The sequence below is a fragment of the Funiculus sociatus GB2-C1 genome, assembly GCF_039962115.1.
Classification (GTDB): Bacteria; Cyanobacteriota; Cyanobacteriia; order Cyanobacteriales; family FACHB-T130; genus Funiculus; species Funiculus sociatus.
Genome location: NZ_JAMPKJ010000003.1, coordinates 57,672 through 173,014, shown reverse-complemented (window position 1 = coordinate 173,014; position 115,343 = coordinate 57,672). Strand labels below are relative to the sequence as shown.

Below are 115,343 nucleotides of genomic sequence, written 5' to 3'. Positions count from 1 at the left end.
CCCTAGAATTTTGTTGGCATTGCCTATAAAATATTCACTTAAATCAATAGAAATTACTTGCCCTTCTAATTTCAAAAATTTCCAAATAGTTCCGGTTGTTACAGTTCCATAAAGGGTTATAATTTGATTCCCCTCTCGTTCATTAAACAACTGTGCTGCTATCATTTCAGCTACGCATTGCCCCAATCCAGCCTTAATATTTTCATTTTTCGCTTCCACAATAGTAAAAACTGGAGCGCTAATAAAAAGCTGTTCGGCTGAACGGCTAACTAGAAAATCACAGATCCCATTTAATCCTCTTGCCGTATCTACATTAAAATCTACACCTGAAAATAAACTAACTTGATAATTTAAGCGTCTCCTAACTTCAATCAGGATAGGAGCTATAATCATTTCAGAACGAGCTTTTTCAGTATTAATAGCAGTAGCTAAAGGAAGATTCTCTTTAAGTGTAAAAGCTAAATGTTCGCTACATTCTACCGGAGGAACAGCCGCAAATAAATCTACTGTTTCGTTAATCGTTAAACTAAATAATTTTTTAAGTTCGCTTAGGGTGAAGTCACTATAAGCCATAGTTATAAAAAAAGAGGCAAAAGTAAAGTCTTTTGCCTCTATCTTATACCTTATTACCGTTTACTCAAACCTTTCGATAATTCCACCGCCGAGTACGATATCTCCATCGTACAAAACCGCAGCTTGCCCAGGGGTAATTCCGAACTGAGGTTCATCGAAAACAAGCTTAATGCGCGAATCTTCTAGGGGGATTACGCTGACTGGTTCAGCCTTGGAACGATAGCGGACTTGCACTTCGGCACGGATTGGACTGGTTGGTTCTGGGATAGAAACCCAGTTTAACCGCGCTGCGGTGCATTCAGGCTTGTGAGTGCTAGCGCGATCGCCTACAATAACCCGATTCCGCACCGCATCCAATGCCACCACATACAACGGTTCTGCCGCCGCAATTCCCAGACCCTTACGCTGTCCAATCGTGTAGTGATGGATACCTGTATGCTGTCCCAACACCTTGCCCGACTGGTCAACAATATCGCCTTCTTTCTGGGGAATGAACTTATCCAGAAACGCTTGCATGGAACCGTTGGCTTCCACCAAACACAAATCCATACTTTCCGGCTTATCAGCAGTCGTCAAGTTAAATTCTGCGGCAATTCGTCGGGTTTCTGTCTTCAGCATTTCTCCCAGGGGAAACATTGTTCCAGAGAGCAAATCTTGTGTCAAATCATACAAGAAGTACGACTGATCCTTAGACGAATCTACAGCCCGACGCAGCTGGTAAAGTCCAGTTTCCGCCTCATAACTGATCCGCGCATAATGACCCGTAGCAATGCGGTCAATTCCCAACTCTTCACGGGCATAGCGCAGCATTGGGCCAAATTTCACCGCCTTGTTGCACTGAGAACATGGCAATGGCGTGATACCCGATTCGTATCCCGCAACTAGGTAATCGACAATATTTGTCTGGAAAACATCCCGACTATCAACAATGTGATGAGGAACGCCCAACTGTTCGCAAATTGAAGCCGCATCGACCATCCCTTCAGAGCAGCATTGACCTTTACCCTTCATTAGCCAAAGGGTAAGGCCAACAACTTCGTAGCCCTGATGGTGCAGGGTTGCGGCTGCGACGGAACTATCAACTCCTCCGGAGAGACCAACGACGACTTTGTTCATGGAACGAAAATTTGAATGACTGAATTATCAGTTTTTTCTCTAGAGTAACATTTTGGTTGTTAGTCATTAGTTATTAGCAAAGGATTACTGGCAGAGGTATCCCGCCGGTGCTACAGAATAATGACTAATTGTGGTAAATTTACTACAAATTTTGCCGCCACAATTTCTGAAAGATAATCAGGAGGGCTGATTGGAAATGAGTAGCGATCGCCATAATCTAGAAACCAGTCGCGAGAGAAAAAGTAAAACTTCTTTCCTCCTACGCCTCCTAACTTGCCTCTTTTGGGGCGGATGTTGGTTCGTGGCATCTACCCCAGCTTCGGCAAGACCCCTCCCTAGACCACCGGATGTGATTCCTGGCTTACCTCCATCGCCAAATGTTGAGCCACCGGCTCCTCAAGATCGTTTGCCAACACTGTCACCAAATCCTGCTGGTAGACGTGAATTTGACTTTCAAGCACCGCCCCCAAGGACGCGCAACAGAAATAGAGAGGATAATTTCTTAAGAGAAGGTAGAACTTCTCAGCTATATGGGGTTTACATCAACGGCGATAGTCCCCTACTGTTAGCGCAAGTCCGCAGGATAGAACCGGAAGCTTTTGTGCGGCACGGCGGGGGCATGATCCAAGCGGGAGTATTTTCTGATCAATCTAATGCCCAGCAGCGTGTTCAAGCTTTGGAAGAATGGGGCATTATGGCACAAGTTAATACTTATTCTGGTGATGATGTCGATTCTCGTCCTGTAGAAAGAGGTAACGAAATTGATGGCGTAGCCTATTTCGTGGTTGTTCCGGGAAGTAAGGACTATTTACCCGATATTGCCGCCCAAATGATTCGGTTGGGCTTCCCAGAGAATGCTGTTGCTCAAAGAAACTCACCGCGGGGGCCGCACGTTGCAATTGGCCCTTTTGCAGAACAATCACAAGCAGAGCGTTGGACTAGCTTTCTGCGTTCTAATGGTATGGATGCGCGGGTTTATTTTGGAAGATAGATGGGGATTGGGATATTCATAGGTTACTGGCTGGGAAAATTATCTTACCAATTACCAATTACTTCGTGACTAATAGCTGAAAGGAAACTCACCTTGGTACAGGCGAAAAAACGGCAAGAACAAATTGAGCAAATTGTGGTGACTGCCCAACAAATGCGCGAAATTGAAGGGCGCATATTTGCGGCGGGAATGCCTGTGGCGGCTTTGATGGAAAAGGTGGCAAAGTTAATTGCATCTCGAATTCAAGAACTTTGTCCTTCCACCAACACGCGGCGTGTTGGCGTGTTGGTGGGGCCAGGTCACAATGGGGGCGATGCGTTGGTAGTTGCCCGCGAGTTGCACTTTCAGGGTTATGAGGTTGTTGTTTATCGTCCGATTTCTAAGTTAAAGGAATTGACTTCGCAACACGCCCAATATGCTGATAGTTTGGGCATTCTTTGTTATGAGCAAATTGAGCAGTTGCAAGACTGCGATTTAATAATTGATGGCTTGTTTGGGTTTGGATTGGGAAGAACGTTAGAAGGCCCCATTGCTTCTGCTATTAATCAGTTAAATGGGTGGTCGAAACTTGTAATTAGTATTGATTTGCCTTCGGGTTTGCATACCGATACTGGCGAGGTTTTGGGTACAGCGGTTCGTGCGACTCGCACGTTTTGCTTGGGTTTGTGGAAACTTGCTTTTTTGCAGGATCAAGCGTTGGAATATGTCGGGACTGCTGAATTGATAGATTTTGATGTTCCACTTGCTGATATCTGGGCAGTTTTGCGAACACCGAAATTGAAGCGCGTGACAAAAACTGCTGCGATCGCTTATCTTCCCATACCCCGCGCTCCAGTGACTCACAAGTATAAACAAGGACATCTGCTGCTGATTTGCGGTTCTCACAAGTATGGTGGAGGCGCAATTCTATCCGGTTTGGGAGCGAGAGCTAGTGGTGTTGGGATGCTCTCAATTGCAGTGCCGGAATACTTGAAACCATTACTGTTGGCAGAGTTGCCGGAAGCGCTGATTATTGGTTGTCCGGAGACAGAAACGGGCGCGATCGCATCCTTACCAGATATCGAACTTGCTTCATTTAGCGCGATCGCTTGCGGCCCCGGTGTAACAAAAGATGCCACGTCAGTAGTTGAAAAAGTTTTAGCAAGCGATTGTCCTCTGGTTCTCGATGCCGATGGTTTGAATATCCTGGCTGAATTGGGAACCATCCCGACATTATCCAAGCGTCAAGCTACAACGGTTTTAACGCCTCATGCCGGTGAGTTTAAGCGTCTGTTCCCCGATTTAGGCGATCCCACGAAAGACCGAGTGCAGGTGGTGCGCGAGGCATCTAAACTTAGTGGTGCCACGATCCTCTTGAAGGGGGCGAGGACTGCGATCGCTAATCCTTCTGGTTCAGTATGGGTTGTGCCGGAAAGCACACCAGCATTAGCCCGTGGTGGTAGTGGGGATGTGTTAACTGGGTTAATGGGTGGACTTGTGGCAGCGGCATCCTCAAAGGCATTGCCTCTAGAAGAGGTGGTGCAAAGTGCGGCTTGGTGGCACGCTCAAGCGGGAATTTTAGCTTCCCAGGAGCGAACTGAGTTGGGAGTCGATGCGTATACTTTGACACAGTATTTGATGGCAGTAGTGCGTGAAGGAGTTGAATAAGCGATCGCTTTCTCCTCAATCTTCTCCTAACGTCAGTAAATCTGCTTTTCTATCTACTACTAACCGCCGATTTTCTAGCCACTGCAAACCTAGCAAAACCTCGGTAATTGCTTTCCCAGCTAAGACCGGGATAGTCATCTCTTGATTATCTATAAAAACTGTGGCTTGGTAGCGATTAAATCTTACATCTCCCCGTGCTGTTCTCATTTCCTGTTTATCCAGGTATAACCATTCCAAACTCTCCACATCTTGGATATCCATTGCTAGCCAGTCAGTAAACCCAGTATCTAGCAAAGCATTAACTGTCACGACTGAACCATCAGCAGCTATCAGTTCAATCTCAAAAAACAGCTCGCCCTTCTCGCCAAAATAGCCTTGAATCATATTCTGCCGCAAGTCCCGGTTTCATTCAAGCACATTGCCAGAATCTCTGCTGTTGGGTGTTTCTGACGGGCTTTTTGGAGGGCTACTTCATGATTGGGGTCAATGAAATAGTCTCCGCTATCCGGCTCAATTAGAATAAACCAGTCGTAATGCTCCGCGACTAATTCCCGGTAAACTCGGTTAAAAATCTCTCGACACCGCTTGCCAAATGCTTCATCTTCAGCGTCGTGTCTAGCTATCTCTTCTGGAGAAAGTGGTGCGCGGTCGGGGAAAATTCGGCTACCGCGTGGCACTCGCCTATGGGTTTTCTGGTTCATTACTACAACTAGGTTAGTGGTGTAAACTTGAATATTATATCTTGAGGTAATGTGGCGCGATCGCGTAAAGTTAATGATTTAAAATTGACATATTTATGAAAGCGATCGCATTTTAAAATAACTGAAATAGAGTATTAATAAAAAAGTGATTATCATCGTAATGGGTGTTTCTGGCAGCGGCAAATCAACCGTCGCTGAATTGTTGGCAAAAGAACTGAACTGGGATTTCAGCGATGCTGACTCCTTCCACTCGCCAACTAATATTGAAAAAATGAGCCAAGGAGTTCCCCTCACTGATGCTGACAGAATGCCTTGGCTGCAAGCAATGCAACAAGCCATCGACCAATGGCTACAAAAAGATAAAAACGTAGTTCTAGCGTGTTCTGCCCTGAAAGAATCCTATCGTCAAGCACTGTGGCGAGACCCCGAACAAATGGAGTTAGTTTACCTCAAGGGAAGCTTTGAAGCGATCGCGCAGCGGCTAGGGTTGCGCCAAAACCACTTTATGACCAAAAAGCTCCTGCAAAGCCAGTTTGACACCCTAGAGGAGCCACAAAAAGGCATCACAGTAGATGTTTCTGGGTCGCCAGACGCGATTGTGCAGCAAATTCAGAGGCATCTTGGAGTTTAGATTCCTAATCCAAAATCCGAAATCTAAAATCTCAACCCCACGCCACCCTGCACCGAGACAGCAGTCCCGCCGCCGTTGCGGTAGGCATCAAAAGCAATAATCGCGTTGCCAAAAAGCACTGTATTGCTATTAGGAATAACGTAATCAATCCCAGGCTGTAAAGCAAAACTGGTTTTATCTCCTACAGGTGAAGGTGTTCTATTTCCACTCCCAAAAGCAACACCCGCCCCCAGGTAAGCATCAGTTTGCCAATTAAGCGGGACATCATAAGAAATCGTTGAAACAACAGCAGGACTAGCACCAATCAAAGCTTGTGCTCTTAAAGAAATAGGAGCTTGCAGCAGTTTATAGCGTACAGCAATCACCCCTCCCGCTTGGCGACCTTCTCCGAGATCGTTTTCATTAATCCCCACCGTAGCACCAACACCTACGTAACTTCCGTATGCTGCCTGAGCTGATACTGGCTTACCAAAGCTAACGCCTACTCTACCAGAAGCCGAATCAGCTACGGGAACTAAAAAGTAAAAACTTAAAACTAGCAAATAAAAAAGGCTTTTTTTTACCTTCTTCCTTTTACCTTCTACAGCGGCTCCCAATTCCAAAAGCAAACCCATAAAATGCCCCATTTCCCCACTCCTCAACGCCTATGAAGCATAAAGCTCCATATTTTTGTCGATTTTATTCTAATTTATCTTGAATTTCCAACCGTAAGGTGTTGTTGACAACAAGAAACAAAAAACCCCGTTCAATTTCTCTGAACGGGGTTTTGTCTCTCGATTAGTTTCTTATGCTGAAAAGTTACTCTCCAACTGGCACAATTACCTTATCAATCACATGGATAACGCCGTTGGTAGCTTGAATGTCAGGTTGGACAACTTTGGCGTTATTCACCGTCACGCCATCAGTTCCTTTCTTCACCTTCACCGAACTGCCTTCTACAGTAGCAACGGAACCAGAACTCAACTGAGTGGATGTCACCTTACCCGGAAGGACGTGGTAAGTCAATATTTTAGTTAATAAAGCTTTATTCTCTGGCTTCAGCAACTCTTCCACAGTACCGGGAGGTAAAGCAGCAAAGGCTGCATCTGTCGGCGCAAAAACTGTGAAAGGGCCAGCTTGTGATAGGGTGTCAGTCAAACCTGCGGCTTTTAGGGCAGCAGTGAGAACCTTGAATGAACCATTTTGAGCAGCTACAGAAACTACGTTGCCGTCCTGGGATGTGGTTGCTCCTTCTTTAGGAGATGGTGCCGCATTTGTATCTATCGGAGCCTTGCGATCGCTATTGTTGCTAGGCTGGCTGATATTACTTGGGGCTTGGGGTTTGGGCTTCTCCTGGGCAATGGCTGGCAAACCCATTAGCACACTAGCACTTACAACTGCTACTAGGCTAGCCAGCGGTTGAATCAAATTTTTACGATTCTGATTATTCATTGCTGAAGATTTTCCTGAAAGCTAGGAGTCTACTGACTTAAACTAACTTCACTTTTTGTTGCACTTCTTTACATCTGTCTTTAGGATGAGCTTCCTGCTGCTGTCCCTACAGTCGAAGCAACCCAAAATAGGAGAAATTTGGGGATCTGAAGTTGAAAAAAGGTTTGACTGATAAAGGTTATAAGCCTTAAAAACCTTCCGATAAACTCGCTCTTAATCTAGCTGTTACCAAGTTGCTAATATTCCTTTAGACATACTTCATAAGAAAGCATAAAGTTAGGCTTGCGGGTAAAGTTAGCTGAAATAGGAAATATTTCATACTTGGGACTCTAGACTTTTTCTTTTCAATTCAACCCCTCGCAATCCCTAATTTGGAGCGATTAAACAGCGATCGCTACCTTTTCCATCTGAGGAAGTAGGACAATTGTCATCTCATCAGCAACCGTCCTACAGATTGATACCTTCCTTGTCAGCCAAAATTTCATCAACTTAAGATAGCAAGCTGTAAAAACTATTTTTTACAGCCAAAAATATAAATTTATACTTTAAAATTCTATGCCTTTTGGTTATAACCTCTGATAGAGGGTACCAAGATACCGCAGTTGATATTCTGAGAATAACAAAAGAAAAAAATAAAACATTAATAACGACGGAGTTGAAAAATGGGAATTATTGCTTGGATTGTTTTAGGTTTAATTGCTGGCGCTATTGCTAAAGCCATCTATCCCGGTCATCAAGGCGGCGGTATTTTGGCAACAATGGGTTTAGGTATTTTGGGCGCGTTAGTTGGTGGTTACCTAGGAAGTATGTTCTTCGGTACGTCGGGAGGCGCAGCCTATGGAGCGCTAACTATTCCTAGCATTGCCTTTGCAGTCTTGGGCGCACTGGTTCTACTATTTCTCTGGGGTCTACTTACCCGTCAGAGTGCTTAATAATAAACTTTTTGAAACGTTAATAACCACGGAGTTGAAAAATGGGAATTATTGCTTGGATTGTTTTAGGTTTAATTGCTGGTGCTATTGCTAAGGCCATCTATCCCGGTCATCAAGGCGGCGGTATTTTGGCAACAATGGGTTTAGGTATTTTGGGCGCGTTAGTTGGTGGTTATCTAGGAAGTATGTTCTTCGGTACGTCGGGAGGCGCAGCCTACGGAGCGCTAACTATTCCTAGCATTGCCTTTGCAGTCTTGGGCGCACTGGTTCTACTATTTCTCTGGGGTCTACTTACCCGTCAGAGTGCTTAATAAAAACTTTGTTTTGTTGCATATAATAAAAGTCCCCTAGCTTGAACCTAGGGGACTTTTATTATATTCGTTAAAATCGTAATATCAACCGCTATTTTTACAAAATCAATAATTTAGATATAAAAATAATGGGATAAAATAGAATTGTGGGATTTAAAATACTTTATAAAAGTATTACTTAGTAATAGCATCAGCAAGCAAAGTAAAATTAAGAATTAAAAGAATTGCGGCTTGGCGTTCTGATTTAAAGCGAAAAAATGACAACTGCGGTAGGCTAAAAGCGTTAAATTGACCAAAGACGCGATCGCGTCTCTCGGTTCTGAAAAACTTGCAGGAAAGACAAAATGCTGGAATTATACCAATTTGAACTATCCCACTACTCTGAAAAAGTAAGGCTGATATTGGATTACAAAGGGCTACCCTACCGCAAAATAGAAGTAACACCCGGAGTGGGACAAGTGGAGCTGTTCCGGATGTCTGGTCAAAGACAAGTACCAGTGCTGAAAGATGGAAATACGGTAATAGCTGATTCTACAGCGATCGCTATGTACCTCGACCGACAATATCCAGACCGACCCCTAATTCCAGTTGACCCCAAACAAAAAGGCTTATGCTTGGCTTTAGAAGACTGGGCAGATGAATCAATGGGTCTGAAAAGTCGTAAAGTATTGTTTGGAGCAATCAGCCAAAATCAGAATTTCCGCACCTCGATTTTACCCAGCAACACGCCCGATGTGGTCAAAACTCTCGTCGGTGCAGTACCGGGTGAAGTGCTGAATATTCTGGGCTTAGGTGTCGGCTACGGCCCAGATGCCGTACAATCAGCAACAACTGACCTCAGACAAAACCTGGAAGCCATCAACCTGATCCTAACGGAAAGTCCTTACCTGGTTGGCGACTACCCAACACTGGCAGATTTGGCTGTTGCGGGACTGAGTATGCTAATCAAATTCCCAGAAGGGCCTTATCTCGACCTTCCCGAAACCCTAAAAGGTAAAGGAATCCCCGGATTTGCGGAAAATGTCGCCTACGAAACATTTTTCAACTGGCGCGATCGCTTATATGCAGATTATCGCAAACCCTTGAGCGCCAACACTACCGCAGGTGCAACCGGATCAACACCGACAGCGATTGAAATTGATTAGAAGATCATAGGATAGCGATCGCTATTATCTAAGAAACAGGGTGGGCAATGCTCACCCTACTAATTGTTTTGATGACTTTTTTCCCACCTAGTTAACGTAGGAATGAAACCCAACTACAATTATTTTTAACTAATAGCTATAGCAATCTTATTTTAGTTGTGAGGTGCCAACCCTTGAGATCCCCGACTTCTCTTACGAAGTCGGGGATCTCGCCTTCACGAATCATTTAGGACTGCTATAGTTACCTAAAAGTACGATAAACTTTGGAAGCCTAAGCAACAGCATTTATGTCAGATCGAACTATGATGGACAAGCCATTAGGATCGGTAGTTCAAGGTTCCCTCAGTCAGGGACTAGAAGTAAAACTGCATCCCGATGTTTCTGTTGAGGATATGCGGGTAGGCAAATTCTTAGTTGTCAGAGGCGTTCGTTCAGACTTCTTCTGTATGCTTACCGACGTTTCTTTGGGAACTTCTAGTCAGCGAATTGTCGCCGATCCTCCCAGTCCCGATGACACCTTTTTGCAAGCAGTCTTGGCAGGAAGTGGCACCTATGGCACCATCAATTTAACACCGATGTTGATGCTGACCAGAGATGCAAGTGAATCTGGCGGAACTTATGTGGTAGCTGATACAAATACCAAGAAAGGAAGCGCGATCGCATCATTTCAAGCGCAAACTAGCGGCGACATGGAGTTGCTACCAGTTAAAACAGTTCCCAGCCACTTTAGTCAAGTTTATGATGCCACTGAACGCGATTTTCGTGCCGTCTTCGGTTGGGAAGACGACCCCCACCGTCGCAACTTCGCCATCGGTCAACCACTGGATATGGAAGTACCAGTTTGTATAGATTTAGACCGATTTGTAGAACGCAGCAACGGTGTTTTTGGTAAATCCGGCACAGGCAAATCTTTTCTTACCCGCCTACTATTATCTGGCATCATCCGCAGGCAAGCAGCGGTAAATTTAATTTTTGATATGCACTCGGAATATGGCTGGGAAGCAGTCCGCGAAGGCAAACAATTCAGCACTGTAAAAGGTTTGCGCCAGTTATTTCCCGGACAGGTAGAAATGTACACTCTCGACCCCCAATCTACCAAGCGGCGAGGAGTACGCGACGCGCAAGAACTTTACCTCAGCTACGACCAAATAGAAGTTCAAGATATCTTTCTGGTGCGGAACGAGTTAGGTCTTTCGGAAGCTGCTTTAGACAACGCCAATATTCTAAACGCCGAGTTTGGCAACTCTTGGATTGTCCAACTTTTGAATATGACCAACGAGGAAATCCAGATGTTCTGCGAGGAAAGGAAGGGCCATAAAGGTTCGATTATGTCCTTGCAGCGCAAACTGATGCGCTTAGAAAATTTAAAATATCTCCGAACGGCTTGTCCTCACAACTACGTAAATCAAATTTTGCAATCTCTCGATGCTGGTAAACACGTAGTGATTGAATTTGGTTCCCAGTCGGATATGCTTTCTTATATGTTAGTGACGAATATGATTACTCGTCGCATTCACGCAGCTTATGTCCGCAAAGCTGAAACGTTTTTGCAGACAAAAAATACAAGCGATCGCCCGCAGCAGTTAGTAATCACTATTGAAGAAGCACACCGCTTCCTTGACCCAGCAATCGTCCAAAGTACCATCTTTGGCACCATCGCCCGCGAAATGCGAAAATACTTTGTCACCCTCTTAGTGGTAGACCAGCGTCCGTCTGGGATTGATAATGAGGTGATGTCTCAGATTGGTACCCGGATCACCGCTTTGCTGAATGATGAAAAAGACATCGATGCTATTTTCACAGGTGTCTCTGGCGGTGCGAGTCTGCGTTCCGTTCTCGCCAAACTGGATTCCAAGCAACAAGCTTTAATTTTAGGTCACGCTGTCCCCATGCCAGTAGTAGTGAGGACTCGTCCTTATGATGAAACCTTCTACAGGGAAATTGGCGATACTTGCTGGCAAGAAATGTCGGATGAGGAAGTGTTCGCCGCCGCCGAAGCCGCTAAAGCTGATATTGGATTTTAGTCAGTTCTCAGGGAAGATTCCTAACCTGGTAACTACGGACTTCTTCCCAAAATCAGTTCGGTTATCCCACAAGAACACTTGTATCAGTTTCAGGGTTTTCCGGTCATCATTATATGTATGAGATAGATCCTTCTAGACCCCGCCTCACTCCAGCGTAAAAAAATTGGTGGTGGCGGCAACTTTAACCCTATCGGATGAACCTTTCACCCTCAAGCGTCGTCTAACATTAGTGATATTATAGAAATGTAAGACAAACTCATACCGACTTTGACTTTAGCCTTGATTACATATCAGGAGTGGCTAATAAGTGGTAGATACCAGCTTGAGAGGTATCCCTAGCGGAAGTATTTGACGAATTGTTCCTTATGTGTTACGGTAGCCTATTCAAATGGGTAGGCTATCTTTACAACTTTCGCAGGATGTGTCTGGCAGATTGACCTAGCTATTCTCATCTTAACAGCTGGCAATCTCCTATTTAGTTTAACCCCTGCTACAGATTTGTTGCTTGTTTACGGAGTCACCACTCACTCATGCCAATTGCCAACACCCAAAAAAAGACGACTAAACAACCCATGTTTACAGCTGATATGGTTCGCACATATCTGCATGAGATTGGGCGCGTACCCCTGCTGACCCACGAGCAAGAAATTGTCTATGGTAAGCAGGTGCAGCAAATGATGGCGTTGCTTGAAGCTAAAGACGCTTTGGCAGAAACATTGCAGCGCGAACCAACTCATCAAGAGTGGGCAGATCATGTGCAGCTGAGTGAAGCTGAATTAGATAGAGTAATAAAGCTGGGAACGAGAGCCAAGCGCAAGATGATCGAAGCCAACTTGCGTCTAGTGGTAGCAATCGCCAAGAAATACCAGAAGCGTAACATGGAATTTCTGGATTTAATTCAGGAAGGCACGTTAGGCTTAGAGCGGGGCGTAGAGAAATTTGACCCGATGCGCGGTTACAAATTCTCTACCTACGCTTACTGGTGGATTCGCCAAGCGATTACTCGCGCGATCGCTCAACAAGCCAGAGCTATTCGCTTACCCATCCATATTACCGAGAAGCTGAACAAAATTAAGCGAGTACAACGGGAACTGGCTCAAAAACTGGGTCGCAGCGCTACCCCCGGTGAAATTGCCGAAGCGTTGGAATTAGAACCCGCTTTGATCCGCGAGTACCTGAATATCGCCCGTCAACCAATTTCTCTGGATGTCCGCGTCGGTGATAACCAAGATACCGAACTGCAAGACCTTCTAGAAGATGACGGCCCCACTCCCGATCATTACATGACCCAGGAATCCCTGCGGCAAGACCTAGACTCTCTCTTAGCAGAATTGACACCGCAGCAACGAGAAGTCTTAACCCTCCGCTTTGGCTTAGACGATGGCAACGAGCTTTCTCTAGCGAAAGTAGGCGAGAGACTGAACCTCAGCCGTGAACGGGTACGCCAACTCGAACACCAAGCCCTGGCACATCTGCGCCGTCGTCAAGCTAATGTCCGAGAATACATCGCCGCTAGTTAACTGTAGGAGCGGGATTAACCAATGATTCCCGGTTCTGGCAGTTATATCCAATAAACCCGCCCCCACAGCTTAGTAGGGGCGGGTTTATTACTAATTTGGCTTTTTTGTCCATATCTGGTTAAACATCTCGTCCCCTCTGTCCTTCAGGATTCAGTCGGTGGGGATTGCCCGCGCTCCTACTCTTGTAAAGTTTCCTAAAATATTTGCGTAATTCAGGCTGGTGCCGATGAAGTCAACAATTAGTTAAGAGACAAGCCCACGCTGACGCATGTAGGAAAGCTAATGGAACGGCTGAATCAAGGGAGTAGAAATCAGTCTTCTAGACTTCAGGGGCAATCTCCTGTAGGAAAAATTGTCCTTAAGACGTCGCTTGACTTAACAAAAACTCCTATAGGGTGAGAAGTCTTTCACCCATTTGAGTGAAGCATTCAACCTCAATTATTAGCTATTTTTTAATTAGGGTCTTGAGTGTGTCTACTCTTAATTGCTAAGGGGATACTACGGTGCTAAACAAATTCTTCGATCGATTTTTTCAACAGCGTCATTTTGAAGTGCCTGCTTTGGGATTACTTCTAACAGTAGGCATGGCAACCAGCGCCGCTGCTTTGGAGACACTAGCCCCACTTTTGCCAGCAGCCGAACTTAGTTCGCCGTCACTAACTGCACAAGCAACTATTTCACCAACCAAGCGAGTTCCTGATGGAATCTACCTATATGGTAGTTCCCAAGAGCCGGAACAAATTGGTCAAGAGTATATGGTGTTTGAAGCGCGTCAGGGAAAAGTAGTTGGTGCATTGTATATGCCCTCTTCAGAATTTAGTTGTTTTTCCGGCACGGTTGCAGCACAGAAAATGAATTTGACCGTTGTAGATCCTTACGACCAAACAACAAATCCCTACTCAATTGCCCTTCAACAACCATCTCCTGTGGCCTCAAGTAGCGGCTTGCAAACTGACGGTAGCTTACAACTCCACGGATATGAGCGAATTACCAACCTTAGCAATAACGACCAGCGGATGTTGGGCGTTTGTAAAGCCAATTTTCAACGGTAACTTTTGTGGAGTGGGCTTGTAGCACTATTTCTGAAGACGGTTGCCCCCACAAGAGTGTAAGCTTTACAGATATGGTGGAGACGAAAGGGTATGAGCGAGTATCAGTTCCATGACGAATCAAGCCTTTCAGACACAGCCGAAGCGCTGGGTAATAAGGCTATGAAGTTAGGACTTATCCCTAGTTTTGTTGTACGTTACTTTCCAGATAGCAGACAATTTTACATCCCTAACGAGATAGAATCTGAACCTCTCACACCAGAAGAGGCATATCTTCGTTTGAAAAAATTAGTTGCACAATCTGATAAATCTGATCAATAAGTATTTTCCTAACCCTAGAAAATATAAGTTTAATAGCTAATGGCTAATATATTAGCTATTAGCCAATTTATTCGGGAACTTCAACTGGCTCAGGGTTTAACTGGGATTGTTCTACTCCTGGTACAACTAATGGAACTGGGAGCAGTTGAGGTTTTAAGGGAACAAGCGATCGCATCACTTGCAATAGTGGCGTAGAACGCTTTTCTTGCACAAAGAACAAAGCTAATAAAGCAATTAGCCGCAAGGCAGCTGAGAGGGCAAACACTGCTTGCAAACCCCCAAAATTGGCTTGAGAAGCCAGAAAGCCGCCAGTAGTCGTTCCCAAAGCACCACAGACCCCAGCAACAGCAGCAGCGATCGCAAAGTAAGTAGACTGATTGCGCCCCGATGCCACTGACATTTGCAGATTGTTGCTGCACAAGTCAATGGCTGCCCAAGTCCCACCCATCACCAAGTGTAAAAGCGGGAACCAAATCCAAACAGAAATCGGGTCAGCCCCAAGTCCCAGCCAGAATAAAGGTGTCACCGCTACCAGTATTCCGACAAATACCAGCAACGGACGATTCCCCATCCGGTCTGCCAGTTTGCCCCACACCACCATCATCACTAAGGTAGCGGCGGACGTTAAGCTGCTATAGAAAGTTACCCAGGTGACACCTATATCCAGATTGTCCAGCAGGTAGAGACCAAAGAAGGGAGTGCAGATATTGACTGCAAATGCCCAAAAGCCAAAGTACAGCAAAAACCTCAAGAAATTAGGCTCAAAGCGAGATAAAGAGAGGGGGTGCTGAGGTGATGGGGTGAGGGGGGGAACTTCTCCCACTTCCCTACTCTCCTCTGCTGCTGCGAACTGCATCCGGGGGTTCACATCCGCCATGAAAAACTGACAGACGAGACTAATTAGCCCCATGACTACCCCCAGCACTAAGACCACAGCGTAACCCTGAATCGTCCCACTAGGCCAAGCAGACACTGCTAGACCCAGCAGGGGTATGCCTAGCAGCGTAGTCAAGCTGGTGGCACTATTGCGAATGCCGAAATAGCGCCCCCGCAACCTTTCGGGAACCAACACCGCCATCCAACTCATCCAGTTCGCACTTCCCAAGGCTCCAACAACATTGGTTGCCAAGACTATCCCCAATGTCAAGCCGACTAATGTGTGCAAATCGGTGTGGTGCCAGCTTTTCCACCCAATCGCCAATACTAAAATCAGCCACAGCAGCCGTGATAGTCCGTAAATCCAGACGTTATACCAGTAGCGGCTGGTGGTTTGCTCTGACAGATATGCTCCCACCGGTTGCAGCAAATTCACCAACATAGGAACTGAGGACAGCATACCAATCTCCATTGGGCCAGCACCCAGTTGGAGCAAGAAATTACTCAGTAAGACACCGCCAGTAATGTTGCCAAAGATGGCAGCAAATACGGCATCCCAGGCAGATGCCTTCAGACTAGACCGAATGGCATCTTTGGAAATTTTCGCTGGCGATTGGGGAGAAACCACCCCAAGTTCTGTGGTGGTTTCTAGAACCTCTAAATTTGGAGGAGATACGTTTTCAATTGGGGCTTGCAAGCGATCGCTCCTATAGTGGTTTCAAACTAGCTGGTATAGGCGAACACCAAAATCCTCAGTGATAAACACAACTATTCCTCAGCTGGTTTAAAATTAAGGCTTTTGATAGACTAGAAATTCTGTGCGGGGGAATCTACTCCACAAAGAAATACTTCTTAATCTATTCAAACAAAAATAAACCTAAGAGCATACTTATTTAGAAAGTGGTAGTTTGAGTAGTCTGGCTGTCTTATATAGCTTTCCCAAAAAATCACAGTCAATCTCTATGGCTTGGGTGCATCCCTACTAGGAAGTAAGCGCCAAGACATCGTACCAAAGGCCAGTAATGGCATCTGCCAAAAGAAAGGGGCGTGGAGCTGCATGGCAAACGAGCAACAACTGGCTCTGCTAAAGCAAGGAGTAGAAGCTTGGAATAAGTGGCGCTCTTTGAGTCCAGGAATACCGCCAGACCTCAGCGGAGCCGATCTGAGCCAGGAAGATTTGGGCGGGGTAAACCTGATGAAGGCAGCTCTGAGTGGCGTAGATTTGAGCGGAGTGAACCTAATGGGGGCATCTCTGTCTCAAGCCGACCTCAGGGGCGCTAACTTGAGTGGGGCATACCTGAGTAAAGCAGATTTGTCTGAGGCGGATCTGAGTGAAGTAAACCTCAGCGAGGCTTACCTGTTAGAAGCAAACCTGAGTAGGGTGAACCTGGATGGAGCCGATCTTCACTGGGTATATCTGGGCAAAGCAGATTTATCCGGGGCGATCGCAATCGGGGCAAATCTGAGTGAGGTGGATATGCGGGGAGCAAACCTAATCGGCGCTAACCTGATCGGGGCGGATTTGCGGGGCGCGATTCTCATTGGTGCAGATTTACAAGGTGCGGATCTCTCTGGAGCCGATCTGGGTGAGGCAAACTTGATGGGAGCAAGGTTGCTCAAGACTAACTTTGAGCAGGCGAATCTTGCAGGTTGTTTAATTTATGGTATTTCTTCTTGGGGGTTGAATCTGGAAGCAGCCAACCAGTTAAACCTCAGCGTAGCTCCTCCAGGGGAAGGCGCGATCGCGGTGGATAATCTGGAAGTGGCTCAGTTTATTTACTTTCTGCTAAATCACCAGAAAGTCCGCGAGGTTTTTAATTCTATTCACTCCAACATTGTGCTGATCCTGGGCTGCTTTCAAAGTAGCGATCGCCTTGTATTACTAGAGGAAATTCGGGATGCTCTTCGTCAACATGACTATTTGCCCATGTCGGTTGAGTTAGAAAAATCAACAACGCCCGAACTCAAGGAATCAATCTCTACCGTGGCGGGAATGGTGAAGTTTATCATTGCCGATTTCACAGACGCTCCTCACATCCCCCAGGAATTACTGAAAATCCTCCAAGGTATCTCTGAAGTCCCAGTGCAACCGTTAGTGCAAGTTGATACCACTCACTTAGCTATATCGGATGATTTGCACGAATATCCTTGGATGCTCCCAACTTACCAGTATCCGAGTCTAAGCCAAGCGATCGCTGACCTGAAAGAAAAAATCATTGCCCCAGCCCAAGCTAAGGCACAGGAGTTACGGGGCGGGTATTAGAATAGCGTTTATTTAGAGTTTTGTAGCTTAGAATACAGACAGTTTTAGTGTTGTGCATTAATAAAAATTTTGCTTGATAGCTACCTAATTGTCCAACACCGCTTTTTAATCTTTACTACTTCCTCAGATAAACGCCAGTAATTTAAAGATTAAGTGAACGTTAATCTAAATGTTTTTAAACATCAAATATATTCCTTAAGATATAGAAAGTAAGGTCTAGAAGCAAATAACGCTTTTAGTTAAGTTAATCAATTGACTCCAAGAGTAGAAAAGCTAAATTGCTTTGAAGGGATGAAAAATTGCGATCGCGATAAGGTGAAATTATCCGGAAGCTTTGTTCAAATAATTGAGATTGGTAAGGAAAAAATGGAAAATTATATAATGAAAAGCAAAATAGATATAAAAAATAATCCCACAATTATTGCGATCGCAACCCGGTTTAAAGGTGCAGCCAACCAGCAGTTGGATTTGCTAAATTTTGGAGTAGAAACCTGGAATCAGACAAGAAAAGAGCATCCTCAGCTCCAACCAAACCTGAGAAATGCCAACCTCAGACGAGCTAACCTTAGCCAAGCCAATCTGAGTGGCGTAGACCTCGCCTCGACTAATCTTAGAGGCGCAAATCTCACCTCTGCCAACTTGAGCGGCGCAGATTTGAGCGGCGCAGACTTGAGCGGCGCAGACTTGAGATGGGCAGACCTGAGTGGAGCAAACCTGAGTGGGGCAAACCTCTGTAATGCAGTTCTGTGCCAAGCAAACTTCAGCGAGGTAAAATTCACCTCTGCCAACCTGAGAAAGGCAAACCTGAGTGGAGCCAATCTCAGTGATGCACAACTTTCTGAGGTAAACCTGCGTGGGGCAGACCTGAGATGGGCAAACCTGAGACGGGCAGTTGTTAGCGTGTCAGACCTCAGCAAGGCAGACCTGAGATGGGCAAACCTGAACGAGGCTCAGATGATTCGGACAAACTTGGAGAAGGCAAACTTTGAGGGTTGTACAGTTGATCGGATTTTTACATCAGAATTGAACCTCAAGGGAGTGAAGCAGTTGAATTTGGCGATCGCTGTTCTTGATAACCCTACAGTCACAGTAGACAATCTGGAAGTTGCTTGAGGGGGAAAAATTTGAAGAAGCGATCGCTGACCTGCAAGAAAAAATAATTGTCATAGCGTAGGGCAAAGACCAGAAAATTATCACCAAAAGGCTCGACTTAGGAAACGTTGCATAAGTCGAGCTTTTAATTTTTGCAAATTATATTTCATAGTTCCAGGCAGCTTCGAGAACTCTTTGCGTCGCCACATCCAGAAATTCAAAAGTTAGGGTTTTGCCCAGCGCCGCCGCTTTCTCCATTCCATGCAGCAGGCTTTTGACTCCCTCCCTTTTGATGGCATTTACCGCAATCATATCCACCACCACAGTATCTGTCGCCAATTCCAAAGCTTGCTCTAGAGACTTAATAAAAGCAGGGCTGGTCTTGCTATCCAAGCACCCACTGGGTCTGATTACCACAGTGCTTGGGCGAAATTCTGATTTAGAAATTTGAGCAGGAGCTTTGGAAAACAAGTTCGTAAAGAAAAATTTCATGAAACCTCCAGAGTGTCTCGTTGAGCAGGAAATACTTACAAAATCTTTATATTGATAGAATCCAATGAAAGGCTGATGACAGAGCTGTTAAAAGTCACCCCCGCGCAGCGATCGCGATCGCACTCTCACAATGACCTCAACCCCACCCCGCTTTGGATATACCTTGCCAGTGTTTGCTTGTGCCGCTGCTATTGCCGCCCTGCGCTGGTTACGCCAAGAACAACCAGAAATAAACGCTGTGTCGGTGGATTTAATTGAACCGGCCGACACAGTGGAAATACCCATTGAGCAGGTTGCTAAGATCGGTGAGGGGATGGCTCTGGCAATTACCACCAGCGATCCCGGTGATAACCTTGACCTCACCCGCAACACACCAATCTGGGTGTTGGTGGAATGGCTTGAAGAAGACAAAAGGCAATCGCCTTTTTTAAACGGGGTAGCAAAAGGAAAAGAAGAATCAGTTCACTCCTCACTCCAAACTCCTCACTCCTCCATCCGGATCAAAGGCGGTGAAGGAATTGGGCGAATGGTGAATGCTGGTGACAAACCGGCAATTTATGCTTATGCCCAGCGGCTGTTACAAGAGAATTTGCAGCGTCTGCTGTCACCAGAGGAAAAAATTCAGGTGACGATTATTTTGCCCTTCGGGCGATCGCTTGCCCAACGCACCTCAAATGCAGCTTTTGGCGTTGTGGATGGACTCTCGCTACTCGGAACTACAGGCATTTCTCAGCCGTTGAGTGCTACTGGACAGCTAGAAGCTTTCCGCGAGGAACTGCAACACAAAGCGCACTTCGACTGTTTGGTGTTCTGCGTAGGAGAAAATGGCTTAGACTTGGCGCGACAACTGGGTATTCACCCAGACAGAATGGTAAAAACTGCTAACTGGCTTGGCCCAATGTTGGTAGAGGCTGGATTGCAGCAGGTTAAGTCAATCTTATTATTTGGCTACCACGGCAAACTGATAAAACTTGCGGGGGGAATTTTTCACACTCACCACCACCTTGCTGATGGAAGGATGGAAATTTTGACTGCTCATTGTGCAAAGCTGGGTTTACCGACTGCGGCATTGCAGGGAATTTTCCAAAGTGCTACAGCCGAAGATGCGCTCTTTTACCTGCGGCAATTGGAGGATGCTAATGGAGGCGCGATCGCCGATCAAGTTTATAGCTCACTGTCCGAGGCTATTGACACGCGATCGCAAGCTTACATCCGCACGATGATCGATACTCAAGTTACTGTCGGTTCCCTGCTGTTCGATCGAGATCGCCAGATTATCGTCAAAAGCCAAAATGGTGCCGCGTTACTGTATCAAGTGTGTTAATTTTATAGGAATACCAATTAACTTAATAAATAGCAATAAAGAAGTTTTTCTAGAAAATTAGTAGTTATTAGTCATTAGTAACTAACTAAGGACTATTGAATATCCACACTATCACCATTCAGGATACTCCGGTGACTCTACAGACACAACCACTGCCTCAAATAGAAGAGAATTTGGGGCAACTGAACCGCCAAATTATTGTGATTCTTGACTTCGGCTCTCAGTATTCCGAACTGATTGCGCGTCGGATTCGGGAGACACAAGTGTACTCGGAAGTGCTTTCTTATCGAACCACAGCCGAACAGCTAAAGCAACTCAATCCCAAGGGAATAATCTTCTCCGGTGGCCCTAGTTCCGTCTATGACAAGAAAGCGCCCCATTGCGATCCCGAAATATGGAATCTCGGCGTTCCCATACTGGGAGTGTGTTATGGAATGCAGCTGATGGTGCAGCAGCTGGGTGGGGAAGTCACCAGTGCTGACCGGGGAGAGTATGGCAAGGCATCCTTATTGATTGACGATCCCACGGATCTGCTCACCAATGTGGAAGATGGCACCACCATGTGGATGAGTCATGGGGACTCTGTAACCAAGATGCCAGAAGGGTTTGAGGTGCTGGCACACACAGCGAATACTCCTTGCGCTGCGATCGCTCACCACGAGAAAAAGCTCTACGGTGTCCAGTTCCATCCAGAAGTCGTTCACTCGATTGGCGGTATCGCCTTAATCCGCAACTTTGTCTATCACATCTGCGACTGCGAACCAACTTGGACGACAGCAGCTTTTGTTGAGCAGTCAATTCGAGAAATTCGCGCCAAAGTTGGCGAGAAGCGAGTGCTGTTAGCTTTAAGCGGCGGTGTCGATTCTTCCACGTTGGCCTTTTTGCTGTACAAGGCAATTGGCGATCAGTTGACTTGTATGTTTATTGACCAAGGCTTCATGCGGAAAGAGGAGCCAGAACGCTTAGTGAAGCTGTTCCAAGAGCAATTTCATATTCCTGTGGAACACGTCCAAGCAAGAGAACGTTTCCTAAATGCGATCGCTGGTGTCACAGATCCCGAAGAAAAACGCCGCCGCATCGGTCACGAATTTATCAGCGTCTTTGAAGAAGAGTCTAAACGTCTTGGCCCCTTTGATTATCTTGCCCAAGGCACCCTCTACCCAGATGTTATTGAATCAGCTGATACCAACGTCGATCCCAAATCTGGCGAACGGGTAGCAGTGAAAATTAAGAGCCATCACAACGTCGGTGGTTTGCCTAAAGACTTACGGTTTAAGTTAGTCGAACCGCTGCGAAAACTCTTCAAAGATGAAGTGAGAAAAGTTGGGCGCTCAATTGGTTTACCAGAAGAAATTGTACAGCGGCAACCCTTCCCCGGCCCTGGACTGGCAATTCGCATTTTAGGCGAAGTTACAGCAGAGCGATTGGAAATTCTACGCGATGCCGATCTAATTGTCCGTCAGGAAATTAATCGCCAGGGAATGTACAACCAGTTCTGGCAAGCTTTTGCTGTGTTGTTACCTATTCGCAGCGTAGGCGTGATGGGCGATCAGCGTACTTACGCTTATCCGATTGTCTTACGCTTCGTTTCCAGTGAAGATGGCATGACGGCGGATTGGGCAAGGGTGCCTTATGATTTCTTGGAAACCGTTTCTACTCGTATTGTGAATGAAGTTCGGGGTGTCAATCGCGTGGTTTACGATATCACTTCTAAGCCGCCTGGAACTATCGAGTGGGAATGAAGAAAAGGAAGGATTGTTAACGCAAAGGTTCGCACAGGGGATGGCAAAGGTTCGCAGAGTAATCTCCTTTGCGTAATGCGCCTCCCTTTGTGATCCTTTGCGTTAAAAATTTATTTTTAAGTTATTGTCTTTTCCTTAACTTTTGTGGAAAACCTGCAAAAATCTGTGGAAAAGCCCCTCTTCCTGTGGAAAACTATGCCCTATCGGTTACGCTATGTAAGGCATCAGCCAGCAGCGAGAGAGAACCTGTCCACGTTCCCACTACAGCCTTCAATCCCATCACGAACAGGTTGAGTAGCAGGGTAATAATTAAAACTTTACGCACTACCGAGCGGCTATCTGCAACCACAGAATTTCTTTCACTCGTTATTTGTATTTTATGGCACCCAGTCTAGAACTTATTGGGTGCCGATGGCATCTATTTCGGGTTAGAAAAATTTTGGCTGCTGGGTTGAAGAACGAAACCCAAAAAAGAAAATTGGGTTGAGCGATCGCGAAACTCCACCTACAGATTCTATTGTGTGGTAATAAGTTATAGTTACGAGTTAATTCAATCCTCGCTTCCTAACTTCTCACTGTTAATTACTCATGTCCGGTTCACAACTCAGGCTTAACCTGGTTGAAGGCTCTGTTACCTTCAGCTTTACGCCCCAAGCGGCGCAGGATTTACAAGGCGCGATCGCACAATTAATGCAGAGTCTTAAGTTGGTAGCTGGTGGCGGCGGTAAAACTAATCCCCAGAAACCAATGGAGTACCGCTACACCGGAGATGTCTTTCTAGAGATTTTCTGTAACCCTAATATCTGGCCCAGCCCTTTTGCAGCTAAAGTTCTGCTTACCCTGCGTGATGAACGCATCCGCTTGACTACGGAAGCTGAACTTACTCGCTTGATTGAGGATATCAATCAGTACCTAGAGCAGGTAAGCTAAACCAGTAAGCTAAAAAGCAAGCTTAAAAGCATCTTTCTTAAGAAGGATGCTTTTAAGCTTGTATCTCAGCACAATGTCCCTTTGTATGCTTAAAATGGTCGGGCCAGTTTAGATGTCATCGGCATCCGTGCTTAGCTGGCACCAAGGTGAGCTTCGCCCCACAGTTCGCATTTTGGCATCCCAAAAGGAAGTCAACTATAGCGATCGCTCGATTCTTATCAAATCATTCAATTTGGCTCAATTTACCTAATGAACTCTGATAATCTCTTTGACTTAGTACACAAAGGATTTCGCGTCACCTTGGGTGCGACGGCTTCCCTGGTGGAGAGCGTACAAGACCCGCAAAAGCGAGAACAAAATCTTGAACTGTTAAAAACAGACTCAAATTTGCTCTTAGAGCAGTTGGCAGAAAAAGGAGAGACAACGGAGCAGGTAGCTCGAAGTTTTGTTGATTCGCTAATCACACCAGCTGATCGGACTGAGAGTACGTCTACCTATGGGACACCCAGTTCTACCGTCACAACCTCGACGACATCGGTTGCCCAACAGGATGTGCAGATAGAGCTACAGGAGTTAACTGCACAAATTGCTGCCATGCGGACTGAGTTAGAGAAGCTACGCAACCCCGACTCAGAGATTTAGATCGGCTTTAGAATTGATTTTGTCAAACCCGCATAAGAGATAAGTTCTCTAGATCGGGCATTAAAAGTAAAAATTGGCAGGTAATCCAGAGATAGCTGTCTTCCACTGTGATGTTTTGAGCGTGGAGGACGGATTGCTTATGGTTGCACCAAGTTTACTGGTGAACCGCTCTCCTTGTCTTAAAATTGTCTTCAATCTAGATTTATCAGTCGTTATCCCATTCTTCTTGACCCATCAGATCGCCGATGCGATCGCGGAGTAAGATATTGCACCTTTCTAGTTCACACTCAACACAAACCCACTCACGAGCGGGAATGTACTGACAAAGGACGTAGATCGGTTGCTGACGAGTCACAACTCCCTTCTCCACTAATTGACGTGCTTCATCTTGAATAACATCGATGGAATATACAGACGCACCAGTTAGCATTGTGTCAACGCTCATAAGTCCTCAACCTATAAACTAACGGATCTAAAATTAATATTAACGAATAGTTCGTAGCGCGAACATATAAAAAGTTCAGTATATTGAGTTACAAACTAAATATTCTTTTTAATAAAGATTGCAAAAGTCAGGGACTCTTGACAATCAATTCCGTCTATATAGGGATGAAATTACTCCAGAAAGGGCGTATCTACGCCTAGCCTAGCGCTCTTGATTTATGAATAAATAAAGGTATGACAGGCAAAACGTTAAAGAAAGTTTAAAAAACTGGCATACCTCTAACAGTCAATTTATTGGGGAGGGAACAAAACTTCCAGAGCGATCGCCTGAGCTTCTGACATTTGTCCATAAGAAAACACGCAAGGTATCTCTAAAGGCAGATGCGGAAGAAACTGCTCTAAGATGTACGGGCTACCATAAATTACCAAGGCTTGTAGCTCGGCATTTTTTAATAATCTTTTAAACAAATCTTCGGCAACGGGTGTTAAGCCAGCACTGCCTCGAAAAGGATTGCCACGGATAAAAAGTTGAAGCAATGTTTGTGTTGTCGAGATGGGAGCGATCGCTTCTGACAATGCCACAGTCGGGGTATGGTGGTCAACCAGTTGCAATTGATAGCCTAAGCTTTTTGGTAATGCGACAGCCGGGGCAAGTTTACCCAAAAACTTACAATTGAGTACGTCATCCACCACTATTAAATTGCGTAAGTTGCCTGTGCTTCTAGGCAGAGGAACCTGGCCATGAACTAGCAGGGAATCTCGCGAAATGTTTGCAGAGGTGTTTAGTGCGTGAGGTGAGGCGAGTTGTAGGGGGTTGGGGATTGGGGATTGAGGATTGGGGATTGGGGAATCTCCTAAGTCTGCCTTACTTCCCTGCACCTTGCGCTTAGCTTTCCAGATACGTTCGACAGAGGCGCGAATTCGCTCCTCGGAAATGCGCCCCTCTGTCACAGCGTCACAAACTGCTTGGATGGCACCAGCCGGATCTACTGGCATTAGCAAAATATCCGCCCCGGCTTCTACAGCTAAGACGGGGGCTTCCGAAGCTCCATAACGGTTAGCGATCGCTCCCATTACCAAGGCATCGGTGACAATTAAACCTTCAAATCCTAACTCTTGCCGTAGCAGAGAAGTCAAAATAGGATAAGACAAAGTGGCGGGGCGTTCGATATCCCAGGCGGGGATGAGCAGATGAGCGCTCATCACAGCGTCAACACCGGATGCGATCGCCGAGGCAAACGGTGGCAGTTCAATTTCCGCTAGTCGTGCTGGTGAGTGTGGCAAGACGGGCAAATCTAGATGAGAATCAACTGCCGTGTCGCCATGTCCGGGAAAATGCTTGGCAGTCGTCAACACCGGAAAACGTTGTGCGCCCCGAATAAAAGCAGATGCCAGCTGGCTTACTTCCTCTGGGGTTTCCCCAAAAGCCCGCACGTTAATGACTGGATTTAGGGGATTGTTGTTGACATCTACGACGGGCGATAGCACCCAGTTGATCCCAATAGCTAGTGATTCCGAGGCGGTGATAGCGCCCATTTCCTGGGCGTAGTGCAAGGCTCTGGCGACATCTTTCCGGGAAATTGCCCCAATTGCCATCGGCGGGGGAAACCAAATTGCCCCAGAAAACCGCTGCCCAACGCCTTCTTCAATATCAGCGGCAATCAGCAGAGGGATTTTGGCAAAACTTTGCAGTTGTTGCGATCGCAGTGCCAATTCTCCCGCACTGCCTCCCAACAAAATTACACCGCCAACGCCCAAATCCTGTATCCAGTGTTGCAGCTTTGCTCTGGGTGGTTCCCATTCTGGGTACTGAATTTGGTGATCGAACAGGTAGCCCGATGCTCTGACTACAAACATCTGCGCTACCTGTTGTGGCACAGTTAGCGATTCCCACTCAGGTAGCGACTCCGACACAGATTTCAATCTTTGGCCTCAATGATGTCTTCCATTTCCCCACTTTCTGGCTTACGCTCACTACTAAGCTGATTTATCAAACTCAGAAGGCGATCGCCCCGTTCCAAAGATTCATCTTCCAGAAACATTATTTCTGGTGTCCGACGCAGCCCCAGTCGTTGACCTAATTCCCGGCGCACAAATCCGGTTGCTGCCGTTAAACCAGCCATTGTCTCTTCTTTTGCTTCATCGGTGCCATAGATGCTGACAAAGATTTTAGCGTGTTGCAGGTCGCCGGAAACATCGACATCTGTAACGCTGACCATTCCAGCGCCTACACGGTCATCTTTGATTTCTTGGAGCAGCAATTGGCTGATTTCGCGTTTAATTAGTGCTGAAACGCGAGAAACGCGACGACTCGTAGCCATAGTAGTCCGCTGCCTTTAAGACAGTCTGAGCAATGATTTTTTATCGTACTAAACTGGGGCCAACCCCAGCATCGCCCGTAGGGTGAGGGCAACAAAAGTTAAGCCTGCTACAAATAAGCTGATCGTGGCGATCGCGCTTATCGGGTTTTTCATCAGTGGCTGCAACCACGCAAAGGCGTAAAAGAACACCCCCAGGATGATTGTTACCAAGTAGCGAGGGTAGCGAGAGATGTTATCCCAAAAGCCATCAAACATATGTTGGAGACCGCAGCTATAAGCTACTGCATTTTAACTGTTAACATTTAAAGCGCAAGTTCGACAAGTCCGCAAGAGCGCGATCGCTTTATCCTGCTATCGTCGGGGAATAAGCGCGATCTCACTTATTGGTCTTCTCGCCCAAACGCTAACCAATTATACACCTATTAACTTGCTTAGAGCGCGTTATTATGGTTATTTTGATTCCTTTTAACTGTTACAACTAATGTTTTAATTCTCAGCAATTATTTATCTAAATCGCTATTGATATTAAGCTCTTATATTGTAAAATTGTAAGATCTTTATATAGTCGATCTAAACTTATTGCTAAATGCTAGTACAACCAAACACAGAAAATAAAAATATTACCAAACCTTTTTTAAAATGGGCGGGAGGAAAAAGCAAATTACTAGAACAGTATAAATATTATTTACCTAAACATTTTGAAAATTACTACGAGCCATTCTTAGGGGGAGGGGCTGTATTTTTTTATATTAATCAAATTTTTCATAAAAAAGCTGTATTAACCGATATAAATAACAACTTAATTGAAACCTATCTGTGCGTCAGAGATAACGTCGAGCATTTAATTGAGTTGTTGTCAGAGCATCAGAAAAAGCATAATAAAGCGTATTATTATGAGATGCGATCGCTGTCTTATAACACAGACTTAGAAAGGGCAGCTCGTTTAATTTATTTAAACAAAACCTGCTTTAATGGACTTTATCGGGAAAACTCCAAAGGTAAATTTAATGTACCCATAGGCAGATATGTCAATCCTCCGATTTGCCAGGCAGATTTACTGCGTTCAGTATCAATTGCACTTCAGTCTGCTGTAATTGATGTTAGACCTTTTGAAGATATCCTGAAGTACGCAAATTCAGATGACTTGGTATATTTCGATCCGCCCTATCATCCTCTAAGCGATACCAGTTACTTCACAGCCTATAGTCGCTATTCCTTTAATGAAGACAATCAGATAAAACTCAGGAATATATTTGCACAACTTGCAGCGCAGGGTGTCAAAGTTATGCTCTCTAACTCTGACTGTACCTTCATTCGAGAACTCTATAGTGACGATAAAATTTTTCAAGCAAATAATCTTCCTACTATTCACACTATATCAGCATCAAGAGCAATTAATTCCAATCCCAAAAAGCGGGGTAAAATTTCCGAAATTTTAGTAACTTCATATTAAAAGTTGTTGTTAGCCCAGACCATAAAACTTACTAATGTATGTACTGCCAATAAATTTGCATTTGAGTGAACTTGTTTGTGAAACCAACTAACTGCTCCCGGCTTCATACCGCCACCGTCTATTACTACAACAGATGGGACTGGATAGCAAGTTTGAATATTTAAGTTGACATAAGGTAGTTTCTCATCAACAGAACCCCCGCTTTGTTGCCACTTGCACTCAATAATTAACCCCGAAGGAAAGGCAGCTAAACCAATAATATAAAAGTCTACATAGATGTCAGTTCCATAAATGCCGTTGCCAATATAAACCTGTCTTGCATAGCGTTTAGGTAGCAGACAACCGTTTAAGATGTAGTCGCGTCGCTGCTTATTCGGTAAATTATTAGCGACTTGGAAATATCCATGTTCTCGCAGGGTTGCTTCTACAGTTCTTTCTAAAACTTTACCAGACCGATTTGCTCTGCCGCCCTGAGTCATCATCTTTCCCAACTGAGACGGTACATTCTAAAGAAATATTAACTCTACAGTAAACTTTTTTCCAGTTCTGCATATTCAAGTACAAGAAAATAAAAGTTTATAATATTGGCTTAGAATAGTACATAGATACTATTAAGTAAGTGAAATTGGCTCGCCATGTAATTAGTCGCGTGGGATAAAATCATGTGTGGAAGATTCAGTCAAAGTAAATCAGCAGAAACAATTGCCCAAGTATTCCAGGTAAATAATGTTCCTCCCTTAACGCCCCGTTATAACATTGCACCTACCCAGCAAATTCAGACGATTTTACAGAATGCAGAAGAGTCCCAAAGGGAGTTTCAAATGTTACATTGGGGACTGATTCCCAGTTGGGCGAAAGATCCAAAAATGGGGGCGCGGATGATTAATGCACGGGCGGAAACAGTAACCGAAAAGCCTTCTTTTCGAGCGGCTTTTAAACAGCGCCGTTGTCTAATCTTGGCTGATGGCTTTTATGAGTGGCAGCAGCAAGAAAAGAAAAAGCAACCTTTTTATTTTCGGATGAACGATGAGAATCCCTTTGCCTTTGCTGGGCTTTGGGAGCATTGGAAAAGTGACGATGGTGAGGTGATTAATTCTTGTACGATTTTGACAACAGAACCTAATGATTTGATGCGCCCCATCCATAACCGGATGCCTGTAATTATTGACCCAAAAGACTACGATTTATGGCTAGATACAGAGGTAAAAAAGCCAGAGTTATTGCAGCCTTTGTTGCATCCGTACTCAGCCGAAGAAATGACAGCTTATCCAGTCAGCACGAAGGTGAATAAGCCAGTGAATGACTCGGCAGAATTGATTAATAGTTTGTGAGCAACTAGCAACATAACTATAGTAGGGCGGGGGATATTCCCCACCCTACTTTTTATTTATATAGATAATTATTTATTCCGATAGAGGGTATGAAACTTGCATTGGGATATGCTAATACAGAATTGTAACGCTCCCCAACTATTTTAGGAAGTAAGCAATTATGCCAGAAAGTTTTCTACTAAGTCGCGTGCTAATTCGCTTCAATGGCAAAGCAGATGAACCTCTCGGACAAGATTTATCAGCGGCTGCTTTCACACCTGATGGTAGCTTGTGGGTAGGTTCTGATGAAACCAGAACTCTTGAGCGTTTATCACCTATTGAGCCAAATATTTTCGGTGATCATCAGCAATTTTTTGTTAAGAATTTTATTGATTTATTTAATCAAGAAGGCGAAATTGATATAGAAGGGATGGATTATGCCAACAATTATCTATGGATAATCGGTTCGCATAGTACAAAGCGGAAAAAAGTAAAGGGTAAAGATTTAGAAAAAGATTTAGATAAACTAGCCACAGTAGAAAGGGAGCTAAATCGTTATGTACTAGCTCGTATCCCTGTGGTGGGGAAGGAGTTATTTAAAGTATGCTCTCATCCAGATAATCCAGACAAAAAAATGGCATCAGCTTGTCTGCAAAAGATAGACGATAATACTAATGTGTTGATGGAAGCCCTAAAAGAAGACCGCCACATAGGGCATTTTATAACAAGTTCTATTCCCTCTAAAGAAAATGGATTTGATATTGAAGGATTAGCTGTTCGAGGAGATAAAATTTTCATTGGCTTGCGAGGTCCTGTACTCAGAGGCTGGGCGCTGATTTTAGAGATAGAAGTTGAAGAAACAGAGCCGGGGATTTTAACACTGAAAAAAATCGGTAAAGAAGGGAAGCAATACAAAAAACATTTTGTGAATCTGAATGGCTTAGGTGTACGAGAACTGTGTCTAGATGGGGAAGACTTATTAATACTCGCGGGACCTACTATGGATCTAGAAGGTGCTTTGCGAGTTTTTCGGTTAAAAAATGGCTTAGATCATCCTGAAAATAGTATATCTGGGCAGGAAGAGGGAGACTTGGAAGTAGTTTTAGATTTGCCTTTCAGGTTTGGTTCAGATCATGCTGAGGGGTTGGCACTCTTTCCTTGTTTAGGACAGAAAAATTCTCTTATGGTGGTTTATGATTCACCTGATGAGAACAGAATACTAGAGCCGCATAGTATTTTTGCCGATGTTTTCAGACTGAAGTGATGGTGTCGATTCTTTCTGAAGATATACATCAATGGCATGATATATGTTCGCAGCCAAAGAAATAAAGCAAAAAAAAAATTTCATAGCCGATAAAGCGGTATATTTTTCTAAGGTCAGCATCAAAGGCGAACAGTGCCAAGAATAATCGCTATTCTCAACGGGAAGGGAGGAGTAGGTAAGACCACGACAGCAGTCAATCTGGCGGCTACCTTCTCGGAAAACAAACGGGTTCTTCTGGTCGATACAGACTCTCAGGGTTCGGCGAGTTGGTGGGTTGGGCGTAGTGAGAAAGGGATGGGCTTTGACCTAGCCCAAGAGACTGACCCAAAACTTTTGAGTAATTTATGCGAGATAGAAGGCTACGATTTAGTAGTAGTGGATACGCCTCCGGCGTTGCACTCCGAAGCATTAGCGGCGGTAGTAGCGATCGCAGATTATCTGGTTTTGCCTACACCCCCAGCAGCAATGGATCTGGCTGTACTTATTGAAACAGTCCGGGAAACCGTTATGCCCGTAGGAGTCGCCCATCGGGTGCTGCTAACTAAGGTGGATGGGCGGAGTGTAGGGGAAGCACTGGAGGCTCAAAACACTCTCATGGAGCTAGGAATACCCACCTGTAATGCGTTTATTCGCGCCTACAAAGCCCACGAACGAGCGGCGCTAGAGGGGGTGCCTATTACTAAATGGCGCGGGACGAATGGACGGGAGGCTCAGGCAGACTACCGCCGTGTGGCTAATGAATTACAACGTGATTGGAGGAAATAATGACTAAAAAACGTCTCTCAGATTTACTACGTGAAGAAGCACAAAATTTACCAGACAAAGAAGAAGGTGAAACTGTTATAGAAGTCACCGCCCATAAAGTTTCAGAATCAGAGTTGCAAGCTGAGGAGGAGGAATCGTCAACAGATACCTCTGAACAAACTACTGCTAAGCGGACAAATCCAACCAAAGCTGATTTAGAAGCAATGGTGACGGACTTGAAAGCAACTATAGAGCGATCGCGTCAAAACGAAAGCTCTCTAATGGAAAAAATGTCTAATTTGGAAGCAAATCTTGATGAGCAAAAAGAATTAGTACAAAAGCTTCAGAAAGAGCTTAAACAAGTAAACAAAGTAAAGGCAGAACTTGAGCAAGCTAAAAATGCAGCTATGCAACTTGCAGAAGCTAATTCTCAACTGAGTGATGAAGTTAATGCTCTGAAAAAAGGCAAGCAAGATAAGCAAGACAAGCAAGATAAGCAAGACAAGCAAGACAAGCAAGATAAGCAAGACAAGCCACCTAGCAAAGGACAACTAGCCCAATCATTCGTGCGGCAACAACGTCCAGTTTTCAAACACGCAGATGAGCCTGCGGATTTTGCCGCAAAGACTTGGTTACTATAAATAGGTGTACATTCAAAGAATAATTTTGTAGGGCGGGGATTGCCTACCATCGAAAGATTTGGTTGGCTTTGCCCACCCTACTATTTTTGTTAACATAGCCTACCGAACTTAAAATCAGTTTTTGACGGCTTTTTGGCGCTTGATGATAAAACCTGTACCTGCACCAAATGCGATCGCGCCCATTACAAAAGGAATAGGGGTAGAGATAGAAACAGGTTGGGGCGCAGGTTTGGACGATTCAAAAGCTAACTCTACGAGTAATTTATGCGCGGCAGTTGTCGGATGGATGTTATCCCAAAATAAATATTCGTTGGGATTATTGCATATCCTAACTTGGCTTAGACAGGCGTTAGTTACATTCGTGAAACCAAATTTTTCTGGATTGTTGACGACTTGATTAAAGAGAGAATTCACATCAAGATAGGTGATCTTAATATCACTTAGTTGCTGGCGCAAATTGTTGAGAGATGCAGCTAATGCAGAGTTATGCTTCTGAGTCAAATTGTTGAGCGAGTTGGAACGTTCGCTGATGCGCGTACCTGGAAGTTTTCCTAAATCTGGCAAGTTAACTACTACGATATTTTTAGCGCCAGCGTCAGCGAGAGATTTCACTGCTACGCTTAAATTATTAACTGGCGCGGTAGAGTCAGTAGCGCCACCCAGGTAATCATTAGCACCAGCCCAGATAATATACAAAGCTTTCGGATCTGCGGAAGCATGGGTTGCTTTAAAAGTTTCAATTTGCGTCAGCAATCCTGGGGGAAGTTGCCTAGAATTACCTGTTTTTGCACCTCCGAAGGCGAAGTTAGTCTCTGTACTGGATTTTAATTTCAGCTTAGCTGCGAGATAGTCCGCCCAAACTAAACCATTAGAATAGCGTCCGCGAAAGTAGGGAGGGTTTGAGGGACTTTCCCCTCTTGTAACTTTATAGGCATTGCCAACATCCGAGATGCTGTCGCCAAAGACATAAATCTCATCAAAATTCTTTGCTGAAACTTCGTTGGGAAAGCCCAAAACTGAGAAGAAAGCGATCGCTGCTCCAGCGGTAGCCACCAAAATTTTTTTTATCAACATCCCCAGAGATTCCGATTTGAGCTACAACAGTTGCTTTTTCCTTGTAGCATTTCTGGAAGATGGCTGGCTGTTGGAGAGTCATCGCTTTACCCAACCTAAGCTCAAACAAGGGGACTTGCTATCTACAAGATGCTGGGAGCGATCGCTACAGGCTAGGTACTTCTCCCAGTTCATAACCTAAGTTATGTTTTAAAAATGTAACTTTCGCTACTTTTTCTTTAAATGTCATTAAAATATGACTTATAGGGTCTTAACCCTGATATCCGTCCTTTCAGCAGAGGTTTCCTTATGCCAGAACTTACCTGTACTGTTCCCGTTCCCAAAACCCCGCAAGAATTGGAACAGGCTGTTAAACAATACATAGTCAACGATCTAAGGGGTGATGAACTCCTTTGTCAGTGGCAAGCAATCCGTGATGCCTCCCTAAATCAAGACTTTTGCGTGCCTACTGATAGCGACCTAGTTGCAGGTGAAGACAGCTATTAAATTACGTTTATTGACACTAATGGGGTGTTTAGGAGCATGGATTTATTAACCCCCAATTTCCTGCGTAGGGGCATCCTATGCCCCTACTTACAAAAACTCCCCCAGCTAATCTGAGGGAGTTGGAGTTTAAGCCGTCATAAAACCTAATTAAACTGAGACTGGAGTATTTGCAGGCTTTTTAAGTCGAGAAGTAGCAACCATCTTCATGCCTGCTGGTGCTGCTAAAGTCAAACCCCGACGCACCGGAATAACCGGGCGCTTATCAACCAGCGACACTTGAAAACGTGACAGAATTGTTGCGAGAACCAATTTCATTTCATACATGGCAAATGCCATGCCGATACAGCGACGATTTCCGCCACCAAAGGGCAAATACTCGTATTGAGAAAATTGTCGTTCTAAAAAACGTTCTGGCTTGAACTGCTTCGGCTCTGGGAAAGTTTCCTCGCGATAGTGGGCTAAATAGATACTAGGGACGATTACCGTTCCTGGGGGCAATTTGTAGCCGGTTATCTCGAAGGGCGATCGCACAACGCGAATAAAGGTATTCGCAGCAATTGGGTAAATGCGAAGCGTTTCAGAGCAAACCGCAGTTAGATAGGGCAGTTTGGCAATGACACTTGGATCTGCTGTGGTATCAACATCCAACTCTTGGAGCAGTTTGTCACGCACCTGGGGTAATTGGTCAACCCAGTACAAAGCCCACGTCAGCGCAGAAGCGGTAGTTTCATGTCCGGCGACTAGCAGAGTCATTAACTCATCGCGTAACTCTACATCCGTCATCGGTTGACCCGCTTCATCACGAGCAGACATCATTAAGCTGAGGATATCTTCGCGATTCGGGTTAGATTCTGCTCGACGTTCTGCAATCTGAGCATAAATCAGTTCGTCAATTTGTTTTATTTGGCGCTGCATCCGACCCCAAGGACTCCAACCGCCTAAATCTTGTTTAAGAAACTCAAAAAAGAAGGCGCTGGAGTTGAAGGGGGAAGTCATCAAGTCCAGGGTTGAACCGACTAAGCTGCGTAGTTTTTCCAAACGCGACCCCTCATCCAGTCCAAACACCACTCGTAAGATGACGCGCAGGGCGATTTCTTGCATCGACACACGGATGTTGAAGGGTTTGCCAACCGTCCATTGATTCATCACCTGCTCGGCGATTTCAGAGATAATCTGACCGTAAGCCCGCATCCGTTCCCCGTGAAAGGGAGGGGTTAACATCTGTCGTTGGCGCTGATGGCGATCGCCATCTAGCAGTAGCAGAGAATTTTCTCCCATTAAAAACTCTAAGCCGCTGTTCCCTCTCCCAGCGTCTAACTGGCGGTCATCAGCAGTAAAAATCGTTTGCAGTGCTTGTGGTTGGCTGAAGTACACAATCGGAGTATTTTTGCTTCCCCTGATGGTGAAGGTGTCACCATAGGCTTTGGCATAATCATCCAGGTACTTTATGGGCTGAAAAATAAACTTTATTAACCGCAGCGAGCGCGGAGTGTTTGGCCCTTTAGGCAAACTGTTAGTGAGTTCCATTGAAGCGCCTTGTGTTCAGAGCAGTTTAATTCTATTGTGCCGATAGAGGGAGAACTGTGGGAAACAAGCAACGCATTCCCTGGCTGGGTCTGAAAGAGATGGCGCACAAAAAAACTCCCCCTGACAAGCATCTGATTGTCCGAGGGAGGTTTTATTTTAGATTTCTAGATTAATCCAAAATCCAAAATCGATTAAGCAGGGTTTGCTTCCGCTCTTTTTTGGAGCAACTGGAGAACTGAAGCTTTTTCCAGAAGTCCTACTAGCACGCCGTTGTCGCGAATGACGGGAAGTTGAGTGAGCTTTTGTTCTTCTAGCAGCGTCACCACTTCCAGCAGCGATTGATCGGGTTTGACAGTTGTGGAGAATTCGATAGGTTGCGTTAGCTGACTAACAGATATTTCCGGCCATTGAGATGTCGGGATGGTTTTCAGATCGTCAACTGCGATCGCGCCTACCAATTTTCCCTGATCGTTAGTCACTAAGAACCGCTGCGCTTGGGGTTTGCCAATAATGTAGTCGTTAACAAACTCTCTCAGAGAAAGCGCCTCAGATACAATTGGGCTATCGGGCATTACTGCATCTTGGGCGGTCAAATTTGCTAATTGCTCCTGCACTCTGGCACCTTGGGTTGCACGACCAGCATTTTGCAGCAAGAACCAACCGATTAATATATTCCAGACACCGCTGAAGCTACCCATTAGTAGAGGTAACAGTCCTGATCCGATCGCAATCCATCCCAGGATTTGACCAGCGCGACCAGCAAAGACAGTACCTTTGTAAGGATTACCAGTAATCTTCCAAACTATCGCTTTGAGAACATTACCACCATCTAGGGGTAAGCCTGGAATTAGGTTAAACAATGCCAGCGCCAAATTGACGTAACCCAGCACTCCTAAAATTGCTGCAAATGGCCCGGAAATGCCTGAGCTAAAGCTAATAACGCTAATTAGACCAAAAAGCGCCAAACTAACTAAAGGCCCTGCGATCGCTAGCCAGAATGCTCCTGCTGGAGTCTTTGGCTCTTTTCCTAGACTTGCCAGACCACCAAACAGAAACAGATTGATGGATTTAACTTCGATTCCCTGCCGGATGGCTACAAAACTATGTCCTAGTTCGTGCGCCAATACCGAAGCAAACAACAGCAGCGCTGCGATCAATCCCAGTAACCAGGGTAATCCCAAGCTGAGGGAAGGAAATTGAGCCGCTAGCCCGCTACCATAACTCAAAGTCACCCAACCCAGGACAAAAAACCAGGACGGATGTACGTTGAAGGGAATTCCAAAAAGATTGCCGACGCGAATTGTGCCGTTCATTACGCCACCTCTAATTTTACAGACGCGAGCGATCGCATCTTTTCTTTGAGAGGCTTAACTGAACCTCTCGCATATCCTTATCGTAACGGAATGTAACGACTGCCTTAATCTTTTTGCTATCGTAGTATCCGTCCATTCAGGTTCGGTTTTGGGAATATGGTTCTGTGCCGTTCCCCAGCTTGCCTCGGCATAATAGAATCAGCACTGCTCTGGAATTTTAAGGGCAGAAAAGCTTTCCCAACATCGACCGCAGGTGCTGATTATGCCCGTCTCCCAAACCCAAATGATTCGTTCTTACAATCAAGAAGATATACAGCAGATTTTGCAGATAGCGATCGCGCGTCAAGCTGATGACACAGAATTTACTCGCGAACAGCTATTAGAAATCGCCGCCGAGTTAGAAATCTCCCCAGAATGTCTTCAAGTAGCAGAACAGCAGTGGCTACAGAAGCAAGGAGAAATCCAAAAACGGCAAGATTTTAATATTTATCGACATGGAAGATTACAGAAACACGCTGGCAATTTTGCGATCGTAAACTCATTTTTTATGGGGCTGAATCTAGTTAATGGAGGTGAGCTTACTTGGTCTTTGTATATTTTATTATTCTGGGGACTAGGGCTAGGACTCAACGCCTGGAATACCTATCAATCTGAAGGCGAAGATTATGAAAAAGCCTTTCAAAGATGGTATCGCCAAAACCAAATTAAACAATCCATTAACACCATTTGGAATAACTTGTTTAAGACTTGGGGAACTTAATATTAAATTCTCGTTCCCAGTCCGCAGTCTAGGAACGAGAAAAAATTACTCACAACCCCCGAAATTCTTCTTGCAATGCCCGATGACGAGGATAACGCTGCCGGATATCAGTAATATAGCGTTGCCAAGCCGCTGAATCATTCAAAACAGACAAATAAATTGATTTGATTGCACTAGCATGACGAGCCGCAATGCTGTAATGTTCGCGGTTTTTATTGTCAATATGGCTCTGCACGAGTTGCTGATAAATTTGAATAGATGCTTCCGTGCGGTGTTGCTTCACGCCTTCTGCAACTAAAATTCGCAACGACTCCTCATAATAAGAATTGGCTTTTTGCTGTGCAAGTTGAACAGCCGCATCCCAATCTTGCTCGTAAAGATAAATTTCCGCCAGATTAGTGCTACTTGCTTGAGCAAATTCTATCAGCTTAAGTTTCAGTTCTTGCCAGTTACCTAACTTGACACCAAGGGTTTCAATTTGTTTATATAAATCTAACGTGGTTTTACCGAATTCAGCCAAAGTCATGAAAATGCGACAGTAGTTTGCATCATCCTGTTGCTGGCGATAATGTTCCGCTAATCTCTTTAAAATCGGGCTGTCTTCTAAAGATGAATAACGGGGAGCATAAAGATAATTCAACTGACTCTGAGGTTGAGCTTTTCTGTTAACTAAATCAGATACCCATTGCTCTAACGTCTCCAGGTGTTTTTCCCTATCTCCCTTTTGCTGCCAAAATTCGGCTAACTGTAAATAGTCTTTCTCTTTCTCCAGATTAGCTTGTCGAACTCGGAGATAGTTTTCATCATCTCCTAATTCAAGATAATATTGGGCAATCAAATCGGAGCTTCTCTCGTAATCGCTATTTTCAAACTTTTGAATAAGATAGCGAAAATCTTCTGGGACAGTACAAATTTTGTCCAGTGCCTCTTCAATCGCTTCAGTAACTTCACCGTAGCCACAAATATTCCAACTAAGAGCATCAATTAGCACGTCAAAGTAATTGTGCTTTTGCTGATGAGGTAAATCTAATCTAGTGACAGCTTCGCCGTATAAACAAATTGCTTCTTCAATTTGTGGCGTACCAATGAAGAACTCTCCTTCCTCAAAAACTTCATTGCCGCAAATTGCAATATGCCAAAAAACATCGATTTGATCGACAAGATTCAAAGTTCTGGCATTTTCCAACAAAATATCTAATTCAGAATACTCTTCACTTTCGTCATATTCATTATCGTAATAATCATCGTACCGTCCACGTTCTTCAAGTTCGTCAAAAAATTTGCTGATGTCTCGTTTAAATTGCTTGACTACTTGAGGGGATACAGGCTGTTGCTGGAGAATTTGGGGTGAAATACTGACATTTGCTAACAGAATGCGGCGAAAGTCAGCTTCAACGCTGGAAAGGTTTATAATCAAGTTCAACAGCTCTTGGTGAGACATCCCTGTTAAAGCTTGCTCAAGGGCGGTGGAAGTATTTGCATCCATAAGTTTGAGTTTCAGGCGATCGCGCAAGTGGTAGGAGTGTTATTGCTCTGTCCATAAGCTAGCGCCTTTTAGGATATATTCTGTTGGGCGATCGCTTTCTTTTACCCTAAAATAATCCTGTCGGCTTGGTTCAAATAACCAGCCCATAAGGTCTTTCGACAAGTTCTCCGGCAAAACTATGGTTCAGTACACTCTCGCACAAAGCCCAGAAGTCATCCTGACTGTTCCAGGCAAAGATTCAAAAAAAGCCCGTGAGAAAGCGATGGAGCAGCTTATGGAACTCATGGATGCAGAGGAGCTACCCACCGATCTCGAAGAGGGATTTAGTCCGCAACAGCTGATTGAAGTTAAAGAACTCCAATCAGATGAAAAGAGCGATGAGGACGCTGTAACCCAAGCTGTACAAGTTCTCAGCAACCTGGCTACTCTGAAGCTGAAGGTGCAGGAATCACGCTCCGAAGCTCTAAAAATTCGCGCTCAGGTAGATATCCTATTTACAGAGCAGCCGGTAAGTGAGGAGGAAATCTCCAGCCTCAAGGACGGTTTTAAGGTTCTCAAAAACTTTGCCCAAGTTAATCAGCGCTACCTGGAAGCTCGATCTAAAGCAGAGGAAGCGCGGGCGGTGCTAGACGAGGCTCTAAAATCTCCAGAAAAATAACTTTACTAGCGATCGCTCCATTCTTGGCAAGGGCGATCGCTATCAACACATTAAATGCACAACACCTGAACGTAAAATGATTCAATTTGGTAGTACCTCCCCTGATTCCGGGGAAAAGAACTGGCGACACCAGCTAAATCAATTTGTTAAAGCAAATCAGCAAGAATTAGCAGCACTTGCTTGGGGATTGTGGTTAGAAAATGGAGACACTAAAGGTACTTTAGGGCTGGATATCAAACCAAAACCGCATTTCGTCTATTGTCCCAAACAAGCTATAGAAGCACTAAATAACCAAGTTGAAAATAAACTTCAGGAAATATTGGGAGTTGTGGATGCTCATAAACCGGAAGTGGAAGTTCTGATTATTGGAATTGGCGAGGGACAAATAAAGATAATTCAGTTTGAACCAGATCCCCCACCACCCATTTGTTTTGAGCAAGTCGGCGCAGATGTTGATACATTGCTAGAACGAATAGAGCAAGGCATGGCGGAACAGATAGACTAACTCTTCTAACTTCTTCTGTGCAATTGGTCGCTGTTCAAATCTACAACAACATACCCGCGATCGCAGCTGTCATCAAACCCGCCAACAAACCCCCAATCATCGACCTTACACCCATTCGCGCCAAATCTTTCTGACGATTCGGTGCGATCGCGCCAATCCCGCCAATCGTAATACCAATCGAGCCAATATTGGCAAAGTTGCACAGCGCATAAGTAGCAATAATTACTGCCCTTTGGGAAATCGCCTGAGTTTCAATCAGGGTCTTCAAATCCAGGTAAGCGATAAAATCATTCAAAATAGTCTTTTTGCCCAACAACACCCCAACTTCCCTACAATCAGCCCAAGGCACCCCGATCAACCACGCCACGGGAGCCATTACATAAGATAAAATCGACTCCAGCGACAGGGTTGTCACCCCCACCAGTCCCCCCAGCCATCCCAAAACGGCATTCACAAACGCCAGCAACCCCAAAAAGGCAATAATCATCGCCGCAACGTTAATTGCTAGTTTCGTCCCCTCCACCGCTCCCACAGCCGCTGCATCAATGACATTCTCATAGGTGCTTTCCACTTTTATTTGCACTTTGCCATCTGTCTTCGGTTCTTCTGTTTCCGGATAAAGTAATTTTGAGGCAACGAGTGCGGTGGGCGCAGTCATAAAAAAAGCAGCTATCAGGTGTTCGGCGGGAATTCCAAAGGATAGATATGCGCCTAAAACTCCACCCGCAATTGTGGCAAAGCCCCCAGTCATCACTGCGTGCAGTTCTGATTGGGTCATTGTCGCTACATAAGGTTTAATTAGCAGAGGTGACTCAGTTGGGCCTAAAAAGATGTTGCCAGCACAAGATAAAGACTCAGCCCCCGATGTTCCCATTGTCTTCATCATCACCCACGCCAATCCATTCACCACGCGCTGCAAAATCCTGTAGTGGTAGAGTACGCTGATGAAGGCCGAGAAAAAGATAATTGTCGGCAGCACTTTGAAGGCAAAAAAGTGATCTTCGTATTTTTCCCCAAAGACAAATTTCGCACCGACATCAGAAAATGATAGAAAGCGACTCACCACATCGCCTAGTGCCTTAAATACAGCTAAACCGCCTGGTGTTTTAAGAATTAGAAGCGCCACAATAAATTCTAATCCCATCCCCCACAATATCGGACGCCAGCGCACCGCACGGCGATTTATCGAGAAGGCGTAGGACAACCCAATAAAAACAGCCAACCCAACTGCTGAAATTACCCGCTCCATCGATTCTTAAAACGCTAAGTTAGAATACGGCGTATCATAGCCTGGATACGCGAACAAGAAAGTATCACTTGCTCCTCCGGATTCAAGCTTTATGGGAATGAAGCACAATGAATAACGATAACGTCCAGAAATAATAGAATTTTGGGGAGATAATTATAAATGGTAAGGATTTTTCTTTCCGCTGGACATGGTGCTGGAGATCCGGGCGCGATCGCGGGAGGCACTACGGAAGACAGGGAAATGAGACTCACCCGCGATGCTACTGTAGCCGAAATGCGATCGCGTGGTTTAGATGTCACCTCTGTTCCCGACACGCTGAGTTTAAAGGAAACTATTACCTGGATTAACGTGCGATCGCGTCGTGGCGATGTGGCCCTAGAAATTCACGCCGATGCTGTTAGTAACCTTAATGTGCGGGGTGCCAGCATCTTCTACGTCGCTGGCAACGCTCAACGACAAGCCGATGCCCAGTTGGTACTGCAATCTTTGCTCCGAGCAGTTCCGGGATTGCCTTCTCGTGGAACTAAACCAGATACTAGCACGGGAGTTGGGAGTTTGGGTTTCTGCCGTCAAGTGGATGTTCCTTCCATGTTGTTGGAGTTGGGGTTTATTACCAGTGCAGGCGATCGCGCTTTACTGCAAAGTAGACGTAAAGAGTTCGCCCGTGGACTAGCTGACGGGCTGCAAGCTTGGAGTACGCGAGAAGCGCAGCGACAAGGCATGACTCCCCCGCCTCCTCGGTCATACCCAGTTATCAGCGTCAAAATCAACGACCAGCTTTATAATAATCAGGGTATTCTGGTTAACGGTAATGCCTCTATTCCCGTTGTTTTTCTGAATTCATTGAAGATCGATCCGAGTAAAGTTGCCAATTTTCCCAAAGTTACTCACCGCAATCTTGAATATATCAAAGCGGTTGATTTACAGCAGTTGAATGTGTCTATTAAATGGGATAATCCCTCTCGGACGGTTATTTTAAGCGCCAAGTAAATTCTCAATTAGTCCGGCAGTCAGCCCGGAACTTATGTAGGGACATGGCAATGCCATGTCCCTACAAAGGTGGGGAGAACGTCAGAACCGCGATATATTCCACCCAACTGAGAAACGCTATAGCGTTGGATTCAAATCCAAGGAGGGCGATCGCAATTGGTGCAAGATAATGAACATTTCCCAGGCTGAATCGGTGACAGCAATTGTGTTGGCTGGCGGACAAAGTTCGCGGATGGGAAGGGATAAAGCCTTAATTTCTGTTAATAATGTACCGCTGATTCGGCAGGTTTGTGAAGTCGCCCAAGAGTGTGCGTCTGTAGTTTATGTGGTGACACCTTGGATTGAAAGATATCAAGATATCTTGCCACATAACTGCCAATTAATTCGAGAAGCTTATGACTTGGAAGCAGGGAAAACTCACGGGCCTTTAATTGGGTTTAGACAAGCTTTAGAATTGGTGCAAACAGATTGGGTGCTGTTACTTGCCTGCGATTTGCCAAATTTAAAAGTGGAAGTTTTGCAGAGTTGGTTACAGCAGTTGCCAGTGTCAGAAGATGCGATCGCGCTTCTTCCCCGACACCCGAAAGGCTGGGAACCCTTGTGTGGTTTTTACCGCCGTTGCTGTTTGCCGCTACTGTGTGAATATATCAATCGAGGCGGCAGATCATTTCAGCATTGGTTGGCGGAACATTCTGTACAGGAACTACCCGTAACTCAACCAGAAGTATTATTTAATTGCAACACTCCCGCTGATTTGGAAGCACTGGAAAATTAATTTACCCGGATTCCCTGGCTGGGCTGGGGAAGGCGAAAATGACTACTGAGAGGATGTCTGAAAAGTCATAATCGAGACGCTTAGATGGTGGAGATCCCCCTTGCATCCCCCTTTTTAAGGGGGACTAAGACTTGATTCTCCCCCCAATTCATCGGGGGGTTGGGGGGATCAAGCTAACTTTTGACACTTCTGGGACATCCTCTGAGTATTTAAGGATTAACTGGTCTTGGTCTAGCCGGGATAACTGGATCTGCGTCCAAATTAGGCAGAGGTCTCAACCCCGGCGGAGGTGCTACCGGAGTTGTAAACTGCGGCGTTGGATTTGGGGCAGGCGGGGGCGCAAAGGTGGGGGACAAGCTGCTGGGATAATCTTCCGCCGAATTGCAGCGATTCATCGCGGTGCTGGCGGTGATTTCCAGTTGGCGAGTCAAGCCAACGACGCATTCAGCAAAGCGGACTGGCAGCAGGCTGCGGCGACAATTATCAAGAACATCAAGCGCTGCCGCATTTCTGGTGTCGTTGTTAATATTAATTACACACCTGCCTAACTCTATCGGGCGGCGCACACGGATACAGGCAGGCAGAACGTCTTGCGCGGCAAGCTGAGTTTCTTGGTTAATATAATACACGCAAGCGGATAATTGCTGAGGATCGAGTGCGTCTGAACAAGCTGAGGCAGCTTGTTCTACGGAAATACCAACATTCCGCAAGTCTGCGGCACAGTATTGAAATGGACTCAGATGGGTGGCGGCGGCAGGATTGCTGGGGATGATAATTGCAAAAAATCCTGCTGTTAGCGCGATCGCAGTAAACTTATCGCTACTTTTGTTTTGCATTTTGATTTCTATACAAGTCGCTCAAAAGCTATCCTACTTGTACTTTGCACACACTTTGCACTTTACACTGGCACTGATGCTTTCCAGTCGCTTAAGACAATGCCATAAAGCCAAAAAAATACCTGTTGACAATTAAGCCAAAGTATGCCACCGAATTTAATCCAGCAATGTAGCAGCGTAGGGTACGTTACGCTGTCGCGCTTCGCACCCCACACAATTTTTTAGTATTCCGGCACCGAAGGGTCAATTTCTCGACTCCAAGCAGTAATCCCACCTTTAACGTTGGTGCCTTCAATGCCAGCTTCTTTCAGAATCCCCAACGCTTTCGCGGAACGTCCACCCATCTTGCAGTGTGCAATTAAGCGATGACCATTGAGTAATTCCTTAACTTTGGCAACACCAGCGCCGCTTTCAATATCCGGTAACGGCACTAAAACTGAACCGGGAATTTGGGCAATTTCGTATTCATTGGGGTTGCGGACATCAAGCAGCACAAAATCATCTGTACCGCTGTCTATCAATTCCTTCAATTCCTTAACCGTCATTTCTGACATTTCCATCTGCTGCTTTGCCTCCTCTGCTTTTGCTTGTGGAATCCCGCAGAAATGTTCGTAATCTATCAATTTTTCAATAACTGGTCTTTCTGGGTTCGGACGCAGTTTCAGTTCCCGAAACTTCATTTGCAGGGCATCATACAACAGCAGTCGCCCACTCAGAGTATTACCCTGACCCAAGATAATTTTAATGGCTTCAGTTGCCTGAATGGTGCCAATAACGCCACACAAAACACCCAAAACGCCGCCTTCAGCACAAGAGGGAACCAATCCGGGTGGTGGTGGTTCGGGGTAGAGGTCGCGGTAATTGGGGCCGCCTTCGTAGTTAAATACGGTAGCCTGACCTTCAAAGAAGAGGATAGAGGCGTAAACGTTGGGTTTATTTAACAGTACGCAGGCATCGTTAACTAGATAACGTGTGGGAAAGTTATCAGTGCCATCCACTACAACGTCGTAGGGTTCGAGAATGTCCAGGGCGTTCTCTGAAGTCAGGCGGGTTTCGTATAAGTCAACTTGGCAATCAGGATTTATTTCTAAAATCCGGTTTCTTGCCGATTCAATTTTTGGTTTACCTACCCAAGAGGTGCCGTGAATTACTTGCCGTTGTAAGTTGGAACTATCAACGACATCAAAATCGACAATGCCGATGCGTCCGATACCAGCAGCGGCAAGATACAGCAATAGTGGCGAACCCAGTCCCCCAGTGCCAACACACAGGACGCTTGCTGCTTTCAGGCGTTTTTGTCCTTCTAGTCCCACTTTGGGCAGGATGAGGTGGCGGGAATAGCGTTCGTATTCTTCTTTCGTTAACTGGATTTCATCCAGATTGGGATTAAGCATGACCTTTCAGTGAGGGCAGACAGAGTTAACAGCCTATCAAAAATACAATAGTCTTTGTATCTTTGTGTCTTAATAGTTTTTAATCTAGGTTATTTCTACCGTAATCATTTCTTCTGGCTGAAACTGGTGTGCATCGTCCAGACTCCAGTTACACAGGTCGCCAGCTTTGCCTTGTAGCACAGAGACAATAATATAAGAGTATACTGACCAAGCGCAGGCTCGATCAAATTCTGAGGGAACTGCTGGATGGTCGGGGTGGGAATGGTATATGCCGATGATATCAAAAGAGCGATCGCGTCCTTCCCTCTGAGCTTTTAGGATATCTAGTGGTGCGATCGCGTATCTATCTCTTTTGCTACTACCTAGTTTATCCGAACCCGCGATCGCAGCGAACGCTTGGGCTGCTTCTGCATCCCAACTGTTCTGGGTTGGTATCACTTCCGCAACGATTTTCTCATCCCTAGCCAATCCCAGTAACAAGCCGCAGCACTCATTAGGATAGCTGCTTTCAGCATGAGTGCGAATGGCTTGCAAATGGTGAGGGTAAATTTTTAAAACTGCCAAAACCCAATCATCCTCAATAGATAGCGACCAGCAAGGCTCAACAGGTTATATTGAAATATTTAATACTACCATGCGTAAATGAATAGGGAGCATCCCTATGAGAGCAAATATAAGTCTACAGGCTAGAAGCCTTGATGGAACAAAGCCTGCTAACGCAACGGCTTTATATTATTAGCCTGCGTTGGCAGGCTTTGTTTGTTCGCCCTTGACTTTAGTCGGACATTTTTACTTAATTTTATCTTTTGCTGAATAAACTATAGCTTTTCTCAGTATTTTGATGTTCGGGGACATGGCAATGCCATATCCCTACAGATGTATTGCACCCACACCTTGAATTTATATAACAAAAATTAAATTGTGATCGCATTATCTGCAACCAATACCATTTCCTGTAAATAAATGATTTAATACTAAGAGAATTAGGAGTGCATCATGTCTAGATTAATCAAAATATTGTCAATTGATGGAGGCGGTATTCGCGGCATCATTCCGGCTATGATTTTAGCCAATATTGAACATATAACATCAAAGCCGATTGCAGAGCTTTTCCATCTGATTGCGGGTACTTCAACCGGGGGGATTTTGGCTTTAGGGCTTACTAAACCCAACGGGCGAGGGAAGCCTGAACATCCTGCCGCAAATTTAGTCAGACTTTACGAAAAAGAAGGAAGCCGCATTTTTCCTCAGTCTAATTTTACTAAACTCAAAAATTTACAAGACGAAAAATATCCCTCAGATGGGATAGAAAGAGTTTTACAAGAATACTTTGGGGAAACCATGATTGGCGAAGCGCTGACAGAAATATTGATTCCCAGTTATGATATTGAATTGCGCCGCCCTTACTTCTTCAAACGCACCAAAGCCAGAAAAACCCCAGACTGCCACAATTTTCCTATGAAAAAAGTGGCACGGGCAACTTCCGCCGCTCCAACATATTTTGAACCCCTGAAACTGGAAACAAATGACTTGACAGATTACTATGCCTTAATTGACGGTGGCGTTTTTGCTAACAATCCCGCCATGTGTGCATATGTTCAAGCAAAAATTAACTATCCAGATGCAAATGATTTTCTAATTGTCTCAATTGGTACTGGAGAACTAACCACAATTCTGCCCTATGAGAAGGTGAAAGACTGGGGACTTCTCCAATGGGCGCAGCCGATCATCCATGTAACTTTTGATGGAGTCAGCGACACCGTACATTACCAACTCAAACAGTTACTTCCTCCCGTAAAAGATCAACGTCGTTACTATCGCTTTCAGACAAGACTGACCGAACGCGGCGATCACATGGATGATGCAAGTAAGGAAAATATTCGCGCCTTAAAACTGCAAGCCGAAAGCATCATTAATGATAATGAAGAGAATTTGCAGATGCTTAGCAATCAGTTGTTATCAGCAGCTAATTAATAAATATCCGGCGATGTTTGTAATCGCCGGGGCTTTCATCAAGAGCAAATCTGCTGAAAGCCGTTACATTAATCCTTTTTCTACACTGATGAAGATGCAGGCATCTCGTAGGATAAAGATAATCACCTGCGACGGAATAACCAGCTGTGGCTACCGAAGAACTGCATCCAGAGACAGCGATCGCCCGAACTCCCCTATATCAACTCGCCCTAGAACAAAAAGCCCGACTCACCGCCTTTGCCGGGTGGGAGATGGCAGTACAATACATCGGCATTGCCCAAGAACACCAGGCAGTTCGCACCTCAGCGGGGATGTTCGACATCTCCCACATGGGCAAATTTACCTTCAAAGGGAAACAGCTAATTTCCCACCTCCAGCCGCTAGTTCCCTCGGATCTTAGCCGCCTGAAACCCGGTGAATCTCAGTATACCGTCCTGCTAAATCCTCAAGGTGGGATTTTGGACGACATAATTTTCTACTATCAAGGCGAAGACAACGGCGAACAGCGGGGAGTAATGATAGTCAACGCCGCCACCAGATCCAGAGACAAAGCTTGGGTGTTTGCACAGTTGGAATCTTACCCAGTTGATTTCGAGGATTTGTCAGTAGCGAAAGTTTTGATTGCTGTTCAGGGGCCGAAAGCGATCGCATTTTTACAGCAATTTGTCAAAGATGATTTGACACCGATTAAGGCATTTGGGCATCTCGACACAACCATACTCGAACAGCCAGCCTTTATTGCCCGGACTGGCTATACAGGCGAGGATGGGTTTGAAGTGATGGTAGACCCAGAAGTAGGGGTAGAATTGTGGCGAAATCTTGTAGCAGCTGGTGTGGTTCCCTGCGGACTCGGCGCTAGAGATACCCTGCGCCTAGAAGCAGCAATGGCACTTTATGGGCAAGATATTGATGAAAGCACCACGCCCTTAGAAGCTGGTTTGGGTTGGGTAGTTCACCTCGATAGCAAAGGCGACTTTATCGGGCGAGAGGCGCTGGAACAACAAAAAGCTAATGGAGTAGAACGCCGTCTGGTAGGGTTGCAAATGCAAGGGCGTTACATCGCCCGTCATGGCTACCCGGTGCTGCATAACGGTGAAGCTGTGGGTGTTGTCACCAGCGGTACGCTAGCACCAACTTTAGGGCAACCAATTGCCCTTGCCTATGTTCCCACGAATTTAGCGCAGATTGGGCAGCAGCTAGAGGTGGAAGTCCGGGGTAAATCATATCCAGCGGTTGTTGTCAAGAAACCTTTTTATCGTTCCCCTACTCGTCTCTCCAGCAAGTAAAAGTGCCTCTGCTTCTAGTGCTGAGTCGAATAGTTACTCGTTACTCGTTAAGAGGATGTCTGAAAAGTCATAATCGAAATGCTTAAACGGTCAGATCCCCCCCAGCCCCCCTTAAAAAGGCGGGAGAATCTTCTCAAAGTCCCCCTTTTTAAGGGGGATTTAGGGGGATCAAAGTAACTTTTGACACTTCTCAGACATCCCCAGTCAGAAACTCTTACCCAGAGAAATAGACTGGGCAAACTCCCGCAAAGTTTTCGCATACGACTCGCCAGCAACCGACGCTAGATCATCGTGACGTGCACTATCCACCCAAAAAGAGCGCTTGGGTTCATTTGCTGCGGCAAAAAGTTGCTCCCCGTGCCAAAATGGTACAACTTCGTCCCGCCTCCCGTGCATCACCAGCACTGGAGCAAGCACCTTTTTAATCTTGCTAATATTATTAAACTTATCAAAAGGCACAATCGGAATCTGCGTCACCACCCGAAACGTGCTAAGAAATGGAGTTTCCAAAATTAAACCAGCAACAGCCTTGCGAGAAGCCAAATCAACAGCCGGGCCACTACCCACAGAACGCCCATAGACAATAATCCGATTTGGGGGGACACCCAACTGCTGAGTTAGATAATTATAGGCGGCATCAATATCCCGATAAACATTACTCTCAGTGGGAGTTCCCTGACTGGTGCCATAACCGCGATAATCGTAGCTAAAGACAGCAAAGCCCATATCCCGCAGTTCTCTTAAACCCGGTAGACTGTCTCCCAGGTCTTCCGCATTGCCGTGGCTGTATAGGATTGTGTAGGTAGCGCTAGGATTAGGCAGATGCACCGCTGAGATTTTCACGCCATCCGCAGTCGTTAGCTTGATAATCTCCCTACTGTCCTGATAGCTAGAGGGTTGCGGCAGAAAAATCATCCTGTCCGAAAAAAAGTAGGCATAGAAGCAAAGAAAAGCATAGATAAAGATTGCCGAAAAGGCCAGCCTTTTCAAGGAAAATTCGCCAAATAGTAGACGATAGAGCTTTTGTTTATCCATAATTGTGCTGATTCTAAGTCTGAAAGCTGTAAACTTAATGGCTAACTTAAGCTAGTTTCAGCGTACTGATGAGGAAGTGAGATGGCTCTGGAATACCCTGATGACTTGAAGTATTTAGACTCCCACGAGTATGTGCGGCTAGAAGGCGAAATTGCCACAATTGGCATTAGTGCCTTTGCTGTCGATCAGATGGGCGATATAGTGTTTTTGGAGTTGCCAGACGTGGGCGATGCCCTGCAAAAGGGAGCCAGCTTTGGCACAATTGAATCAGTGAAAGCGGTTGAAGATATGTATGCGCCAATCAGCGGTACGGTTATTGAGCGCAATGATGTCATTGTAGAAGCTCCAGAGCATCTGGGAGAAGACCCTTATGGAGAGGGTTGGTTGTTGAAAGTTCGCATCAATGACCCCGATGAACTGGATGAAGCGCTGACGGCGGATGAGTATCGAGTCCAGGTGGAAGGGGAATAAGAGTTTTACCTAGAGACGCGATATATCGCGTCTCTAGTTTTGAGTTTTGAAAACATTCTCTTCATTCAAACTTCAAACTTTTCCCAACTCCTGACTCTGAAATTACTGTTACAAAGTAATAAGCAGACAATTCTGGAGAGCAAATGGCATATTATACCGCTCAAACGCAGTCTAGCCGTCAGCAAGTGATGGGAGGAATAAGGCAATCGATTTCTTTTGCAGACAGGCATATTGGCCCAAACCCCGATGAAGTCGGGCAAATGCTGGAGGTGTTGGGGCTGAAAGACCTTGATGCACTGGTTGAGAAGACGGTTTCGCAGACGATCCGCCTTAGGGGAAGTCTACAGTTACCCGAACCAAAAAGCGAGTACGCAGCGATCGCGCTCCTCAAAGAAATCGCCTCGAAAAATCAGGTATTCCGCTCATACATCGGCATGGGCTATCACGACTGTATCACCCCGCCTGTCATACAGCGCAACATCTTAGAGAATCCCGGCTGGTACACAGCATACACTCCCTATCAAGCAGAAATTGCCCAAGGTCGTCTGGAAGCGTTGCTGAATTTCCAGACAATGATTATAGACCTCACAGGTTTGGAAATTGCCAATGCTTCCTTACTTGATGAAGCAACCGCCGCCGCCGAAGCGATGACGATGAGCTATGGCATCTGCAAAAATAAGGCAAATGCGTTCTTCGTCTCAAAAGACTGTCATCCCCAAACTATCGAAGTCGTGCAAACACGGGCGATACCGTTGGGTATTGATGTCATTGTCGGCGACTTTCAAACCTTTGACTTTCAGCAACCAGTTTTCGGCGTACTTTTGCAATATCCCGCCAGCGATGGCACAATTTACGACTATCGGAGTTTTGTCGAAAAAGCTCATGCAGTCGGTGCCTTAGTTACAGTCGCAGCCGACCCCTTGAGTTTAACTCTGCTTACACCCCCTGGAGAATTTGGGGCTGATATCGCGGTAGGAAGCACTCAGCGCTTCGGTATTCCCTTGGGCTATGGGGGTCCTCATGCCGCTTACTTTGCCACCAAAGAAGAGTATAAGCGACAAGTTCCGGGGCGAATTGTCGGCGTTTCTAAAGATTCCCAAGGAAACCCTGCACTGCGTCTGGCCTTGCAAACCCGCGAACAGCATATCCGCCGCGATAAAGCTACGAGTAACATTTGTACCGCCCAAGTTCTACTGGCGGTGATGGCGGGTATGTATGCGGTCTATCATGGGCCAGCAGGATTGAGAAATATTGCCGAAAATATTCATAATCTGACTGTACTTCTGGCAGAAGGACTGAAGCGACTAGGTTACAGCATTGGTAGTGAGAATTATTTTGATACATTGTGCGTAGAGTTACGCGATCGCAACTTAAAAGAAATTCTCCAACGTTGCCAAGCCCGTCAAATTAACCTGCGGATAGATACAACTATCGGGATTACCCTAGACGAAACAACTACAGTCGCAGATGTCATCGACTTATTAGAGATTTTCGCCCTTTCCGATTCCCTACCCTTCACGGTTGAAGAGTTAGCACCAAAATCTAACTCCCCTTTCTCCCGTACCAGCAACTATCTCACTCATCCCGTCTTTAACCGCTATCACTCAGAAACAGAACTTTTGCGTTATATGCACCGTTTGCAAGCAAAGGATCTGTCTTTAACTACATCTATGATTCCCTTGGGATCATGCACGATGAAGCTGAATGCAACATCTGAGATGCTACCTGTAACTTGGTCTGAATTTGGCAAAATTCATCCTTTCGCGCCCCTTTCGCAAACGCGGGGTTATCAAGTTCTATTCCAACAGCTTGAGGAATGGTTAGCCCAAATCACAGGTTTTGCCGGAATTTCTCTGCAACCGAATGCTGGTTCTCAAGGGGAATATGCAGGACTTTTAGTAATTCGTCAGTATCACGAAAGTCGCGGCGAAACACACCGCAATATCTGTCTAATTCCCCAATCGGCGCACGGAACAAATCCTGCAAGTGCGGTGATGTGTGGGATGAAGGTAGTGCCAGTTAACTGCGACACTCAAGGCAATGTTGACTTAGACGATCTTAAAGCTAAAGCCGAGAAACACAAGTCCGAACTCGCCGCCTTGATGGTGACATATCCCTCCACTCACGGCGTATTCGAGGAACCGATTCGGGAAATCTGCGATGTTATCCATGCTAACGGCGGACAAGTCTATATGGACGGGGCGAATATGAACGCTCAGGTCGGGCTGTGCCGTCCGGGAGACTTCGGCGCGGATGTTTGTCACCTAAATTTGCATAAAACTTTCTGCATCCCTCACGGCGGCGGTGGCCCTGGTATGGGGCCCATTGGTGTCGCACCGCATTTAGTACCATTCCTACCTGGACATTCTGTTGTCAAAATGGATGCGAATAATCCAAAATCGATGGGTGCTGTTTCTGCTGCGCCTTGGGGTAGCGCCAGCATCTTGACGATTTCTTGGATGTACATCGCCATGATGGGTGGCGCGGGTTTGACGGATGCAACCAAGGTGGCAATTTTGAATGCTAACTACATCGCCCGTCGTTTAGAAAGTTACTACCCAGTTTTATACAAGGGGAAAGCGGGTTTAGTGGCGCATGAGTGTATTTTAGACTTGCGATCGCTCAAAAAATCCGCCGGAATCGAAGTAGATGACATCGCTAAGCGTCTGATGGACTACGGTTTCCACGCGCCTACCGTTTCTTGGCCTGTCGCGGGTACGATGATGGTGGAACCAACAGAAAGCGAATCGAAAGAAGAGTTAGACCGTTTTTGCGATGCAATGATATCTATTCGTCAAGAGATAGAGGAAATTGAATCGGGTAAAGTAGATGCTCAAGATAATGTCTTGAAGAATGCACCTCATACCGCAGAAAGTCTGATTACTTCCGAATGGAACCATCCTTACTCTCGCGAACAAGCTGCTTACCCCGCGCCTTGGACACGCGAACACAAGTTTTGGCCTGCTGTCGGACGTATCGATAATGCTTTTGGCGATCGCAATTTAGTTTGCTCTTGTCTCCCGATGGAAGCTTATTCACAAGGCTAGTCCATTTAGGCTGACATCAAGTAGGGTTTTCTCGGTTAGTAACGAGAAAACCCTATTTTTGTTATTGGTTATTAATCGCTACAATTAATTCATAAAATAACGCTGATAACCAATAGCCGTATGGTTCAAACAATTCAAGCTAAAGATATCACCCTGCGGGGCTTAGAAAACGAATTTGGTTTATTACCTTCTAAAAATAAGAATTTTTTTACTGAATGGGTAGATAATTTACCTCAAATTACCTCAGAAGAGCAGCATTTTTTGGACGGAGTTAAAGAGGAATATCTACATTTAATCGAACGTCGTCCCATGCTGGAAGACTTAGTGAAAATGGTGGTACTTTCTCCGTTGCTGAAACTAGCTGGCTTTTATCGTCCACCTTATGAAATTGAAACAGAAAAATCTGTAACGATTTCAGATAAAGATGAAGACGGAGTTATAGTGCAGGGAAAAATTGATATTTTAGTTTTACAAAGTGAACTATGGGTGGTGGTGATCGAGTCTAAAAGACCGCTATTTTCTTTGGATATAGCAATACCTCAAATACTCGCTTATATGTTAGCTAATCCTCATTGTGATAAACCAACATTTGGATTTATCAGCAATGGCAGTCATTTCAGATTTATAAAACTCACCAAGCAAGACACGCCACAGTACGCCTTATCGGATGAATTCACGCTCTATCGACGGGGGAATGAGTTGTATAGTGTTCTGAGTATCTTAAAGCGATTGGGTGAATTGGTGGTCAGGTAGCGATCGCATTCAATGATTTGAACCACAAAGACGCGCTAGTGTAGCGAAGGCGATCGCATTTTTTGTTAAACCGGATAGGTGCAGAAGACGCAAAAGGGGTATCGTCTTTGACTCATCGCTACCTGAGGAAGGTGTGTAGCAGGCCCCATAAACGATTAACCCATCGCAATAAAAAGCTGACTATAGCTTTTGGCAAACTCATCCAAATGTTAGTCTTTTTGGAAAGGCGCTGAATAGCATTGTCAGCATCTTGGACATCTGCATCTAGTTCCATTGCTTGATACAGATCGCGGGCATTTTGGTAAGCAGCAATGGCTTCTGATTTTCGACCTAGCTTTGCCAAGCCATTTCCTAAATTAAATAAAGAAGTCGCTTCCCCATTGCGGTCGCCAATCTCCCGGAATATTGCCAGAGACTGCTGGTAGTAATCAATTGCTAATGAGTATTGTCCCAGAGAATCGTAAGAACTGCCCAAATTATTGAGACAAGCCGCTTCCCCATTGCGATCGCCAATCTCCGAGAATATTGCCAGAGACTCCTGATGGTAATCAATTGCTAGTGAGTATTTTCCCAGAGAATTGTAAGCATTGCCCAAATCTATGAGAGAATTCGCTTCCCCATTACGATCGCCAATCTCCCGAAATATTGCTAGGGACTGCTGATGGTAATCAATGGCGAGTGGGTATTGTCCCAGAGAACGGTAAGCATTGCCCAAGTTATTTAGAGAAGCCGCTTCCCCATTGCGATCGCCGATCTCCTGTGTTATTGCCAGGGACTGCTTATAGTAATCAATTGCTCGTTTGTATTGTCGGAGGAAACGGTAAGCATTGCCCAACCCGATGAGAGAATTCGCTTCCCCATTGCGATTGCCGATCTCCCGTGTTATTGCCAGGGACTGCTGATGGTAATCAATTGCTCGTTTGTATTGTCCTAGGGAACGGTAAGCATGACCCAAACCGATGAGAGAATTCGCTTCCCCATTGCGATCGCCGATCTTCGGGAATATTGCCAGGGACTGCTGATGGTAATTAATTGCTCGTTTGTATTGTCCTAGGGAACGGTAAGCATGACCCAAATTATTGAGACAAGCCGCTTCCCCATTGCTCTGGCCAATCTCCCGGAATATTGCCAGGGACTGCTGATAGTAACCAATTGCTAGTTGGTATTGTCCCAGAGAATCGTAAGCATTGCCCAAATTAGCGAGAGATTTCGCTTCCCCATTGCGATCGCCGATCTTCGGGAATATTGCCAGGGACTGCTGATAGTAATCAATTGCTAGTTGGTATTGTCCCAGGGAATCGTAAGCATTGCCCAAACCAATGAGAGAATTCGCTTCCCCCTTGCGCTCGCCAATTTTCCGTGTTGTTGCCAGGGACTGCTGATAGTAACCAATTGCTAGTTGGTATTGTCCTAGGGAATAGTAAGCATTGCCCAAATTAATGAGAGAATCTACGAATTTCCACCTATCGGAATTATTTTGCTGCCATGCCTCAACTAACTGCCTGTACAGTTCAACTCGGACAGTGTTGTAACCTCGTAAAGATAGAAAATCTTCACACAGGCGAATAGTGTTGAAGGCATCGTCATACTCTCCCAGCTGATAGCAGTGATAGAAAACTTCTAAGTATTCTGCTACATCACTTATTGTCTGCCAGGGTTCGGGTTTGGCATTTTCTCTGTAATATGCAATTGCTTTTTCGTGCGCCTCGGTTAGATCGCCTGCCTTTTGCTTGACATACGCCAAAATGAACGGGTGAAACTGAAAACATCGCCCTCCGTTGTTGTCCCTTTCCTCTTGCAACAGAGAATACCTAGCCAACTGCCTTAAATCTTGCTCCGATACATTCTCTCCCGGCAACTGGGCATCTGCCATCGCCGCATTTATAGGAATCCGATAGACACTCAAATTTAGTAGCAATCTTTGCAACTTGTCACTGAGGCGGTTAAAGCTGGCATCTAACACTAGGCGCATCCAGATATCGGTTTTGCCCCGGTGCAACCCTTCGAGCCTCTCGTCAGTCACTAGCTGGGCTACGTCAGCCAAACCATACCTCTGCAAATGGCTAATGTGCGGATTTGACTCCTCCTCTGCCCGCAAAAAACCTGCAACCAGCGTCAGCAGCAAGGGATGCCCCTCTGCCTTTTTCGCAAACTCTTGCAATTCTGCGTCAGTCCCCAGAATCCCCAAAGCCTTCAACAAATTAGCCCCCTCTGCTGGTGACAATCCCGGCAAAGGAAGCCATTTCAACTTAATTTCTGGCAAATCCGGGCGTTCCCGCGTCGTTACCAGAATGACACTCTTACCACCACATCCCAACCAACCGTGAAAAAACTGCTCGTAAATAGCATCCAACCATTGCCCATCGTGTTGCAGCAGACTTTCAAGGTTGTCTATGACAAGTAAATGCCGCCCCTCCCGCAGATGGTTCACCAACGCATCCACCAGCAACAATTCTGGAATTGCCTCCACAGTTGACGGGGAAAGTCCCAATCGCAGCAAAACTCGTCGCGCCAACTCGGTAAAAGTCACGCGGCGACTGACATCTGCCCAAAATTTTTTATCAAACTCAGCGCTATCTTCTTCGTAGATTTTGGCAGCCAGAGTAGATTTGCCAAAGCCACCCAAACCCGTAATGCCAATCAGTCGGATATTTCCATCCGCCATCCATCCCCGGATTTTCTGCCTTTCCTCCGTGCGCCCTTGCCAACAATCCAAGCTAGGGCGCATTTCATCGACGTTAGCTGAGTTTTGAACTGGTTGAGGGTTAGTTCCTTGATTGTCTACCAGCAGTCAGTGGTTGTTGATGGTGTCACCAAACTGCACACTTTCAGAATTAACTGTTTCTACTTGATAGCCCTTGGCATTATCCCGGTTAATCTGAGTCTTGCTATTGTCCTGAGTGTTGCTAATTTGAATTTCTTTAGCCATCATCTGAATCTCTTGAGCAAATGCTGGCTCTTTATCCATGCAAGCCTGCAAATATTCCGTAACCTGCACTAATTCTGGCTTGGAGCCTTGCTCAACAGCTTGAATGGCTCTTTCTGCGTCTGGATTGCCCCGTAATTTATTCTTAATCTTCTGACGTAGTTTCTCGATTGCCATTTCGGTTAACTTACCAGCACCGCCTCCGATCATGCCGCCGAAGACAATTTCTGCAATCTTTGCTGCTGTAATAAATTCAAGTACCATAAGTCACCCGTTGGCTATGCTTTCCATTTGGTTGTAGCTCATCAACCCTCCATCTGCCAATGTTAAGATTGATGGCTTTACCAACTTTTCTCTAATTATGGCAATTGACTTTAAAGATAAACTGTGTTTTAAATATATGCCCTTCTCGCGTAGCAATTAACCCTATGACTAGGAATCCATCAAATCAACGACCGATTTTGAAAATCGCGCGATCGCCTATTAGTTGGATGTTAGAAATAGCCGTAGTTGCAGGGATTTTCTGCATCATTGTAATCACCCTGCAATCTTGGGCAAATCTACCCAACAGTATTCCCATCCATTTTGAGATGGGAGGCAAACCAGATGCAACGGGTAGCAAAAAATTAATCTGGCTTTTCCCCAGCTTATCTATTTTAGTTTATGTAGCGTTTACAGTGCTGCGTCAGTTTCCCCATACTTTTAATTATATTTGGGGAATTACAGAGCAAAATGTAGCTAAACAATATCAGCTAGCTATTAACTTATTAGACTGGAATAAGGCAGAATTTATGTGGATATTTGCATTTATAGAATGGCAGATTATCCAGATAAGTTTGGGTCATTCGGCTGAATTGACTGTCGATTTTTTCCGTGTAGTAATGCCACTGTTTTTGGTCACAAATGGGCTGTATTTTTTGCAAGCGTATCAGGCTCGTTAGTTAAGCTTATAAATTGAAACCCGCGACGGCGGGTTTTGTATGTGTAGCCGCGAATTCTATTCGCCAGACCATTTATTAATAAATTGAAACCCGCGTCGGCGGGTTTTGTATGTGTAGCCGCGAATTCTATTCGCCAGGACATTTATCAAACCTTCTCCCGTAAAGCCTCTAACTCTTCCCACACAGATAAAGGAGAATATCCTAATTCAAAAGCTTTTGAACTATCTAAAGAAACATCCGGTGGTCGTGGTGCAGCCATTTTCACATCTTTTTGCTTGCCGGATTTAAGCCCTACTTCAGGAAGCTTAAACACCTCCACTAATAACCGACCAAAATCATAACGCGATATTCGTTCTTTCCCACCTAAATGAATGATTCCACGGACTTTATCTAATGCCAATAAAAGCCCTTGAGCCGCAGTTACCCCACTAACTGGAGTGCGGAATTCATCTATAAATAAACGTAGCTCTTTTCCCTCTTTCAAAGTTTCGATAAATGGCTGAATAAAGCTGATGGCTGTGGGTGTTGCATTCCCAAACATTAAAGGCATACGGCAAACTGCGGTCATCGGATAACGTTCTAACATTCCTGACTCTGCCATGACTTTTTGTTCGCCGTATAGGTTGACAGGAGACACCGAATCTGTTTCTTTATAGGGAGGGTTTAAGCCATTGAAAACCAGATCGGTTGAAGTGAAAACGCAAGGGATAGAATAATCCGCGCAAAGTCCGGCAATATTGGCAGATGCTGTTACGTTGATTAAGTGGGTTTCTTCAGGATTATTTTGACAATAATTTGGGCTAGATTGTGCAGCAGTATGAATAACTGCATCTGGTTTAATTTGGCTAAAAATACGCTTTAGTTCCTGAAAATCTTTTAAGTCAACTTTCAATATGTTTACGCCGGGAATGTCTATTGAATGGGAAAAATAGGTTCCATAAATTTCCCATTCTTGTTGAGCTTGGCAAAGATGCCATCCCAAAAAACCACTGGCACCTGTGACTAATAGTTTCTTCATTGCAACATGGATGTATTTATAATGCCGTCATTATAAAGATACTAACTTTTGTGATACTAATTGGTAATTGTTATATAGCAATCCTACTTGAGTTGTAAAACTGCTTTCTGAAGGCGAGATACCCGACTTCTCTAAAGAAGTCGGGTATCTGAAGGGCTGGCACCTCACAACTCAAATAGAATTGCTATAAATGGTGTATTTTTGAGGTGAGGGTTTGTTTCTAGATAAATCCCTCTTCTTATCTCTAATTTCAAATAGAATTTTTAACTTGAAGAATTTGTATTTTCAGACATTTACTTCAGTCAGGCTGTTGTGTTAAGTTTCTTCACTGAATCTTACAGTTTCTTACACGTTCGCCGCTTTAATCCTAAAGGTTGATGCTAGTAACGGTATGAGGTCAAACAATGTTCTTATGGTGACAAATAAATTTACATCCTTTTCATAATCCAGTTTATATCAGTTCTCCCATTAAACACGGAAGCTGAAGTATCACACAAATCCGCTCATTGTCACCATAGTTCATAAAAGTAAAAATTGCCCTCGTACATGAGAGATTGCCGGGATAGAAAGCAACTTATAGGTTGCTTTCTATCCCTTGGCAAGCTTTTTGTTTCAATTTTCGCATGGTTGAGCATACCAAAAACAATTTAACTGTGCATTCAAGTTCGACTGGGAAATTCACAAATGACTATTGATAACAAACCTGTTATGTCTAAAGCCAGCACATCTTATGTTTTGATGCTGGCGCTGGTGGCTGCTATTGGCGGCTTTTTATTTGGCTTTGATACTGCGGTAATTAATGGTGCGGTAGCAGCTTTGGGAAAAGATTTTCAAGTGGGTAGTGTGGCAACGGGATTCGCCGTTTCCTCCGCACTATTGGGTTCAGCAGTGGGAGCCTTCTTTGCCGGGCAGCTTGCCGATCGTTATGGGCGGGTAAAAACGATGATCGTCGCTGCTATTATGTTTTTGATCAGCGCCGTAGGTTCCGGTATTGCCTTTAATATTTGGGATTTCATGGTTTGGCGATTAGTGGGTGGAGTGGCTGTCGGTGCTGCCAGTGTTATTGCTCCTGCTTACATTGCCGAAGTTTCCCCTGCACACTTGCGCGGACGACTCGGTTCTCTCCAGCAACTTGCGATCGTTACCGGGATATTCATCGCCTTGCTGTGCGACTACTTCATCGCTGTCGCTGCTGGTTCCGCTGAAGCGCCCTTCTGGTTCGGAGTCCCGGCTTGGCGTTGGATGTTCTGGACTGAGATCCCAGCTGCCATTGCCTACGCAGTAGGCGCACTGAGGATTCCAGAGTCACCCCGCTACTTGGTTGCCCAAGGACGGGAAGCAGAAGCAGCTTCCGTTTTGGCAAAGGTTTTGGGTGGGGATGTTCAGGCTAAAGTACAGGAGATCCGGCAGACGGTATTGCGAGAACGCAAACCTCAACTGTCCGATTTAGTAGGCAGGCATGGTTTACTATCGATTGTCTGGATTGGTATTGGGTTATCTGTTCTACAACAGTTGGTGGGGATTAACGTGATTTTCTACTACAGCAGCGTGCTGTGGCAGGCGGTGGGCTTTTCCGAAAAGGATTCGTTGTGGATTACGGTGATTACCAGTGTCACCAATATTGTGACAACGCTAGTAGCGATCGCTTTCGTGGACAAGTTTGGACGCAAACCTCTACTGATTCTGGGTTCTCTGGGCATGACTCTGACGCTGGGAACCCTGGCGACAACCTTTGGCAGCGCGCCCCTAGATGCCGCCGGGAACCCCGCCCTAACCGGAAACTCTGGCATAATTGCTCTGCTAGCTGCTAACCTCTACGTCTTCTGCTTCGGCTTCTCTTGGGGGCCAGTCGTTTGGGTGATGCTAGGAGAAATGTTTAACAATCGGATTCGTGGGGCTGCCCTATCATTAGCTGCCGCTGCCCAGTGGATTGCCAACTTTGCGGTATCCACCACCTTTCCGCCCCTCAAGGATGTGGGTTTAGGTTTTGCCTATGGTCTATATACTACCGCTGCTGCGATTTCCCTGTTCTTCGTTTTGCTGCTGATTAAAGAAACTAAAGGTAAAGAACTGGAGGAAATGGTATAGTCATCGGCTGATTAATTCTGCCCCTAACATAGTAGGTGATCGCTTTGTTCCCCTCAATTTGGTATTCTATTGCGATCGCTATAACTTAGAACAAAAGCATCGTAGCTCATCCTTTAAGATACTAAGGGCAGTTCTGTAGAACCTGACCCTAGATGTATCGTTCATCACTTGTGAGTACGTGCTATGCAGTGGCTAAGCGAGCGATCGCTCATGGCAGTCCCGACGGTGGCAGGCAGCGACAACCAGGGAACTGTTGCTGAATTAGTAATTTTTCTGATCGTCTTGTTGCTGGTTGCCACCGGGGTTGCCCTACTATCTCGACGATTACGGATTCCCTACATTACAGGGTTAGTATTGGCAGGTTTAGCGATTACAGAGCTTTTGCCGGGTCGCATCCGTCTGGATTCTTCTCTGATTTTTAATCTTTTTTTGCCGATTCTACTTTTTGAATCGGCAATTAATACCGACATCAGTCGTCTACGCAGCACGTTTAAACCCATTGCCTTGTTAGCAGGAGTGGGCTTTCCCTTCTGCGCTGCTATCACCTCAGTCTTGCTGAAACTAGAACTGGGTTTAGATTGGGTACCCGCTTTACTGGTTGGGGTCATTTTGTCAATTACAGATACCGCCTTAGTCATTGCGGTTTTCAAGGAAGTGTCTGTTCCCCACCGACTGGTCACTCTCGTAGAGGGTGAAAGCTTAGTCAACGATGATGTGGCGCTGGTTTTATTTAGCCTGATCTTGACTGCAAATTCAACCGGGTCATTAACGCCCCTCGATGTCGTACAGGAATTTTTGTTCGTAATCGTCGGCGGAATCTTAGTCGGCTTAGCCTTGGGCTACCTGAGTATTGGTTTATTTAGCCAAGCAGACGATCCTCTCAGCGTGATTCTACTCACGATTGCCGTAGCGCTGGGAGCCTTTCAACTAGGCGAATTTTTCCACGTATCCGGTGTGGTTGCCGTTGTGGTGGCAGGGCTAATTGTGGGCAACCTGGGGGTTTCTCGCAGTACCTCGGCTTCCACTCAAGTAACCTTGTTCAGTTTCTGGGAATTCGCCGGGTTTGGTGTCAATACCTTTATTTTCTTACTCATCGGCTTAGAAATTAATCTCATCACCCTTTGGCAGACGCTTCCAACCGTTCTCCTAGCACTGATTGCCTACCAAGTCGGGAGGGCTCTCACCGTTTATCCACTCTTGGACTTGGTGCGTTTTTTTGACAAACCCATTCCGGTGAAATGGCGGCACGTTCTCTTTTTAGGCAATATTAAAGGCTCGCTTTCAACCGCCTTGGCGTTAAGCTTACCCGCTAATTTGCCAGGGCGAGATCAGCTGGTTGTGATTGTCTTAGGGATTGTGCTGCTGTCGTTGGTGGGGCAAGGAATAAGTTTACCTGGGTTTGTACGACGTTTAAAGCTCGATCGCCATTCCGAATCACGACAGCAGATCGAAGAATTGCAAGCTCAATTGATGACTTCCAAAGCAGCGCAGGATGAGTTAGAAAGTCTCTTGAAATCGGGAGTTTTACCAAAATCAATCTACGAAGAGATGCGAGCCGCTTATCAGGTGCGAGTGGCAGCTTCTGAAAGAACGTTGCGGGAGATATATAATCAGCGTCCCGAAGATGCTGCTGCTGAAAGTAGCGATCACATAAAATTAGACTCGATTCGTCGGCAATTACTGTTAGCAGAAAAGCAGGTACTCAATGATGCCCTCCGCCGGCGAATTCTCTCAGAAGAAGTGGTGCAAGAACGCATCAAAACCATTAACGAGCAACTTCTAAGTTTGGAAGATGACTAGAACACAAACCTAAGAAATCAATCACCTGATGTAACTTTTCCGATTTAGTGACGACTAGCACGGTGGCTCCCGCCTCTAGCACTGTCTTGCCATTCGGAATGACGAGATCGGTTTGGGAATGGGATTGATAGCCAATAATTAAGGAACCACTGGGAAACCGGGAATCCTGAGCGACTTGTAACACGGTACGACCCGCAATGTCAGACTCCGGCGGCACTTTGAGTTTGAAGACTTCTACCTGACCCTGCTCAAAGTGCATCATCGATTCTACTTGGGGATATTCGATCGCATTTACCATCGTGGTCACGGCTAGGTCAACCGTACTGATGACATGATGCGCTCCGGCAATCCGATAAGGTTCGGCAAAATCACTTTGGCGCATCCGAGTCACGATATGGGAGACGCCATAGTGCTTGGCAAGTGTCACCATTGCCAGATTTAAAGCATCATTGCGGAGGGCGGCAACAAGCGCATTTGCCTTGCGAATGCCTGCTTCTATTAGCACTTGCGTACTGACGGCACTGCCTTCAAAAGCCATCGCTCCTACTTGTTCACGAGCATATCGGCAGGCGGTGGGATCGGGATCGATGACGGCAACCGTGTGTCCCAATTCTACTAATTGTTGGGCTAAGTTCAGCCCGACCAGCCCTGCTCCACCAATCAATACGTACATGGCTCACTCACCTCTGTTGCAGGTTATTTACGTCTGACCCTCAAAATCTACAGTGTAGTTGCTGGCGGCGAGAGTAGTAAATTATTCAAATGGGCGATCGCGTTTTTGAATTTGAACTGCAAAGGACAAGGCAGCAAACGTGTCAAAAGTTAGCACCTTAGGCAGTGGAAATTGTTAATCTCGAAAAACCTTTCTTCTCATTCTTGAGTAGGCACTTGCCAAATCTTAATGCTGCCGTCATTACTTCCACTCGCTATTTGCCCATTGGGGCTGAAGGCAAAGGAATTTACTTGGCTGTCATCTCCTGCCAGAGTGCTTTTGAGTTCGCCAGTGCGGGGATTCCACAGCTTGATAGTATTATCTAAACTGCCACTGGCTAACGTTTGCCCCTTGGGACTGAAAGCAACAGAATTAATTAAGGTGGCATTTCCCTTCAGGGTGGCGATCGCTCGGCAGTTGTTCTTGTCCTTGCTGCAACACCGCACCGGGATCGCCCCCCAACAGGGCAACAATCACCGCCAGAACGATTGTCCCAATGCCACCCCCAACTAGAGGTCCAGAAACCCCACCCCCGCGCCTGTCCTCAACGTTGCTGCTTTTACGGCCGAATTCCCAGCGCATAGCTTCAATCCAAACTACTCAACCGGACAGATGTTACCAAGGTGCTATTTCACCTAACCCAGACTTTCCACAACCGATTAAAAATATTAGCGATCGCCTTCACTTTCCCCCATTTGTCGGAGATGAAAATTTTATTTATTCTTAATATATTCATAAATCAGTGATTCTACGGTCAACACTTGTGATCCCAAATTGTATTGTGGAGGTAGATGTATCAAACATTTTAAAATTTAGTTTACTTAACTAGCTATATTTAAGGTCATAAATATAATCTAATATCGGTTGATTCAAAGGAAAATATTATCTTTATCTCCCGAATTTCAGATATTCTTTTGCCATAATACTTAATAAGTAATTTACCCCCTTTCAACCCTTCGCATCTATGAAACTCAATTGCCAGCTTGCCCTGTACTCCTTCCTAGCTCAGTTCGGATTGCTTAAGAGAAGTTATACCGCCAAAATTATGTTGGTGGCATTTTTAGGCACTCACGTACCACTTTTAACCTTACTGACTACTTTCGTTATTTCAAACTCTTATTCCTGGGAAATGACAGTGCGAGTTCTGGTTATTGCTCTGTTGGCTACCTTAGCGGGTACAGCAGCCACTCTGTATGCAATACGCCACCTCCTCGCCCCGGTCATTTTGACATCTGCTGCATTGCAAGACTATTTAAATACCAAAAAATTACCCGAACTGCCCACAGAGTTTGCCGATGAAGCAGGCACATTGATGGCAGATACCTCGCAAACGATTCATAAATTAGATGAATTAATTCACTACATCAGTAACTACGATGCACTGACTGGATTACCTAATCGAGATTTATTCCGCGAGCGCCTGCATCAGACAGTATCCCAATCTGAAAACGATCAGCGGCTGGTTGCAGTGCTTTTGCTGGGTATCGACGATTTCACTGACATGAGTCATACCTTGGAGCAGGAAACATTAAATTTGCTGTTAAGAGCAATTGCCCAGCGTTTGACAACCTGTACGAGTCAAACAGATATCTTGGCTCATATAAGTGAAGATGAATTTGCGATCGCTCTGACGGAAATTCCCTCCTTTGAGAGCGCGATCAAGCTATCCCAGTTGGTAGTCAGTACGCTAGCAAAACCCTTCTTTTTAGAGGGTACCTCGATTCGGATTACAGCCAGTATTGGTATCGCAGTTAATGACCTAGAAGATCGCAATGGTGTGGATAAACTGTTGCAACAGGCTCGTCTGGCGCTATATCAGGCAAAACAACAAGGACGTAGCCAATATCAGTTCTATTCACCAGAAGTGAATGCTCAGTTGCAGGAACGACTGGCATTAGAAAATGAATTACATGGAGCGCTTGAGCGTAACGAAATGGTGGTTTATTACCAACCCTTGATTGATTTGCACAGCAGACAAATCACAGCAATGGAAGCGCTGGTTCGCTGGCAACATCCCACCCAAGGTTTAGTTTCTCCCGCCAAGTTTATTCCGATTGCAGAAGCCAATGGTTCGATTGTGCCAATTGGGGAATGGGTTTTGCGAACTGCCTGCGCCCAAACTCGTGCTTGGCAGCTTGCCGGACTTCCTGCAATTCGGATATCGGTAAATCTGTCAGCGCGACAGTTTGAACAACAAAATCTAGTCGAAGTCGTCAGCAAAATCCTTGAGGAAACCGGACTGGAAGCATCTTACTTGGAACTAGAAGTAACTGAAAGCTTCTTGATGGGGGACGTTCAGCGATCGGTTAATACTCTAGAGAAATTACGAGAACTGGGTATATCGCTAGCTTTAGATGATTTTGGCACTGGCTATTCCTCTTTGAACTACTTGAAGCGTTTTCCGGTTACGATGCTCAAGATCGATCGGTCATTTGTGCAGGATGTAACATCCAATCCTGATAGCGCCGCCGTCACTGATGCGATCATTGCCCTGGCAAAGAGCCTGCGGTTGAACATTACGGCAGAGGGCATAGAAACCCAAGAACAGCTTGACTACCTGCAAAAACGGGGATGTGAAGAAGGTCAGGGGTTCTACTTTAGTCGTCCTGTCCCCGCTGATGTGATCGCCCAAATGCTCAAAGAAAGTTCTCAGCAAATGGCGGCGATCGCTATCTAGGGAAATCTGACCTGGTGTTAGACTGCCTCACTGCACCTGTGGCGATCGCGTTTGTATGTGATATTGCGCGATCGCTATCCTCAAAAAGGTGTCTTTGCTTCTAGATGAAGGGTATCGTCATACAAAATATTAGTGCTAGTTGACAATAATTGTAGGTTGGATTGAGCGATTCAGCGAAGCCCAACAAAGGCTTTTTAATGTTGGATTTTTGGACTCAAATCTCAAACTAAACTCATTTTTTTGCTTTTTCATTTTGGCACTTGCAAAATATTAATAATGCCGTCATTAGTGCCACTGGCTATCGTCTGCCCATCAGGATTAAATGCAAAAGAATTAACTTGGTTTAAATCACCTGTAATCGTATTTTTGAGTTCGCCAGTGCGAGGATTCCACAGCTTGATAATATTATCTAAACTGCCACTAGCTAACGTCTGGCCCTTGGGGCTGAAGGCGACGGAATTAACCATAACTGCCTTTCCTTTGAGAGTGCTTTGCAGTTCTCCGGTGGCAAGATTCCAAATCTTGATCGTGCCGTCATTGCTGCCACTAGCTAATGTTTGCCCATCCGGACTGAAGCTGACAGAATTAACCCAGTCGGAATGCCCAGTAAGAGTCCGAATCCGGATGCCGTTGTTGGGATTCCAAAGCTTAATAGTTTGATCGGCACTCCCACTGGCTAATGTTTGCCCATCTGGGCTGAAGCTGACAGTATTAACTGCATCTAAATCCCCAGTCAGGGTGCGAATAAGTGTCCCAGTGCGGAGGTTCCAAAGCTTGATAGTTTTGTCTAAACCACCACTAGCTAATGTTTGCCCATCTGGACTGATGGCGAGACAGAGAACTGAATCGGAATCGCCAGTCAGGGTACGGATGAGTTCTCCGGTGGACAGATTCCAAATTTTGATGCTGCCATCATAACTGCCAGAGGCTAGTAACGTAGGCATCTTGCTGACATCAGATGGGCTAATGGCGATCGCATGAACTGGTTTAGAATGCCCGGTGAGGGTCCGGATGCGTATCCCCTGTGCCAAATTCCAAATTTTGATGCTGTTGTCATCGCCGCTACTGGCAAGAATCTGCCCATCGGAGGTGATAGCGATCGCCTGAACATAGCTAGGATGTCCGGTAAGGATAGCAACAGGCTTGGCGGTTGGTTCAGACTCCGCGATCGCACTAAGATTTAAGCTGGAGTTTTCCAAGCTGACGAGTTTTGCAGAAGATTGGGGTATGCACCCAGTAACAGCTACTACTGCTGCATATGCGATCGCCCTTACCACTTTCCCAGACTTAGGCTTTGAATTCATTGCAAGGCACCCAAGAATAACAGCAGGTTTATTCAGGATTGTTACAATAGAAATTTGGAACTTTCATCATCCCGTTGGATGACTATACCCCGTTATGTCCCTGCCAATTGTCGCTATTATCGGTCGCCCAAACGTGGGCAAATCTACTATTGTCAATCGTTTGGCAGGTGTACAAGATGCCATTGTGCATGACGAGCCTGGTGTGACACGCGATCGCACTTATCGCCGCGCCTTCTGGCAAGATCGGGAGTATGTAGTCGTGGACACTGGCGGATTAGTGTTTGATGATGACACTGAATTTCTCCCGATGATTCGGGAACAGGCGATGCTGGCGCTTGCAGAGGCAAAAGCGGCGATATTGGTGGTTGACGGTCAAGCCGGATTAACAACCTCAGATGAAGCGATCGCCCGATGGTTGCGTCAACAAACCGTACCTGTAGTGTTAGCCGTCAATAAATGCGAGTCACCAGAACAAGGTTTAACCCAAGCCTCGGAATTTTGGCAACTAGGATTAGGTGAACCTTTCCCCGTCTCTGGCATTCATGGCAACGGTACAGGCGAGTTACTTGACGAACTAATCAAATACTTGCCGAGTGCAGAAGAAATCGAAGAAACCGACGAAATTAAAGTTGCCATTGTCGGACGACCAAATGTCGGTAAATCGAGCTTGTTGAACGCCTTTGTCGGCGAAAATCGCTCCATCGTTAGCCCAATTTCAGGCACCACCCGCGATGCTATCGATACCGTTGTGGAACGGGACGAGAAAACCTACCGCTTGATCGATACAGCAGGGATTCGCAGAAAGAAAAACGTTGAGTACGGCGCAGAATTTTTTGGAATTAATCGCGCCTTCAAAGCTATCCGGCGTGCAGACGTGGTTCTGTTAGTAATTGACGCAGTTGATGGTGTCACCGAACAAGACCAAAAACTAGCAGGACGCATTGACGAAGAAGGGCGAGCTTGCGTAATTGTTGTTAACAAGTGGGACGCTATTGAAAAAGACTCTCACACGATCTACGAGTTTGAAGAAATCTTCAAACAACGACTGAGTTTTATCGAGTGGGCAGAAACAATCTTTGTCAGCGCTCAAACTGGACAACGAGTAGAGAAAATTCTAGAGTTGGTGAACGTAGCCGCCGAAGAACACAAGCGACGAGTAACCACCGCCGTGATTAACGAAGTGCTACAAGAAGCGATTTCCTGGCACTCGCCCCCAACCACCAGACAAGGGAAACAAGGTAAAATCTACTACGGCACTCAGGTAAGCAGTCAACCGCCTGCGATCGCGCTATTTGTTAACGAACCCAAGCGCTTTAACGACAACTACCGTCGCTACATCGAACGTCAATTCCGACAACAGCTAGGCTTTAAGGGAACACCGTTGCGCTTGATGTGGCGAGGCAAAAAAGTCCGCGAAGTCGAAGCAGGGAACCGAAACAGAGCCACCCGTGTATAAATTTTAAAGCGATTTTTGGGGACGATCGGGGAGTTGAACCATTACTGGTTCTTCCTCCAACCTCCCGTTCTTCCCAAAACAGCGCCTGATTTTGGATGCAAAGATTTTGGACAGGGAAGAGAATCTAAAATCTAAAAGCTAAAATCTAAAATCTAAAATCTAAAATCGGAATATGGATTTACTGCGAAGTCTGCCACTGGGACTGTACCTCGAACAACCGATTACCTGGCTGCATAACCTTGACCCACGGGTGAAAATAGCTTGGTTGATGAGCTTTCTCATAGCGCCAGTCCTAGCAAATCCCTACTGGCGGATAGCCCTAGCACTAATACTAATTATTATTACTTTCAGTGCCGCTATCCCCTTGCGCGTTTGGCGACAGCAAATGGGTTGGCTATTAATGGTAAGTTTTTTTGTCTTCATCCTGAGCGCGATCGCCCCCGACGCATTAGCATCTGACTATCAGCGTCGTCTTCCATCAGATGAAATAGCCTTTACAGTAGAGGCGAAGCCTTCAGCAGAGCAATCCGGACAACAGCCGACAAAGAATAACCAGAATGCTTCGCCCGTACAGTCGCAAGCAACAAACTCCACAAACTACCGCTACGTCCTGTTTCACCAAGGGCCAATTAAAATTACTCGCAAGTCCCTGGATCTAGCAATAAGCGTCAGCACCTTACTGTTTATCCTGATTTACAGCACCAACCTCTTTTTGCTCACAACCGCACCAGAAGAAATTACCGCTGGTATGGAAAGCTTAATGCGACCCTTGCGCCGCTTCAAATTGCCCGTAACAGAAATTGCCCTCACCTTGACCCTTTCCCTACGCTTCATTCCCTTAGTTCTAGAAGAAATACAGAATTTAATTCGTTCCGTGCGAACGCGGGCGATAAACTGGAAAAAGTTAGGTCTCCGTAGAAGTCTGCAAGTCTGGTTGCTGGTAGCCGAACGACTACTGGAAAATCTCCTCCTACGAGCCGATCAAATCGCCAGTGCCATGAACGTGCGCGGCTTCACCAGTCCGGATCGGCATCGCGTTCAGTGGCACCAGCTGCGCCTTAAGAGGGGCGATCTGGTGGCGCTGGTGAGTTTGGTTGTACTATGGGGAGCGCGGCTGATTTGGGGATGGGAAACATAAGTTATGAGTTTTGAATTAATAACTCCTCACCTCCTAGATAATGACTAATGACTAAAGATGCAACCTTGGTACTGGCGATCGCTTCCTCTACAACATCGAACTGGATCAATAGTATTCGCTGCATTATTTCTGGATTCTCAAATTGCTACCCTTCTAGAAAGTCCCTATACTGAAAACTCCAATCAAACTAAAAACTCCCTAACTCGATACTCCATCTGTGCTGGTGTCCCCCGAATTGTGGATGGACAACCTCAGATGTGGACACCACCTATAGGCGAGATTCTCCCTTTCCTACGCCGGAAGCTGCAACAATCAGGGAAAACAGGCCCCACCTCAGCCGAAGCCCTTCCTTTTACTGGTGGCTGGCTGGGGTGGTTAGGTTATGACCTTGCTTGGGAGATTGAGCAATTACCCAATCTCAAAACCGACCCGTTGCCGTTCCCAGTCGCTTATTGGTATGAACCAGCGTCTTTTGCCGTTCTCGACCACTGGGAACAAACCCTTTGGTTAGCAGCTAGCGACCCCTCTGAACTCGACTTGTTGCAAAGCCAGCTAGAACAGAAAAGCCCTGAAGACAGGGAAGGATTCCCCAATCCCCAATCCCCAATCCCCAATCCCCAATCCCCAATCCCCAATCCCCAATCCCCAATCCCCAATCCCCATTTCTTTTCATCCCAAACTGATTACGAAGACGCTGTGCGCCAAGCCAAAAAGTATATCCAGGCTGGAGATATCTTTCAGGCAAATCTTTCCCTCCGATTTGAGCAGCCCACCAATGCCCGCCCGTGGGATATTTATCAGGCGTTGCAGCAAATTAATCCTTCCCCCTTCGCTAGCTATTGGCAGACACCTTGGGGAGCGGTAATTAGCTGTTCTCCAGAACGATTGGTACAACTCTGGGAGCGAGAAGCGCAGACGCGACCAATTGCCGGGACGCGATCGCGCGGTACCACCCCAACCCTCGACGAACAACTAGCTCGTGACTTGATCGCCAACGCCAAAGAAAGAGCTGAACACATCATGCTGGTGGATCTAGAGCGTAACGACCTGGGGTGCGTTTGTCAGTGGGGTTCTGTAAAAGTTAATGAACTTTTCACCATAGAGCGCTACAGCCATGTTATGCACCTCGTCAGCAACGTTATTGGCACGATTAGCCCAAACTACGATACCGTTGACTTAATTCGCGCCCTCTTCCCCGGAGGCACCATCACAGGTTGCCCCAAAGTCCGGTGTATGGAAATCATTGAAGAACTTGAACCCGTGCGTCGCAGCTTGTTCTACGGTTCCTGTGGTTATCTTGATTGGCGGGGACACCTGGACTTAAATATTTTGATCCGCACCCTCCTTTATACCCAGCGCAACAATAAAGCTGTTGTTTACGGGCAAGTTGGGGCAGGGATCGTTGCGGATAGCGATCCTGAGCGAGAATGGCATGAATCTTTATACAAAGCTCAAGCTCTGCTGGCAGCACTGAACAGTTTTAATATCAGTGGGTAGGACAGGACGGATATCCTGTCTGTCAGCGATCGCTGGAAAAACAACTACCGACAGATAACACAAATATGACAACTACCACTTCATCCCAGTGGCTCCAAATCAAGCTATCATCTGCATAGTTTTAAACGGAGTCAACTCCCTGAGTATAAAAAGAGGGGGGCTGGCGCGAGTCAAACTGCCATCTCCACTCTTTGACTCTTCCCAATCCCCAAGCTAGGGATGGGTATTCCTTATGTGAATGTTAATGAGTACCGAAACCTATCTGAATCACCCAACATTTGGTTTACTTTACAGAGTCTGTTTACTGGAAGACAACCAGGAACTATTCACCACCCTGTATGCACAGCGTCTATTTTTTTTGGTCAACACCACACCCACGGGAATTAAGTTTGAACCAATTGGTCGCAACGATGCTCGTCTTATGGTAGAAAACCGTATGCGGATGCTCCGTCGCAGCAGTCAATTACAGGAGTACGATAAGCTTCAGGTTATTCACAAGCAAACATTTTGCTAAGAGATAAAATTAAAAATTAACAATTAAAATTAAAAATAAACTTTTTTGATTTATAATTATACATTTTTAATTTTATCTCCTAAAGCTGCCCTGCCAGTGAAAAATTCATTTTGAACATGAAAGCGTTTTTTAACCCCTAGTCCCTTTTGAAGATAGGTCTAATGACCGGAGACTTAGCGCAACGAATTGTCAAGATTCGTCAACAATTACCAGAATCTGTTCGCCTGATCGCCGTCACTAAACAAGTGTCGGTAGATGCCATGCGGGAAGCTTATGCTGCTGGATTAAGAGATTTTGGCGAAAGTCGCACACCAGAAGCCGAACTAAAACAAGCCGAACTCCAAGACTTACCAGACATCACCTGGCATCTAATAGGACATCTCCAGAGCAATAAAGCCCGAAAAGCCCTAGAGTTATTTCAGTGGATTCACTCCGTGGATAGCTTAAAATTAGCCCAGCGACTCAATCAACTGGCTAACGAGCTGTCCTTGTCGCCACAAGTCTGCCTGCAAGTCAAAATTCTGCCTGATCCCAACAAGTATGGCTGGAGTGTTCCCGAACTGCTTGCCGATTTACCAGCCCTAAATCAGTGCTACAATCTGCAAATTCAAGGTTTGATGACAATTCCGCCTTTCGCACTAAAGCCGCCAGAAATTCGCTCAGTATTTGAGAGTACCAGCGAATTAGCTGATAAAATCGGGCAACAAAACTGGTCAAATATTCAAATGCAGCAGCTATCGATGGGGATGTCAGATGATTACCCTCTAGCTGTGGAAGCTGGGGCGACGATGGTGCGTTTGGGGAGAATTATTTTTGGCGAACGGAATCCTTGAGAAGCCTTTCCACGCCTGAAGAAGACAACAATTCTGAAGATAAGGGTAGGGTAAGGGATAAGACATCAGCTATTATATTGCCAACACGACTATATGATTGTTATTGTCGTTTCTTTAACCAAGACTTCTGTCTCAAGGGTGCTATGTAAAATAATCCCCAGAGTAAACCTGAAGTTGTGATGGAGCGTGAACTGTGAATAATATTTTTTCCAAACTGCGAGATTTCGTGGGACTCAACGAGCCTGCCAGTTACGAGTACGATGATTACGAAGAACCAGACGGCGAAGAGTACCAAAACATCTATCAGGAACAGCATCCTCAGCAAACACCAGAGGAAGAACGCCGCCAGAGTCGTCGGACACGGGATACAAGAGCTGTTGTACGAGAAGTAGAAATGGGGTCAACAATGAATAATGTGATTGGGATGCCCGGAGCCGTAAATGGCATTTCTGAAGTGGTAGTGATGGAACCGCGTTCTTTTGAAGAAATGCCCCAGGCGATACAAGCTTTGCGGGAGCGGAAGTCAGTTGTGTTAAACCTGACGATTATGGACCCAGATCAGGCGCAACGAGCTGTGGATTTTGTTGCTGGAGGCACCTACGCCATTGATGGACATCAAGAGCGAATTGGCGAAAGTATTTTTCTGTTTACACCAAGCTGTGTTCAGGTAAGTACCCAGACGGGCGTAGTTCACGAAGCTCCCCAACCGCAAGTCCGCATTTCTCGTCCCGCAGCTCCCGCTCCAGCTTGGTCAGCAGAACAGACGCGGATGGCGCAGTAAATGTTATGAGTTTTGAGTTATGAATTCAAAATTCAAAATTCAAAATTAATTTAAGTGATGGGGGCAAGGTTGTCCATCAAGTTTGGCATGATTGGCGGCGGGGTAATGGGAGAAGCTCTGTTATCTCGCCTGATAGCTCAGCAGATTTATCCGGCTGAGGAGATTTTGGTGAGTGAGCCGCAACTACATCGGCGCGATTTTTTGGCGCAGCAGTACGGCGTACAGGTGACGGCAGACAATCGGGCGGTAGCAGCAAGTAATGTGCTGTTGTTGGCGGTTAAACCGCAGGTGTTTGAGGCGGTGGTGGCAGACTTGGCGGATGACGAGCGTGCCGAATCACCGCCGTTGGTGATTTCAATTATGGCGGGTGTTTCTTTGAGCCAGTTAGAAGCGGCTTTCTCGCTTTCAGGGGCGATCCGCGCCATGCCGAATACTCCGGCGACGGTGGGGGCGGGAATGACTGCTTTAGCACGCGGCAAACACGCCACTAATCACCACCTGGAAGAGGCAAAAGCTATCTTCCAGGCGGTAGGGGAAGTGGTGGAGGTGCCAGAATCCTTAATGGATGCGGTGACTGGGCTTTCGGGTTCAGGCCCCGGATATGTGGCAATTATGGTGGAAGCTCTTACGGATGGGGGTGTCGCTGCTGGGTTGCCAAGAGCGATCGCGTCTTCGTTAGCTCTTCAAACTGTACTGGGTACAGCCCAACTTTTGCACGAATCCGGGCTACATCCCGCCGAGTTGAAAGACCGCGTTACCAGTCCCGGTGGTACTACTATCGCTGGGATCGCACAGTTAGAGCGTTCGGGTTTCCGTTCAGCTTTGATTGAAGCAGTTGTGGCAGCTTCCCGGCGATCGCAGGAGTTGGGAAAATAGTCGCAATGGCTAATGGCTAATAGTAAAAGAGGAGTATGGCAATACGTCAAGCGATAAGGCTTGATACCCTCAACTCTCCTTTTTAAGCAGGGTGGTTTTATTTATTAAAAGAAAATTTTGTAACGTTGATTTTTGTTGGCGGTAGGGGCATGGCATTGCCATGCCCCTGCAAAATGTTGCAATTTTCGATATTTTCTAAGGGTTGTATGAAACCACCCTGCTCAACTCTCTTTTTTAAGGGGTTGGGGGGATTAAATTTGCATCACAACATTAACCGAGATGTATTGATGGCTGTGGCTTCCTCAAATTAGCAATTCCTACTCTTGCTGTAACTTTTGCCCTAATTGAGGTTCGGTTCCGGCAAGTAGGCGTTCAATGTTGCCCCTGTGTAGCCAGATAACGTAGATCCCGCCAGCGATCGCAAATAGCAGGTAGGGTAAGGGCTGTTTCAGGAGAATCATCAGCAGAGTAACTGCGATCGCTCCGGCAATGGAACTGAGGGAAACTATTCGGGAGAAGGCGAGAAATACGCCAAATACCGCCACAGTTCCTAATGCTACTGGCACCGACATGGCTAATAAAACGCCAATGCTAGTGGCAACTGATTTTCCACCCCTGAAGGAAAGCCAGATAGATTTGCTGTGACCCAAGAGTGCGCCTAAGGCGGTGCCAGCGACTAGCCAAGGTTGCCAGGTGGCAGGTAAAAGAGGCGTGGGAGCAAAGGTATACAAGGCGTAAACCAGAGCGATCGCGCCTATCCCCTTTAACATATCAATCAGTAACACCATCGCTGCTGGGCCTTTCCCCAAAGTCCTCAGCACATTGGTAGCACCAGTCGAACCCGATCCCTGTTCTCGAATATCAATCCCTTTAAGCCAGCGTCCCGCCAAATAACCCGTAGGAAGCGAGCCTAGTAGATAGGCTGCTATTAACAATCCTCCACTGACAGCGTACTGTAGCATCATCGCAAGCGTGCCTCTTACCTGTAGCTCGATTGTTAATATCTCATATCAGGGGACATCTGTTGAGGATCGGGCGCAAAAGCTAACCACAGAGGAAATTGCAGCAGCGACAGATTGATCAAGTCTTCTGTCTCATCAATGATAATCAAAGGCATCTGCCGTTCCTTAACCAGTCGATCTGCCTTTTGTACTAGGGCTTCTGCCGCCTCAAATAGAACAATCCCTCGCTCTGGGCCAAAATCAGCGCGGGAAATGCCCAGACAGTCCTGCAAACCCCGCCGCCATTCTCCCAGGCGTTCGGGAGAGTTAGCAAGAATTAAAGCGCGGACGCGATCGCCATACAGCGTATTTAGCACAGAAGTCACCGCCGAGGCGACCAGAATATTTTGCAAGCGGCTTCCCATCGTCCGCAGTGCGCCTCGTCCCCCCTGAGTGAAAAACCAGTTAGCAACTCGTTCCGCATGAACTGGTTCAAAAGTTCGGCGCAATTGCCACGGAGGGCCATAATAGTCTGGTCGCGTCCGATACTGGTCTAAAATACTGCGAATTTGTTTCGATGTCGATTGAAAACCCTGTTCCGTAAATTTAGGATTTGTCGGCGGTGCAGCGGCCGCTTTTGACTCTTCAACAACTGGCTTTGGCGTTTCCGATTCTTTCTGTAATTGCAATTCTTCAGCCGCCAGCACTAAATCCTGTAAGCTACCGACGAGATAATCTTTAAAGCCTTGCACTCTAATCGCTAGTTCTTGAGAAGTGCCAGCAAAAGTTCTTCGCATTTCCTCCCGGATGCGATCGCGCCGTCGTTCCAGTTGTTCCACGGCAATTTGTAGGGTTTGTTTGCGTTGCTCCAGTTCGCCTAAAGACTCTTGCATTAAGCGATTCATTACCGTTTGAGTTTGTACTACCTGCTCTTGCAGCATTTTATTGTGAGCAGCTTTTTGAGCGGCAATTTCCTGTATTAAAAACTGTTCTTGGCGTTGTAGATCGGCTACTCGTTGCTCTAACTCTGCTATAGAGTTCTCGACATCGGAGGTTGTGGGCGCAACGGTTGCCATTTCCGGCTCTAAATTCTCGCCGGATACTTCAACAACAATTACCGTTTGTTCCTCTGTTTGCTCCTCTAAATTGTCATCGGATGCTTCAACAATAGTTGCCGTTTGTAATTCTACATTGTCCTCTTCGGGTACTTCAACAACCGTTCCTGTTTCCGAGTCTAAATTATCCAATGTCTCAACAGTTGGCTCTTGATCTTCTTGGGTATGGATTTCGTCTGAATTCATTAGTCCGTAGTCCGTAGTCGGTAATCCTTAGTTTTTAGCTTCTACTGGTTAGTTTTTAGTCATTAGTCCCTAATTGGCAGCGCCAAAGACTAATGACTAAATTCATTAGCCTTTAGTAAATAGTCATTAGTTTCTAGTTACCAGCACCAATAACTAATAACTAATTCCTAATGGGACAGCGTTCTTCCAGGCAAGTCCTTAGCATCTTGGGATCGAACAACATCGGCAAAAAGTGGATACTGTTAACTTCTTTGAAGTAAAACAGAATTGGCACTGGTGTCCAAAAAATCTTCCAATTTTGCCATTCCTGGTAAGGAAAGCGCCGAATCATTTTATCAGAGCGATAAACATCTAATGCTGTTGGGGTGAATTGCAAGCGGATTGTTGCCGCCTGAAACAGCAGGAACAACCCGAAAATAGCGATCACGCTTGCCAGCCAAGGTGAAAAGAGCAATAATGGAACCGCAACTACTAACAATCCCAAAGGTAGTGTGTAACTAGGTGACAGTTCAATAGTTTGTGACGGTAAAGAAGAAGACGCAGCAGTAGTCACAGGCATAAACCCCGTTTTGTAAAAAATCGTCACTCTATTTTTTATTTTAAAGGTTCTTAACCTCAGGCCCCCCGGAGTACGGCACTGCCAGTTCCCTGAAACATCACCCAAGTCAAGAAAAAGTTAGAAATAAAGATGGCAAGTAAAGCTGTGACAACAGCGGTTGTGGTAGATTGACCAACGCCTTTTGCTCCTCCGGTGGTGGTTAAGCCCCAACTGCAACCGATTGTGGCAATTAGCCCCCCGAAACAAAATGCTTTAATCGCCGCACTACACAAATCCCAGACTTGAAGGAAATTCCGGGCAGAATCTAGAAATACGGTTTCGGAAAGATGGTATAAATTTGTGGCAACCAGCATTCCCCCAGCCATCCCGGTGATGATAGAAAGAACTGTTAAAACTGGCAGCATCAAGCAGCATGCAATCGCGCGGGGAATCACCAGGTAATCTATCGGGTCAGTTTTTAGCATATATAGCGCGTCGATTTGTTCGGTGACCCGCATAGTGCCAATTTCCGCAGCGAAGGCTGATCCAACTCGCCCAGCCAAAACCACCGCAGTCAGTACGGGTGCAAGTTCGCGGGTCAAAGAAAGCGCCAATACGCCTCCCACAGCCCTTCCAGCACCCAGATTAATAAACTCTCTTGCCACCTGAATTGTAAACACCATGCCGACAAAAGCGGCAGTTATCAGCGCAATTAGCAAAGATTCAGGGCCAACTGCTGCCATTTGGTCGAGGGTGTTGCGCCGATGGATTTTCCGAGTCAGTAGGTGAACTATCACCTGTCCCCCCAGGAAAATCGCCGCCAGCAACCGCTGACCCCACACCCCTAAGCTGTTCGTTTGCGTAGTCTCGCTCAATGATGCTAATGCTCGCTTCAACCACTGCGTAAAGCATAACTGATGCACCACCGAAAAAAGCACTTACGCAAAAGTAAAAAGGCAAAAAGCCCCAATTCCCCAATCCCTAATCCCCAGCCCCCAATCCCCAGAAATTATGAGATACATTTACGGACTTTAACCAAGATTTTTAAGGTTTATTTAAGATTTCTGACATATCGGTGCAGATTGAGCGATCGCACCTATTGTATATAGAGATAAACAAGCACTGTTCCCTTAAGCCTTCTCGGTCAGTTCCTTCGCAGTAACGTCCTTATGAGCATTTTGCCTAACTTCTTCCGTTCCCTGATTCTGGCGAGTCTTCTTAGCTTTGCCGCCCCTATACTCCTTTTTGGGGGGGTGTTGGCAAGTTTGTCTCTACTAAGTTACATTCCTTTAGTCGAAGCGATCGCCCAGTTCACCCAGACACAGATTTTGCAATTCCTCGCTGTCTTCGGCAACGGTTGTCCTCTAGAGGGCATTTTGACCATCGGCTTCACCTTCAGCATTGTGGGCGCGATGTTCGACACCTACGCCTTCTATCGTTACCAAAATTTACGCGGGAATTAATAATTTAAGAGTACAGGAATCAAAACTGACTCAAGCGCATAACCGAAGCCACTATCTTTTTAGCTACTGATAAGCTTGTCCCACCCTTAGACGGAGTTGAGCATCATGGCAAAATTAGTTGAGATTAGTTTAGGTACGACAAATTCTTATATTGCCGTGCTCGAGGGCAAGTAACCCGTCCTTATTGCTAACGCCTAAGGATTTCGCCTCACTCCTTGCGCTATAGCTTATGGGGTCAAAAAATTTAAAGTGAAGAAACCTTTTTAAGAAAAGTTGCTGAAGCGATGAAATTTCTCATCTACTTTGGGGCTAATTGGGATGCCTTAGACGAAAAGATATCTCTGATTTTATGACAGACCGGATATATTCAGCCAAGTTAGCCCTTGCTAGCAGCAAATAGCACGGGAAATTTTACCTTCTGCGGAAGAATACTGGCAGAATAAAACCCCCCGATGGATGTTAAGAAGTTCATAATGTGGAGGATGTAACTTTACTTGACATTATTAATGAGAAATTTACCTCTTTTTTATTATCGTAACAACTCAAAAACCAGTTTTATTTTATAAAACTGGTTTTTGAAAAATGCTTACATTAAATTCGCAACAAGCCTAGACCGCCACAACAGCAGCAGGCTCTAAAGTAGCTACTAATTTAACATTAAACTCCCCTTCAAACACGTCTTTTTTGTAATCTAAACTCCAGAGTTCCAAAGCACAGTCATCCTCTAAATGAGTTGGAAAAAGCTGCAAGTGTAGTTCTCGTTCCGGGCGATATTCACACTGCAACCGCTCAATAGCACCAATTTGTCTGCGGTCAAGAGCAACTGCTAGTCTCAGCAATGCACTGAGTTGAGTCACTATCTGGCGATGCTTTTTGCTGGGGAGATTTTGATAGTTTTCGTGCTTTTTCTTGGGAGGATTTTTGCGGTGATAGCGGGCGATGTTGGCGATGACTTCAATTTCAGCTTCTGTATAGCCTAAAAGGTCGCCGTTACGAATTAAGTAATAGGAGTGTTTGTGGTGAGAAGAATGACTCACATGGTGTCCGCAGTTGTGTAAAATTGCGGCAGACCAAAGCAGTTCCCTTTCTTCTAGACCCCAGTTGTGGAGATGTTCCTTGGTTTGGTCAAATAAACTGAGGGCAAATTCTGCTACTCGCTGAGAGTATTCTAAATTGACTTGATATTTTTGGGCAATTTTGATGACGCTGCGTTGACGCACTGAACTTTGGTAGCGCAGTTTGTCTTCAATTAAACCGTGGGTAAGCATCCAGTCTACAATGACACCTTCCCGAAGACTTCGTTCGCAAACCGTAAGCGTTTCTTGGCCCAGCAGCGTCATCGCTTCTTGTAAAATTATTGCACCTGCAACAATGATTTCTGAGCGGCGATCGCTCATTCCGGGAACTGCGGCGCGTTCGGCGTTGTTCATCTTTCGCAGACGATTAACTAAATCCCGCAGGTATTTGAGACTCAACTGGTAGCCAGTTAGGGGCGTTGGCACCATTCCCATCTGTTCTCGCGCCTGCATTGTTGCTAAAGTCTCTATAGTGCCAGCTGTTCCCACTAAACGCAGTAATTCCCCCGGCTGCAAGTAAGCCTGCAACTCTTCCACGGGTCGTTCTAGCTGTCCCCGCACGTAAGCTTGCAGGTAATAAAATTCGGCATTGCTGATCGGGTCGGTGCTGACAAGTTCTCTTGTAAGGCGCACCGCACCGACTTTGGTGCTGCTGAGACTTCGCGCGTCGTGACTATCCCCTAAAATTAACTCAGTGGAACCGCCACCAATGTCAATAATAATGTGGGGCTGGTTGTTGAATTCCATCCCCGAAAGTACGCCCAAGTAAATTCGTCGGGCTTCCTCTTGACCAGAGATTAGGTTTACAAATAAGCCTAACTCTGATTCTACGTGTTTGAGAAAGTCTCGACCGTTGGGGGCTTCGCGCACTGCGCTAGTTGCAACAGCGATAGTATGTTCGGCGTTCAAACTTTTAGCAACTCCCTGGAAGCGGCGTAAAGCAGCGATCGCCCGATCCATCGCTTCCGGCGTCAGATCGCCCGTCTTTTGATCGCGATCGCCCAGTCGCACCGTATCTTTTTCTCTGGCAATAATACTAAAAGCAGGCAGACTAGGTTGAATTCGCACTACCACCATGTGTAGGGAATTTGTACCCAAGTCAATAGCAGCAAGAATCCGATCTTGATTCATCTTAGGAAAGGGAATATTCACAGAATTATCTTTGGTGGCGATAAATGAATTAACCATCGCAACGTATCTAGGGTTCTAAACCCAGCCGAGACTTGATGAATAAGCATATTCTATAGGGGATAAAGACACGATTAATCGCATATATCTATAGGAATTATTAGCAAATTGATGATTCTTTGTAGAATTTATCCGGGGTTTGGCAAAGTCAGCTTTAAAATCCCTATTAGGGATTCAAACTTAAGGATTAAAAATTTCATAGATCATGCTGACTCAACAAGAACCCCAATCTGAACCAATATGGCTGACTATCATCCGGCTTTTGAGGTGGGATAAGCCGGAAGGACGATTAATTTTGATGATTCCTGCCCTTTGGGCTGTATTTTTGGCAGCAGGGGGAACACCACCGCTACCGTTGGTTGGCGTGGTCGTGTTGGGTACTCTTGCTACAAGTGCTGCTGGATGCGTTATTAACGATTTGTGGGATCGGGATATCGATCCACTTGTGGAAAGAACGCGATCGCGTCCCCTCGCTTCTCGTGCCTTGTCAGTAACAACTGGTATCGTCGTCGCCTTGATAGCGATGAGTTGCGCTGCTGTTCTCGCCTTTTACCTTAACCCGCTAACTTTCTGGCTGTGCGTCGCCGCAGTTCCGGTTATCGTATGCTACCCCCTGGCCAAGCGCGTCTTCCCGGTGCCACAGCTGGTACTTTCTATCGCCTGGGGTTTTGGCGTTCTGATCAGTTGGACTGCTCTAACGGCCAAGCTAGAAGAACCCACCTGGATTTTATGGGGGGCGACGGTACTTTGGACACTAGGATTTGACACAGTTTACGCCATGAGCGACAAGGAAGACGATCGCAGAATTGGCATTAACTCCAGTGCTTTGTTCTTTGGTAAATACGCCGCCGAAGCTGTGGGCGTTTTCTTTGTTGGCACCGCAATCTTACTAGAATGGCTAGGAATCGAGATGCAACTACATCTGAGTTTTTGGTTAGCCTTGGCTGTTGCTACTTTAGCCTGGATTTGGCAATATGCCCGAATTAGCCAAAAAGATGTCCCCAAACCTGTTTACGGGGAAACTTTCCGCCAAAATGTTTGGATTGGCTTTATTGTACTCGCCGGGATGATTGCCGGATCTCTGTAGTTTTGAGTTTGTAGAGGCGACCACAAGGGTCGCCCTGAGTTATAAATTGGGTGAGCGCGATCGGGCAAGTTTGGGTTAATTGTGCCAAGCTTTGTAGAAATCTGGATAAGTCAGATTTTGGCTACAATGCCAAATGATGCGATCGCAAGCTTCAAAGCGATAAAAACAGTTTTTTAAAACCTGTTCGTCTAGATAATCCTTTAAGGCTGTAACAACTTGCATTAATTGGCTGGTTTGGGAAATTCTCTTGAAGCTGTCAGCTAGACGCCGGAGGCTGTCAGCTAGACGCGGGAGGAAGTATTCATCTTCATTCTCATCCTGAACCGTTTGAATGAACTGGATGAGGGTCGCAACTGCCGTTTCATCGCTTGCATGAATTTCCCCTAAACTACAAGCTGCTTGCCTACGCCAATAAGCTTCCTCAGAAGTTTGAACGAGTTTAAGTAAGGTAGCGATCGCTATTTTATTACCTGGATCAATTCGCCCTAAGCTTTCAGCCGCAGCCCAGATATCAGATTCATCCTGAGTAGTCTGGATTAAATGAATTAAGGCAGCGCTCGCTATTTTATTACCTGGGTCAATTCGCCCTAAGCTTTCAGCCGCAGTCCTGATATTAGATTCATCCTGAGTAGTCTGGATTAAATGAATTAAGGCAGCGATCACATCTTCATTTCCTCCACCAATTCGTCCTAAGCAATCAATAGCTTTCCAAAGCCAAGAATTAGGCTGATTTTGAATTAGATGAACCAAGGCATTAATCGCGAGTTGATGACTGGGGTCAATGCTTTCCAAGCTATCGACTGCTCGCAGAGGAGGGTAATCCTTTGGAGAGGTTTGAACTAATTCAAATAGAGCATCGAGAGCGAGTTGATGGCGATCGCCAGTTCGTACTAGACTGTCAGCTGCTCTCGAACGAATAGTTTCATTCTCAGTAGTTTCTAGTATCTGGGATAGAGTAGCGATCGCATCTGCATTACCTGGATCGATCTTCAATAAATTGGCGGCAGCACTACAACGGATCGCTACATCCTGAGTAGTTTCTAGTATCTGGGATAGAGTAGCAATGGCAGTTTGATTACCAATGGCAATTTTTCCCAAAGCCTCAACCACTTCCCAATAGATGTAAAATTGACTTGAGGAAATACTGTCTGGACAAAACTGCGTTTTCTGCATCAGCTGGATCAAAGCAGCGATCGCGGTTTCATTGCCTGCGCCTATTTTCCCTAAATTCCTCGCTGCATACACATGAATGACTTCATCATAATGGCGACGCTGTTCTTTAGGAATAAACCGATCTTCTGCGATCTGCATCAGCTGGATCAAGGCAGCGATCGCCATTTCATTACCTGCACCAACTTCCCCTATTCCCTCAGCCGCATCTCGAAGTATCTGCACTTGGGCTGGAGTAGTCTGAGTCAGTTTAACTAGAGCCGGGATTAAGATGGGATTGCCTGGATCGATTTCGCTCAGGTTAAGAATGACCTTCAACAGCATCGATTCATTGTGTGTCACCTGAATCAGCAGCCTTAAGGCAGCGATCGCAGTTTTATTCCCCGGATCGAGTCTCCCCAATCGAACAGCCGCGTGTCGGAGAGTAAGCCGACTCTCAGTGGTATGCAATAGCTGGACAAAGGCAGCAATTACCCGTTCTCTGTCCGTCGTTTCCAGTGTTTTTCTTGCTGCTTCAGCCAGCCGATCGGGAAATTTTTTCCAGTCTTGTTTGTCCTGGTTGAAATAGACATAGCTCCATTTGAGCAACTGTCCGACAATCGCATCACCCAAGCTACACTCCTTGAAGTGAGCGATCGCATCTGCTGCTAGGAAATATGCGCGATACCGATAAAAATCTCCGCATCTATCGTCAAAATCTACCAGAGCCTTGATAAACTCTTCTTTTTGCTCCTTTGCCACATCCTCTCGACCAAACCAGTGCAGAATCTCTGCTTTCCACTGCGGCTCAAAGATGCGGTAAGTGCCTTCTTCTAGATTGTGAGAGTGGTGAAAGAAATAGTGCCAATCATGCATTGCCTCCTACCCACCAAAGATGTGGGACGAAAGAATTTCAGTGCTGCTACATCACTTTGTTATGAAGTTTGTTTGATATAGCCTAGTTGCAATAGTAACTTAGATTTTCACTTTGCGGGTTGGACACTGCCTCTTACCGACAACATTAAAGCTAATAGCGAAAAGCTAATCTGTATGAAGAAAACTATCATTGGCGTCATGGGACCAGGAGCCAACGCTACAGAAACCGACTTAGAAAACGCTTATGAACTAGGTCAATTCATCGCCAAAGAAGGATGGGTTTTGCTAACTGGCGGCAGAAATGCTGGTGTGATGGATACGGCAAGTAAAGGTGCAAAAGCTGCCAATGGTTTAACAATCGGCATTCTTCCCACTAACGATACCAGTGCTGTTTCTGATGCCGTAGATATTGCGATTGTTACCGATATGGGAAATGCGAGAAATAATATTAATGTCCTTTCTTCTGATGTTGTGATTGCCTGTGGCATGGGTGCGGGAACCGCTTCAGAAATTGCCCTGGCTTTGAAAAACCATAAAAAAGTGATTTTGTTAACGAATCATCCAGAAAGTAAAGTTTTTTTCCAAAGCTTGTCTGAAGACTCTATTTTGATTGCCAATACTCCAGCAGGGGCAATCGAAATTGTTAAAGAAGTTTTGAGCCACTATTAATTATCTCTTTGGATAGATGCAAGCGGCAGAAATTAGTGGACAACGGCATCTAAACTGGCATAAAGCGTTGATTTTGGCTGTCTCTTGACTTTTAAGGTACAATCCAGTGGTTAAGTTTTATATCGTCAGCGATCGCAACCTGGATCTGGCGAGACTTATTAGCTTTAAGAAGAAAAAACCTTCTCCATTGGTTTTAAGCTAGAAAGCAGTTAGCAGAGGATTGAACACAATGGCATTTGAATTACCCCCTTTACCTTACGATCAAGACGCTTTAGAGTCGTCTGGTATGTCGGCGCGGACACTTGAGTTCCATTACGGCAAGCATCACGCTGCTTACGTGAACACTCTCAACAACCTGGTTAAGGACACGGAACTAGCCGACAAGTCGCTTGAAGAAATCATCAAGGCAACCTACAAAGCTTCAGACAAAGCTGCTATATTCAACAACGCTGCTCAGGTGTGGAATCATACCTTCTATTGGAATGGCATCAAGCCAAATGGAGGCGGCAATCCTAGTGGCGAACTAGCGGAAAAGATTAACGCCAGCTTCGGTAGCCTCGATAAATTCAAAGAAGAGTTCAAAACTGCCGGAGGCACCCAATTCGGTAGCGGCTGGGCTTGGCTGATCAAGGATGGCGACACCCTGAAAGTAGCCAAATCTCCGAACGCGGAAAACCCGATTGCCTACGGACAAACTCCCTTACTGACGATGGATGTTTGGGAACACGCCTACTATCTGGATTACCAGAATAGCCGTCCAAACTTCATGCAGAACTTTGTTGACCACTTGATCAACTGGGACTTTGTTGCCCAAAATTTATCGGCTGCTGCTTGAATAACTGCTGATGTTTAAACTAGGTCAAATTTAATCGTCTTGAAAACAGTCACACTTTTAGTAGTGGCTGTTTTTTTATAATTATCTGTAAACTTTGGTTGTCTCTATCTTTAAAGAAGATAAAACTCCCACCAGCTAAATCATGGATAGTAAAGAGCTAGCGCAATACCTCGAAGCAACAGATAGCATCTCCAAGCCTTGGCTATTAGTGCAATTGCGCTTAAAGAAACTCCAAGAACGTCGCCCGACGATTTCGCCAGAGGAATATGCCAAAGAATTAGCAGATATTTATCAAGATTTGATGAATCTGGGTGAGTGGTGGCGGGGAAGGGAAGATGAGGTATTTGGTTGAAAAAAGCTTATCGGCTGGCTATCGTCCGATGGGAATAGGCTTGGCGACAGGTGAAACAAAGGTGTAGCGATCGCTCCTTTTATCTCCACACGGCTTTCACCTACCGTCAGATAGTTTCTGGCTCTTATATCTCAAGATAGTATAAATCCATCATTGATGGAATAGTCATCCCTTTGTGTCCCTTAAGATTATGCCGAAATCAAAAAAAACTACACAAGAAATTAATCTCAACGATCCACAATATTATTTCAGCCGGGAACTCAGCTGGTTAGAGTTTAACAACCGGGTGTTGAATGAAGCCATCGACCCTCGAACACCCCTATTAGAACGCCTAAAATTTATAGCCATTTTCTGTTCTAACCTGGATGAATACTTTATGGTGCGCGTCGCGGCGCTGAAGCAACAGGAAGAAGCGAAAGTAAGCAAACTGCCCCCCGATGGCCGGACACCAACTGAACAGTTAGAACTGATTAGCATTAAGACCCGCCCGCCAGTAGCACTACAGCATCAACACTTTGAACAAGTATTGCGGCCCCTGATGGCGGCAGAGGGCATTCATCTTTTAGACTACGTGGATTTGAACCAGGAACAGCGAATTTACCTGCAAAAGTATTTTGAGGAGCAAATCTTCCCAGTTCTGACTCCGCTAGCTGTTGACCCCAGCCATCCCTTCCCCTATATTTCCAACCTTAGCCTCAATCTCGCCGTAGTGGTCAAAGACCCAGACACTGGCGAAGAATTGTTTGCCAGAGTCAAAGTCCCGAAAACTTTACCCCGGTTTGTACCCTTACCAAAAGAAGCAGGAGTTGGCAGTCGGTCATCTATAATCGAAAATCAGCGACACATTTGGACTGGCGTACCCTTAGAACAAGTAATCGCCCATAATTTAGAATCTCTGTTTCCGGGGATGAATATTCAGGAATATCACCCATTCCGCATCACCCGCAATGCAGATATTGACGTGGAAGAAGACGAAGCCGATGACCTGCTGCTGGCGATTGAACAGGAACTCCGGAAACGCCGGGTTGCGGGTGAAGTCGTGCGGATGGAAATTTTAGCTTCCATGCCTGAAGCAGTTCGAGGAATGCTGATTCGGGAAATGGGAATTTCGGAAAAAGATGTCTACGAGGTGGAAGGAGTGCTGGGACAGGCAGATTTGATGTCGTTTATGGCATTGCCAATCCCAGAACTCAAAGATCCTGCGTGGGCTCCAGTTGTACCGCCACGCCTGCGACGACTCAATGAAGAGGGTGGGGATGATAAAGAAGATTTTTTTTCGATAATCCGTAGTGCAGATTTGATGGTTCACCATCCTTACTACTCGTTTGGAGGGACGGTGCAGCGATTCATTACCCAGGCGGCACACGATCCGAACGTGTTGGCAATTAAAATGACGCTGTATCGCACTACTGGCGACTCGCCGATTCTTCAGGCGCTGATTACAGCAGCGGAAAAGGGAAAACAAGTATCGGTATTGGTGGAACTGAAAGCCCGTTTTGATGAAGAGAATAATATCAACTGGGCGCGGAAGTTAGAACAAGCTGGAGTCCATGTAGTCTATGGTTTGGTGGGTTTGAAGACTCACACGAAAGTAGTTCTGGTAGTGCGTCGAGAGGAAGACCGGATTCACCGCTACGTCCATATTGGTACGGGGAATTATAACGCTAAAACGGCGCGAATTTACACAGATTTGGGGCTTTTAAGCTGCCGCGAAGACTTGGGGGCGGATTTGACAGATTTGTTTAATTACTTGACTGGTTACTCGCGACAGCGTTCTTATCGGAAGCTGTTGGTGTCACCAGTGAACTGTCGCGATCGCTTTGTCGCCTTGATCCGCCGCGAGATGGAACACTGTAGGGATGGGAAAAGCGGTCGCATTGTCGCCAAAATGAACTCCCTCACAGACCCCCAAATTATTGCCACCCTGTACCAAGCAAGCATCGCTGGAGTGCAAATCGATCTGATTGTGCGGGGAATTTGCTGTCTGCGTCCCGGCCTGGAAGGGGTGAGTGAAAACATCCGGGTGGTTAGCGTTGTTGGGCGCTTTTTAGAACATTCCCGGATTTATTACTTTCACAATCACGGTAAACCAGAAGTGTATATTGGCAGCGCTGACTGGATGTCCCGCAACCTAGATCGACGAGTGGAAGCGATCGCTCCCATAGAAGATCCAGACATCTCCAACGACCTGCAAGAAATACTCGGCATCATGCTGGCAGACAACCGTCAAGCCTGGGATTTACAACCTGATGGCAAATACGTCCAACGCCACCCCGACGGCAAGGAAAAAGAGCAAAGCGCCCAGAAAATTTTAATGGAAATGGCACTGCAAATTTAGATTGGGGAATGGGGAATGGGGAATGGGGGCTAGGGAATAGGGAATGGGTATAGGGAAAAGTTAAGTGACTGGGGACTAGGGACGAAGTATTGGGTATAGGAAAAAGTTATCAGACCAAGAGTAACTAATTCATAACTCATAACTCTCCCAGTCCCCAATCCCCAATCCCCAATCCCCAATCCCCAGTCCCCCCCCTTGCAAACTTCCCCACACAGTCCGACACTGGTCTTGGAAGTTCATTGGCAGTCGGGAGGCTTAAAGCGTGAAAAAAGTATTAGCTATTATTCTCGGTGGCGGCGCAGGCACCCGTCTTTACCCGTTAACTAAGATGCGGGCTAAACCAGCGGTACCGCTGGCAGGAAAATATCGCTTGATCGATATCCCGGTCAGTAATTGCATAAATTCAGAAATTTTCAAAATTTACGTCCTAACTCAATTCAACTCAGCTTCACTCAATCGGCATATCACCCGCGCCTATAGTTTTTCTGGGTTCACAGAGGGATTTGTTGAGGTGCTAGCCGCCCAGCAAACTCCGGAAAACCCCAACTGGTTCCAAGGCACCGCCGATGCTGTCCGCCAGTATCTCTGGCTGTTGGACGAGTGGGACGTTGATGAATACCTGATTTTGTCGGGAGATCATCTCTACCGGATGGACTATCGCGAGTTCGTGCAACGCCACCGCGATACCAATGCTGATATTACCCTCTCCGTTGTGCCGATGGATGAGCGTCGGGCATCAGATTTTGGCTTGATGAAAATTGATGACACCGGGCGGGTGGTTGACTTCAGCGAAAAGCCGAAAGGCGATGCGTTGCGGAGTATGGAAGTCGATACGACTACCCTGGGTTTAGATCCAGAACAAGCAAAGAAAAATCCCTTTATTGCCTCAATGGGGATTTATGTCTTTAAAAAAGAGGTGTTGATGCAGCTACTGCAAACTAACCTCGATAGAACCGATTTTGGTAAGGAAATCATCCCAGCTTCGGCGAACGATTTCAACGTTCAAGCTTACTTGTTTGATGATTACTGGGAAGATATTGGAACCATAGAGGCGTTTTATGACGCTAATTTGACTCTGACCCGGCAACCACAGCCTCCTTTCAGCTTTTATGATGAAAACGCCCCGATTTATACTCGCGCTCGTTATTTGCCCCCCAGTAAGCTGCTAGATTGCCAGATAACAGAATCGATTATTGGGGAAGGCTGCATCCTGAAAGAATGCCGGATCGAGCATTCGGTATTGGGAGTGCGATCGCGTATAGAATCCGGTTGTCTAATCGAAGACACTCTGGTAATGGGTGCAGACTACTATCAACCCTTCGCTGAACGACACTCTAACTATCAAGACGGCAAGGTTCCCGTGGGTATCGGTGCAGGAACAACAATTCGCCGCGCCATTATTGACAAAAACGCTCAAATTGGTTGCAATGTCCAAATTATCAATAAAGACCGCGTGGAAGAATCCAACCGCGAAAACGAAGGTTTCTACATCCGCAGCGGTATTGTTGTAGTGCTGAAAAATGCCGTGATTGCCGATGGAACGGTGATTTAGGTATTAGGAGTTATGAGTTTTGAATTAATAGCTCCGGGTGCATCTCAATGAGAGCAAAAATACCAGGCGATGTTGCTAATCGATGCTACACAAACAAAGTCCACCTTCGCAGATTTATATATACCCTGCTCCCGGCAGGCTTTGTTTGTGGAGCATCGATTCTAGTCTGAGGGCAATTAATTTGTCAAATTCTGATGCTCCCATAACTCCTCATTCTTCACTCTTAACTCCTAAATATTCAGCACTTTTTTTACTTATTGGACTTCCCGGTAGTGGCAAATCGTCTTTAGCAAAACAACTGGTTACAGAATGTGAACAGCGGCGACTGATTTCCACAGATGGGATTCGAGAGCAACTCTTTGGAGATGAAGCCGTACAGGGAGAGTGGCTGTTAATATGGCATGAGCTACAGCGGCAATTAACCCAAACGCTTCGGGAGAGACATCAGGCGATTTACGATGCTACAAATACGGCTAGGAAACATCGTCGGGAAGCGATCGCTATTTCCCGTAACATTGGTTTTACCCGCATCACAGGAATATGGTTGGATACGCCACTAGAGGAGTGTCTAGAGAGGAATAGAAGGCGCGAGCGTCAAGTTCCAGAAGAAGTCATACTGAGTATGCACCAACAACTAAAAGACGCACCACCAGCCCTGAATGATGGACTGGATCGTCTGATCCGGTACTCTGTGACAAGTACGGAAATTGCGATCGCATCCATGAGAAAGAACCGAACTTAAACCCATTGACTCCTTTGATAGCCTAGCTCTGAGGGATCTAAATAAAAAAACTTAAACTAAATATTAAAGCAGAGGAGATAGGCTGATGGCTGCAACCGACTTCAAAGACTATTACGCCATCCTGGGAGTAAACAAAACCGCCAGTTCAGACGAAATAAAAAAAGCCTACCGCCGACTGGCACGAAAATACCACCCCGACATGAACCCAGGTAACAAAGAGGCTGAAGCACGCTTCAAAGAAGTCAGCGAAGCCTACGAAGTGTTATCTGACCCAGAAAAACGCCAAAAATACGACCAATTTGGGCAATACTGGAGACAAGTCGGAGAAGGATCGCCATTCAGCGGCGGCGGTGGCGCTGGAACTAACGTTGACTTTGAAGGCTTTGACTTTAGCCAGTACGCGAATTTTGATGAATTCGTCAACGATCTTCTCGGCGGTTTAGGCGGTGCTAGTGCGAGAACTGGTGGACGCAGCACCGGACGGCGGACAAGCTATCGCACATCCACTGGAACTGGATATACAGACTTTGGCGGTTTTGCCGAACAGCCTTCTGGAGTAAGCGCCGATAGAGAAGCCAGCATCAAACTGGGTTTATCCGAAGCATTTCACGGCGTTCAGAAGCGTCTGTCTTTAGGAAATGAAACTATTGAAGTGCGAATTCCTCCCGGCGCTAAAAACGGCAGCCGCATTCGCGTCAAAGGCAAAGGTTCTGTCAGTGCCTACACCCAACAGCGGGGCGACTTGTATTTAATAGTAGAACTTCTGCCGCACTCTTTCTTCCAATTTGAGGGCGATAATCTAGTCTGCGAAGTGCCTGTAACGCCCGATGAAGCCGTCTTGGGGGCGCAGATAGAGGTTCCGACACCAGATGGCACCGTTAACGTCAACGTTCCCCCTGGAGTCCGTTCCGGTCAATCTCTGCGACTGCGCGGCAAAGGTTGGCGCAACCCTAAAGGCGATCGCGGCGACCAGTTAGTGAAAATTCAGCTGGTAACGCCGAGAGACATTACCCCAACTGAACGCGAATACTATGAAAAAATCCGCGCCAGTCGCACCTTCAACCCCCGCAGCAGTTTGTCACAGGTGAAGCTGTAGGCGCAGGCCTAACCCCCAGCCCCTTCCCTTGAAGGGAAGGGGCGCAAACTGGAAGTCCCTCTCCCGTAAAAAAATCTTCCTTTTCCCTCTCCTCTTAGGAGAGGGTTAGGGAGAGGTGGAGAGGGGTTGGGGAGAGGTTTACCTGAATCTACAATCGGCTGACTGCATCTAACAGCGTCTCTACAGAGGCATTATGGTCGAGGAAGGAGAACAAATGCCTGTAGCGCAAAATTCCTTTTTTATCAATAACAAACTGTCCAGGCAAAGGCGCACCCAAAGCTTGACCCGTACAGTAAGCCCGGAATGTCCGACAACTGGGGTCACTCAGCAACGGCATCTTTAGACCCAAGTCTTTAACAACAATTTTGCTCTGTTGCTCATCGGTACTGGTAATCATCAACACTGCTACCCCCCGACTGGTGAACTGCTCGTAATTTTCATTCAGCGCTTTGATGTGCGGGAAGCAGAACGGGCAATATTGCTTTTCGGTGAAGATGCGGGTAAGTGCCACGATAACAGGTTGTTCCCTGTAATCGGATAACTTAACTTTCCCGCCGTTGGTGATGTCCGGTAATTCAAAGTTGGGCGTAGTTTCTCCCAGATTCAGACTATTTGTTGCTGGAATCGGAAAGAAATTCTGGAAAAAGCGTTGATTCAGCAGTCCGCTAAAGGCGGTAGAAGTCAGCATTTTAATACCATTTTGCTCTTATTGTTGTAATTTTAATATTGCTTTACTTCTTTGTGAACGGGTTTGAGGAAGATGCGATCGCGCTTTCATCCCCAGCAAAAATCGCATCTCCTACTCTAGGGGATGCGAGTGTAGCTTAAGCTGAGTAATTTCAGTTAAGAGTGTTACCCAACTACTAAATTAACTTTGATGCTGTAACCAAAAGCTTTCAAGAAAGCTGCTTCTACATCGGGTAACTTTTGTATTGCCAGGTTTAAAATAGGTAGCGATCGCACTTTAACGCAAGCTTCTTCATTACTGAAAGCAATCAGTTTCCCATGCTGACTCATCAGCGCTTTCGTAGCCCTTACCGAAATATGCAAAATTACACCTTTCCAGATTAGGTCTAGCATATCTTGAATTGCTTTTTCCATTTGCTTAAGCGGGTCGATTTTCTCCAGGTTTAATGGCAGTTCCATCTGTACGGAATTTTGAGCTTGCATTGTCTTACTCCTGAGCGTTTGTTTTAACTGGCAAGAGGCTATTGCTTATCGTTGCTTCTTAGAAGGCGATACCTCTATAGTCCTTGAACTGCATAAGTTTAATGGCTCTGGTTTGGTAGCAACTTTGGCTCAGATTTCAAAACTGAGCCAAAATTGAGCCAAGTTAGAAGTCAGGAGAAGTTATAAAAGTTAAATATGTGTTGATAGAGATTAAAGGATAAGCATGGCAGCTACTATCAGAGCATCCCAGATGGGGCTAGAAATTGTCGATCAAGCTAGAAAGAAAAAAGGATGGAACAAAAAAGAAGATGCCTGGTGGGGATTAGCCAATACTACAGAAGCAACTCTGAAGCGGTTTTGGCGGAGGCTAGCAATTGAACGGGATACATTTATCAACATTTGTGAGGCTGTAGGGCAAAAGTGGGAAGAGATTGTTGATAACAGCCCACTAACCAAGACAAATTCGAGAGCAGAGTTTTTTGCTTATGATGATGTCTGGGTTGGTCGAGAGCAGCTAGTTACCGAACTTAAAGAAAAAGTTCAAGGTTCGTGTCGCTTATTAATCTTTCTTGGCATCACCGGGATTGGTAAAACAGCTTTGGCTGAACGATTAGTAGTGGAGTTGCAGCCAAGCTGGGATAAGTTTCATCAAGAAAACTTTGAAAACGAGCAGCAACCTTCATTTGCCAACGTTGCAACTCGATGGCTGGAAAATTGGGGAGAAACCATTACACCAGAAGGCCGCCAAGATACAAATTACTTGCTGAATTTGTTAGTTAAACGCTTGCGAGAGAATCAGTATCTGGTGCTGATAGATTCGCTAGAAATGATTTTGGAAGGGAATGAAGAAGAAGGTTGGAATGATTTTAAGGATAAAGAGTGGGCAAAGTTCTTTGAAAGTTTATTAGCAGCCGAATCTTGCCAAAGTCGAATCATCCTAACTTCACAAGATTTGCCAGATCAGATACCAGCACGTTACAAAAACTTTTGGCATTGCAGCGTCTTAAGTGGACTTACAGAACCAGAGCGGTTAAAGTTGTTCGATAAAATTGGGCTAGAGGCTGGCGCAGATTCACCATACACACCGTATTTACAAAGAATTGGTAGTGCTTATGACGGGCATCCCTTGGCATTGCGTGTGATTTCTGGAGAAATTTGCAGTCACCCTTTTTATGGCAATGTGGCGGCTTACTGGAATAGAAATGGGCATGAAATTGAAGAAGTCGAGAAGGCAATTGAGGAAGCAAAAACGAAAGGAATAACAGCATCAGCAGATGACCAGTGGCAGCTAGATCGATATACTTGTGAATTGAGAAAAAATGTGCGAGTTCGGCTGGAAAAAACTTTTGGACGCTTGAAAAGAGATGTCCTTAATGCCTATCGATTGCTTTGCGAAGCTTCTGTATATCGCTGTGCAGTACCGGAAGAGTTTTGGCTGAGTCACTTGGAAGATTGGGATTGTGATGAAGACCAGCAAGAGGCGGCGCTGGAGGTGCTAAAAAGTCGTTATTTAGTTGAGGAACTTGTTGAAAGAGATCAATTCCTGCTAAGACAGCATAATCTAATCCGTAGTGTCGCTCTTGAACACCTAAAACAACTCGATTAAGAAAATGAGTGATATTTTACCGTCTGGCGAATCGGTTTTGGCAGAGCTTGGTATCGATTCAGTAGCCATTAAGTTTATTCAGCCGCATTGGAAGCGCACCCATTACAGAGCCGTCATTAACTGGCTAACGAAGTACAAACCCAAGCCAGATACAACCAATATAGAGAAAGTGCGCGGCTACCTGGAAGCCTTCCACCATCTCTGCGAAGTCGAAGCTTGGGAACAAGCAGGTAAAATCATTTTTATTCAACTGAATACTCCTACTAATGAAGGATTACATGAGCAACTAGGTACTTGGGGCTACTATCATCAGCAAATTGAACTTTATATCAGAATTTTAGGCAAATTAAGCCCAATATTTAATGCTATTTTTTTGAATAGTTTGGGCAATTCATATCATGCTTTGGCAAAGTATGATAAAGCGATTGAACACCATCAGCAGCATTTAGCAATCTGGCAGGAAGTCCAAGAACGCCGAGGAGAGGGAATAGCTTTGGGAAATCTTGGGAACGCATACTTGTTTCTGCACGAGTATGCTAAGGCGATGAGCTGCTATCAGCAGAGTTTGGTCATTGCACGGGAACTTCAAGACTGTCGCCTAGAGGGGACAGCGCTAGGAAATTTAGGAAGTGTTTACCTTGCTCAGGGAAAGTGTGCCGAGGCAATTGAATACCACAAGCAGAGTTTGGTTATTGCGCGGGAACTTCAAGACCATCGCCTAGAGGGAGCAACTATAGGAAATTTGGGACTTGCTTACCGTCGCTTGGGAGACTATGCCTTGGCGATGGAATACCAGCAGGAAGCCCTAAAAATCATGCAGGAAATCCAGTACCGTCTGGGCGAGGAGCAAACTATAGGAAATTTGGGAATGATTTATCGTCGCTTAGGCAATCATGCCAATGCGATTGAGTTCCAGCACCAGCGTTTAGCTATGGCACAGGAACTTCAAGATCGGCTGGGGGAAGGGCAGGCATTAGGAAATTTAGGAAAGGTTTACCATGCCCAAGGAGACTATGGCAGAGCGGTTGAGTACCATCAACAGAGTTTTCAAATTGCGCGGCAAATTAAAGACCTTAAAGGGGAAATGGGCGCATTCGTAGGACTGGGTAGGGCTTACGCGGAACTAAAGGACTATACCAAAGCGATTGAGTCCTTTCAGCGGATTCTGCCCATTGCACGGCAAATTGAAACCCGCGAAGGAGAAACGGCTGCATTGGCTGCATTGGGAGCTGCCTACGTGATACAAAAAGACCATGCCAAAGTTATTGAGTCCTATCAGCTGATGTTGCCAATGGCGCGGGAAATCGGAAACCGCGAATTGGAGATAGTTGCACTGGCACGTCTGGGAAGTGCTTACGCGCAACTAAAAGACCATGCCAAAGTTATTGAGTCCTATCAGCAGATATTGCCAATGGTGCGGGAAATACAAAACCGCGAATTAGAGATAGTTGCACTGGTACGTCTGGGATTGGCTAACGCTTCGAGAGGAGACTATGCTAAGGCGATTGAGTGTTATCAGCAACTAATTATTAAACATCCTTTAGGTGTACCATTAACTATTTTGGGTGTTGCCCTTTGTATCATTTTTATAACTATATTTTTGTTTGTAATTGTTTTCGGTGTTCCGCTCTATATCATCATTATTTTGGCAACTCTACTCTGGCAAAAGGCGCGTGGGATGGGACGTAAGACAACTTATTTGGATAAGTGATCGCACTCCTAAATCCAGATCAAGACGCGATCGCGTACAATCAACAACACCTAGCCATCGTGAAAGCAACGTCACAACAGTTAGAGTAATTAAGTAAAACCCCAGCACAGCTTAGATAAAGCGTGCTGGGGTTTTTTAATTAATTCAAGACTCAATTAGTCTTGAAATTGACTCGCTATCTGGAAATTAAACAGCGGCAAAGTAAGTCTTGGACTTAACGGGGTCAGGAACCATCGTCTTGTCGCCTTCTTGCCAACCAGCGGGACACACTTCATCGGGGTGTGACTGCACGTACTGGAACGCCTTGAGGGTACGGAGGGTTTCATCGACGTTGCGACCAACTGCGAGGTTATTGATAGTCGCGTGTTGGATAATTCCTTCTTTGTCAATGATGAATAAGCCGCGCAGTGCTACTCCAGCTTCAGGATCGAGGACGTTGTAAGCAGCGCTGATGGTTTTCTTGATGTCAGAAACCAGAGGATAGTTCAGGTCGCCCACGCCGCCTTGTTTGCGCTCGCTTTGTATCCAGGCTAGGTGGGAGAATTCACTGTCAACGGATACGCCGAGGACTTCAGTGTTGAGGTTTTTGAATTCTTCATAGCGATCGCTAAAAGCAATGATCTCCGTGGGGCAAACAAATGTAAAGTCTAAGGGATAGAAGAATAAGACTACATATTTGCCACGATAGTCAGACAGTTTAATCGTCTTAAATTCTTGATCTGCCACAGCGGTTGCAGTAAAGTCAGGGGCAGCTTGTCCAACCCGAAGGCACCCTTCTGCGTGGTGAGTCATGAATCGATTCTCCTTAAATTATTTTGCTACTAAATGAGCTGGTTCAGGGGTAATCTAGTTTGGGTCTACCCTGGACGCAACGATTGTTTATTTACGATCTGTTACGAATATATCATACTCATAACGAGTTTGAGTAGGAATGGATAATTTGGATACGCGAGAGTGGCTGCTTACCAACGGGTTAGGGAGTTTTGCCAGCGGTACGGTCTGTGATGCCCGGACTCGAACTTATCACGGTTGGTTGATTGCTGCCCTCGATCCGCCGAGTCAGAGGACTTTATTACTATCTCACCTGGATGCCAGTTTGGAAGTAGCAGGGCAGATTTTTGCACTTTCAACAAATTTCTGGACGAATGGCAAAGTTGACCCTTTGGGGTATCAGTTGCTGCGTTCTTTTGATATTGAGCCAGTTCCCACCTGGGTTTGGAGTGAAAGCAACTGGCAGCTAGTCAGGCAGCTGGTGATGCCCTACGGAAGGATAAAGGAGGAAGAATCTGGCAACCGGATTTTGATTCAGTATCGCTATGAAGGCAATACTGCGGCGACGCTGAGGCTGCGACCTGTAATAGGCGATCGCAACTTTCACCACCAGCAATCAGCCGCATCCGAATTACACTTTTCCCAATTGGTGGCGCAACAGCAAATCTGCTTGCAAGCCATGCGTCCAGATTGGACTGGCACACCCTGGCATCTGCGCTGGAGTGCGGGAAACTATAAACAGGAAGGGGTTTGGTACTGGCATTATTACTATCCAGAGGAGAAGCAGCGCGGTTTAGCCGACACGGAAGACCTCTATAGCCCCGGATACTTGACGGTGACGCTGCAACCGGGAGACGCGATCGCCCTAGAAGCAAAAGTCGGATTGCCCCACCCCGACCAAGCAGACCTCAGTCCGCTAGACTTTCAGCAAGCGGTGCAGACACAGGAACAACGATTGTATCAGTGGCCAAGTTGTCAAGTTGAAACGTTGTTAGAATCTTCCAACCTGCCAACCCCAACCGACAACAGACAATCTCCAATTTTTCAGCAACTTTTACGAGCCGGCGACCAGTTTATCGTTTACCGTGCATCTATTGCTGGCCCTACGGTGATTGCTGGCTACCACTGGTTTAATGACTGGGGACGCGACACGCTGATTGCTCTACCCGGATTAGCTTTAGCAACTGGGCGCTACGCTGTGGCGAAGGGACTGCTAGAAACTTTTGGGCGCTCTTGTCGCAATGGTTTGATTCCGAATGCGTTTCCGGATGCTGGGGCGCAGCCATTTTACAACAGCATTGATGCTGCGCTTTGGTGGATTGAAACGCTAGGACTTTACCTGGAAGCAACGCAGGATTGGGAATTCTTAGCGCAACAGTATCCCGTGGTGCGGCAGATTTACAAAGGTTTTATGGCTGGCACCGATTACAATATCCGCATTGATGCGGCGGATGGGCTAGTGACTTGGGATTTTCCGGGCGTGGCGCTTACGTGGATGGATGCGGTGATTGATGGTCAGCCGGTAACGCCTCGTTGTGGCAAACCTGTAGAAATAAATGCTCTGTGGTACTCTGCTTTGTGCTGGGCTAGCCGTTGGGCGCAACAGCTCTTAAGCGAACCGGGTGCTAATAGCAGGTGGCTGAGTAATCAGCGCGATCGCTATACCCGACAGGCGCAACAGGTGAAAGCATCGCTGCAAAAGTTCTGGAATCCAGGCCGGGGATACTTCTACGATAGGATTGCGCCGGATGATGTGCCTGACCCCAAGATTCGCCCAAATGCGGTTTTAGCTCTCTCCCTTTATCATTGCGGGTTTCCTGCCGCTCAAGGACGTTCGGTGTTAAAAGTAGCCTCGCGTAGGCTTTTAACACCCTATGGTCTTCGCAGCCTGGAAAGGGACGATCCGGAATATGTGGGTACTTATGCTGGCAATTCCCACTATCGCGATCGCGCTTATCATCAAGGCACAGTTTGGAGTTGGCTGATTGGCCCCTTTATCCGAGCTTGGAGCCGTTTCTACGATTCCGAACCCGTTCCCTTTGATTGCCAACCCATGCTGGAACACTTTCAGCAACAAGCTTGTTTGGGTTCTATTTCCGAAATTTTTGATGGCGATCCGCCTTATGCCGCTCAGGGTGCGATCGCCCAAGCTTGGTCAGTTGCGGAACTCATCCGCCACTATCAAGACTTAGGCAGACAAAGGAAAGGAGAATAATTCAGCTTTTATCCTTCCGTCTTTAGTAATGGCTCAGGTTGGATTTGAACCAACGACCGAGGGCTTATGAGTCCCTAGCTCTGCCACTGAGCTACTGAGCCGTGCTTTTCTACACCTTTGCAAGTATAGCATAAAAAAAAAGGCAAAAGAAAAAATCTTTTGCCTTTTTCCTTTAAAAGTAAAAAGTAATTTTTACTTTTTAGGTAGAAATGCCATCGGGTTGACAGCTCCCCGTCCAGAGGAATGCACCTCAAAGTGGAGGTGAGGGCCTGTACTGTGTCCGGTGCTGCCCATTTCCGAAATTTGCTGACCTTGATCAACCTGTTGCCCTTCTCGCACCAGAAGGCGGTTGTTGTGGGCATAGCGAGTCAGGCTGCCATCAGGGTGCTGAATGTCAACCAGGTTTCCGTAGCCACCAGAGTTCCAGCGTGCATAAACCACGACCCCAGGAGCGGCAGCAAAAATAGGTGTGCCAACCGGAGCAGCGATGTCAATCCCCTTGTGCATCCGTCCCCAGCGGCGACCATAGCCGGAGGTCAAGACACCCTTTGAAGGCCAGATGTATCCAGTGAATTGTGGGTTTTCTGGCAGGTAGGGATTTGGCCCTGGTAGGGGCGGTAATTCGGGAGAAACCTGCTGACCGAAGGGGGTTTGAAGTGTCGGATTATAGGTGTCTGCTCCTGATGGTGCCGCTGCTACCACTGGCTGCTGTCTTCTAGTAGTCCGTGGATTGGCGGGTGCAGGCACCTTAATTTGGATTGGAGCCTGCGATCGCTGCTGTTGCCGTCTTTGCATTTCTGCTTGTACGGCTTCGTTGTACCGATTGGGACTATACTCCGGATTGATCGGAGCGTTGTATTGAGAAGGCTTCACCGGATTAGCGGCTGGAGGAGCAACCTTTACGGTGACAGGAGCAGTCGGCACCGCGATGTTAGCTACGGGAGCTTTTGAGTTGCCTGCGCCACCGTTCTGCTGAGCGCGATACTGTTGGCGTAGCTTGACAATTTCCCCCCGGAGTTTTTCAATCTGCGGGCTGTAGTCGGAGTCCTCTTGTTCGATTTGTTCGCTAGAAGACTGACTCACATCGTTGTCAGCAATCAGTGTGGTGCTGGGTAAGGGATTACTAGCAACTAGCACTGGTTTAACGACGGGTTGGTAAGCCTCACCTTGCGCTCGTATCTGTGTTGGTACGACTGGCACCGAGGTAGGCAAAGTGGGAACAGAAAGACTGGCTGTAGCAGACTCAGAGGCGAAGTCTTTTGTCTCTACAGATTGTCCAGGTACTGGTGTAAGACCTGGAATCACTGTCACACTCTGGGCTTGCGGGATTTTCAGCGGTTGATTGACCCGAATCACGTTCGGGTTGTCTAACTGATTTGCCCGGATCAGTTCTGATCTAGAAATGCCGTGAGTGCGAGCGATCGCATCAAGCGTATCTCCTGGCCTTACCTGGTAAAGCTTGGCTGGGGTTCCATCTGCCTCAACAACAGCTATCGGTGTTGGTGCTGCTATTGCAGTCTGAACTGGCAGGGGTTGGACTGCCAGGGGTTGGTTAATTGCTAAATTCGGTACTGGCTCACTCTGGGTTTCATTTACCCTAGACAGTGGTAACGTTGGTGTTTCTATCGCCGCTTGTGTTTGGCTGGCGGGGATGTGGTTAATCACCCGATTCGGGACACTCAAGGAAGGTAGCGGCGCTACCACCGAATTTGGCACCTGGGTATCCGCTACTTCTACTTCAGCGGATTGAGGATTAATTGTTTGAGCTTGTTCAGTGACTTCTGGCTGCCCAGCAGATTCACTATTTAACTCCTGAGACTTCCACTCGGACAGACTGCTCTTTAAGCGGCTTTGCTGCTCTTTCAAGCGGTTCATTGCCGCATCTTGTCTTGCTTTAAGTAGCTCATTTACATTGCCGGGAATCGTAACTGATTCACCGACCCGAAGCGTTCCCGCATTGACTACCCCAGCTGATTGCTGCACCTGGGAAGAAGGAACCCCATAAGACTCAGATAGCTTTTCTACAGTATCGCCTGGCTTTATTTCGTGAACGATGCCGTTCACTGACGGAATTTTTACCACTTCTCCAGCTGGGAGGACAGAGCTGGATTTTATCTCGTTGGAAGTGGCGATCGCAGCAGGTTCTACCTGGTAGTTTTTTGACAACTGCCAAATCGTCTGCCCCTGCTGCACTTTGTGTTCAATCACGCGCGGGGCATTTTTCGATTCTGCTTGAGCTTCCGGCTCTACCTTTGGTGCTGGCGCAATTGCTTGAGCTTCCGGTTCTACCTTTGGTGCTGGCGCAACTGCTTGAGCTTCCCGCTCAACTGAAGAAGGCTCTGGTGCGACTGAGGAAGTTTCTGCTTCTCCAAAGGTGGAAACAGCAGCACTTTCCGCGGCTACGGTAGCATTTGTCGAACTTGGCTCTACGGCAACCGGGTCTGCTGCCATTGCTTCGTCGCCTTTTTGCGGCAACAAGAGGCTAGAGGCTCCCATCGAGATTGCCAATCCAATCATGGCGGCAGATGTGCGAGCGCGGCGGTTGACCTCTTGAGAAGTTGGCTTCAAAGAACCTGCATCTGAGTCCGGTTGCGTTCCTGCGGACAGCAATGCGTTCGCATCCTTGTCAGATGCACAGGAAGAGGAAGGAATCGATTTAATCTTGTGCGTGAATGGGCGTTTCAAACACGACCTCCTAACTTATGACGAGCGCTTAACTGTCCCTGAATGATTTTTTACCAGTCAATAGGACAAATCACATCGAAAAGTGATCTAAATCACTGCCAGTAATGATACTTAGGCAAGATTACCCTGATTTTTTGATTTAGACAAGTTTACACGACTGGGAAGATAATTCAGTCATGAACAGCTCAGGCTTGACCTCTTCGGCTGAAGATTTAATCATTGCGTCAACCATGAGCCTTTTGTCAAGAGCTGGCAAGCTATAGGTCTGTTCATTACTCTGGCGTCGATGATATTGGAACATACTTGCTAGACTTGCTTTGCTCCGGAATACTTGCAGAACACTTTAGTTCTTGGCATCCTGCTGTTGGTTTATTACCAGATGAAACTTTAAGCTTATTTTGCCCAATACAACAACCGTGAAATTAGGTAGATCGCTCTAACTAATGGCGTAGATTGCACTGACCCGGCAGCCCCAAAAATCTTTCTATAGGTTGAGGCACGGGGTTTTGGGCAACTGTACACTCCCAGCTATTGCATGAATAAAAGCTATCATCATCTGTCCTTCGTAGCTCCTATTACTAATAGAAATTTCTTATCAAAGCCATACCCATTTTGTAGCCTACATAACTGAAGAATTGTAAATAAAATCTGCGTGAAAGAAAAGAGTCGTTGGTGATTAGTGATTAGTCGCTGGTCATCAGCTAATGACCAGTGACTAAAGATTACAGACATTTTTCATCCTTCTAGAATCCCTAGTTGGCGACGGGCTTCAAATAGACCAACTGCCGCACTTACAGACAGATTTAAGCTGCGAACGTGGGGCTGTGCCATAGGAATATAGACGGTGGCACTACAAAGGGCAAGAACTTCTGGGGGCAGCCCAGTAGTTTCACTGCCAAATAATAACCAGTCATCAGTCTGAAACTGGAACTTAATATAACTACAACTTCCAGAAACGCTAAAGCCAATCAAGCGCCCACCGTGGTTCTCTTGGAAAGCACGAAAGTCTTCTAAATGCTGGTGGTAGTGCAGATTTACATAAGGCCAGTAATCTAATCCGGCACGTTTTAGGTAGCGATCGCTGATTTCAAAACCCAACGGCCCTACTAAATGCAATTCGGTTCCTGTAGCGGCGCAGGTACGGGCTATATTGCCAGTATTGGGCGGAATTTGCGGATGAACGAGGACAACAAAGGGCATGAGATGAAAGAACTCTCTGACTCAAACACCAACTGTATGCTGGCAATTCAAAATGTGCTTAATGACATAGTGATATATACATATTTTTTATATGACCTCCGAATTTCAAATAGATTAAATATTCTGATCTCAACAAAAATCTCCGCCGCCGAAAAATTATCCAGCAAAAAGCCAAGAAAAAGCAAGGAAGGGTAGCTCAGGATCAAGGGATTAGGGATTGAGAATTGGAAATTGGATAAAAATCTTGCCCAACCCCCAGTCACCAGCCCCCAGTCCCCAATCCCTCAAATACTTCAGACGACTAAACCCTGGCACAATTTATCTTCTAGTTCTTGTTCTTGGTCAGCCAAGCCTTGAATGGCAGCTACAATCACGCTGTGAGTATCTAGACCTTGCTCTTGTAAATTTAACCACTGCTCAGCAGCATTTCCTTCACGAAGGATTTTTTGTAGGGGTGAGAGGAAGCAACTAAAGCCCATTTGTTTAGCCATGTCCCAAACTTCTTGATAAATTTCTTTAATCCAATCTCGTGCCAAAATCGGTCTACCGTCTTGCCAATGCCGCAGTTCGGCATCTAAACTGTGACGGGCAGCAGCATCTTCGTTGGCATCGGTGAGGGCAATCAAGTCTTCTGAGGACAATTGGCTCATTTGCAACGGGTCAAGGCTGGGATTATCAATCATCTGCAAAAGTCGGGCTTCTAACAAGGCTGTGACAGCCAGCAACGCAATCGGATCGGCAATTAAGTCACAGATCCTCAATTCGAGCCTGTTGAGGTCGTGGGGGCGCTCGTTACCATTTGGTCGCACAGATGACCAGAGGTGGCGAACATTTTGCATCGTCCCAGCTTTCAGTTGATCTTCTGTCCACTGGATAAAGTGGGCGTGGCTTTCAAATAAGGGGACGTGGGCGGGAGTTTTTGGGAAGAGTCCCCAGCGAGTCGAGTGATAACCAGTGGCTAACCCATCGAGAAACGGAGACGAGGCGCTGAGGGCAAGGTACAGGGGTGCTTCTGTGCGGATGAGGCGAATTGCCCGCATCAGTAATTCTGGATCGCTGATGCCGATGTTGATATGGACGCTGGCTGTAACTACCTTGGTGCCGTAGGTGTTTTCAATATAGTCGTGGTAAGGGTTGTCGGGGTCAGAACGCCGGAAAACATCGCTTCCTCCCAATGACAGCGTACTCCCCGGAATCAGTGTGTAATCTCCCTGGCGTTTTAAATAATCTCGTAGTTGCCGCCGAGGACGCACCAAGGCACATAATAATTCGTCGTAACAATAAAGCGGTTCTGTGGTATATTCCACGTTGCGGCTATCTGGCTCCCGCACGAATCCATCTAGGTCTGCCACAATCCGGTCGGATAAGCCCACAATGTCACCATTGGGGGTGCCAGTATACATTTCAATCTCGAAGCCTTTTGATAGAACCACGATTTTTCCTCAGCGATAGTTTGAGTAATTAGTTAGGGATACGGTTGCACTCACCGTTCAAAAGTGTATCGAAGAAGACGAAACAAATCCTCTGCTTCTAGTTTGGCATCACAGCCGATACTGGCGATAGACATTGCTGGCGGCTCGGTGTAGCAGGGAGTGGCGGTAAACTAAGGAATCAAGATCGTCGGCATAACCGCCGCCAATTACGCAAGCGACTGGGAAACCAGCAGCAACACAGGTACTCAAAACTTGCATCTCGCGGCGGAAAATCCCTGTATCGGTGAGGGCAAGTTTGCCTAAGCGATCGCCTGCATGAGGGTCAACACCTGCATCATACAATACTAAATTTGGCTTGACATCTGACAGCAAATCTGGTAAGTATTTTGCCAAAGTTTGCAGGTAAGCGTCGTCTTCCATCCCGACTGGCAGGGGAACGTCAAGATCGCTTTGTTGTTTGGTGCCGGGAAAGTTGACTTCGCAGTGCATTGAGAAGGTGAAAACACTGTTGTCATTTTGGAAGATATATGCTGTACCGTCGCCTTGATGCACGTCTAAATCTAGGATGAGGATTTTATGGATAAGTCCGAGATGTTGCAAGACGCGGGCGGATATGGCTAAATCGTTAAAAATACAGAACCCCGATCCGTAACTGGGAAAGGCGTGATGAGTTCCGCCAGCAGTGTTGCAAGCTAAACCGTGAGTTAGTGCTAGTTTGGCTGTGAGAATTGCCCCGCCTACGGCAATGCAGGTACGATTTGCGAGTGCCGGACTCCACGGCAAGCCAATTCGCCTTTGTGCTTTGGCATCTAAGGTGCCTTGGCAGTATGCTTGGACATATTCCGGGGTGTGGACTAATTCTATCCACTCTTGGGGTGGGTGTTCGGGTATGTATATTTGCTCTTGGATGGCTACGCCATCAGCTAAAAGCATTTGGTAGAGTTTGCTGAATTTGGGCATGGGGAAGCGATGCCCTTCTGGGAGTGGTGCGACGTAATCGGGGTGGTAGACTATCGGCAAGTCCATTAAGTTTAAGAATTTGAACCGCGAAGGAAGATGGGGACTGGGGACTGGAGACTGGAGACTGGGGACTGGGGACTGGGGACTGGGGACTGGGGACTGGGGACTGGGGACTGGGGACTGGGGACTGGGCAAGATTCTTATCCAATTCCCAATTCCCAATTCCCAATTCCCAATTCCCAATTCCCAATTCCCAATTCCCAATTCCCAATTCCCAATCCAAAATCGGATCAGCGGCGATAACGCAAGAGTTTCCAGGTATAACCGCTAATTAGGCAGCCTAATCCAATGCTGAACAACATAACAATTACTAGATTAGCTAAGGGTAAAGCTATGTTTTGTTGGTTGTTTATTTGGCTGGGGTAAGGTTGGGTTATATCTTTGACTAGGGCTGAGGCAGCTGAGGCGGCGACTGAGGCTACTCCTACGCCGACACCAGTAGCGGCGACGATGTTTTCTAGGTTGCGATCGCGTTTTGCCTGTTCTATCTCTACTATGCCTCTAATTGTGTTAATTACGTCTTCTAACACTCTCAATGCTGGGCTGAAGCTGTCAATATCTTGTTGAATTTGAAGTTGATATTTTTGCTTGACTGTTTTGTTAAAATCTTCTAGAAAAAGCAAATCTGTTTCACCATATTTACTGGCTTTTTGAATTATATGGTCTAAATGCTCTTGGTAGTTCTTCTGGTTTGTCTCAATTGTATGCAACTGAATTTCTAGATGGTTTAAGTCTGAAGCATACTGAGACAAAATTTTTATATTTTCTCCTAAAATAACTTGCAATTTTTTCAAGGGTATCTGTTTGAGTATTTCCCCAGCTTGAAAAATATGGACAAAGCTATTTTGCAGCCCCTGTCTTAGTTTTTGCGACTCACAATAAGCCCAAATTATTTTATTGCGATAGGAAAATAGCTTCATCCAGTCTTCGTAATATTTAGCAGCTTCACTTTCAGCCGCTACATCTGGATAGAATATAATAATAGCGTGGTGATTTTCTTCTATGTCCCAACTATGGGGAGGTTGCCAGATTTCAAAAACTGTTGCACCTAGAAAATTTCCCTTTTTTACTTTTTGCCATTTCCCAAACATCGCTGCTTGGTAAGCTTCCTGGGCAAGGATTTCTAGAGGCGTGTCAGAATTACGAGGTAAAACCCCAGAAATTATCCAGGTTTTCCCAATATTACCTTGTTTATCAGCCGCCAGCTTTCTAAGAGTTGGGAAACATTTAAACGATTGTAGATAATCTCGATCGTCGATTTGAGAATTAAACAAAAGCCCGTAATTATCGCTGAAGCGCACCGGATAATAAAAGCCTTTGACGGGATATCCATCGACGCGATCGCTAAAAGTATAAAACGCTTCAGTTTCCCCCGCAAGAGGTAGTAATTCCAGGTAATCTGGATCGGTAAAAATTGCCTCCTCAGCAGAGGCGAGTATTCCTTGTAACTGTGGGGGGAAGTTATTCCAGAAGGCTTGCTGATTTTCTTCTATTTGCATGGGATTGTCTCCCAACCCGTTTCTGAGGTGGTAAACAAATAGATCCAGTTTGGGAAGAAATAACAAGTTCATCGGGAGAGTATACATATGCCAAAATACCTGGCGATTGAAATCGCGGCTATACAAACTTTCGTCTACCTGCGCGGACTTAGAATTAATATATAGCGTCTTATGAAACCTGCGTGAGTAGGTTTTGTTTGTCTAGAGACGCTGTAGACAACGTCTCTACAAAGATTCTCCTAAAAAAGGTAATAGACACTGAAGCCATTTTTTTTTGACCTGTCGCTTTTTCTAATTCTTTTTTAGCCGCTTGTGGCATAGTATCAGAATTGAAAGTGTATTGAGCAATATTTTTCAGTTGATCTGGGGGGATGGGTGCGCTAAGATTTCTTAGCGACGTTGGAGGTGGTTTGGCGCAATAAAGTTTGTTGAAGCGATCGCAGCTAGAAACTCCCCAGCATCCTATCGCTTATTTCCTCGCCCCCAGTACACCTCTGCATATTGTGCTTCCATCGGGATATTCTCTCTTTCCTCTGCGTACTCTTTCCTCTGCTGTTCGTTTTAATCGCTTCTGGTCGGGTACTTGCAATCCAACGATGGGAACCGCCAAACAAACGCCAAAATTATCTTATAAGCGATCGCTAAATCCTGCTTAGCATTACCACCACAGCATTTACCCAATTTTAGGCTGGGCGAATCAAGGAATAAGCGATCGCGCTTACCCAAACTTAGTCAGAGGATGCGATCGCTAGAACTAAAATATTTATGGTACGACGCGATCGCCATATTACAAAAAGAAAACATCAGCGGCGAAATACTGGCATCTTCCCCAGTAACATCTCGTTTTCATATCCATTAGCACTTGCTTGAAACCCGCGCAACTAGCGATTCTTTACATCTAAAACCCACTAATCAGCAATTCTATCAGCAGAATATAGTTTTTCTTTTGCCATGCGATGATATTCTTCAACTGTCCATTCAGCAATATCTAGTTGCATAATATTATCCTGTTTTAATTAATCTTCCTTAATTTACCAAACGTGAGTTACAAATTCTTTGCGAGTGAGTTCGGGACAGGAAGCTTCGGTTTAAACTGTAATAAAGAGAAGAGAAATCAGTAAGCGGTTATGCAACCAAAAATCGTCTGGCAACAAGGCAGCAACAACCCCGATAATGCTAATAACTTTGCTACCATCCGTGAATGGTGGGCAAGTCTCGCGGATAAAAAAATTGCTTGGCGACAGCGAATTATTCCCCAAAGCGGTGATGTCATCGAACTGGATTGGGAAACCCAACGCTTTGATGAAGTATTTCAGCTAAAAACACCTGAAATTCGTGGTATAACTCTCTATTGGCACAAAGCCGATGAAGATAGAGAACGCAGTACCACGCCTCGAAAACTCGAATTAGATAACCAGCGTCAGCAAATCTATATCTATCCGCAATCGCAAAAAGAACTGGTGATTAGGGTTGGAATACCAGAAATCATCTATCAAAAGATGGAATTGAAAAATCCCCAGATGCAAGTGACTGCTGCTGGTGAAAACCAGATTCTTACCTTACGCGATACTCAACAGCAGGTAGAAGTGAAAGTCACTCTAAGCCCAGAAAATTTTAACCAACTTAAGACGAATATCTTAACCTTGTAGAGATGCGATCGCGTTTGTTCATTAATTAGGGGTTCCTCAAAATGATGCAATGGATTGTCCCCCTAGGATTAATCTTACTCGGATTAATCTCTGGGGGAATTTTTGAGAAATTTTTCCTCGACAATCTGAAAAGATTTGCCGCTAAAACTCGATTGCCAGGAAACGATCTATTTTTTTATTCCCTGCGCGGCATAACTAAAATCTGGTTTATCATTGCCGGATTTTATGGTGCTGTTATTAGCCTTCAGCTAAATGGCATTATTTCCGACAAAATTTCCGATATCCTGCAAAAGTTTCTGACTGTCCTATTTCTTTATTCAGTGACGATAGTCTTAGCTAGACTTGCAGCTGGCTTTGTTCATTTATTAACTCAAAGAATCCAAGGAATTTCAGCATCATTACTTTCTAATTTAGCGAGAATTATCGTTTTTGTTTTTGGGATATTGACGATACTGCAAACTCTAAATATTTCTATTACCCCAATTCTGGCTACTTTAGGAATCGGTGGTTTAGCTGTAGCTTTGGCGTTTCAGGATACTCTGTCAAATTTGTTTTCGGGTTTATATCTGATTATTTCTGGACAAGTGAGGACTGGAGATTATGTAAAAATTGAAACCGGGCAAGAGGGTTATATAGTAGATATCACTTGGCGAAATACAGTTATTAAAGAACTGCCTAACAATGTAGTTATTGTGCCAAACAGCAAGCTGGCTTCGGCCATTTTTACTAACTATCATTTGCCAGCAAAAGAAATTACTTTGAACGTTACGGTAGGTGTCAGTTACGATAGCGACTTGGAACACGTTGAAAAAGTAACTATCGAGGTGGCTAAGGAGGTTATGCAAGAAATTGCCCCAGATATTACTGGATTTGAGCCGTTTTTACTTTATCAAAACTTTGGAGATCATAGTATAAACTTTACGGTGTTTCTCAGGGTAAATGAATTTTTGGATCAGCGAATTGCCAAACATAAATTTATTAAAAGATTACATCGCAGCTATCAGCAAGAAGAAATAACAATTCCATTTCCTAGTAGAGAAGTTTATATGAGGCACGGAGAATAATTAGATATAGCAATCCTATTTCATTTGTAAAGTGTGGGACTATCAGGAGAGCGACTTGCTCTCCTGACGAGAGCGCTAAAAACGAAAAAATTTTTCACAACTGGTTTAGAACTGCTATAGGCGTAACTAAACAACGCGATCGCATCCTACCGAACTGACATCAGGCGGCGATCGCTTATTGCAGTGACTGGTGTTAACAGGGACAATTGAATCTGAACTACGATGGAACTATTCCATACAACGCAAGCTTTCATTGGAGACTGCCGTGAACCAGAACAGCACCAATACCTTTCAGTTCAAGCTTTCTGGCGTCGGCTCTTGGCTTACCCTTCTGCTGATTATTTGGTTGCTGGGGTCGATTGGGCTGGGCTGGTTAGTTAAGTCGGTTATGATTCTGATTGGGTTAATCCTCATCACGCCTGCGATCGCCTTCCTCGGTTTTCGCTGGTGGTTGCAGCGCAACTTAGTTGGTGACGAGTGTCCCGTCTGTAACTATGAATTCCGCGCTTTGAATCGAACTGAGTGTCGATGCCCCAACTGCAACGAACCACTCAAGATAGAACAGGGACATTTTAACCGCTTGACACCTCCCGGAACTATTGATGTCGAAGCGGTTGAGGTATTAGCTAAACAGCTAGAAGACTGAAAAAGCCAAAAGTTAATGGCTAATGGATCTTGAACAATTAGCCATTAGCCATTAACTTTTGCCATAAGCTATTTACTTGTTTTGTTGGGTGATATATAAGGTATAAGGATGCTTGCCGCCAGTGCGATCGCCTACATAGACCGAGTAATTACCGCGCAGCCAAACTCCCGAAATTTCTGGATTGTCTCCAGAAGCTTTATCTGCCAACACGCAGAAGCGTCCTCCTGGCCCATCAACCAGCAACGTAGGCTCACCAGTAGTGCTTTGTACACCCAAGCGCAAATAGTCGATTTTGTCTGCCGTTACCCTAACCACTTGATTCGGTGTCTGGGAAATATAACCGCAATTGCTGTTTTTTTGCCCGCCAGATGTACCGCTCATCTGAAGCGGATCGCGCTGCAATTTCGGCGTAATTTCTATCACTGGGGCATCACTACGAGCCACACCAGCACCCGCCAAAATCAAAGCCAAGGTCGCGGGAACAACCATCAACTGAGAAAGTGTCTTCATCATGTCATCCCCTTGCCTTTTTAAGGGCATTTATACTATCAGCTTCCTACATTAGAAGCTAAATGTGTTACGCATATGTTCCTATTTCTCAAGTGTCACTGTCTGGGGTTGGGGGCTGGGGGCTGGGGACTGGGGTTGGGGGCTGGGGGCTGGGGACTAGGAACTAGGAACTAGGGACTAGGTAAGACTTTTTCCTCTTCCCCAATCCCCAATTCCCAATCCCCAATCCCCAATTCCCAATTCCCAATTCCCAATTCCCAATCCAAAGAAACTGTTATTTTTTTTAGTCCTAGTGTTTTGGAAACAAACCTTGGTTAAGATTGCAAACATAAAGGCATAGCTAAGTGCCAACGTGTCTGTTTTGTAAGCGAGTATAAAAACCAAAGATGAATCCTCAAGAAAATCAAGACTTAGAGCGTAAAATTCAACAACTAGAAGCCGAAATCGAGCAAGTACCATCCTCGCCAACGGTGGAAACCGAGGCGGGACAACCTATCCAGATGACGACTAAGGAATATCCTACAGTCAAATCTCTGTTGAACAGAGTCACTAACTGGTTTAACGGGCTGCCTGGTGTTGGTAAAATATTGGCGATCGCAGTAGCGGCTGTAGTTGGTTTTGCCATCCTCAGAAGCGTTTTGTACCTGACTGCATCCTTGATCAGTCTGGGAATATTAGCAGGGATAGTGTACTTGGTGTACAAATTTTTCATTGCCCCCAAGTCCGCAGAATAAACCCTTAGACTAGAGACGCTACGCTTCACCGTCTCTAGTCTTTAGTCAGCGCTGTTGTGGAATGCTTGCATGGCTACCCAAGTAAAAAAAGCCTCGAATCGGAAAAGCCCAGCGTGGCGAATACAGCTGCACCAATTGCCACTAGGTCTACGACGTGGCGCTGCTAGCATCGTGGAAATTTCTCTGGTTGTTGCTAGTGCCTTAGTTCCTTACAGCATCGGGCTTGTAGCCAAGTCGTGTACCGGAACGTGGCCTTGCACCGCTACGGAAACTGTTCCCCTAAACCCAGTGCTGGCGAATACCAAGGATGCGATCGCCCAAACTTTAGCGGTTCCCCGCCGAGAAACAAACCAGCAAGTTCCCCCACTCACAAATTTGTTGTGGTGCGCGGCATTGGCGGCTCCTGTCCTCGTGGTAGGGCGGCAACTGTACTTATTGGGAAAAAGGGGTCAAACTTCCCCCAAGCGGTCTTTAGGCGTACAAGTAGTAACGGAGTCTGGCCGCTCGCCGGGATTAATCCGCGCTGTGTGGCGGGAAGGCTTAGGTAGGTGGGGATTACCCTTTACGACGGCTTATCTAATCTGGCGCTACAGCGGCGCTTTTCCCGATTTAGGCATTTTGCTGGGGTTGGGGGCGTTGATGTGGTTGGGGGAGAATGCGATCGCGCTTTTTGATCCAGAACGCCGCACCCTGCACGATAGAATCGCCGGAACCTTTGTTATCGATAGCGCGACTTTTACACCCTACCCAGAAGCTGACCGGGGAATACCTCTGCGACCCAAAAAGCCAGTCACGCTGGAGGTGCAAAGTAGTTGGAGTGAGACGGACGACCAACGTCACGAAAAAGTCACCACCATCGTTTTATCTTCAGGTTCCAGAGGGCGCAAGCTAAATCTGTGGTACTGGATGCGCCAACACCCCGGCACAATGCTGCTGATTGTCGCCGTCTCCACTATGATTGCTATCCTGGGAACCTTTGTTGGCACTCAGATATATATTCAAAATCAGGCAAACTGGCGCGACGCTAAACAACAGAATAACAAGGTGTTTTTAGCGCTGGTGAATCAGTTGAGCCAAAGTTACCCCTACCAAATAGAGGAACGACGCAGTGCAATTTTAGCGCTGGCAAGGCTTGAGGATTCTCGTGCTGTTCCTTTCTTAGTAGATTTACTCGGTCAGGAAGTTGCTCCGAGGTTGATTGACACGACTCAGCAAGCTTTGGTGAGCGTGGGGCCGAAAGCTTTACCATACTTGCAACGCTTGAATCTGGCCTTGCAAAAAGACGAAGCGCTGCTGCGCGGTAGTGCATTAGAAGAACGACAGTTAATTGCAAGACGACTGGGAGCAACCAAAAGAGCGATCGCGAAAATTCTCAGCATCTATACTACTCAAATCCAGAATACTGACCTCAGCCGCACCAACCTCGATAAAGTAACCACAGAACCTGCCCCATTCACCCTAGTTCTGGACAAAACTGATTTATCGAGGATACAGTTCAAAGGGGCAAACCTCACAGGTGCCAGTTTACGCGGTAGCCGCTTTTTCGGTACTGGTGAAGACGGGCGACTTGGCACATTTGATGATTGGATTGCCGACTTAAGCGGTGCTGACTTGAAAGAAGCTAACTTAACGGATGCTTTTTTGAGCCAAGTTCCCCTGAATCGCACCAACCTGATCCGCGCCACCCTAAACCGCGCAAATTTATCTAATGCTCAACTGGTGGGAGCAAACCTCAGCAGCGCCAAGCTGATAGAAGCAGATTTGCGTCAAGCCGTCTTAGAAAATGCCAGCCTGACAGGAGCAGATTTAGGTGATGCTAACCTTACCCAGTCAAATCTCTCTGGTGCGCGTTTGGGAAAGGTGAGAGCCGTCGGTACTAAGTTCGATTTTGCCCTACTTACTCAATCAAACTGGCAAGGAGCAGATATGACAGAGGCTCAATTGCGTAATGCAAATCTCCAAAATGCCGACCTCAGCTCAACTAAATTGACGAGAGCAAATTTAAGCGAGGCTCAACTGCAAAATGCCAAGTTTCGCAACGCCAACCTCAGCGCCGCAGATTTGCGCGGCGCGAATTTAGAAGGGGCAGATTTTCAAGGGGCAACTTTTGCCGATGTAAAACCGCGCCAGTCAGATCAATTTATTCAAGAATTACCGCCAGCAGCGTCATCGGCTCGTGTCAAGGGCGTTAATTTTTCCAAAGTTAAGAATTTAGAAACTAAACAAATTCGCTTTATCTGCGATCAAGGTGGGCTGCATCCGAGGTGTGAGTAAGTAGGGGCGTTAGCGGAAGCGATGCGAAGCACCGCATTGCGGCTTGTATCTCTTGCTTACTGCGATAAATTTTCTGCCGCAATGCTCCTACAGTCATTAGACTTCTGGCATTCATAACTAAAGTCATCGTCACGATTCCTGGGTAAATATTTCAACCCGTTTTAACGGGTTTAAGTTTGAAGCCGGAAATTTTTTTCCAGGGAGATGAATCCAAGAAGTCTATTAGTCATTAACAACAAGCGAAAGGGTATGAAACTCCGGTTATTTACCCAAGTAGCAAAAACGCTTAAGTTAGTTAACGGTACAAAATGAAGCTGAGTTTCTGCATAATTGTGAAAAATGAAGAGGCATCATTACCTAGATGCCTTAATAGTGTTAAAGATGTGGTAGATGAAATTGTCGTCTTAGACACTGGTTCTACTGACAAAACAGTGGAAATTGCCAAAAGTTTCGGGGCGAAAGTTTACTATTTTGAATGGTGTAATGATTTCGCGGCGGCGCGGAATGAAGCGCTGAAGTATGTGCAGGGTGATTGGGTTCTGGTTTTGGATGCGGATGAGGTGCTGACTCCTGAAATTGTACCGCAGATAAAGCAGACAATTGAAAGCGATCGCTACCTCGTTATCAATCTTATCCGCCAAGAAGTCGGCGCGTCGCAATCCCCGTATTCTCTGGTTTCGCGTCTATTTCGCAATCACCCAGCCCTTCGCTTTTCTCGTCCTTATCATGCAATGGTCGATGATAGCGTTAGCGAATTGTTGCAACGAGAACCAAATTGGCAGATTGTCGCTTTGCCAGATGTGGCGATTTTGCACTATGGCTATCAACCGGAAGCGATCGCATCTTTAAATAAATATGCCAGAGCGCAAGCGGCAATGGAAGGCTTTTTGGCAACTCATCCCAATGATCCTTACGATTGCAGCAAACTAGGGGCGCTGTACGTCCAAACTGGAGAAACGAGTAAGGGGATTGAACTTCTAGAACAAGGTTTGAAATCAACTGATATTGATGCTTCTGTTTTGTACGAGTTACACTACCATCTAGGCAATGCTTACACTCGTCTTGACAACCCTACTCAGGCGGCAAAACATTATCAAGCGGCAATTAAACAGCCAATTGTGCCAAAGTTGAAACTCGGCGCTTATAACAATTTGGGTAATTTGTTGATGGCTGCGGGGGATTTTGCCAATGCTGAAAAAGCTTACCAAACGGTTTTGAAAATCGATTCTAAATTGGCTTTAGGTTACTACAATTTAGGGATGAGCTTGAAGGCGATGGGAAGATTGCGGGATGCGATCGCATCTTACCAGCACGCCACCAAACTCCATCCAGAATATGCAGAAGCCTACCAAAATCTGGGAGTAGCACTGCTGAAAATTGGTAATGTAATCGACAGTGTAGAGGCATTTCGCCAAGCGATCGCGCTTCACCAGCAACACAACCCAGAAGAAGCAAACAGGCTACGCCAAGGACTGCTGGAAATGGGTTTTAAGGTTGGGTAATTAAAAGGCAAAAGGAAAAAATAAATATTTATTTTTTCTTGTTCCAACCAGCTAATGCCTCATGGGTTAGCAAAATAGGCAATGCCAACTAATTACGGTCTGAAAAAGCGATCTAAAAGCCCCACCCCGTTAACGGGGTGGGGTAAGCAAACTGAGGTGGGTGACGGGAATTTATGCAATATCGCTATTTAAAAGCTTCAGCATAATCTTTAGCAAATTGGTCAAAACTAATAGGTTTCTTTCCCGTTATTTGCTCTACTACAGGGGATAGATTTGAATATTTTCCCGCTTTTTGATCCGCATACAATCCCAAAACAAGATTCATTTCTGGCTCTGGCATT

The 115,343-nt window shown here is 45.9% G+C and carries 111 protein-coding genes, 1 tRNA gene and 2 pseudogenes (2 of these 114 cut by a window edge); 65 read left to right on the top strand and 49 right to left on the bottom strand.

The features are described 5' to 3' along the window. The 3 genes from NDI42_RS03060 to NDI42_RS03050 all read right to left on the bottom strand — a co-directional run. Positions 1–573, bottom strand: partial view of a hypothetical protein gene (locus tag NDI42_RS03060; RefSeq protein ID WP_190459886.1) — the 5' portion only. Its footprint begins 36 nt before the window's first position; the window shows 573 of its 609 coding nt (coding positions 1–573); its start codon is at positions 571–573; its stop codon lies off the left edge, out of view. 60 nt (positions 574–633) lie between these two features. Beyond that, on the bottom strand, positions 634–1,689 hold the full coding sequence (mnmA, locus tag NDI42_RS03055) for a tRNA 2-thiouridine(34) synthase MnmA (protein WP_190459884.1): 1,056 nt from the start codon (positions 1,687–1,689) through the stop codon (positions 634–636). A gap of 110 nt (positions 1,690–1,799) precedes the next feature. Further along, complete coding sequence (locus NDI42_RS03050; RefSeq protein WP_190459882.1) at positions 1,800–1,997, bottom strand: hypothetical protein; 198 nt, start codon at positions 1,995–1,997, stop codon at positions 1,800–1,802. Between NDI42_RS03050 and NDI42_RS03045 the strand changes: the two genes are divergently transcribed. Together NDI42_RS03045 and NDI42_RS03040 are read left to right on the top strand one after the other, a co-directional pair. Further along, complete coding sequence (locus tag NDI42_RS03045) at positions 1,991–2,680, top strand: hypothetical protein (RefSeq protein WP_190459880.1); 690 nt, start codon at positions 1,991–1,993, stop codon at positions 2,678–2,680. The two genes, NDI42_RS03050 and NDI42_RS03045, sit on opposite strands and share 7 nt — an antisense overlap. A gap of 153 nt (positions 2,681–2,833) precedes the next feature. Then, entirely contained in the window at positions 2,834–4,327 is a 1,494-nt protein-coding gene (locus NDI42_RS03040; protein ID WP_199311457.1) for an NAD(P)H-hydrate dehydratase, read from the top strand. Positions 4,328–4,342: 15 nt separating this feature from the next. On the opposite strand, the gene NDI42_RS03035 is transcribed toward NDI42_RS03040, so the two are convergent. Continuing rightward, complete coding sequence (locus NDI42_RS03035; protein WP_190459876.1) at positions 4,343–4,711, bottom strand: aspartyl protease; 369 nt, start codon at positions 4,709–4,711, stop codon at positions 4,343–4,345. After that, positions 4,708–5,028 (bottom strand): hypothetical protein, encoded by a 321-nt coding sequence (locus tag NDI42_RS03030; protein WP_190459874.1) that lies wholly within the window; start codon positions 5,026–5,028, stop codon positions 4,708–4,710. Before NDI42_RS03030 ends, NDI42_RS03035 begins: the two co-directional genes overlap by 4 nt. A gap of 145 nt (positions 5,029–5,173) precedes the next feature. Between NDI42_RS03030 and NDI42_RS03025 the strand changes: the two genes are divergently transcribed. Continuing rightward, on the top strand, positions 5,174–5,659 hold the full coding sequence (locus NDI42_RS03025; protein WP_190459873.1) for a gluconokinase: 486 nt from the start codon (positions 5,174–5,176) through the stop codon (positions 5,657–5,659). A gap of 23 nt (positions 5,660–5,682) precedes the next feature. Here the strand turns inward: NDI42_RS03025 and NDI42_RS03020 are convergent, their stop codons facing one another. Both NDI42_RS03020 and NDI42_RS03015 read right to left on the bottom strand, forming a co-directional pair. Further along, entirely contained in the window at positions 5,683–6,285 is a 603-nt protein-coding gene (locus tag NDI42_RS03020) for a hypothetical protein (RefSeq protein ID WP_199311441.1), read from the bottom strand. 172 nt (positions 6,286–6,457) lie between these two features. Then, positions 6,458–7,090, bottom strand: coding sequence for a fasciclin domain-containing protein (locus tag NDI42_RS03015; protein ID WP_190459870.1), 633 nt, complete (start codon positions 7,088–7,090; stop codon positions 6,458–6,460). A 662-nt stretch (positions 7,091–7,752) separates the two neighbouring features. Here NDI42_RS03015 and NDI42_RS03010 point away from each other — a divergent pair. The 7 genes from NDI42_RS03010 to NDI42_RS02980 all read left to right on the top strand — a co-directional run bounded on the left by NDI42_RS03010 (position 7,753) and on the right by NDI42_RS02980 (position 14,392). Next, positions 7,753–8,022, top strand: a complete 270-nt coding sequence (locus tag NDI42_RS03010) for a GlsB/YeaQ/YmgE family stress response membrane protein (protein WP_190459868.1) — start codon at positions 7,753–7,755, stop codon at positions 8,020–8,022. Positions 8,023–8,063: 41 nt separating this feature from the next. Beyond that, positions 8,064–8,333 carry a GlsB/YeaQ/YmgE family stress response membrane protein gene (locus NDI42_RS03005; protein ID WP_190459868.1) on the top strand — a complete coding sequence of 90 codons (270 nt, stop codon included), beginning with the start codon at positions 8,064–8,066 and terminating at the stop codon, positions 8,331–8,333. A 344-nt stretch (positions 8,334–8,677) separates the two neighbouring features. Continuing rightward, positions 8,678–9,478 carry a glutathione S-transferase gene (locus NDI42_RS03000; RefSeq protein ID WP_190459866.1) on the top strand — a complete coding sequence of 267 codons (801 nt, stop codon included), beginning with the start codon at positions 8,678–8,680 and terminating at the stop codon, positions 9,476–9,478. A gap of 287 nt (positions 9,479–9,765) precedes the next feature. Further along, positions 9,766–11,502 (top strand): helicase HerA domain-containing protein, encoded by a 1,737-nt coding sequence (locus tag NDI42_RS02995; protein WP_348231361.1) that lies wholly within the window; start codon positions 9,766–9,768, stop codon positions 11,500–11,502. Between the two features lie 530 nt (positions 11,503–12,032). Next, entirely contained in the window at positions 12,033–13,022 is a 990-nt protein-coding gene (locus NDI42_RS02990) for an RNA polymerase sigma factor, RpoD/SigA family (RefSeq protein ID WP_190420409.1), read from the top strand. A gap of 503 nt (positions 13,023–13,525) precedes the next feature. Beyond that, the gene (locus NDI42_RS02985) at positions 13,526–14,074 is read left to right on the top strand and encodes a hypothetical protein (RefSeq protein WP_190459863.1); all 549 of its coding nucleotides are present in this window, start codon (positions 13,526–13,528) and stop codon (positions 14,072–14,074) included. 90 nt (positions 14,075–14,164) lie between these two features. Beyond that, positions 14,165–14,392 carry a hypothetical protein gene (locus tag NDI42_RS02980; RefSeq protein WP_190459861.1) on the top strand — a complete coding sequence of 76 codons (228 nt, stop codon included), beginning with the start codon at positions 14,165–14,167 and terminating at the stop codon, positions 14,390–14,392. 67 nt (positions 14,393–14,459) lie between these two features. Here NDI42_RS02980 and NDI42_RS02975 read toward each other — a convergent pair whose 3' ends face one another. Further along, on the bottom strand, positions 14,460–15,965 hold the full coding sequence (locus tag NDI42_RS02975; protein ID WP_199311440.1) for an MFS transporter: 1,506 nt from the start codon (positions 15,963–15,965) through the stop codon (positions 14,460–14,462). A gap of 360 nt (positions 15,966–16,325) precedes the next feature. Here NDI42_RS02975 and NDI42_RS02970 point away from each other — a divergent pair, with 360 nt between their 5' ends. Beyond that, a complete protein-coding gene (locus NDI42_RS02970) occupies positions 16,326–17,531 on the top strand; it encodes a pentapeptide repeat-containing protein (protein WP_190459859.1) in 1,206 nt (401 codons plus the stop codon). 381 nt (positions 17,532–17,912) lie between these two features. Continuing rightward, positions 17,913–18,644: a pentapeptide repeat-containing protein gene (locus NDI42_RS02965; RefSeq protein WP_199311439.1), complete on the top strand. Its 732-nt coding sequence runs from the start codon at positions 17,913–17,915 to the stop codon at positions 18,642–18,644. 138 nt (positions 18,645–18,782) lie between these two features. On the opposite strand, the gene NDI42_RS02960 is transcribed toward NDI42_RS02965, so the two are convergent. Continuing rightward, the gene (locus NDI42_RS02960; protein WP_190420419.1) at positions 18,783–19,115 is read right to left on the bottom strand and encodes an STAS domain-containing protein; all 333 of its coding nucleotides are present in this window, start codon (positions 19,113–19,115) and stop codon (positions 18,783–18,785) included. A gap of 130 nt (positions 19,116–19,245) precedes the next feature. Between NDI42_RS02960 and cbiD the strand changes: the two genes are divergently transcribed. Further along, positions 19,246–20,439 (top strand): cobalt-precorrin-5B (C(1))-methyltransferase CbiD, encoded by a 1,194-nt coding sequence (gene cbiD, locus NDI42_RS02955; RefSeq protein ID WP_190459855.1) that lies wholly within the window; start codon positions 19,246–19,248, stop codon positions 20,437–20,439. Positions 20,440–20,555: 116 nt separating this feature from the next. Next, positions 20,556–22,181 (top strand): glutamine-hydrolyzing GMP synthase, encoded by a 1,626-nt coding sequence (gene guaA / locus NDI42_RS02950; protein ID WP_431191426.1) that lies wholly within the window; start codon positions 20,556–20,558, stop codon positions 22,179–22,181. 196 nt (positions 22,182–22,377) lie between these two features. On the opposite strand, the pseudogene NDI42_RS02945 reads toward guaA, so the two are convergent. Then, positions 22,378–22,530, bottom strand: a pseudogene (locus NDI42_RS02945) (cation efflux transmembrane domain-containing protein); the annotation flags it as partial. A 239-nt stretch (positions 22,531–22,769) separates the two neighbouring features. On the opposite strand from NDI42_RS02945, the gene NDI42_RS02940 reads away from it, so the two are divergent. From NDI42_RS02940 to NDI42_RS02930, 3 genes are all read left to right on the top strand, one after another. Further along, entirely contained in the window at positions 22,770–23,111 is a 342-nt protein-coding gene (locus tag NDI42_RS02940) for a hypothetical protein (RefSeq protein ID WP_190420423.1), read from the top strand. A gap of 112 nt (positions 23,112–23,223) precedes the next feature. Beyond that, positions 23,224–23,361, top strand: a complete 138-nt coding sequence (locus tag NDI42_RS02935; RefSeq protein ID WP_190443102.1) for a hypothetical protein — start codon at positions 23,224–23,226, stop codon at positions 23,359–23,361. Further along, positions 23,361–23,753: a hypothetical protein gene (locus NDI42_RS02930; RefSeq protein ID WP_190459853.1), complete on the top strand. Its 393-nt coding sequence runs from the start codon at positions 23,361–23,363 to the stop codon at positions 23,751–23,753. Before NDI42_RS02935 ends, NDI42_RS02930 begins: the two co-directional genes overlap by 1 nt. A gap of 205 nt (positions 23,754–23,958) precedes the next feature. Here the strand turns inward: NDI42_RS02930 and NDI42_RS02925 are convergent, their stop codons facing one another. The 4 genes from NDI42_RS02925 to NDI42_RS02910 form a co-directional block, all read right to left on the bottom strand. Further along, positions 23,959–24,198, bottom strand: a complete 240-nt coding sequence (locus NDI42_RS02925; protein WP_190420427.1) for a DUF4327 family protein — start codon at positions 24,196–24,198, stop codon at positions 23,959–23,961. A 290-nt stretch (positions 24,199–24,488) separates the two neighbouring features. Continuing rightward, on the bottom strand, positions 24,489–26,054 hold the full coding sequence (locus tag NDI42_RS02920; protein ID WP_199311451.1) for a glycoside hydrolase family 3 protein: 1,566 nt from the start codon (positions 26,052–26,054) through the stop codon (positions 24,489–24,491). Between the two features lie 62 nt (positions 26,055–26,116). Further along, on the bottom strand, positions 26,117–26,518 hold the full coding sequence (rbfA, locus tag NDI42_RS02915; protein ID WP_190459849.1) for a 30S ribosome-binding factor RbfA: 402 nt from the start codon (positions 26,516–26,518) through the stop codon (positions 26,117–26,119). A gap of 48 nt (positions 26,519–26,566) precedes the next feature. Then, entirely contained in the window at positions 26,567–26,773 is a 207-nt protein-coding gene (locus NDI42_RS02910) for a DUF751 family protein (protein WP_190443107.1), read from the bottom strand. 331 nt (positions 26,774–27,104) lie between these two features. Here NDI42_RS02910 and NDI42_RS02905 point away from each other — a divergent pair, with 331 nt between their 5' ends. Beyond that, positions 27,105–27,971 (top strand): DNA adenine methylase, encoded by an 867-nt coding sequence (locus tag NDI42_RS02905; RefSeq protein WP_190459847.1) that lies wholly within the window; start codon positions 27,105–27,107, stop codon positions 27,969–27,971. Here the strand turns inward: NDI42_RS02905 and NDI42_RS02900 are convergent. After that, positions 27,968–28,450, bottom strand: coding sequence for a PD-(D/E)XK nuclease superfamily protein (locus NDI42_RS02900; protein ID WP_190420649.1), 483 nt, complete (start codon positions 28,448–28,450; stop codon positions 27,968–27,970). The two genes, NDI42_RS02905 and NDI42_RS02900, sit on opposite strands and share 4 nt — an antisense overlap. 183 nt (positions 28,451–28,633) lie before the next feature. Between NDI42_RS02900 and NDI42_RS02895 the strand changes: the two genes are divergently transcribed. The 4 genes from NDI42_RS02895 to NDI42_RS02880 all read left to right on the top strand — a co-directional run bounded on the left by NDI42_RS02895 (position 28,634) and on the right by NDI42_RS02880 (position 31,930). Next, positions 28,634–29,302, top strand: coding sequence for an SOS response-associated peptidase (locus NDI42_RS02895; protein ID WP_190459846.1), 669 nt, complete (start codon positions 28,634–28,636; stop codon positions 29,300–29,302). A 160-nt stretch (positions 29,303–29,462) separates the two neighbouring features. Continuing rightward, the gene (locus NDI42_RS02890) at positions 29,463–30,545 is read left to right on the top strand and encodes a DUF3616 domain-containing protein (protein ID WP_190459844.1); all 1,083 of its coding nucleotides are present in this window, start codon (positions 29,463–29,465) and stop codon (positions 30,543–30,545) included. Between the two features lie 132 nt (positions 30,546–30,677). Beyond that, on the top strand, positions 30,678–31,310 hold the full coding sequence (locus NDI42_RS02885) for an AAA family ATPase (protein WP_190420440.1): 633 nt from the start codon (positions 30,678–30,680) through the stop codon (positions 31,308–31,310). Beyond that, a complete protein-coding gene (locus NDI42_RS02880) occupies positions 31,310–31,930 on the top strand; it encodes a hypothetical protein (protein WP_190459843.1) in 621 nt (206 codons plus the stop codon). Before NDI42_RS02885 ends, NDI42_RS02880 begins: the two co-directional genes overlap by 1 nt. A gap of 114 nt (positions 31,931–32,044) precedes the next feature. Here the strand turns inward: NDI42_RS02880 and NDI42_RS02875 are convergent, their stop codons facing one another. After that, positions 32,045–33,004: an SGNH/GDSL hydrolase family protein gene (locus NDI42_RS02875; protein WP_190459841.1), complete on the bottom strand. Its 960-nt coding sequence runs from the start codon at positions 33,002–33,004 to the stop codon at positions 32,045–32,047. Between the two features lie 288 nt (positions 33,005–33,292). Here NDI42_RS02875 and NDI42_RS02870 point away from each other — a divergent pair, with 288 nt between their 5' ends. Further along, positions 33,293–33,490, top strand: coding sequence for a hypothetical protein (locus tag NDI42_RS02870; RefSeq protein WP_190420446.1), 198 nt, complete (start codon positions 33,293–33,295; stop codon positions 33,488–33,490). 147 nt (positions 33,491–33,637) lie between these two features. Here NDI42_RS02870 and NDI42_RS02865 read toward each other — a convergent pair whose 3' ends face one another. Continuing rightward, positions 33,638–35,017, bottom strand: a complete 1,380-nt coding sequence (locus tag NDI42_RS02865) for a cytochrome P450 (protein ID WP_190459840.1) — start codon at positions 35,015–35,017, stop codon at positions 33,638–33,640. Positions 35,018–35,208: 191 nt separating this feature from the next. Further along, the gene (locus tag NDI42_RS02860; protein WP_190459838.1) at positions 35,209–36,330 is read right to left on the bottom strand and encodes a site-2 protease family protein; all 1,122 of its coding nucleotides are present in this window, start codon (positions 36,328–36,330) and stop codon (positions 35,209–35,211) included. Between the two features lie 262 nt (positions 36,331–36,592). Between NDI42_RS02860 and NDI42_RS02855 the strand changes: the two genes are divergently transcribed. Next, on the top strand, positions 36,593–37,090 hold the full coding sequence (locus NDI42_RS02855) for a 2TM domain-containing protein (RefSeq protein ID WP_190420452.1): 498 nt from the start codon (positions 36,593–36,595) through the stop codon (positions 37,088–37,090). A 49-nt stretch (positions 37,091–37,139) separates the two neighbouring features. Here NDI42_RS02855 and NDI42_RS02850 read toward each other — a convergent pair whose 3' ends face one another. Next, positions 37,140–38,576, bottom strand: a complete 1,437-nt coding sequence (locus NDI42_RS02850; protein ID WP_190420454.1) for a hypothetical protein — start codon at positions 38,574–38,576, stop codon at positions 37,140–37,142. 178 nt (positions 38,577–38,754) lie between these two features. Here NDI42_RS02850 and NDI42_RS02845 point away from each other — a divergent pair, with 178 nt between their 5' ends. After that, positions 38,755–39,234 (top strand): hypothetical protein, encoded by a 480-nt coding sequence (locus NDI42_RS02845; protein ID WP_190459836.1) that lies wholly within the window; start codon positions 38,755–38,757, stop codon positions 39,232–39,234. Between the two features lie 79 nt (positions 39,235–39,313). Further along, positions 39,314–39,739 carry a beta-carboxysome assembly chaperone CcmS gene (gene ccmS / locus NDI42_RS02840; RefSeq protein ID WP_190420651.1) on the top strand — a complete coding sequence of 142 codons (426 nt, stop codon included), beginning with the start codon at positions 39,314–39,316 and terminating at the stop codon, positions 39,737–39,739. A gap of 40 nt (positions 39,740–39,779) precedes the next feature. Here ccmS and NDI42_RS02835 read toward each other — a convergent pair whose 3' ends face one another. Further along, complete coding sequence (locus NDI42_RS02835; protein WP_190459834.1) at positions 39,780–40,988, bottom strand: NupC/NupG family nucleoside CNT transporter; 1,209 nt, start codon at positions 40,986–40,988, stop codon at positions 39,780–39,782. A 159-nt stretch (positions 40,989–41,147) separates the two neighbouring features. On the opposite strand from NDI42_RS02835, the gene NDI42_RS02830 reads away from it, so the two are divergent. Together NDI42_RS02830 and NDI42_RS02825 are read left to right on the top strand one after the other, a co-directional pair. Next, on the top strand, positions 41,148–41,978 hold the full coding sequence (locus NDI42_RS02830; RefSeq protein WP_190459832.1) for an N-acetylmuramoyl-L-alanine amidase family protein: 831 nt from the start codon (positions 41,148–41,150) through the stop codon (positions 41,976–41,978). A gap of 169 nt (positions 41,979–42,147) precedes the next feature. Next, positions 42,148–42,753: a molybdenum cofactor guanylyltransferase gene (locus NDI42_RS02825; protein WP_190459910.1), complete on the top strand. Its 606-nt coding sequence runs from the start codon at positions 42,148–42,150 to the stop codon at positions 42,751–42,753. A 209-nt stretch (positions 42,754–42,962) separates the two neighbouring features. Here the strand turns inward: NDI42_RS02825 and NDI42_RS02820 are convergent, their stop codons facing one another. From NDI42_RS02820 to NDI42_RS02810, 3 genes are all read right to left on the bottom strand, one after another. After that, positions 42,963–43,589, bottom strand: a complete 627-nt coding sequence (locus NDI42_RS02820; RefSeq protein ID WP_190459830.1) for a hypothetical protein — start codon at positions 43,587–43,589, stop codon at positions 42,963–42,965. Positions 43,590–43,810: 221 nt separating this feature from the next. Next, positions 43,811–44,983, bottom strand: a complete 1,173-nt coding sequence (moeB, locus tag NDI42_RS02815; protein ID WP_190459829.1) for a molybdopterin-synthase adenylyltransferase MoeB — start codon at positions 44,981–44,983, stop codon at positions 43,811–43,813. Between the two features lie 84 nt (positions 44,984–45,067). Further along, on the bottom strand, positions 45,068–45,547 hold the full coding sequence (locus tag NDI42_RS02810; protein WP_190459827.1) for a M67 family metallopeptidase: 480 nt from the start codon (positions 45,545–45,547) through the stop codon (positions 45,068–45,070). Positions 45,548–45,979: 432 nt separating this feature from the next. Here NDI42_RS02810 and NDI42_RS02805 point away from each other — a divergent pair, with 432 nt between their 5' ends. Continuing rightward, positions 45,980–46,957 carry a CBASS cGAMP-activated phospholipase gene (locus NDI42_RS02805; protein WP_190459825.1) on the top strand — a complete coding sequence of 326 codons (978 nt, stop codon included), beginning with the start codon at positions 45,980–45,982 and terminating at the stop codon, positions 46,955–46,957. A 146-nt stretch (positions 46,958–47,103) separates the two neighbouring features. Beyond that, positions 47,104–48,243, top strand: coding sequence for a glycine cleavage system aminomethyltransferase GcvT (gcvT, locus tag NDI42_RS02800; protein WP_190459824.1), 1,140 nt, complete (start codon positions 47,104–47,106; stop codon positions 48,241–48,243). Between the two features lie 204 nt (positions 48,244–48,447). On the opposite strand, the gene NDI42_RS02795 is transcribed toward gcvT, so the two are convergent. Beyond that, positions 48,448–49,278 carry an alpha/beta fold hydrolase gene (locus tag NDI42_RS02795; RefSeq protein ID WP_190459822.1) on the bottom strand — a complete coding sequence of 277 codons (831 nt, stop codon included), beginning with the start codon at positions 49,276–49,278 and terminating at the stop codon, positions 48,448–48,450. Positions 49,279–49,359: 81 nt separating this feature from the next. Between NDI42_RS02795 and gcvH the strand changes: the two genes are divergently transcribed. From gcvH to NDI42_RS02780, 3 genes are all read left to right on the top strand, one after another. After that, positions 49,360–49,749 carry a glycine cleavage system protein GcvH gene (gcvH, locus tag NDI42_RS02790; protein WP_190420476.1) on the top strand — a complete coding sequence of 130 codons (390 nt, stop codon included), beginning with the start codon at positions 49,360–49,362 and terminating at the stop codon, positions 49,747–49,749. Positions 49,750–49,892: 143 nt separating this feature from the next. Next, entirely contained in the window at positions 49,893–52,796 is a 2,904-nt protein-coding gene (gene gcvP, locus NDI42_RS02785) for an aminomethyl-transferring glycine dehydrogenase (protein ID WP_190459819.1), read from the top strand. 120 nt (positions 52,797–52,916) lie between these two features. Continuing rightward, positions 52,917–53,549 carry a type I restriction enzyme HsdR N-terminal domain-containing protein gene (locus NDI42_RS02780; protein WP_190459817.1) on the top strand — a complete coding sequence of 211 codons (633 nt, stop codon included), beginning with the start codon at positions 52,917–52,919 and terminating at the stop codon, positions 53,547–53,549. 118 nt (positions 53,550–53,667) lie between these two features. On the opposite strand, the gene NDI42_RS02775 is transcribed toward NDI42_RS02780, so the two are convergent. Next, positions 53,668–56,277, bottom strand: a complete 2,610-nt coding sequence (locus tag NDI42_RS02775; protein WP_190459815.1) for a tetratricopeptide repeat protein — start codon at positions 56,275–56,277, stop codon at positions 53,668–53,670. Between the two features lie 63 nt (positions 56,278–56,340). Next, complete coding sequence (locus NDI42_RS02770) at positions 56,341–56,739, bottom strand: hypothetical protein (protein WP_199311438.1); 399 nt, start codon at positions 56,737–56,739, stop codon at positions 56,341–56,343. Between the two features lie 164 nt (positions 56,740–56,903). Here NDI42_RS02770 and NDI42_RS02765 point away from each other — a divergent pair, with 164 nt between their 5' ends. Beyond that, complete coding sequence (locus tag NDI42_RS02765; RefSeq protein ID WP_190459814.1) at positions 56,904–57,416, top strand: DUF1648 domain-containing protein; 513 nt, start codon at positions 56,904–56,906, stop codon at positions 57,414–57,416. A gap of 145 nt (positions 57,417–57,561) precedes the next feature. Here NDI42_RS02765 and NDI42_RS02760 read toward each other — a convergent pair whose 3' ends face one another. Then, complete coding sequence (locus tag NDI42_RS02760) at positions 57,562–58,434, bottom strand: SDR family oxidoreductase (RefSeq protein ID WP_190459812.1); 873 nt, start codon at positions 58,432–58,434, stop codon at positions 57,562–57,564. Positions 58,435–59,118: 684 nt separating this feature from the next. Between NDI42_RS02760 and NDI42_RS02755 the strand changes: the two genes are divergently transcribed. Beyond that, on the top strand, positions 59,119–60,522 hold the full coding sequence (locus NDI42_RS02755; RefSeq protein ID WP_190459810.1) for a sugar porter family MFS transporter: 1,404 nt from the start codon (positions 59,119–59,121) through the stop codon (positions 60,520–60,522). Between the two features lie 210 nt (positions 60,523–60,732). After that, the gene (locus tag NDI42_RS02750; protein WP_199311449.1) at positions 60,733–62,322 is read left to right on the top strand and encodes a Na+/H+ antiporter; all 1,590 of its coding nucleotides are present in this window, start codon (positions 60,733–60,735) and stop codon (positions 62,320–62,322) included. On the opposite strand, the gene NDI42_RS02745 is transcribed toward NDI42_RS02750, so the two are convergent. The 3 genes and pseudogenes from NDI42_RS02745 to NDI42_RS02735 all read right to left on the bottom strand — a co-directional run. Continuing rightward, on the bottom strand, positions 62,288–62,995 hold the full coding sequence (locus NDI42_RS02745) for a potassium channel family protein (protein ID WP_190420488.1): 708 nt from the start codon (positions 62,993–62,995) through the stop codon (positions 62,288–62,290). The genes NDI42_RS02750 and NDI42_RS02745 overlap by 35 nt on opposite strands. Before the next feature lie 197 nt (positions 62,996–63,192). Beyond that, positions 63,193–63,480: a WD40 repeat domain-containing protein gene (locus NDI42_RS02740; RefSeq protein WP_199311437.1), complete on the bottom strand. Its 288-nt coding sequence runs from the start codon at positions 63,478–63,480 to the stop codon at positions 63,193–63,195. Next, a pseudogene (locus NDI42_RS02735) lies at positions 63,437–63,616 on the bottom strand (neutral zinc metallopeptidase); the annotation flags it as partial. The pseudogene NDI42_RS02735 and the gene NDI42_RS02740, both read right to left, overlap by 44 nt. Positions 63,617–63,998: 382 nt before the next feature. On the opposite strand from NDI42_RS02735, the gene NDI42_RS02730 reads away from it, so the two are divergent. Then, a complete protein-coding gene (locus NDI42_RS02730; RefSeq protein WP_190459804.1) occupies positions 63,999–65,711 on the top strand; it encodes a putative bifunctional diguanylate cyclase/phosphodiesterase in 1,713 nt (570 codons plus the stop codon). A gap of 248 nt (positions 65,712–65,959) precedes the next feature. On the opposite strand, the gene NDI42_RS02725 is transcribed toward NDI42_RS02730, so the two are convergent. Further along, positions 65,960–67,015 (bottom strand): WD40 repeat domain-containing protein, encoded by a 1,056-nt coding sequence (locus tag NDI42_RS02725; RefSeq protein WP_190459802.1) that lies wholly within the window; start codon positions 67,013–67,015, stop codon positions 65,960–65,962. 94 nt (positions 67,016–67,109) lie between these two features. On the opposite strand from NDI42_RS02725, the gene der reads away from it, so the two are divergent. The 7 genes from der to proC all read left to right on the top strand — a co-directional run bounded on the left by der (position 67,110) and on the right by proC (position 74,110). Beyond that, positions 67,110–68,471: a ribosome biogenesis GTPase Der gene (der, locus tag NDI42_RS02720; protein ID WP_190420496.1), complete on the top strand. Its 1,362-nt coding sequence runs from the start codon at positions 67,110–67,112 to the stop codon at positions 68,469–68,471. A 172-nt stretch (positions 68,472–68,643) separates the two neighbouring features. Beyond that, positions 68,644–69,609, top strand: coding sequence for an energy-coupling factor transporter transmembrane component T family protein (locus NDI42_RS02715; RefSeq protein ID WP_190459800.1), 966 nt, complete (start codon positions 68,644–68,646; stop codon positions 69,607–69,609). 57 nt (positions 69,610–69,666) lie between these two features. Then, entirely contained in the window at positions 69,667–71,106 is a 1,440-nt protein-coding gene (locus tag NDI42_RS02710; protein WP_190459798.1) for an anthranilate synthase component I, read from the top strand. 244 nt (positions 71,107–71,350) lie between these two features. Next, the gene (pipX, locus tag NDI42_RS02705; RefSeq protein WP_190420502.1) at positions 71,351–71,620 is read left to right on the top strand and encodes a transcriptional coactivator PipX; all 270 of its coding nucleotides are present in this window, start codon (positions 71,351–71,353) and stop codon (positions 71,618–71,620) included. A gap of 161 nt (positions 71,621–71,781) precedes the next feature. Further along, positions 71,782–72,453, top strand: coding sequence for a YggS family pyridoxal phosphate-dependent enzyme (locus tag NDI42_RS02700; protein ID WP_190459796.1), 672 nt, complete (start codon positions 71,782–71,784; stop codon positions 72,451–72,453). 193 nt (positions 72,454–72,646) lie between these two features. Then, positions 72,647–73,234 (top strand): cell division protein SepF, encoded by a 588-nt coding sequence (locus tag NDI42_RS02695; protein WP_190459793.1) that lies wholly within the window; start codon positions 72,647–72,649, stop codon positions 73,232–73,234. A 69-nt stretch (positions 73,235–73,303) separates the two neighbouring features. Then, positions 73,304–74,110, top strand: coding sequence for a pyrroline-5-carboxylate reductase (gene proC, locus NDI42_RS02690; RefSeq protein WP_190459792.1), 807 nt, complete (start codon positions 73,304–73,306; stop codon positions 74,108–74,110). 317 nt (positions 74,111–74,427) lie between these two features. On the opposite strand, the gene plsY is transcribed toward proC, so the two are convergent. The 4 genes from plsY to NDI42_RS02670 form a co-directional block, all read right to left on the bottom strand. Continuing rightward, a complete protein-coding gene (gene plsY / locus NDI42_RS02685; RefSeq protein ID WP_190420509.1) occupies positions 74,428–75,075 on the bottom strand; it encodes a glycerol-3-phosphate 1-O-acyltransferase PlsY in 648 nt (215 codons plus the stop codon). A gap of 32 nt (positions 75,076–75,107) precedes the next feature. After that, a complete protein-coding gene (locus NDI42_RS02680) occupies positions 75,108–76,352 on the bottom strand; it encodes a DUF3086 domain-containing protein (protein ID WP_190459789.1) in 1,245 nt (414 codons plus the stop codon). A 160-nt stretch (positions 76,353–76,512) separates the two neighbouring features. Then, positions 76,513–76,911 (bottom strand): DUF3119 family protein, encoded by a 399-nt coding sequence (locus NDI42_RS02675; RefSeq protein ID WP_190459787.1) that lies wholly within the window; start codon positions 76,909–76,911, stop codon positions 76,513–76,515. Positions 76,912–76,967: 56 nt separating this feature from the next. Further along, entirely contained in the window at positions 76,968–77,765 is a 798-nt protein-coding gene (locus NDI42_RS02670) for an MlaE family lipid ABC transporter permease subunit (RefSeq protein WP_190420514.1), read from the bottom strand. 294 nt (positions 77,766–78,059) lie between these two features. Here NDI42_RS02670 and NDI42_RS02665 point away from each other — a divergent pair, with 294 nt between their 5' ends. Beyond that, the gene (locus NDI42_RS02665; RefSeq protein ID WP_190459785.1) at positions 78,060–78,353 is read left to right on the top strand and encodes a hypothetical protein; all 294 of its coding nucleotides are present in this window, start codon (positions 78,060–78,062) and stop codon (positions 78,351–78,353) included. A gap of 284 nt (positions 78,354–78,637) precedes the next feature. Further along, entirely contained in the window at positions 78,638–78,706 is a 69-nt protein-coding gene (locus tag NDI42_RS28870; RefSeq protein ID WP_431191425.1) for a hypothetical protein, read from the top strand. A gap of 255 nt (positions 78,707–78,961) precedes the next feature. Here the strand turns inward: NDI42_RS28870 and NDI42_RS02660 are convergent, their stop codons facing one another. After that, the gene (locus NDI42_RS02660; protein WP_242017858.1) at positions 78,962–80,560 is read right to left on the bottom strand and encodes a Ppx/GppA phosphatase family protein; all 1,599 of its coding nucleotides are present in this window, start codon (positions 80,558–80,560) and stop codon (positions 78,962–78,964) included. A 262-nt stretch (positions 80,561–80,822) separates the two neighbouring features. Here NDI42_RS02660 and NDI42_RS02655 point away from each other — a divergent pair, with 262 nt between their 5' ends. Further along, a complete protein-coding gene (locus tag NDI42_RS02655; RefSeq protein WP_277876902.1) occupies positions 80,823–81,704 on the top strand; it encodes a 4-hydroxybenzoate solanesyltransferase in 882 nt (293 codons plus the stop codon). A 75-nt stretch (positions 81,705–81,779) separates the two neighbouring features. On the opposite strand, the gene NDI42_RS02650 is transcribed toward NDI42_RS02655, so the two are convergent. Continuing rightward, positions 81,780–83,729 (bottom strand): HEAT repeat domain-containing protein, encoded by a 1,950-nt coding sequence (locus NDI42_RS02650; RefSeq protein ID WP_190459782.1) that lies wholly within the window; start codon positions 83,727–83,729, stop codon positions 81,780–81,782. Positions 83,730–83,903: 174 nt separating this feature from the next. On the opposite strand from NDI42_RS02650, the gene NDI42_RS02645 reads away from it, so the two are divergent. The 7 genes from NDI42_RS02645 (at position 83,904) to NDI42_RS02615 (ending at position 91,313) form a co-directional block, all read left to right on the top strand. After that, positions 83,904–84,398: a TIGR00725 family protein gene (locus NDI42_RS02645; protein ID WP_190459779.1), complete on the top strand. Its 495-nt coding sequence runs from the start codon at positions 83,904–83,906 to the stop codon at positions 84,396–84,398. A gap of 229 nt (positions 84,399–84,627) precedes the next feature. Beyond that, positions 84,628–85,233, top strand: a complete 606-nt coding sequence (locus NDI42_RS02640) for a superoxide dismutase (RefSeq protein ID WP_190443200.1) — start codon at positions 84,628–84,630, stop codon at positions 85,231–85,233. A 142-nt stretch (positions 85,234–85,375) separates the two neighbouring features. Continuing rightward, positions 85,376–85,585, top strand: coding sequence for a hypothetical protein (locus NDI42_RS02635; RefSeq protein ID WP_190443202.1), 210 nt, complete (start codon positions 85,376–85,378; stop codon positions 85,583–85,585). A 190-nt stretch (positions 85,586–85,775) separates the two neighbouring features. Beyond that, complete coding sequence (gene ppk1 / locus NDI42_RS02630) at positions 85,776–87,923, top strand: polyphosphate kinase 1 (protein ID WP_190459777.1); 2,148 nt, start codon at positions 85,776–85,778, stop codon at positions 87,921–87,923. 262 nt (positions 87,924–88,185) lie between these two features. Next, positions 88,186–89,475 carry a glucose-1-phosphate adenylyltransferase gene (locus NDI42_RS02625; RefSeq protein ID WP_190459775.1) on the top strand — a complete coding sequence of 430 codons (1,290 nt, stop codon included), beginning with the start codon at positions 88,186–88,188 and terminating at the stop codon, positions 89,473–89,475. Positions 89,476–89,656: 181 nt separating this feature from the next. Then, complete coding sequence (locus NDI42_RS02620; RefSeq protein ID WP_242017848.1) at positions 89,657–90,217, top strand: AAA family ATPase; 561 nt, start codon at positions 89,657–89,659, stop codon at positions 90,215–90,217. Between the two features lie 85 nt (positions 90,218–90,302). After that, positions 90,303–91,313 carry a DnaJ C-terminal domain-containing protein gene (locus NDI42_RS02615; RefSeq protein ID WP_190459772.1) on the top strand — a complete coding sequence of 337 codons (1,011 nt, stop codon included), beginning with the start codon at positions 90,303–90,305 and terminating at the stop codon, positions 91,311–91,313. A 148-nt stretch (positions 91,314–91,461) separates the two neighbouring features. Here NDI42_RS02615 and NDI42_RS02610 read toward each other — a convergent pair whose 3' ends face one another. After that, the gene (locus tag NDI42_RS02610; protein WP_190459770.1) at positions 91,462–92,001 is read right to left on the bottom strand and encodes a peroxiredoxin family protein; all 540 of its coding nucleotides are present in this window, start codon (positions 91,999–92,001) and stop codon (positions 91,462–91,464) included. Positions 92,002–92,165: 164 nt separating this feature from the next. After that, complete coding sequence (locus NDI42_RS02605; protein ID WP_190459768.1) at positions 92,166–92,483, bottom strand: hypothetical protein; 318 nt, start codon at positions 92,481–92,483, stop codon at positions 92,166–92,168. Between the two features lie 223 nt (positions 92,484–92,706). Here NDI42_RS02605 and NDI42_RS02600 point away from each other — a divergent pair, with 223 nt between their 5' ends. Both NDI42_RS02600 and NDI42_RS02595 read left to right on the top strand, forming a co-directional pair. Then, entirely contained in the window at positions 92,707–94,089 is a 1,383-nt protein-coding gene (locus NDI42_RS02600) for an nSTAND1 domain-containing NTPase (RefSeq protein WP_190459767.1), read from the top strand. Positions 94,090–94,093: 4 nt separating this feature from the next. Next, entirely contained in the window at positions 94,094–95,800 is a 1,707-nt protein-coding gene (locus tag NDI42_RS02595; protein ID WP_190459764.1) for a tetratricopeptide repeat protein, read from the top strand. Positions 95,801–95,986: 186 nt separating this feature from the next. Here the strand turns inward: NDI42_RS02595 and NDI42_RS02590 are convergent, their stop codons facing one another. Then, complete coding sequence (locus NDI42_RS02590; protein WP_190459762.1) at positions 95,987–96,592, bottom strand: peroxiredoxin; 606 nt, start codon at positions 96,590–96,592, stop codon at positions 95,987–95,989. 139 nt (positions 96,593–96,731) lie between these two features. Here NDI42_RS02590 and NDI42_RS02585 point away from each other — a divergent pair, with 139 nt between their 5' ends. Continuing rightward, the gene (locus tag NDI42_RS02585) at positions 96,732–98,786 is read left to right on the top strand and encodes an amylo-alpha-1,6-glucosidase (RefSeq protein ID WP_190459761.1); all 2,055 of its coding nucleotides are present in this window, start codon (positions 96,732–96,734) and stop codon (positions 98,784–98,786) included. Positions 98,787–98,815: 29 nt separating this feature from the next. Here NDI42_RS02585 and NDI42_RS02580 read toward each other — a convergent pair. The 5 genes from NDI42_RS02580 to NDI42_RS02560 form a co-directional block, all read right to left on the bottom strand. Then, positions 98,816–98,887, bottom strand: a tRNA-Met gene (locus tag NDI42_RS02580). 91 nt (positions 98,888–98,978) lie between these two features. Further along, positions 98,979–101,471, bottom strand: coding sequence for a peptidoglycan DD-metalloendopeptidase family protein (locus NDI42_RS02575; RefSeq protein ID WP_190459759.1), 2,493 nt, complete (start codon positions 101,469–101,471; stop codon positions 98,979–98,981). 735 nt (positions 101,472–102,206) lie between these two features. Further along, the gene (locus NDI42_RS02570) at positions 102,207–102,671 is read right to left on the bottom strand and encodes a tRNA (cytidine(34)-2'-O)-methyltransferase (protein WP_190420547.1); all 465 of its coding nucleotides are present in this window, start codon (positions 102,669–102,671) and stop codon (positions 102,207–102,209) included. Positions 102,672–102,964: 293 nt separating this feature from the next. Next, positions 102,965–104,104: a glutamate--cysteine ligase gene (gshA, locus tag NDI42_RS02565; RefSeq protein WP_190459757.1), complete on the bottom strand. Its 1,140-nt coding sequence runs from the start codon at positions 104,102–104,104 to the stop codon at positions 102,965–102,967. Between the two features lie 108 nt (positions 104,105–104,212). Next, on the bottom strand, positions 104,213–105,130 hold the full coding sequence (locus NDI42_RS02560; protein ID WP_190459755.1) for a histone deacetylase family protein: 918 nt from the start codon (positions 105,128–105,130) through the stop codon (positions 104,213–104,215). A 30-nt stretch (positions 105,131–105,160) separates the two neighbouring features. On the opposite strand from NDI42_RS02560, the gene NDI42_RS02555 reads away from it, so the two are divergent. Next, on the top strand, positions 105,161–105,367 hold the full coding sequence (locus tag NDI42_RS02555; RefSeq protein ID WP_190459753.1) for a hypothetical protein: 207 nt from the start codon (positions 105,161–105,163) through the stop codon (positions 105,365–105,367). On the opposite strand, the gene NDI42_RS02550 is transcribed toward NDI42_RS02555, so the two are convergent. After that, complete coding sequence (locus NDI42_RS02550; protein ID WP_190459752.1) at positions 105,355–106,623, bottom strand: hypothetical protein; 1,269 nt, start codon at positions 106,621–106,623, stop codon at positions 105,355–105,357. The genes NDI42_RS02555 and NDI42_RS02550 overlap by 13 nt on opposite strands. A 425-nt stretch (positions 106,624–107,048) precedes the next feature. Here NDI42_RS02550 and NDI42_RS02545 point away from each other — a divergent pair, with 425 nt between their 5' ends. From NDI42_RS02545 to NDI42_RS02530, 4 genes are all read left to right on the top strand, one after another. Beyond that, the gene (locus NDI42_RS02545) at positions 107,049–107,279 is read left to right on the top strand and encodes a hypothetical protein (protein ID WP_190459750.1); all 231 of its coding nucleotides are present in this window, start codon (positions 107,049–107,051) and stop codon (positions 107,277–107,279) included. A 471-nt stretch (positions 107,280–107,750) separates the two neighbouring features. Next, on the top strand, positions 107,751–108,272 hold the full coding sequence (locus NDI42_RS02540; RefSeq protein WP_190459748.1) for a hypothetical protein: 522 nt from the start codon (positions 107,751–107,753) through the stop codon (positions 108,270–108,272). 41 nt (positions 108,273–108,313) lie between these two features. Beyond that, a complete protein-coding gene (locus NDI42_RS02535; RefSeq protein WP_190459745.1) occupies positions 108,314–109,336 on the top strand; it encodes a mechanosensitive ion channel domain-containing protein in 1,023 nt (340 codons plus the stop codon). Between the two features lie 265 nt (positions 109,337–109,601). Next, positions 109,602–109,982, top strand: coding sequence for a DUF2614 family zinc ribbon-containing protein (locus NDI42_RS02530; protein ID WP_313931494.1), 381 nt, complete (start codon positions 109,602–109,604; stop codon positions 109,980–109,982). Positions 109,983–110,054: 72 nt separating this feature from the next. Here the strand turns inward: NDI42_RS02530 and NDI42_RS02525 are convergent, their stop codons facing one another. Continuing rightward, positions 110,055–110,495 carry a hypothetical protein gene (locus NDI42_RS02525; RefSeq protein WP_199311434.1) on the bottom strand — a complete coding sequence of 147 codons (441 nt, stop codon included), beginning with the start codon at positions 110,493–110,495 and terminating at the stop codon, positions 110,055–110,057. Between the two features lie 383 nt (positions 110,496–110,878). Between NDI42_RS02525 and NDI42_RS02520 the strand changes: the two genes are divergently transcribed. Both NDI42_RS02520 and NDI42_RS02515 read left to right on the top strand, forming a co-directional pair. Next, positions 110,879–111,226 carry a hypothetical protein gene (locus tag NDI42_RS02520; RefSeq protein ID WP_190459744.1) on the top strand — a complete coding sequence of 116 codons (348 nt, stop codon included), beginning with the start codon at positions 110,879–110,881 and terminating at the stop codon, positions 111,224–111,226. Positions 111,227–111,295: 69 nt separating this feature from the next. Further along, the gene (locus NDI42_RS02515; RefSeq protein ID WP_190459743.1) at positions 111,296–113,500 is read left to right on the top strand and encodes a pentapeptide repeat-containing protein; all 2,205 of its coding nucleotides are present in this window, start codon (positions 111,296–111,298) and stop codon (positions 113,498–113,500) included. Here NDI42_RS02515 and NDI42_RS02510 read toward each other — a convergent pair. Further along, complete coding sequence (locus tag NDI42_RS02510; protein WP_348231360.1) at positions 113,460–113,627, bottom strand: hypothetical protein; 168 nt, start codon at positions 113,625–113,627, stop codon at positions 113,460–113,462. The two genes, NDI42_RS02515 and NDI42_RS02510, sit on opposite strands and share 41 nt — an antisense overlap. Positions 113,628–113,808: 181 nt before the next feature. Between NDI42_RS02510 and NDI42_RS02505 the strand changes: the two genes are divergently transcribed. Beyond that, a complete protein-coding gene (locus NDI42_RS02505) occupies positions 113,809–115,002 on the top strand; it encodes a glycosyltransferase (protein ID WP_190459741.1) in 1,194 nt (397 codons plus the stop codon). A 184-nt stretch (positions 115,003–115,186) separates the two neighbouring features. On the opposite strand, the gene NDI42_RS02500 is transcribed toward NDI42_RS02505, so the two are convergent. Then, positions 115,187–115,343: the 3' end of an SDR family oxidoreductase gene (locus tag NDI42_RS02500; RefSeq protein ID WP_190459739.1), read on the bottom strand. The gene runs 704 nt beyond the window's last position; 157 of the gene's 861 nt are visible here — the last part of the coding sequence; the start codon falls outside the window, past its right edge — the gene reads right to left on this strand; its stop codon occupies positions 115,187–115,189.

Coding starts and splice junctions, on each gene's coding strand:
- mnmA (WP_190459884.1), bottom strand. CDS start 1,689: ATGAACAAAGTCGTCGTTGGTCTCTCCGGAGGAGTTGATAGTTCCGTC.
- NDI42_RS03050 (WP_190459882.1), bottom strand. CDS start 1,997: ATGCCACGAACCAACATCCGCCCCAAAAGAGGCAAGTTAGGAGGCGTA.
- NDI42_RS03040 (WP_199311457.1), top strand. CDS start 2,834: ATGCGCGAAATTGAAGGGCGCATATTTGCGGCGGGAATGCCTGTGGCG.
- NDI42_RS03035 (WP_190459876.1), bottom strand. CDS start 4,711: ATGATTCAAGGCTATTTTGGCGAGAAGGGCGAGCTGTTTTTTGAGATT.
- NDI42_RS03030 (WP_190459874.1), bottom strand. CDS start 5,028: ATGAACCAGAAAACCCATAGGCGAGTGCCACGCGGTAGCCGAATTTTC.
- NDI42_RS03020 (WP_199311441.1), bottom strand. CDS start 6,285: ATGGGGCATTTTATGGGTTTGCTTTTGGAATTGGGAGCCGCTGTAGAA.
- NDI42_RS03015 (WP_190459870.1), bottom strand. CDS start 7,090: ATGAATAATCAGAATCGTAAAAATTTGATTCAACCGCTGGCTAGCCTA.
- NDI42_RS03010 (WP_190459868.1), top strand. CDS start 7,753: ATGGGAATTATTGCTTGGATTGTTTTAGGTTTAATTGCTGGCGCTATT.
- NDI42_RS03005 (WP_190459868.1), top strand. CDS start 8,064: ATGGGAATTATTGCTTGGATTGTTTTAGGTTTAATTGCTGGTGCTATT.
- NDI42_RS03000 (WP_190459866.1), top strand. CDS start 8,678: ATGCTGGAATTATACCAATTTGAACTATCCCACTACTCTGAAAAAGTA.
- NDI42_RS02995 (WP_348231361.1), top strand. CDS start 9,766: ATGTCAGATCGAACTATGATGGACAAGCCATTAGGATCGGTAGTTCAA.
- NDI42_RS02990 (WP_190420409.1), top strand. CDS start 12,033: ATGCCAATTGCCAACACCCAAAAAAAGACGACTAAACAACCCATGTTT.
- NDI42_RS02980 (WP_190459861.1), top strand. CDS start 14,165: ATGAGCGAGTATCAGTTCCATGACGAATCAAGCCTTTCAGACACAGCC.
- NDI42_RS02970 (WP_190459859.1), top strand. CDS start 16,326: ATGGCAAACGAGCAACAACTGGCTCTGCTAAAGCAAGGAGTAGAAGCT.
- NDI42_RS02965 (WP_199311439.1), top strand. CDS start 17,913: ATGAAAAGCAAAATAGATATAAAAAATAATCCCACAATTATTGCGATC.
- NDI42_RS02960 (WP_190420419.1), bottom strand. CDS start 19,115: ATGAAATTTTTCTTTACGAACTTGTTTTCCAAAGCTCCTGCTCAAATT.
- cbiD (WP_190459855.1), top strand. CDS start 19,246: ATGACCTCAACCCCACCCCGCTTTGGATATACCTTGCCAGTGTTTGCT.
- NDI42_RS02940 (WP_190420423.1), top strand. CDS start 22,770: ATGTCCGGTTCACAACTCAGGCTTAACCTGGTTGAAGGCTCTGTTACC.
- NDI42_RS02935 (WP_190443102.1), top strand. CDS start 23,224: ATGTCATCGGCATCCGTGCTTAGCTGGCACCAAGGTGAGCTTCGCCCC.
- NDI42_RS02930 (WP_190459853.1), top strand. CDS start 23,361: ATGAACTCTGATAATCTCTTTGACTTAGTACACAAAGGATTTCGCGTC.
- NDI42_RS02925 (WP_190420427.1), bottom strand. CDS start 24,198: ATGAGCGTTGACACAATGCTAACTGGTGCGTCTGTATATTCCATCGAT.
- NDI42_RS02920 (WP_199311451.1), bottom strand. CDS start 26,054: ATGTTTGTAGTCAGAGCATCGGGCTACCTGTTCGATCACCAAATTCAG.
- rbfA (WP_190459849.1), bottom strand. CDS start 26,518: ATGGCTACGAGTCGTCGCGTTTCTCGCGTTTCAGCACTAATTAAACGC.
- NDI42_RS02910 (WP_190443107.1), bottom strand. CDS start 26,773: ATGTTTGATGGCTTTTGGGATAACATCTCTCGCTACCCTCGCTACTTG.
- NDI42_RS02905 (WP_190459847.1), top strand. CDS start 27,105: ATGCTAGTACAACCAAACACAGAAAATAAAAATATTACCAAACCTTTT.
- NDI42_RS02900 (WP_190420649.1), bottom strand. CDS start 28,450: ATGACTCAGGGCGGCAGAGCAAATCGGTCTGGTAAAGTTTTAGAAAGA.
- NDI42_RS02895 (WP_190459846.1), top strand. CDS start 28,634: ATGTGTGGAAGATTCAGTCAAAGTAAATCAGCAGAAACAATTGCCCAA.
- NDI42_RS02890 (WP_190459844.1), top strand. CDS start 29,463: ATGCCAGAAAGTTTTCTACTAAGTCGCGTGCTAATTCGCTTCAATGGC.
- NDI42_RS02880 (WP_190459843.1), top strand. CDS start 31,310: ATGACTAAAAAACGTCTCTCAGATTTACTACGTGAAGAAGCACAAAAT.
- NDI42_RS02875 (WP_190459841.1), bottom strand. CDS start 33,004: ATGTTGATAAAAAAAATTTTGGTGGCTACCGCTGGAGCAGCGATCGCT.
- NDI42_RS02870 (WP_190420446.1), top strand. CDS start 33,293: ATGCCAGAACTTACCTGTACTGTTCCCGTTCCCAAAACCCCGCAAGAA.
- NDI42_RS02865 (WP_190459840.1), bottom strand. CDS start 35,017: ATGGAACTCACTAACAGTTTGCCTAAAGGGCCAAACACTCCGCGCTCG.
- NDI42_RS02860 (WP_190459838.1), bottom strand. CDS start 36,330: ATGAACGGCACAATTCGCGTCGGCAATCTTTTTGGAATTCCCTTCAAC.
- NDI42_RS02855 (WP_190420452.1), top strand. CDS start 36,593: ATGCCCGTCTCCCAAACCCAAATGATTCGTTCTTACAATCAAGAAGAT.
- NDI42_RS02850 (WP_190420454.1), bottom strand. CDS start 38,576: ATGGATGCAAATACTTCCACCGCCCTTGAGCAAGCTTTAACAGGGATG.
- NDI42_RS02845 (WP_190459836.1), top strand. CDS start 38,755: ATGGTTCAGTACACTCTCGCACAAAGCCCAGAAGTCATCCTGACTGTT.
- NDI42_RS02835 (WP_190459834.1), bottom strand. CDS start 40,988: ATGGAGCGGGTAATTTCAGCAGTTGGGTTGGCTGTTTTTATTGGGTTG.
- NDI42_RS02830 (WP_190459832.1), top strand. CDS start 41,148: ATGGTAAGGATTTTTCTTTCCGCTGGACATGGTGCTGGAGATCCGGGC.
- NDI42_RS02825 (WP_190459910.1), top strand. CDS start 42,148: ATGAACATTTCCCAGGCTGAATCGGTGACAGCAATTGTGTTGGCTGGC.
- NDI42_RS02820 (WP_190459830.1), bottom strand. CDS start 43,589: ATGCAAAACAAAAGTAGCGATAAGTTTACTGCGATCGCGCTAACAGCA.
- moeB (WP_190459829.1), bottom strand. CDS start 44,983: ATGCTTAATCCCAATCTGGATGAAATCCAGTTAACGAAAGAAGAATAC.
- NDI42_RS02805 (WP_190459825.1), top strand. CDS start 45,980: ATGTCTAGATTAATCAAAATATTGTCAATTGATGGAGGCGGTATTCGC.
- NDI42_RS02795 (WP_190459822.1), bottom strand. CDS start 49,278: ATGGATAAACAAAAGCTCTATCGTCTACTATTTGGCGAATTTTCCTTG.
- gcvH (WP_190420476.1), top strand. CDS start 49,360: ATGGCTCTGGAATACCCTGATGACTTGAAGTATTTAGACTCCCACGAG.
- gcvP (WP_190459819.1), top strand. CDS start 49,893: ATGGCATATTATACCGCTCAAACGCAGTCTAGCCGTCAGCAAGTGATG.
- NDI42_RS02780 (WP_190459817.1), top strand. CDS start 52,917: ATGGTTCAAACAATTCAAGCTAAAGATATCACCCTGCGGGGCTTAGAA.
- NDI42_RS02775 (WP_190459815.1), bottom strand. CDS start 56,277: ATGCGCCCTAGCTTGGATTGTTGGCAAGGGCGCACGGAGGAAAGGCAG.
- NDI42_RS02770 (WP_199311438.1), bottom strand. CDS start 56,739: ATGGTACTTGAATTTATTACAGCAGCAAAGATTGCAGAAATTGTCTTC.
- NDI42_RS02765 (WP_190459814.1), top strand. CDS start 56,904: ATGACTAGGAATCCATCAAATCAACGACCGATTTTGAAAATCGCGCGA.
- NDI42_RS02760 (WP_190459812.1), bottom strand. CDS start 58,434: ATGAAGAAACTATTAGTCACAGGTGCCAGTGGTTTTTTGGGATGGCAT.
- NDI42_RS02755 (WP_190459810.1), top strand. CDS start 59,119: ATGACTATTGATAACAAACCTGTTATGTCTAAAGCCAGCACATCTTAT.
- NDI42_RS02750 (WP_199311449.1), top strand. CDS start 60,733: ATGGCAGTCCCGACGGTGGCAGGCAGCGACAACCAGGGAACTGTTGCT.
- NDI42_RS02745 (WP_190420488.1), bottom strand. CDS start 62,995: ATGTACGTATTGATTGGTGGAGCAGGGCTGGTCGGGCTGAACTTAGCC.
- NDI42_RS02730 (WP_190459804.1), top strand. CDS start 63,999: ATGAAACTCAATTGCCAGCTTGCCCTGTACTCCTTCCTAGCTCAGTTC.
- NDI42_RS02725 (WP_190459802.1), bottom strand. CDS start 67,015: ATGAATTCAAAGCCTAAGTCTGGGAAAGTGGTAAGGGCGATCGCATAT.
- der (WP_190420496.1), top strand. CDS start 67,110: ATGTCCCTGCCAATTGTCGCTATTATCGGTCGCCCAAACGTGGGCAAA.
- NDI42_RS02715 (WP_190459800.1), top strand. CDS start 68,644: ATGGATTTACTGCGAAGTCTGCCACTGGGACTGTACCTCGAACAACCG.
- NDI42_RS02710 (WP_190459798.1), top strand. CDS start 69,667: ATGCAACCTTGGTACTGGCGATCGCTTCCTCTACAACATCGAACTGGA.
- pipX (WP_190420502.1), top strand. CDS start 71,351: ATGAGTACCGAAACCTATCTGAATCACCCAACATTTGGTTTACTTTAC.
- NDI42_RS02700 (WP_190459796.1), top strand. CDS start 71,782: ATGACCGGAGACTTAGCGCAACGAATTGTCAAGATTCGTCAACAATTA.
- plsY (WP_190420509.1), bottom strand. CDS start 75,075: ATGATGCTACAGTACGCTGTCAGTGGAGGATTGTTAATAGCAGCCTAT.
- NDI42_RS02680 (WP_190459789.1), bottom strand. CDS start 76,352: ATGAATTCAGACGAAATCCATACCCAAGAAGATCAAGAGCCAACTGTT.
- NDI42_RS02675 (WP_190459787.1), bottom strand. CDS start 76,911: ATGCCTGTGACTACTGCTGCGTCTTCTTCTTTACCGTCACAAACTATT.
- NDI42_RS02665 (WP_190459785.1), top strand. CDS start 78,060: ATGAGCATTTTGCCTAACTTCTTCCGTTCCCTGATTCTGGCGAGTCTT.
- NDI42_RS02660 (WP_242017858.1), bottom strand. CDS start 80,560: ATGAATCAAGATCGGATTCTTGCTGCTATTGACTTGGGTACAAATTCC.
- NDI42_RS02655 (WP_277876902.1), top strand. CDS start 80,823: ATGCTGACTCAACAAGAACCCCAATCTGAACCAATATGGCTGACTATC.
- NDI42_RS02650 (WP_190459782.1), bottom strand. CDS start 83,729: ATGCATGATTGGCACTATTTCTTTCACCACTCTCACAATCTAGAAGAA.
- NDI42_RS02645 (WP_190459779.1), top strand. CDS start 83,904: ATGAAGAAAACTATCATTGGCGTCATGGGACCAGGAGCCAACGCTACA.
- NDI42_RS02640 (WP_190443200.1), top strand. CDS start 84,628: ATGGCATTTGAATTACCCCCTTTACCTTACGATCAAGACGCTTTAGAG.
- NDI42_RS02635 (WP_190443202.1), top strand. CDS start 85,376: ATGGATAGTAAAGAGCTAGCGCAATACCTCGAAGCAACAGATAGCATC.
- ppk1 (WP_190459777.1), top strand. CDS start 85,776: ATGCCGAAATCAAAAAAAACTACACAAGAAATTAATCTCAACGATCCA.
- NDI42_RS02615 (WP_190459772.1), top strand. CDS start 90,303: ATGGCTGCAACCGACTTCAAAGACTATTACGCCATCCTGGGAGTAAAC.
- NDI42_RS02610 (WP_190459770.1), bottom strand. CDS start 92,001: ATGCTGACTTCTACCGCCTTTAGCGGACTGCTGAATCAACGCTTTTTC.
- NDI42_RS02605 (WP_190459768.1), bottom strand. CDS start 92,483: ATGCAAGCTCAAAATTCCGTACAGATGGAACTGCCATTAAACCTGGAG.
- NDI42_RS02600 (WP_190459767.1), top strand. CDS start 92,707: ATGGCAGCTACTATCAGAGCATCCCAGATGGGGCTAGAAATTGTCGAT.
- NDI42_RS02595 (WP_190459764.1), top strand. CDS start 94,094: ATGAGTGATATTTTACCGTCTGGCGAATCGGTTTTGGCAGAGCTTGGT.
- NDI42_RS02590 (WP_190459762.1), bottom strand. CDS start 96,592: ATGACTCACCACGCAGAAGGGTGCCTTCGGGTTGGACAAGCTGCCCCT.
- NDI42_RS02585 (WP_190459761.1), top strand. CDS start 96,732: ATGGATAATTTGGATACGCGAGAGTGGCTGCTTACCAACGGGTTAGGG.
- NDI42_RS02570 (WP_190420547.1), bottom strand. CDS start 102,671: ATGCCCTTTGTTGTCCTCGTTCATCCGCAAATTCCGCCCAATACTGGC.
- NDI42_RS02560 (WP_190459755.1), bottom strand. CDS start 105,130: ATGGACTTGCCGATAGTCTACCACCCCGATTACGTCGCACCACTCCCA.
- NDI42_RS02555 (WP_190459753.1), top strand. CDS start 105,161: ATGGGGACTGGGGACTGGAGACTGGAGACTGGGGACTGGGGACTGGGG.
- NDI42_RS02550 (WP_190459752.1), bottom strand. CDS start 106,623: ATGCAAATAGAAGAAAATCAGCAAGCCTTCTGGAATAACTTCCCCCCA.
- NDI42_RS02540 (WP_190459748.1), top strand. CDS start 107,751: ATGCAACCAAAAATCGTCTGGCAACAAGGCAGCAACAACCCCGATAAT.
- NDI42_RS02535 (WP_190459745.1), top strand. CDS start 108,314: ATGATGCAATGGATTGTCCCCCTAGGATTAATCTTACTCGGATTAATC.
- NDI42_RS02525 (WP_199311434.1), bottom strand. CDS start 110,495: ATGATGAAGACACTTTCTCAGTTGATGGTTGTTCCCGCGACCTTGGCT.
- NDI42_RS02520 (WP_190459744.1), top strand. CDS start 110,879: ATGAATCCTCAAGAAAATCAAGACTTAGAGCGTAAAATTCAACAACTA.
- NDI42_RS02515 (WP_190459743.1), top strand. CDS start 111,296: ATGGCTACCCAAGTAAAAAAAGCCTCGAATCGGAAAAGCCCAGCGTGG.
- NDI42_RS02510 (WP_348231360.1), bottom strand. CDS start 113,627: ATGACTTTAGTTATGAATGCCAGAAGTCTAATGACTGTAGGAGCATTG.
- NDI42_RS02505 (WP_190459741.1), top strand. CDS start 113,809: ATGAAGCTGAGTTTCTGCATAATTGTGAAAAATGAAGAGGCATCATTA.